84 protein-coding genes, 1 other RNA gene and 2 pseudogenes (1 of these 87 running past the window's edge) are annotated in these 115,343 nt (G+C 45.3%); 51 read left to right on the top strand and 36 right to left on the bottom strand.

Annotation, left to right across the window (positions count from 1 at the left end; translation table 11 throughout):
• Positions 1–723 carry the 3' portion of a DEAD/DEAH box helicase gene (locus L5L98_RS09980; protein WP_263140416.1) on the top strand. Its footprint begins 516 nt before the window's first position, so the window shows 723 of its 1,239 coding nt (coding positions 517–1,239); its start codon lies beyond the left edge, outside the window; its stop codon occupies positions 721–723.
• A gap of 173 nt (positions 724–896) precedes the next feature.
• On the opposite strand, the gene ssrA is transcribed toward L5L98_RS09980, so the two are convergent.
• Positions 897–1,252: a transfer-messenger RNA gene (gene ssrA / locus L5L98_RS09975) on the bottom strand.
• A 71-nt stretch (positions 1,253–1,323) separates the two neighbouring features.
• Entirely contained in the window at positions 1,324–1,815 is a 492-nt protein-coding gene (gene smpB / locus L5L98_RS09970) for an SsrA-binding protein SmpB (RefSeq protein ID WP_006080832.1), read from the bottom strand.
• 278 nt (positions 1,816–2,093) lie between these two features.
• Between smpB and L5L98_RS09965 the strand changes: the two genes are divergently transcribed.
• Together L5L98_RS09965 and L5L98_RS09960 are read left to right on the top strand one after the other, a co-directional pair.
• Positions 2,094–2,531, top strand: coding sequence for a type II toxin-antitoxin system RatA family toxin (locus tag L5L98_RS09965; protein WP_028760728.1), 438 nt, complete (start codon positions 2,094–2,096; stop codon positions 2,529–2,531).
• The gene (locus tag L5L98_RS09960) at positions 2,521–2,853 is read left to right on the top strand and encodes an RnfH family protein (protein ID WP_106651167.1); all 333 of its coding nucleotides are present in this window, start codon (positions 2,521–2,523) and stop codon (positions 2,851–2,853) included. The genes L5L98_RS09965 and L5L98_RS09960 overlap by 11 nt, the downstream gene beginning before the upstream one ends.
• Positions 2,854–2,942: 89 nt before the next feature.
• On the opposite strand, the gene L5L98_RS09955 is transcribed toward L5L98_RS09960, so the two are convergent.
• Positions 2,943–3,434, bottom strand: a complete 492-nt coding sequence (locus L5L98_RS09955) for an outer membrane protein assembly factor BamE (RefSeq protein ID WP_028760727.1) — start codon at positions 3,432–3,434, stop codon at positions 2,943–2,945.
• Between the two features lie 430 nt (positions 3,435–3,864).
• Here L5L98_RS09955 and L5L98_RS09950 point away from each other — a divergent pair, with 430 nt between their 5' ends.
• The 4 genes from L5L98_RS09950 to L5L98_RS09935 all read left to right on the top strand — a co-directional run bounded on the left by L5L98_RS09950 (position 3,865) and on the right by L5L98_RS09935 (position 8,825).
• Positions 3,865–4,656 (top strand): SAM-dependent methyltransferase, encoded by a 792-nt coding sequence (locus L5L98_RS09950; RefSeq protein ID WP_028760726.1) that lies wholly within the window; start codon positions 3,865–3,867, stop codon positions 4,654–4,656.
• Between the two features lie 58 nt (positions 4,657–4,714).
• On the top strand, positions 4,715–4,927 hold the full coding sequence (locus L5L98_RS09945; protein ID WP_219234077.1) for a hypothetical protein: 213 nt from the start codon (positions 4,715–4,717) through the stop codon (positions 4,925–4,927).
• Positions 4,928–4,990: 63 nt separating this feature from the next.
• Positions 4,991–6,724 carry a GGDEF domain-containing protein gene (locus L5L98_RS09940; RefSeq protein ID WP_263140581.1) on the top strand — a complete coding sequence of 578 codons (1,734 nt, stop codon included), beginning with the start codon at positions 4,991–4,993 and terminating at the stop codon, positions 6,722–6,724.
• 331 nt (positions 6,725–7,055) lie between these two features.
• On the top strand, positions 7,056–8,825 hold the full coding sequence (locus L5L98_RS09935; protein ID WP_263140412.1) for a monovalent cation:proton antiporter-2 (CPA2) family protein: 1,770 nt from the start codon (positions 7,056–7,058) through the stop codon (positions 8,823–8,825).
• A 92-nt stretch (positions 8,826–8,917) separates the two neighbouring features.
• Here the strand turns inward: L5L98_RS09935 and L5L98_RS09930 are convergent, their stop codons facing one another.
• The gene (locus L5L98_RS09930; RefSeq protein ID WP_263140410.1) at positions 8,918–11,362 is read right to left on the bottom strand and encodes a TonB-dependent receptor; all 2,445 of its coding nucleotides are present in this window, start codon (positions 11,360–11,362) and stop codon (positions 8,918–8,920) included.
• A gap of 860 nt (positions 11,363–12,222) precedes the next feature.
• Between L5L98_RS09930 and aceB the strand changes: the two genes are divergently transcribed.
• The 3 genes from aceB (at position 12,223) to L5L98_RS09915 (ending at position 16,241) form a co-directional block, all read left to right on the top strand.
• Positions 12,223–13,872: a malate synthase A gene (aceB, locus tag L5L98_RS09925; protein ID WP_263140408.1), complete on the top strand. Its 1,650-nt coding sequence runs from the start codon at positions 12,223–12,225 to the stop codon at positions 13,870–13,872.
• Between the two features lie 140 nt (positions 13,873–14,012).
• Positions 14,013–15,338, top strand: a complete 1,326-nt coding sequence (gene aceA / locus L5L98_RS09920; RefSeq protein ID WP_028760720.1) for an isocitrate lyase — start codon at positions 14,013–14,015, stop codon at positions 15,336–15,338.
• 534 nt (positions 15,339–15,872) lie between these two features.
• Positions 15,873–16,241 (top strand): acyl-CoA thioesterase, encoded by a 369-nt coding sequence (locus L5L98_RS09915; RefSeq protein WP_006080843.1) that lies wholly within the window; start codon positions 15,873–15,875, stop codon positions 16,239–16,241.
• Between the two features lie 80 nt (positions 16,242–16,321).
• Here L5L98_RS09915 and L5L98_RS09910 read toward each other — a convergent pair whose 3' ends face one another.
• The 3 genes from L5L98_RS09910 to yiaY form a co-directional block, all read right to left on the bottom strand.
• The gene (locus L5L98_RS09910) at positions 16,322–16,528 is read right to left on the bottom strand and encodes a hypothetical protein (protein WP_028760719.1); all 207 of its coding nucleotides are present in this window, start codon (positions 16,526–16,528) and stop codon (positions 16,322–16,324) included.
• A 288-nt stretch (positions 16,529–16,816) separates the two neighbouring features.
• A complete protein-coding gene (locus L5L98_RS09905) occupies positions 16,817–17,182 on the bottom strand; it encodes a hypothetical protein (protein ID WP_028760718.1) in 366 nt (121 codons plus the stop codon).
• Between the two features lie 850 nt (positions 17,183–18,032).
• The gene (gene yiaY, locus L5L98_RS09900; RefSeq protein WP_028760717.1) at positions 18,033–19,181 is read right to left on the bottom strand and encodes an L-threonine dehydrogenase; all 1,149 of its coding nucleotides are present in this window, start codon (positions 19,179–19,181) and stop codon (positions 18,033–18,035) included.
• A gap of 599 nt (positions 19,182–19,780) precedes the next feature.
• Between yiaY and betI the strand changes: the two genes are divergently transcribed.
• The 6 genes from betI (at position 19,781) to L5L98_RS09870 (ending at position 26,401) form a co-directional block, all read left to right on the top strand.
• A complete protein-coding gene (gene betI / locus L5L98_RS09895) occupies positions 19,781–20,386 on the top strand; it encodes a transcriptional regulator BetI (RefSeq protein WP_173246034.1) in 606 nt (201 codons plus the stop codon).
• A complete protein-coding gene (gene betB, locus L5L98_RS09890; RefSeq protein WP_173497049.1) occupies positions 20,377–21,840 on the top strand; it encodes a betaine-aldehyde dehydrogenase in 1,464 nt (487 codons plus the stop codon). Before betI ends, betB begins: the two co-directional genes overlap by 10 nt.
• Positions 21,841–21,849: 9 nt before the next feature.
• Positions 21,850–23,535 (top strand): choline dehydrogenase, encoded by a 1,686-nt coding sequence (gene betA, locus L5L98_RS09885; RefSeq protein WP_173497050.1) that lies wholly within the window; start codon positions 21,850–21,852, stop codon positions 23,533–23,535.
• Between the two features lie 350 nt (positions 23,536–23,885).
• Positions 23,886–25,103 carry a BCCT family transporter gene (locus L5L98_RS09880; RefSeq protein ID WP_263140401.1) on the top strand — a complete coding sequence of 406 codons (1,218 nt, stop codon included), beginning with the start codon at positions 23,886–23,888 and terminating at the stop codon, positions 25,101–25,103.
• 14 nt (positions 25,104–25,117) lie between these two features.
• On the top strand, positions 25,118–25,822 hold the full coding sequence (locus tag L5L98_RS09875) for a TorF family putative porin (protein ID WP_219234082.1): 705 nt from the start codon (positions 25,118–25,120) through the stop codon (positions 25,820–25,822).
• Positions 25,823–25,924: 102 nt separating this feature from the next.
• Positions 25,925–26,401, top strand: a complete 477-nt coding sequence (locus L5L98_RS09870; RefSeq protein ID WP_006080852.1) for a MarR family winged helix-turn-helix transcriptional regulator — start codon at positions 25,925–25,927, stop codon at positions 26,399–26,401.
• A gap of 87 nt (positions 26,402–26,488) precedes the next feature.
• On the opposite strand, the gene L5L98_RS09865 is transcribed toward L5L98_RS09870, so the two are convergent.
• On the bottom strand, positions 26,489–27,118 hold the full coding sequence (locus tag L5L98_RS09865; RefSeq protein ID WP_263140398.1) for a peptidylprolyl isomerase: 630 nt from the start codon (positions 27,116–27,118) through the stop codon (positions 26,489–26,491).
• 566 nt (positions 27,119–27,684) lie between these two features.
• Between L5L98_RS09865 and malQ the strand changes: the two genes are divergently transcribed.
• The 9 genes from malQ to L5L98_RS09820 all read left to right on the top strand — a co-directional run bounded on the left by malQ (position 27,685) and on the right by L5L98_RS09820 (position 46,468).
• Positions 27,685–30,111, top strand: a complete 2,427-nt coding sequence (gene malQ / locus L5L98_RS09860; protein WP_028760711.1) for a 4-alpha-glucanotransferase — start codon at positions 27,685–27,687, stop codon at positions 30,109–30,111.
• Between the two features lie 128 nt (positions 30,112–30,239).
• Positions 30,240–32,474 (top strand): 1,4-alpha-glucan branching protein GlgB, encoded by a 2,235-nt coding sequence (glgB, locus tag L5L98_RS09855; protein WP_219253080.1) that lies wholly within the window; start codon positions 30,240–30,242, stop codon positions 32,472–32,474.
• 1 nt (position 32,475) lies between these two features.
• Positions 32,476–34,692: a glycogen debranching protein GlgX gene (gene glgX / locus L5L98_RS09850; RefSeq protein WP_263140394.1), complete on the top strand. Its 2,217-nt coding sequence runs from the start codon at positions 32,476–32,478 to the stop codon at positions 34,690–34,692.
• Complete coding sequence (locus tag L5L98_RS09845; protein WP_263140393.1) at positions 34,685–37,219, top strand: glycogen/starch/alpha-glucan phosphorylase; 2,535 nt, start codon at positions 34,685–34,687, stop codon at positions 37,217–37,219. Before glgX ends, L5L98_RS09845 begins: the two co-directional genes overlap by 8 nt.
• Before the next feature lie 192 nt (positions 37,220–37,411).
• Entirely contained in the window at positions 37,412–38,674 is a 1,263-nt protein-coding gene (gene glgC / locus L5L98_RS09840) for a glucose-1-phosphate adenylyltransferase (protein ID WP_006085131.1), read from the top strand.
• 103 nt (positions 38,675–38,777) lie between these two features.
• Entirely contained in the window at positions 38,778–40,397 is a 1,620-nt protein-coding gene (locus L5L98_RS09835) for a glycogen synthase (RefSeq protein WP_263140390.1), read from the top strand.
• Between the two features lie 128 nt (positions 40,398–40,525).
• Complete coding sequence (locus L5L98_RS09830; protein WP_263140387.1) at positions 40,526–43,573, top strand: EAL domain-containing protein; 3,048 nt, start codon at positions 40,526–40,528, stop codon at positions 43,571–43,573.
• A 129-nt stretch (positions 43,574–43,702) separates the two neighbouring features.
• Entirely contained in the window at positions 43,703–45,121 is a 1,419-nt protein-coding gene (locus L5L98_RS09825; RefSeq protein WP_263140384.1) for a DEAD/DEAH box helicase, read from the top strand.
• 240 nt (positions 45,122–45,361) lie between these two features.
• Positions 45,362–46,468, top strand: coding sequence for a CobW family GTP-binding protein (locus L5L98_RS09820; protein ID WP_263140381.1), 1,107 nt, complete (start codon positions 45,362–45,364; stop codon positions 46,466–46,468).
• A 79-nt stretch (positions 46,469–46,547) separates the two neighbouring features.
• On the opposite strand, the gene L5L98_RS09815 is transcribed toward L5L98_RS09820, so the two are convergent.
• Entirely contained in the window at positions 46,548–47,309 is a 762-nt protein-coding gene (locus tag L5L98_RS09815) for a substrate-binding periplasmic protein (RefSeq protein ID WP_263140379.1), read from the bottom strand.
• Positions 47,310–47,693: 384 nt separating this feature from the next.
• On the opposite strand from L5L98_RS09815, the gene L5L98_RS09810 reads away from it, so the two are divergent.
• On the top strand, positions 47,694–48,218 hold the full coding sequence (locus tag L5L98_RS09810; RefSeq protein ID WP_263140377.1) for a DUF3087 domain-containing protein: 525 nt from the start codon (positions 47,694–47,696) through the stop codon (positions 48,216–48,218).
• Positions 48,219–48,318: 100 nt separating this feature from the next.
• Here the strand turns inward: L5L98_RS09810 and L5L98_RS09805 are convergent, their stop codons facing one another.
• Positions 48,319–49,860 carry an MFS transporter gene (locus tag L5L98_RS09805; RefSeq protein ID WP_219250128.1) on the bottom strand — a complete coding sequence of 514 codons (1,542 nt, stop codon included), beginning with the start codon at positions 49,858–49,860 and terminating at the stop codon, positions 48,319–48,321.
• Positions 49,861–50,261: 401 nt separating this feature from the next.
• On the opposite strand from L5L98_RS09805, the gene L5L98_RS09800 reads away from it, so the two are divergent.
• The 4 genes and pseudogenes from L5L98_RS09800 to L5L98_RS09785 form a co-directional block, all read left to right on the top strand.
• On the top strand, positions 50,262–51,617 hold the full coding sequence (locus L5L98_RS09800) for an MATE family efflux transporter (RefSeq protein ID WP_028760699.1): 1,356 nt from the start codon (positions 50,262–50,264) through the stop codon (positions 51,615–51,617).
• 388 nt (positions 51,618–52,005) lie between these two features.
• Entirely contained in the window at positions 52,006–53,517 is a 1,512-nt protein-coding gene (locus L5L98_RS09795) for a hypothetical protein (protein WP_113941018.1), read from the top strand.
• Positions 53,518–54,296: 779 nt separating this feature from the next.
• Positions 54,297–55,085, top strand: coding sequence for a hypothetical protein (locus tag L5L98_RS09790; RefSeq protein ID WP_263140371.1), 789 nt, complete (start codon positions 54,297–54,299; stop codon positions 55,083–55,085).
• A gap of 193 nt (positions 55,086–55,278) precedes the next feature.
• Positions 55,279–55,404 (top strand): annotated as a pseudogene (locus L5L98_RS09785) (transposase); the annotation flags it as partial.
• A 96-nt stretch (positions 55,405–55,500) separates the two neighbouring features.
• Here the strand turns inward: L5L98_RS09785 and L5L98_RS09780 are convergent.
• The 7 genes from L5L98_RS09780 to nadK form a co-directional block, all read right to left on the bottom strand.
• The gene (locus tag L5L98_RS09780; protein ID WP_263140369.1) at positions 55,501–56,679 is read right to left on the bottom strand and encodes an AAA family ATPase; all 1,179 of its coding nucleotides are present in this window, start codon (positions 56,677–56,679) and stop codon (positions 55,501–55,503) included.
• A 634-nt stretch (positions 56,680–57,313) separates the two neighbouring features.
• Positions 57,314–57,883, bottom strand: coding sequence for a lactate utilization protein C (locus tag L5L98_RS09775; protein WP_028760696.1), 570 nt, complete (start codon positions 57,881–57,883; stop codon positions 57,314–57,316).
• A 1-nt stretch (position 57,884) separates the two neighbouring features.
• Positions 57,885–59,279 carry a lactate utilization protein B gene (locus tag L5L98_RS09770; RefSeq protein ID WP_131522986.1) on the bottom strand — a complete coding sequence of 465 codons (1,395 nt, stop codon included), beginning with the start codon at positions 59,277–59,279 and terminating at the stop codon, positions 57,885–57,887.
• A gap of 10 nt (positions 59,280–59,289) precedes the next feature.
• Positions 59,290–60,033 (bottom strand): (Fe-S)-binding protein, encoded by a 744-nt coding sequence (locus L5L98_RS09765; RefSeq protein ID WP_131522985.1) that lies wholly within the window; start codon positions 60,031–60,033, stop codon positions 59,290–59,292.
• A gap of 310 nt (positions 60,034–60,343) precedes the next feature.
• The gene (locus L5L98_RS09760) at positions 60,344–63,148 is read right to left on the bottom strand and encodes an FAD-binding and (Fe-S)-binding domain-containing protein (protein ID WP_263140364.1); all 2,805 of its coding nucleotides are present in this window, start codon (positions 63,146–63,148) and stop codon (positions 60,344–60,346) included.
• A 77-nt stretch (positions 63,149–63,225) separates the two neighbouring features.
• Positions 63,226–64,869 carry an L-lactate permease gene (locus L5L98_RS09755; RefSeq protein ID WP_049821741.1) on the bottom strand — a complete coding sequence of 548 codons (1,644 nt, stop codon included), beginning with the start codon at positions 64,867–64,869 and terminating at the stop codon, positions 63,226–63,228.
• A 1,016-nt stretch (positions 64,870–65,885) separates the two neighbouring features.
• Complete coding sequence (nadK, locus tag L5L98_RS09750; RefSeq protein ID WP_081729057.1) at positions 65,886–66,764, bottom strand: NAD(+) kinase; 879 nt, start codon at positions 66,762–66,764, stop codon at positions 65,886–65,888.
• A 100-nt stretch (positions 66,765–66,864) separates the two neighbouring features.
• Here nadK and grpE point away from each other — a divergent pair, with 100 nt between their 5' ends.
• Positions 66,865–67,485, top strand: coding sequence for a nucleotide exchange factor GrpE (gene grpE / locus L5L98_RS09745; protein WP_028760692.1), 621 nt, complete (start codon positions 66,865–66,867; stop codon positions 67,483–67,485).
• Positions 67,486–67,612: 127 nt separating this feature from the next.
• On the opposite strand, the gene dxs is transcribed toward grpE, so the two are convergent.
• The 3 genes from dxs to xseB are packed head-to-tail and all read right to left on the bottom strand — an operon-like array spanning position 67,613 to position 70,626.
• Positions 67,613–69,481: a 1-deoxy-D-xylulose-5-phosphate synthase gene (dxs, locus tag L5L98_RS09740; RefSeq protein ID WP_168823303.1), complete on the bottom strand. Its 1,869-nt coding sequence runs from the start codon at positions 69,479–69,481 to the stop codon at positions 67,613–67,615.
• A 21-nt stretch (positions 69,482–69,502) separates the two neighbouring features.
• Positions 69,503–70,384, bottom strand: coding sequence for a (2E,6E)-farnesyl diphosphate synthase (gene ispA, locus L5L98_RS09735; RefSeq protein ID WP_113941026.1), 882 nt, complete (start codon positions 70,382–70,384; stop codon positions 69,503–69,505).
• Between the two features lie 2 nt (positions 70,385–70,386).
• A complete protein-coding gene (gene xseB, locus L5L98_RS09730; protein WP_006080884.1) occupies positions 70,387–70,626 on the bottom strand; it encodes an exodeoxyribonuclease VII small subunit in 240 nt (79 codons plus the stop codon).
• A gap of 314 nt (positions 70,627–70,940) precedes the next feature.
• On the opposite strand from xseB, the gene pomA reads away from it, so the two are divergent.
• The 3 genes from pomA (at position 70,941) to thiI (ending at position 74,561) form a co-directional block, all read left to right on the top strand.
• On the top strand, positions 70,941–71,708 hold the full coding sequence (gene pomA / locus L5L98_RS09725) for a flagellar motor protein PomA (protein WP_263140359.1): 768 nt from the start codon (positions 70,941–70,943) through the stop codon (positions 71,706–71,708).
• Between the two features lie 3 nt (positions 71,709–71,711).
• Positions 71,712–72,644 carry a flagellar motor protein MotB gene (locus L5L98_RS09720; RefSeq protein WP_131522981.1) on the top strand — a complete coding sequence of 311 codons (933 nt, stop codon included), beginning with the start codon at positions 71,712–71,714 and terminating at the stop codon, positions 72,642–72,644.
• A gap of 462 nt (positions 72,645–73,106) precedes the next feature.
• Positions 73,107–74,561 (top strand): tRNA uracil 4-sulfurtransferase ThiI, encoded by a 1,455-nt coding sequence (gene thiI, locus L5L98_RS09715; protein WP_028760687.1) that lies wholly within the window; start codon positions 73,107–73,109, stop codon positions 74,559–74,561.
• Positions 74,562–74,696: 135 nt separating this feature from the next.
• Here the strand turns inward: thiI and L5L98_RS09710 are convergent, their stop codons facing one another.
• Entirely contained in the window at positions 74,697–74,933 is a 237-nt protein-coding gene (locus tag L5L98_RS09710) for a hypothetical protein (protein WP_028760686.1), read from the bottom strand.
• A 227-nt stretch (positions 74,934–75,160) separates the two neighbouring features.
• On the opposite strand from L5L98_RS09710, the gene L5L98_RS09705 reads away from it, so the two are divergent.
• The 4 genes from L5L98_RS09705 (at position 75,161) to rlmM (ending at position 78,411) form a co-directional block, all read left to right on the top strand.
• Positions 75,161–76,072 (top strand): transcriptional regulator GcvA, encoded by a 912-nt coding sequence (locus tag L5L98_RS09705; RefSeq protein ID WP_105249769.1) that lies wholly within the window; start codon positions 75,161–75,163, stop codon positions 76,070–76,072.
• Complete coding sequence (locus tag L5L98_RS09700; protein WP_263140351.1) at positions 76,053–76,727, top strand: alpha/beta family hydrolase; 675 nt, start codon at positions 76,053–76,055, stop codon at positions 76,725–76,727. Before L5L98_RS09705 ends, L5L98_RS09700 begins: the two co-directional genes overlap by 20 nt.
• A 28-nt stretch (positions 76,728–76,755) precedes the next feature.
• A complete protein-coding gene (locus L5L98_RS09695; protein ID WP_011918954.1) occupies positions 76,756–77,148 on the top strand; it encodes a DUF423 domain-containing protein in 393 nt (130 codons plus the stop codon).
• Positions 77,149–77,325: 177 nt separating this feature from the next.
• Positions 77,326–78,411: a 23S rRNA (cytidine(2498)-2'-O)-methyltransferase RlmM gene (gene rlmM, locus L5L98_RS09690; RefSeq protein ID WP_011846285.1), complete on the top strand. Its 1,086-nt coding sequence runs from the start codon at positions 77,326–77,328 to the stop codon at positions 78,409–78,411.
• A gap of 220 nt (positions 78,412–78,631) precedes the next feature.
• Here rlmM and L5L98_RS09685 read toward each other — a convergent pair whose 3' ends face one another.
• Positions 78,632–79,639, bottom strand: a complete 1,008-nt coding sequence (locus L5L98_RS09685) for an isocitrate dehydrogenase (protein WP_113941031.1) — start codon at positions 79,637–79,639, stop codon at positions 78,632–78,634.
• A 254-nt stretch (positions 79,640–79,893) separates the two neighbouring features.
• Between L5L98_RS09685 and L5L98_RS09680 the strand changes: the two genes are divergently transcribed.
• The gene (locus L5L98_RS09680) at positions 79,894–82,719 is read left to right on the top strand and encodes a S9 family peptidase (protein WP_263140344.1); all 2,826 of its coding nucleotides are present in this window, start codon (positions 79,894–79,896) and stop codon (positions 82,717–82,719) included.
• Between the two features lie 99 nt (positions 82,720–82,818).
• Here L5L98_RS09680 and L5L98_RS09675 read toward each other — a convergent pair whose 3' ends face one another.
• The 5 genes from L5L98_RS09675 to L5L98_RS09655 all read right to left on the bottom strand — a co-directional run bounded on the left by L5L98_RS09675 (position 82,819) and on the right by L5L98_RS09655 (position 89,462).
• Positions 82,819–83,241, bottom strand: a complete 423-nt coding sequence (locus L5L98_RS09675) for a DUF3192 domain-containing protein (RefSeq protein WP_028760680.1) — start codon at positions 83,239–83,241, stop codon at positions 82,819–82,821.
• A gap of 110 nt (positions 83,242–83,351) precedes the next feature.
• Entirely contained in the window at positions 83,352–84,158 is an 807-nt protein-coding gene (xni, locus tag L5L98_RS09670) for a flap endonuclease Xni (protein ID WP_263140341.1), read from the bottom strand.
• Positions 84,159–84,179: 21 nt separating this feature from the next.
• Complete coding sequence (gene ppnN / locus L5L98_RS09665) at positions 84,180–85,535, bottom strand: nucleotide 5'-monophosphate nucleosidase PpnN (RefSeq protein WP_028760679.1); 1,356 nt, start codon at positions 85,533–85,535, stop codon at positions 84,180–84,182.
• A gap of 56 nt (positions 85,536–85,591) precedes the next feature.
• Positions 85,592–87,148: a GGDEF domain-containing protein gene (locus L5L98_RS09660; protein WP_105249767.1), complete on the bottom strand. Its 1,557-nt coding sequence runs from the start codon at positions 87,146–87,148 to the stop codon at positions 85,592–85,594.
• A 151-nt stretch (positions 87,149–87,299) separates the two neighbouring features.
• Positions 87,300–89,462 (bottom strand): tetratricopeptide repeat protein, encoded by a 2,163-nt coding sequence (locus L5L98_RS09655; RefSeq protein WP_263140338.1) that lies wholly within the window; start codon positions 89,460–89,462, stop codon positions 87,300–87,302.
• Positions 89,463–89,596: 134 nt separating this feature from the next.
• Between L5L98_RS09655 and L5L98_RS09650 the strand changes: the two genes are divergently transcribed.
• Positions 89,597–91,408 carry a M61 family metallopeptidase gene (locus L5L98_RS09650; RefSeq protein WP_263140336.1) on the top strand — a complete coding sequence of 604 codons (1,812 nt, stop codon included), beginning with the start codon at positions 89,597–89,599 and terminating at the stop codon, positions 91,406–91,408.
• A 171-nt stretch (positions 91,409–91,579) separates the two neighbouring features.
• Here L5L98_RS09650 and rdgC read toward each other — a convergent pair whose 3' ends face one another.
• Complete coding sequence (gene rdgC, locus L5L98_RS09645; RefSeq protein WP_113941038.1) at positions 91,580–92,494, bottom strand: recombination-associated protein RdgC; 915 nt, start codon at positions 92,492–92,494, stop codon at positions 91,580–91,582.
• A gap of 291 nt (positions 92,495–92,785) precedes the next feature.
• On the opposite strand from rdgC, the gene L5L98_RS09640 reads away from it, so the two are divergent.
• The 5 genes from L5L98_RS09640 to L5L98_RS09620 all read left to right on the top strand — a co-directional run bounded on the left by L5L98_RS09640 (position 92,786) and on the right by L5L98_RS09620 (position 99,676).
• Positions 92,786–93,754, top strand: coding sequence for a porin (locus L5L98_RS09640; protein WP_168823290.1), 969 nt, complete (start codon positions 92,786–92,788; stop codon positions 93,752–93,754).
• Between the two features lie 186 nt (positions 93,755–93,940).
• Entirely contained in the window at positions 93,941–94,630 is a 690-nt protein-coding gene (gene phoB / locus L5L98_RS09635) for a phosphate regulon transcriptional regulator PhoB (protein WP_006085167.1), read from the top strand.
• An 80-nt stretch (positions 94,631–94,710) separates the two neighbouring features.
• Complete coding sequence (gene phoR, locus L5L98_RS09630; RefSeq protein ID WP_105249762.1) at positions 94,711–96,009, top strand: phosphate regulon sensor histidine kinase PhoR; 1,299 nt, start codon at positions 94,711–94,713, stop codon at positions 96,007–96,009.
• Positions 96,010–96,237: 228 nt separating this feature from the next.
• Positions 96,238–97,209: a PstS family phosphate ABC transporter substrate-binding protein gene (locus tag L5L98_RS09625; protein ID WP_131522972.1), complete on the top strand. Its 972-nt coding sequence runs from the start codon at positions 96,238–96,240 to the stop codon at positions 97,207–97,209.
• 613 nt (positions 97,210–97,822) lie between these two features.
• Entirely contained in the window at positions 97,823–99,676 is a 1,854-nt protein-coding gene (locus L5L98_RS09620) for a M1 family metallopeptidase (protein ID WP_263140332.1), read from the top strand.
• A gap of 1,020 nt (positions 99,677–100,696) precedes the next feature.
• Here L5L98_RS09620 and L5L98_RS09615 read toward each other — a convergent pair.
• On the bottom strand, positions 100,697–101,182 hold the full coding sequence (locus L5L98_RS09615; protein WP_263140330.1) for a glutathione peroxidase: 486 nt from the start codon (positions 101,180–101,182) through the stop codon (positions 100,697–100,699).
• Positions 101,183–101,333: 151 nt separating this feature from the next.
• Here L5L98_RS09615 and L5L98_RS09610 point away from each other — a divergent pair, with 151 nt between their 5' ends.
• The 3 genes from L5L98_RS09610 to L5L98_RS09600 all read left to right on the top strand — a co-directional run bounded on the left by L5L98_RS09610 (position 101,334) and on the right by L5L98_RS09600 (position 104,020).
• Entirely contained in the window at positions 101,334–102,704 is a 1,371-nt protein-coding gene (locus tag L5L98_RS09610; RefSeq protein ID WP_028760672.1) for a magnesium transporter, read from the top strand.
• Positions 102,705–102,795: 91 nt separating this feature from the next.
• Entirely contained in the window at positions 102,796–103,314 is a 519-nt protein-coding gene (locus tag L5L98_RS09605; protein WP_263140327.1) for a GNAT family N-acetyltransferase, read from the top strand.
• A 166-nt stretch (positions 103,315–103,480) separates the two neighbouring features.
• Positions 103,481–104,020, top strand: a complete 540-nt coding sequence (locus L5L98_RS09600) for a YfaZ family protein (protein WP_263140325.1) — start codon at positions 103,481–103,483, stop codon at positions 104,018–104,020.
• 63 nt (positions 104,021–104,083) lie between these two features.
• Here the strand turns inward: L5L98_RS09600 and L5L98_RS09595 are convergent, their stop codons facing one another.
• A complete protein-coding gene (locus L5L98_RS09595) occupies positions 104,084–104,935 on the bottom strand; it encodes a DMT family transporter (RefSeq protein WP_131525349.1) in 852 nt (283 codons plus the stop codon).
• A 245-nt stretch (positions 104,936–105,180) separates the two neighbouring features.
• Here L5L98_RS09595 and L5L98_RS09590 point away from each other — a divergent pair, with 245 nt between their 5' ends.
• Positions 105,181–106,854 carry a diguanylate cyclase gene (locus L5L98_RS09590; protein WP_263140323.1) on the top strand — a complete coding sequence of 558 codons (1,674 nt, stop codon included), beginning with the start codon at positions 105,181–105,183 and terminating at the stop codon, positions 106,852–106,854.
• A gap of 163 nt (positions 106,855–107,017) precedes the next feature.
• On the opposite strand, the gene L5L98_RS09585 is transcribed toward L5L98_RS09590, so the two are convergent.
• The 5 genes from L5L98_RS09585 to L5L98_RS09565 form a co-directional block, all read right to left on the bottom strand.
• Positions 107,018–110,140 carry an NAD(P)-binding protein gene (locus L5L98_RS09585; RefSeq protein ID WP_263140322.1) on the bottom strand — a complete coding sequence of 1,041 codons (3,123 nt, stop codon included), beginning with the start codon at positions 110,138–110,140 and terminating at the stop codon, positions 107,018–107,020.
• 237 nt (positions 110,141–110,377) lie between these two features.
• On the bottom strand, positions 110,378–110,539 hold the full coding sequence (locus L5L98_RS09580) for a hypothetical protein (RefSeq protein WP_006080915.1): 162 nt from the start codon (positions 110,537–110,539) through the stop codon (positions 110,378–110,380).
• A gap of 288 nt (positions 110,540–110,827) precedes the next feature.
• Positions 110,828–112,219, bottom strand: coding sequence for an RsmB/NOP family class I SAM-dependent RNA methyltransferase (locus tag L5L98_RS09575; protein WP_263140318.1), 1,392 nt, complete (start codon positions 112,217–112,219; stop codon positions 110,828–110,830).
• 235 nt (positions 112,220–112,454) lie between these two features.
• Positions 112,455–113,123: a glutathione S-transferase family protein gene (locus L5L98_RS09570; RefSeq protein ID WP_263140316.1), complete on the bottom strand. Its 669-nt coding sequence runs from the start codon at positions 113,121–113,123 to the stop codon at positions 112,455–112,457.
• Between the two features lie 78 nt (positions 113,124–113,201).
• On the bottom strand, positions 113,202–113,828 hold the full coding sequence (locus L5L98_RS09565) for a glutathione S-transferase (RefSeq protein ID WP_263140314.1): 627 nt from the start codon (positions 113,826–113,828) through the stop codon (positions 113,202–113,204).
• Positions 113,829–114,024: 196 nt separating this feature from the next.
• Here L5L98_RS09565 and L5L98_RS09560 point away from each other — a divergent pair, with 196 nt between their 5' ends.
• The gene (locus L5L98_RS09560) at positions 114,025–114,621 is read left to right on the top strand and encodes a TetR/AcrR family transcriptional regulator (RefSeq protein ID WP_263140312.1); all 597 of its coding nucleotides are present in this window, start codon (positions 114,025–114,027) and stop codon (positions 114,619–114,621) included.
• A gap of 93 nt (positions 114,622–114,714) precedes the next feature.
• Here the strand turns inward: L5L98_RS09560 and L5L98_RS09555 are convergent.
• A pseudogene (locus L5L98_RS09555) lies at positions 114,715–115,095 on the bottom strand (TIGR02453 family protein); the annotation flags it as partial.
• A 65-nt stretch (positions 115,096–115,160) separates the two neighbouring features.
• Here L5L98_RS09555 and L5L98_RS09550 point away from each other — a divergent pair.
• A partial coding sequence (locus L5L98_RS09550) for a transposase domain-containing protein (RefSeq protein ID WP_263140309.1) occupies positions 115,161–115,343 on the top strand: 183 nt, incomplete at its 3' end.

The raw sequence follows: 115,343 nt of genomic DNA, 5'->3' as shown, positions 1-115,343 counted from the left end.
CAAGCCGTGCTCAAGCAAGTACCGAGTGATAGGCAAACCCTGTTATTTTCTGCCACCTTAGATGCCGCTATCTTCAGCTTAAGTAAAACTTTACTGCGCGATCCTAAGTTGATTGAAGTTGCCAAGCGCAATACGACCGCTGCTGAAATTGAACAAGTGGTTTATGCCGTCGACGCCGACCGTAAAACCGAACTCGTCAGCCATCTGGTGCGCAGTAAAAACTGGCATCAAGTGCTGATTTTTAGCCGCACCAAGCAAGGTGTCGATAAACTGGTTCAGCAACTCAATAAAGCCGATATTATCACTCAGGCGTTTCACGGTGACTTGTCCCAAGGCGCGCGCGAGAAAGTTTTGCAGGAATTTAAACAAGGTAAGATCCAAGTGCTAGTGGCAACGGATGTCGCCGCCAGAGGCCTAGATATCGTCGAGCTTAAATATGTGATCAACTTTGAGCTACCCTTTATCGCCGAAGATTATATTCATCGTATTGGTCGCACAGGTCGAGCGGGTAGTGCAGGGCTTGCCATCACCCTCTTTAGTCAAGAGGACGCCCTATTATTGGAAGAAGTTGAAGTTGTGCTCGACAAGCGTCTACCACAACAATGGTTACTTGGCTTTGAACCCGACTTTAATAAGATGGATACCGAACCTAGACGTAACGGCAAAGCGGCGCAAAAACAACGTGCTAAAAAGCGCGCTTTGGGTGGAAAGGGAAAAAGGTAGTTTTTTAGGTGCGGCATCTGAATGGCTGAATCTAATAGAGATTAGATCAAGTGGCGACATGATTCATTTATCGACGCCAGTTCAGTTCCCGCCGCCGCATTTGAATCGATAACATCGCATGAAAGTTCAAACAAAAAGGGCTTAACCTTGCGGTTAAGCCCTTCTGGTAAAATTGGTGGAGGCGGCGGGACTTGAACCCGCGTCCAGAACACCTACATCCAAGGCACTACATGCTTAGTCTCTCTTTTAATTAACCCGAATAAACTCCGAAAGACAGGATTTCATCGGGCGAGTCCGGTACTATTTCGCGGTTCACCCCCGGACGGAGTTCCCTCGCTATCAAATGTAAGATGACCATCTGTATACACCGCCCATTTGAGAGACCTGTGTCAGATGGCTAGCTAGCCTAAGCTGCTAGAGCGTAGTTATCGTCGTTTGCAACTATAACTGTGCGGCTTTTTACGAGGCCAACCGCCCCTCGGCATGCTCCCAGGGTTTCGTGAATCCTGTCGAATCCAGAATCGCCCCCAAGAATTTGATTGTAACCCGTAGCACTATGATCACCTAGCATCATTTGCTTCAAGTTCAATCGTTTGTTCATTATCCGTGCGTTTTTTCTTTTTTCATCACGCGGGCTTTTTCAACTTCCCATTCACGCGCTTTAGTATCTTCGCGCTTATCGTGATCTTTCTTACCTTTACCTAGGCCAATTTCCACTTTTACCCATGCACCTTTACGCCAGTACATTGAGATAGGAATAATAGAGTAGCCTTGGCGCTCAACTAAGCCCGCTAGTTTATCTAGCTCTTTACGGCTGAGTAGCAGTTTTTTCAAACGTAGGGGATCGCAGACAACGTGTGTCGATGCCGTATTCAAGGGAATAATGGTGCAGCCATGCATAAAGGCTTCGCCATTTTTCAGGAATACGTAACAGTCGGACAAGTTGACCTTACCCATACGGATAGATTTCACTTCCCATCCCATGAGGGATAGGCCGGCTTCCATTTTCTCTTCGAAACGGTATTCGAAGGTTGCGCGCTTATTACGTGCGATAGTCGCAGGCGCGGCTTTGCTTGAATTTTTCTTTACCATAGTGGCGCCATTATACGCACGGTGAATCAATTTGGTATTGATATAAGGGTTTATTTAGTTAATTTCAAGCCTCTATCGTGTTGTTGCTGTTTTTTTGAACGTGATTAGGGTGTTGAGTATCAGCTTAAGTGCACAAGGGGTGCGTTTTTTACGTATCGTGATAAAATCCGTGCAAATTTTGATTGCTGGCCTAAGTTGTTTATTGCACGTGCGTTCTTTTCGTGCGTTTGAGTTTGCTTAGGTCGCTGTGAATACGTTAGTGAAGAGTACTAAGTCCTATGCCGCAAATTTCTCGAAGTGTGTTAGTCCGTTTTAGTGCGATGCAAATGTATGACTTAGTGAATGATGTCGAGTCGTATAAGGAGTTTTTACCCGGTTGTGTGGGTGGCAAAGTCTTAGAATTTGATGGCAAGACTATGCTGGCATCTGTTGATGTGAGTAAAGCGGGGATCCGTAAGACATTTACGACTCGCAACCAAGTGGTTCCTGGTAAGAGTATTGATTTAACATTGGAAAATGGGCCCTTTAAGCATTTATTGGGGCAGTGGCGTTTTACTGAGCTGACTGAAGAGGCCTGCAAGGTAGAATTCGAGCTGAGTTTTGAGTTTTCAAGTTCGTTAGCCGATATGGCCTTTGGTAAAGTGTTTAATGATCTTATGGTATCAATGGTGACGGCATTTACGAGTCGCGCTAAGGTGATTTACAGTGACAAATGAGACAGATAAGTTTGTAGTTGATGTGGTTTATGCCTTGCCTACACAGCAAAAAGTGATTTCGGTGAATGTGAATCCCGGCACGTCAGCGATTGAGGTGGTGCGTTTAAGTAACATAGTGAGTTTTTTTCCTGAGATCGATTTAGAGACGGTTAAGCTCGGTGTGTTTAGTAATGTGGTTAAGCATGACCAAGTGATTTTACCGGGGCAAAGGGTTGAGATTTATCGTCCTTTGATTGCTGATCCTAAGGATGTGCGTCGTCGCCGAGCAGATAAAGCTAAAGATGAAGGCCGCGCGAATAAAGTGACGGGCGGACGGGCTTAAATACTGACATCATTGCTCAATAAAAAAGCGCCCTTGGGCGCTTTTTTGTATTTGATTGACTGAGAAGAGCATAAGCAAAGTTTAGGATATTACTTAATTGGTTTTTGAACTTGCGCTTCAGCTTGATTTTCTTTCACTAATGGCTTTTCATCGGCGCGCTGTGCTGGAATTTGTGGCACTAGCTCAGTTTTATTACCTGTTGGCAAGCTGCTTTGTTCTAGCGGCGTACTAAATTCTTTGCTCAGTTCATAATCGCCTTTCACTGAGGTAAGTTTATCGCCCGTAAAGTGCAGTATGAGTTCTTTATGCGTAATGCTGGCATCACGCCCACTCTTGTAGTGATACACATAGTACCAAGTATCGTCGGCAAAACTATCTCGTAATACCGGACGGCCGAGAATGTATTCGGCTTGTTCTTTGGTCATGTCAATGCGCAACTTTTCAACTTGTTGCGGTTCCATGTAGTTGCCCTGTGGAATGTCAGGCTTATAAATCAACCAATCGAACACGCTACAGGCACTGAGCGAAACAGAGAGCGCCACAGCGCCCAGTAGGGTAAGACTTTGCTTTTTATTGATCATTGTATGCGCTACTTCTGAAAATCTGGCGGCCATAATACCCAAGCATTCCCCCTCATGACAAGGGCAATCGGGCTTTGCAACCGTCATAGATCGAATTGTGTGACTTTTCGACCCAGTATGTTGGCTTTAGTTCTCAATCTTTAAGGATATTTATTCGCTAAAGTCATATGGGGCTATGAGTATGATTTTCGGCTTCTAGAGCCGTACAGGTTTACTGTTGGCTGGATTGGGAAAAGAGTAAATGTGAGCGATTTCTTCTTTAAAGCCAAGCAATTAGTTAGTAAGTCGATAGACAGTATGTGTGGCGATAAACATAGTAATCTCATTAAAATCAGATTAAAGTTACCGATATGTTTTTATTGTGTTCTTGTACTGTGGCTTTTTTGCCGTAAGTTTGCAGTGTTCGAAATAAAATAGTGGGATAGATGCATTGGGTTCTTTAGTTTGCGTAGGTACGGGTTTACAACTGGCCGGACAGATCAGTGTGATGAGTCGTAGTTATATTGAGCACGCTGATGTCGTGTTTTCACTCTTGCCCGATGGTTTTTCGCAGCGTTGGATCCAGAACATTAATCCCAATGTCATCAATTTACAGCCGTTTTATGCACAAAATGGTGAAGTTAAAAATCGCCGAGAAACCTACGAACAAATGGTTAATTCTATATTGGAGGCCGTAAGGGCTGGCAAAAAAACCGTTTGTGCACTCTATGGTCATCCTGGAGTCTTTGCCTGTGTTTCCCATATGGCGATTACGCGGGCGAGGGCAGAAGGGTTTTCAGCGAAGATGGAGCCGGGGATTTCGGCCGAGGCGTGTTTATGGGCTGATCTGGGTATTGACCCCGGCAGCTCTGGGCATCAAAGCTTTGAAGCTAGCCAGTTTATGTTTTTTAATCATGTGCCCGATCCGACAACCCATTTATTGTTATGGCAAATTGCGATTGCTGGTGAACATACCTTAACTCAGTTTCATACTACGAGTGACAGGCTGCAGATTTTGGTTGAACAACTGAATCAATGGTATCCGCGAGATCATCAAGTGGTGATCTACGAAGCTGCTAATCTGCCAGTTCAAGCCCCTAGAATTGAGTATTTGCCGTTGAGTAAGCTGCCCGAGGCAAACTTGTCTCCGATCAGTACCTTACTGATCCCACCAGCAAAAAAACTCGAATACAACTATGCTATTTTAACTAAATTAGGCATTAGACCTGAAGATTTAGGCTAATTGTGAGTGCTGTACTTCTGAGCTGAATTCGGGAGTCATCATATAAATAAGGAAAGGTATGTCTGCATTATCCGATTTTTTTACTCAGTTAGGCCAAGATGCACAACTGATGGAAGCGTATCAACAGGACCCGGAGGCCGTAATGCGTGCCCATGGGTTAACTGATGAAGAAATTAGCGCTGTAATGACAGGGGATATGACAAAACTAAAAGTTTTGAGTGGCGACCAAAATTATCAAACATTTATTTTAGTCAATCATGGTAATAATTAACTAATTTTGAAACGGTTACGTTGTGCCCTATTAGCCATCTTCGCCTTGTGTTCGACAGCTTTGATGGCTAACTCTCTCGATTTTGATCAGGCACTCAATGAGCTTGATGTATTACTGCAATCTGATCTTAGTGCTGCGCAGAAAAAACTTGCCGAATATGAGAAAGAATTCAGTCGTTTAACTACAATACAACAAGGACGACTGAGGATAGATAGAGCGATAGGTTATTTTTTCACTGGTGAATACACTAAAGCGTTAGATGATCTACACCAAGCCGAAACCTTAGTGCCAAATACTGATTTATTGGCGTCAGTTTATAGTTACAAAGCCACGGTATATATAGGTCTGCGTGACTATGACAAAGCCTTGGCTGCAGTCGCTCAAGCATTAGCCCTAGTGGTGAATATTGATGATGTCACGATTAAACGGCACTCATATCTAAGAATTGCCAATATTTATTCCGAAATGGACGCTTATAGTGATATGGGCCTTTATGCCTATAAGGTGTTACAACTCGCAAAGGAAACCGATGTCCGCGATATTTGCCATGCCAAATTGCTGCGCGCTATTTATTTACTCGGCGTGAAAAATCCCGATGCCTTCGATGCCTTCGAAGATAGCCGTCAATACTGTGATGCGAAGCAATTCCCCCTTCTGGCGACTATGTCGATAAAAGGCAAAGCTATGGTTTTGCAGGAGCGGGGCGACTTTTTAGGTGCGAGAGCGATTCTACTATTAGCTTTAAAAGGGTATGAAGCTTTTCAATTTCAGTTAGAAATCAGCCATGTGCATGCACTACTTGCCGAGAATTACTTTGCCATGGATGAGCAGGTTCAAGCGAAAAGTCACGCCGTTAAAGTGCTTTCATTCCCCGATGATAATAGCTACATCGAACATAAGCATATTGCATATAAGGTATTTGCCGAACTGATGGCGGCGGATAAACAATTTGAGCAAGCATATGAATACAAAAGAAAAGAACAATATTATAATCAATTGATTTTTGACCAATCTAGAATGAAAACCCTCGCTTATCAGGCGGCTAAGTTTAATGCTGATGAACAGTCGCGTGAAATCAATTTACTCAATAAAGAGCGTGAACTTTACATCGCTCAGCAAATGGTAAAAGAGCGGGAATACACCAATATGCTGATGTTTATCACTATTCTAGTGGGTGGGCTGTTCTTCCTTGGGATTTTGTTAGCCGTAGGTCAGATGCAGAAACGTAAGTTTATGCGTATGGCGAGAATGGATGCCTTAACAGGCATATTGAATCGTGGTGCAGGGCAAGAGTTGGGAGAAAACCTTTTTGTGCAAGCCACGGCTCGTAGCGGGGATTTCTGTGTCATTTTATTCGATTTAGATTTCTTCAAACGTATCAACGATTCTTTTGGTCATGGAACTGGCGATTGGGCGCTTAAAAAGGTGGTTGACTCCCTTAAATCCCATATCCGAAATGGTGATGTTTTTGCTCGTATCGGCGGTGAGGAGTTTGCAATTTTATTACCCTATGCCGATGAAGCGAAAGGCATGGAAGTGGCGGAGCAATGTCGAGCTCGTATCGAGGCCATTGATACCCAACATTCAGGGCATAAGTTCGTCATAACGGCGAGTTTTGGCGTGAGCGGTTTAATGGCTGATGATCTGAGTTTGGATCCATTATTTCACCGAGCCGACATGGCGCTCTATGCCGCTAAGGCCAATGGCCGCAACACCGTAGTACGCTATTCTGACATATTAAAATGTGACAAGCAGGCAACTGATTTACGGCCTCATATCGCATCGCCCTCTGTGTAATGCAAGTCGAGTGAGCATTTAGTCTCATCCAGAGTTGGCAAGCCCTTACTGGTTTTATCCTTCCTTAGTTTATTGCTCGTTTTTTATTTTGCAGCCACTCACTAAAATGCAATAACAGTCTAAGGTGTCTCTAAGCGCTCTTTTACTCTGCTTTGTTGCTCCAGTTGATTTCCCCCACGCTTAAGTGTTTTTCGTATCAAAAATTTCTCATTTTTAATGAATTGCCTTGACCTTGTTAATAAATAAATGGGATATCATAGCTGATAATTGCCTAGCTATTGCTGGGGCCTTACATAGAACAATGCGCATTCCTTTTTCCGTTGGAGCCTTCATGGAACAGTCGAGTTTACTCACGTCGGTGCTGCTATTTTTATTGGCGGCGGTTATTTTTGTTCCCTTGGGTAAACGTTTTGGCGCGGGCCCTATTCTTTCCTATTTGGCCGCAGGGATTATTTTAGGCCCAGGTGGCATGGCGTTGGTTTCTGATCCTGCAGCCGTGTTGCATTTTGCCGAGTTAGGTGTGGTACTTATGCTGTTTGTACTTGGACTCGAATTGAATCCAAGTAAATTATGGGAACTTCGCAGTGCTATCTTTGGTTTAGGCAGTGGTCAGCTGTTGTTGTCATGGGCTGCGATTGGAGGTTTGGCTTGGGGCTTTGGCTTGTCTATTGAGGCGGCTTTAGTGGTTGGCGCCGCGCTATCTTTATCATCGACAGCCTTTGCCGTGCAGTTAATGAGTGAGCATAGACTGCTCACAACCCCACTTGGACGTGATGCTTTTGGGGTATTGTTAATGCAAGACCTTGCGGTTATCCCTATGTTGCTGCTGACTGCATATTTGGCGCCCAATTCTGCTCAGATTGAACATCATGCGGTGCCTTGGTACTGGACGTGTCTTGCGCTCGTTGGTTTTGTGTTAGTGGGGAAATATTTACTGCCTAAATTCCTTAAACTAGTGGCAAGCAGTGGGGTGCGTGAAGTGCTCACCGCTTTTGCATTATTACTGGTCATGGGTAGCGCTGAGTTAATGGAGTGGTTGGGACTTTCCGCGGGTATGGGGGCATTTTTGGCGGGTATTATGCTCGCTAACTCAAGTTATCGGCACCAGCTCGAAACTGACATAGAACCTTTTAAAGGCTTATTGCTTGGGCTGTTTTTCATGGCTGTCGGTATGAGTATGGATTTGAAATTATTGATATCTGATCCGTTACTTATTCTGGGTATTTTAATGGCTATGTTGCTGATTAAAACCTTTGTGCTTATGGTGTTGGGTCGCATTCGGCACCACAAATGGCGGCCTAGTATTGCACTAGGTTTGATCCTTGCTGAAGGCGGTGAATTTGCCTTTGTGCTTTTATCTCAGGCGCAGCTATCTGGTATTGTCGGCGATAAAATTGCGCAAGTCCTTATGCTTGCTATTGGTTTGTCTATGGCAGTAACGCCTCTATTGTTTACTTTGTTCCGAGCAACTAAAGCCAAAGTGGTGGATACTCGTCTGCCAGATACGATTAATGTCACCGAATCTGAAGTGGTGATTGCTGGATTTGGTCGAGTAGGCCAGATCACGGGGCGTATTTTGGCCTCATCAGGTATCCCTTTTGTCGCCTTGGATAAGGATGCGAGTCATGTGGATGTTATTCGTAAATACGGTGGTGAAGTGTATTTTGGTGATGCCAGACGCTTAGACATGTTGATGTCGGCGGGGATTGCTCGGTCTAGATTACTATTGCTTGCCGTGGACAGTGTTGAGGATTCCATTGAAATTGCTCAGCAAGTGAAAACGCATTTTCCCCATATCAACATAGTCGCGCGGGCGAGGGACCGTAACCATGCTTATCGTTTGATGAGCCTTGGGGTGACGGATGTGTTTCGTGAGACCTTTGGTTCGGCGCTATCGGCCAGTGAGAAGATTCTCCAAGGTCTAGGTTTATCGCAGGTACAAGCCAATGAGCGGGTAAAAATCTTTGCTGAGCATGATAAGAAACTGGTGATTGCGAGTGCGGCCCATCAAAATGATTTAGCGACGTTAATCAATCTATCGAATAAGGGTAAGGCAGAGTTGGAATCCCTCATGCGTGGCGATAGGGAGAATGTGAGTTAATGTTGTCGCTCTGATTTGGATATAAAAAAGAGAGCATAAATGCTCTCTTTTTATTGGTTTAGAACATCAAATTTAACGCTGATGTTTAGGTGTTAAAAGCTATAGCTGTATTGCAGTTTGACGTTGCGTTCTTCACCCGGCATACCTCCGAGGAACATGGCTTTACTGTAATAGTCTTTATTGAAAAGGTTATTGATGTTCAGCTGGATTTTCCAAGAATCCGCGTTGTAGCTCACTGCCGAGTCAACGACGGTATAGCTAGGCACGTAACCGTCTGGAATACCAAATGAGCTTGAGTGCGTACTGCGATCATCGACAAATTTTGCACCAAGGCTCAGCTCGATTGGGCTTGATAATCTAAACCAATCCGCGCCATAGGTAATCCAAGCACTGGCAGTGACATAAGGCACACCTTTTTGACGGCTGTCGTAATTTGCGACGTCATTCGGGTTTTGCTTATCCCTTGCATCTTGGTACATGCCATTAAGGTTAACGCGCCATTGATCATTCAGGTGGGCATTGAGATCGAGTTCGACCCCCTGAGTATCTTCGCTGCCATCATAAAAATACACGGGAATATTAGGGGTTAATATGCCATTGGTATAATCAGGGTTGTTATAGGCGACATTAGTACGCGAGCTTTTAAAGAATACCAGTGAGCCAAGCAATTGATCCTCAAATGCTTTAAAGCGCATACCTAGATCATTGCTAATTGATTCTGAATCATCTCGGTCGGTAGCATTATCTTTTACTGCATCAAGTACACTGTAGGCGGTGCGCCCTTTAGAATGGTTGATGAAAAATGATAAATCCTCAATCGGCATGTAGGTTAACCCTAGGTTATAGGTCATACCGTTATCTGTGGTATCGGCTTCTGGTGTCGCTTGGGATTGGCTAGTGCTATAGCGTGGATCAACACCAAAGTGCTCATAGGCTTGTTTAATCTCATTAAAGGCAACACCAATACGCGTGGTAAAGCCGTATGGCAGATAACTGACATGTTGTAAGCCTACGCCCCAAGCGCTGACTTTTTTGTCATAGTTAGCGGTTTTGAGTGGGTCATAGTCCTCGAATTTACCTGTGCCCCAATTAGGATTGCGGATGTCGTATATATAAGGCAGAGATCCTTGGTAAATGATTTTGCCATCTTTGTTTTTAAAGATTTGATCCGCATCGTAGATAGAATATTGCTGGAAACGAATATTACGATCTTCGTAGTTGGCATTGACCAATAATTCATTGTCTATATTGCCAATTTGGAAGTCATAGCGTAGATCGGCAAAGTACTGCCACGAAGTCTCGTCGGCATCCACTTTACGGTATTCCTGACGTCTTGCAGCAAAAGGATAAAGTTCGCCGTTTTCAACTAAAGGCGCGCGGGGATCAGTGTTGATCGGGTTTTTGCCTTGTTTCCAGTAGACGTAGTTATAGGCACCTGTTTGGCGGGCGAAGCCTGAAGTGTAGTCGCGATACTGTAATTGCTGATTAAGAAACAGATTATCGTTGAAGTAAATATTATGGGTTAGTTTAAATCTTAACTCTTCGCCTTCATTGTCCTTCGCCATGGGTGAAATCAGCCCTGCATCACCAAATGAATAGGGCCTTAAGCCGTCAGCGCCCGACAACGAGTCCGCTAGCTGCTGACGCTGTGCATCGGTCAGTTGTAGACCCTTACCAGTTGGATCGTTGATCAAATCCTGCCAAGTGACCTCTCCCGCGCTTTTACCGCCGACTGAATCGGCATTGTAAATTCGAATCGGGTGGCCAATAGAGTCAACGGCAATAGCATCTTTGATGTAAGCACCTGAAAGCATTACATCTTGGCTATCACTTAATACCCATTTCAAGGCGCCATAGATTTCGTCTCTGTCTGTGCCTATATCGCGATAGCCATCACTGCGGCCGGATTTGGCCACTAAACGGTAGGCGACATCATCGCTCAGGCCGCCCGTGCTATCCAGAGCAAGGGAGTAGGTATCCCATTGTCCAACTTCGGCGGTAAATTTGTTTTTTGACTCGAATTGCGGTTTTTTCTCAATTAAATTGATGACGCCGCCAGCACTCCCCATGCCATAGAGTCCAGTCGCTGGGCCTTTTAATACTTCTACGGATTCAACGTTGGTTAAAGAGCGCGTGGGGTTGAAAGTGTTACCAAGGCCAGCACCGCCATACATACCGTCATAGGTGTAATTTGCGCCTAAACCACGGATGACTATGTTGTCACCGATGCCATAGTTATTACCCGCTTGAGTCACACCACTGATGTTACGGATCAAGTCTTGCAGATTATCTGTACCTTGGGTTTCGATCAGTTCTTGGTCAACAATCACTACAGCTGCAGGGGTTTCCATGAGAGACATGTCTGATTTAGTCGCTAGCCCTGAATTTTTCACCACTGAGTTTTGTCTGCCATAAACCGTGATGCGCTCAACGTTGGCTTCAGTATTTGCTGATACCGAGTTAGCTTCGGCGGATGCAGTTTGCGATAAAACGGAAAGGCAGGCGAGTGCAGTTAGTGACAAACGAAATGATTTCATTAATGGTTCCCCCAAATAAATAGGTCGCGAATAGTAATGATTTGCATTTGAGTTGGCAACATATGTTTCAGATGTCGTGGTTGAAATGTGCAGTGCTGCGAATAAGTGTTACGAAAAGGCATGTATTTGAGGAAGTAAGGTATGGGTTCTCGCAGGAGAAAAGCTTCATAAAAAGTCGCGTCTAAGTTCCATCCCGCTGTAATGTCAAATTTGTTTCATTTTTTTTATAAAAAAGTGATTTATTTTTTGAGTTAACCATCACATCCCACCTTGTTGATCGGGAAACGCAACCAGGTACTTAGTTTGAATCGCACACGACACTTATTTCGTTTACGTAAACGTCAAAATAAAACGGTCGTTTTAATTTGTAGCAATAGCAACAGTCTTTATCATTATGATTTATATGGATTTATCTGACTTACCTCTAGGTTAGTTCAAAACATTGAGCATTTTCTACTTAGGTCTAATAGAGTAAAAATGATGTAATAATAAATTTACTCTTAGTTATTTAATTACGTAATTAATTACTTTGCGTATTGATTGGTAAAGTTGTCTGACAAGTTTCATTTAACTGCAATTGTCATATGTGATTAAAATGTTTAAATGCTTATTTATCAGTTATTTGTCGTTAATTTTCTTGCTTGGTCAGACCAATTTTAGCATGGTTTTTACTTAGGTTAATGCATGTTTTTGTCAATCTTGGACTGTTGCAAATACAAACGTTTGTCGGTAAGTTTTAGTTCGAAACAAACATTTGATGGTTTTTTGGTGAGTTTATAAGCAGTGGTGATTGGGGATACTACTGCTTTATATGTCAGCGTTAAGCCTGTGATAGTGGAGCCTCTTGGGAGGGCATCAAGATGACGGAACACACTTTGAGTGAACAGCAATTGAATTCGACACTGGGTAAAGCTACAGCAAACGCCACGCTTAATATTGTGGGTCGTGACATTCCAGGCCAAGAAGTCATTTTTACCGAAGGGGCTGTCGCCTTACTCGAATCCCTTTGTCGTGAATTTGCCGACGAAGTACCCGCCTTACTCGCTAAACGTAAAGATAAGCAAGCGCGTATCGATAAAGGCTCATTACCCGACTTTCTGCCTGAAACCCGCGCTATTCGTGATGGTGCATGGCAAATTCGCGGTATTCCCGATGACTTACTTGACCGCCGCGTAGAAATCACAGGTCCCGTTGAACGTAAAATGGTGATTAACGCACTCAACGCCAATGCCAAAGTGTTTATGGCCGATTTCGAAGATTCTTTAGCACCAAGCTGGGAAAAAGTCGTCGAAGGTCAAATCAATCTACGTGATGCAGTGCGTGGCGATATTGAGTACACAGTACCGGACACGGGTAAGCACTATAAATTAGGGCCAAATCCGGCAGTGCTTATTTGCCGCGTTCGTGGTCTGCACCTTAAAGAAAAACACGTGCAGTTTAATGGCAAAGCGATTCCTGGCTCACTGTTTGATTTCGCACTGTATTTCTACCACAACTATCGCCAACTTTTGGCCAAGGGCAGTGGTCCATATTTTTATATTCCTAAGTTAGAAAGTCATATTGAAGCGCGCTGGTGGGCAAAAGTGTTTGCTTTTGTTGAGGAAAGGTTTTGTCTGCAAGCGGGCACGATTAAATGTACTTGCTTGATTGAGACTTTGCCTGCCGTGTTCGAAATGGACGAAATTCTCTATGAACTACGTTCCAATATCGTCGCACTGAACTGTGGTCGTTGGGATTACATCTTCAGCTATATCAAAACATTAAAACGTCATAGCGACCGAGTCTTACCGGATCGCCAAGCCGTCACTATGGATACGCCTTTCTTAAGCGCTTATTCAAGACTCTTGATTAAGACCTGCCACAAACGCGGTGCCTTAGCGATGGGCGGCATGGCAGCCTTTATTCCTGCTAAAGATCCTGCTCAGAACGAAGCGGTATTGCAGCGAGTTCGTCGAGATAAAGAGCTTGAGGCGCGTAACGGTCACGATGGCACTTGGGTCGCGCACCCTGGCCTTGCCGACACCGCTATGGGGATTTTCAACGAATACATAGGCCAAGATCACTGTAATCAATTACATATTACCCGTGATGTAGACGCGCCAATTCTGGCTAGTGAGTTACTTAAAACCTGCGATGGTGAGCGCACTGAACAAGGGATGCGTCTGAACATTCGTATCGCCCTGCAGTATTTAGAGGCGTGGATCAGTGGCAATGGTTGTGTGCCCATTTACGGCTTAATGGAAGATGCGGCTACGGCTGAGATCTCTAGAGCATCAATTTGGCAATGGATCCAACACGGTAAGTCGCTGTCAAACGGCAAACTCGTGACCAAGCAACTCTTTAAAGACATGTTGGTTGAAGAGCTGTCGAACGTGAAAAAAGAAGTGGGTAGCGACAGATTCACCCATGGCAAATTCACCCAAGCGGCGGTATTGCTCGAAGACATTACCACCTCCGACGAGTTGGTCGATTTCTTAACCTTACCCGGTTACGAAATGCTGACAGCTTAGAATGAACTCATTTGCTTGAACCGTTTTAGGTAAACCAGATTTAGCTGTGGCGGGGCTACCGCCAACCAAACAATTTAGCAGAGTGAAACTGGGGGGCAGTTTCATGATAGCTACAACATCAAAGATAAAGGAGCGACACTATGACTAAGGCAACGACTCAGACTTCACGTCAAGAACAGATTGATGCAATCAAGCGAGATTGGGCTGAAAACCCACGTTGGAAACACGTGCGTCGTCCTTATACCGCAGAAGAAGTGGTTGCGCTTCGCGGTTCAATCGTGCCTGAGAATACTATCGCTAAGCGCGGTGCTGCGAAGTTATGGGAATTGGTTAACGGTGGCGCTAAAAAAGGCTATGTGAATTCACTGGGTGCGTTAACGGGTGGTCAAGCGGTACAACAGGCGAAAGCGGGTATCGAAGCGATTTACCTTTCAGGTTGGCAAGTGGCAGCCGATGCTAACTTAGCCGGCACTATGTACCCAGATCAATCTTTATACCCAGCCAACTCAGTGCCAGCTGTGGTGTCACGCATCAATAACTCATTCCGTCGCGCCGACCAAATTCAGTGGGGCAATGGCGTTAATCCAGAAGATGAAAAATTTGTTGATTACTTTCTGCCAATTATTGCTGACGCAGAAGCGGGCTTTGGCGGCGTATTAAATGCCTTCGAACTGATGAAGTCGATGATCGACGCGGGCGCTGCCGGCGTTCACTTTGAAGATCAGTTAGCTTCAGTGAAGAAATGTGGTCACATGGGCGGCAAAGTATTAGTGCCAACCCAAGAAGCGGTACAAAAGCTGGTTGCTGCACGTTTAGCAGCGGACGTGAGCGGTGTCGATACGCTGGTTATTGCCCGTACCGATGCTAACGCGGCCGATTTGTTAACTTCAGATTGCGACCCATACGATCGTGATTTCGTGACTGGCGAGCGCACCAATGAAGGTTTCTACCGTGTGAAAGCAGGTCTTGACCAAGCGATTTCTCGCGGTCTAGCTTACGCCCCTTATGCGGATTTGATTTGGTGTGAAACCGCTAAACCGGATCTTGAAGAAGCGCGTGTTTTTGCTGAAGCGATTCATGCTCAGTACCCAGATCAACTGCTTGCTTATAACTGTTCGCCTTCGTTCAACTGGAAGAAAAATCTGGACGACGCCACTATCGCGCGCTTCCAACAAGCATTGTCAGACATGGGCTACAAGTACCAGTTCATCACTTTAGCCGGCATCCACAACATGTGGTACAACATGTTCGACCTCGCTTACGACTATGCGCGCGGCGAAGGTATGAAGCATTATGTCGAGAAAGTTCAAGAAGTTGAGTTTGCTGCAGCGAAGAAAGGTTACACCTTTGTGGCGCATCAACAGGAAGTGGGCACAGGTTATTTCGACCAAGTGACTACGGTTATTCAAGGTGGCCATTCTTCAGTGACTGCACTGACTGGGTCTACCGAAGAAGAACAGTTTTAAGCAGTAGAAGCGCTTAGGATGATCCATTGTGATTGTGGATTACTCCTTAGCACGCCTTATGCTGATGTATCTGGTGAGGCGTGGTTAAAAACTCGAAATAGAGGGCAAGAGCGGACTGTGATGAGTTACCGAGCTTGCAGCTTAAATCTCGAGTTGAGTATGAAAGAGTGTTACCCGTAAGCCTGTGTTTAGCTGCTTTGCAGCTGTTGTCCCCGTACAGTTCGCCTACATGTGCTGCGCGGGTTTTTAAGTCAAACCTTGTGACTTAACTTCCTACCCTGTAAGTTTTTGCTTGCCTTAGCTTGGCGACTCTATGAGTCGCTATTTTTTTGCTTATTGGTTCACTATTGCGCTGATTAATATGGTGCAACTCTGATACGACTTGGTGCAATAATCGGATTATTTTACAGCAACTTATTGCTATCTCATTGTTATTTAATAGCTATCAAATGTGGCCTGAATAATGCTCTGAATATTACGGGAAGTTACAGTGCATTAAAGCTGATTATTGGCATTCACATTGAGGTCACCGCCATGAAATATTACAGTCGCCGTTTAGTTAAACCTGAACATTTAAATCCAGCAAATACCCTGTTTGGCGGTCAGTTGCTCAGTTGGATAGATGAGGAGGCCGCTATTTTTGCTGCCTGCCAGATGAAGAGCACCAGTCATGTGACTAAGCTGATTTCTGAAATCAACTTTATGACGCCAGCGCATCAAGGAGATGTGATTGAGTTTGGTCTGGAGCTCGTGAGTCTCGGCCACAGTTCTATTACCGTGAGCTGTCAAGTACGTAATAAGATGACGCAGGCGCCAGTGGTGAGTATAGATAAGATGGTGTTTGTGCATGTGAATGCCCAAGGATTGCCTGTGCCCCATGGTATTCGGGCGAATGCGGCTTAAGGGGCGTGGCGCTTAAAATGCGTGATGCTTAAATGTATAAGATGCTTAAAATGAGCAGTGACGCCTAGGCGTCACTGTCATTAGTCTTTGGTTAAATCTTCTTTTACCGATTTGACCGCATCCCGTGAAGCATGACCTATGGCTTTTGTCGTGTCTCGAGTCGCGTGGCCTATCTCAGTGGTGACTTCTTTAGTCGTTGTGCCGATGGCACGGCCTGCGTCCTTTAAATCCGCACAGGCGGATGTAGCGAGTAATAAAGGAATAATAATGAGCGTCGCTTTATTCATTGTGATGCCAATCCTCAATTTAAGTTCGTAACTCAATTTACTGGGCCTTGCCATTTTTACTGTGCAAAATGACATTCGGGACAATATAACAGATCTTGAGCTGAATCACGCTATGGCGACATTATCTGCTGAGCCGCTGTTGCAATGCTTCTGTTCGAGTATCAACCGAGTGAGTGAAACTAAGAGCATTAAATGACGTCGTGGATTGAGTTATCGAACTCGACAAATAAAAACGCCAGTGGCGTTTTGCGCACTGGCGTCTAAGGTCGCTAAATAATACTGCAAAGATTATTCGAGTTTGGCTAAGCGTTGTTGATAGTCTTCAATCAGGTGCTGCATGATTTCTTCAGGCGCCGCATCGTCACAGCAATCGTCTAAAAAGATTTTAAAGGTGACTAAGGCATGGCCGTCGTTTTTGAGTCTATCACTCTGCATTGAGAAGTAAGCATCTTCATTTTCGGCTTTACGAACCACAAACTTATTCGTTTCGAAGGTTTTTTCCCCAGAAAGCTCGTGCCATTTAGTGATGCGATTTAACGCGATCTCACAGGACTGGTTCATTTCAATATGATTTAACCAAGTAACGGGATGTTCAGGATCTTTGTAATGTGGACATCTAACTGTGTAGTTATATACATGGGTGATTGCAGTCATAGCGTACCTACCTGTTCGAGGATATTGTTGCCATCATAGGCATCGTTTTTGAATTCGGTCAATCATTAATTAAGTCTATATAGCCTTGATGTTTTTTGACGGAGAAGGATAGTTACTGCATGAAAATTAACCATTTACTTAATCTGTCATGTCTCTATTTAGCATGAGTTTTATGCCAATAACTTTGTGCTAGATCTCAGTTTTGGGTGAAGTTTCGCTTTTGCTGAATTACTGATTAATAAAGCAACAACTTGGTCGTCAGTAAGTCTTATTGATAAAAAGAGCGAACAGCGGAGTAAATAGGTTAATTAAACTTTGATGGGAGCTATATGAGTAAGTGGCAGCATAAGTTGTCGCAGAGGAAACGCAGAAGGTAGAATGGACAGAGGCCCATTCGTTAGAACGGGCCTCTCAGCTGGCTTCATCTTTTGCAGGGAAAAAGCGAACTGGGGCCATCTTATCGGATCTGTAACAGTCTGTAACCCACAGAGATCACGTTTTTTATATCATTTTGCTATGAATATTTGAGGTTCAGATCCTTTCTTCTTGAATATGCAGATTTGTGAGTGTTTTGTCAGTGCAAAGGTGCATAGACACTGAGTTTTATGTTGGTTTTTGTTACTCAATTTTTAAGATAGTAACTTACCTCACCATCTTGTTGATACAGGTGTAAAAAAGGCCCCAATAGTGCAGCAATAATCTGTGCACTATTGGAGCCTAAAACGAATTCATTGGAGGATGAAGTCGTGTTTACGCACTAGCAGGACAATAAGTCGTTATCCAGCAAGTTAGCGCACGATTGTTGTGTGCTAACTTGCGATTGGTAAGGTATGGCGATTACAGCGCACAATTACAGCGCATTAGTGAAGATCTGACAGATCTCCGCATGGGTCGCTTGTTTTGGATTGGTGAATCCACAGGCATCTTTTAACGCGTTATCCGCAAGTGTTGGAATATCTTCCGCTTTCACGCCTAACAAGGTCAGGTTTTCTGGGATCTTAACCGCAACAGACAGTTTTTTGATTGCCGCTATCGCCGCACTGGCACCTTGCTCATCTGTCATCGCAGACACATCGACACCCATAGCCTTGGCAATGTCTTTTAAGCGAGCAGGGACGACCTGGGCGTTGTATTCCTGCACATGTGGCAGCAGCAGAGCGTTACACACGCCGTGGGGCAGATCGTAGAAACCGCCTAATTGGTGCGCCATCGCATGCACATAACCTAAGCTGGCATTGTTAAACGCCATACCTGCTAAGAACTGGGCGTAGGCCATTTGTTCACGGGCGTTGATGTCTTGACCGTTTTCAACTGCGTTGACTAAGTTAGCTTGAATCAATTCCATAGCCTTGATCGCACAGGCGTCGGTGATCGGGTTCGCTGCAATAGACACATAGGCTTCAACCGCGTGAGTCAGTGCATCCATACCTGTTGCGGCAGTTAGGCTCGCAGGCTTTTTCAGCATTAACTCAGGGTCGTTGACCGACAGCAAAGGCGTGGTGTGTTTATCGACAATCGCCATTTTAATGTGGCGGGCTTCGTCGGTAATGATACAGAAGCGCGTCATTTCACTGGCAGTACCTGCCGTCGTATTAATGGCCACTAACGGCAACTGTGGTTTCGCGGATTGATCTAACCCTTCATAATCTTTGATGCTGCCACCGTTGGTTGCAACAAGGGCGATACCCTTGGCACAATCATGGGGTGAGCCGCCGCCGAGTGAAATTACAAAGTCACACTTGTTGGCTTTTAACAGGGCTAAACCCGCTTCGACGTTCGTCACGGTTGGGTTAGGTTGTACACCATCATAGATGGTGGAGGTAATACCATTTTGACCGAGTTTTTCGGCCACTTCACCCACTAAGCCAATCTTGACTAAGGGTTTATCTGTCACTATGAGTGCGTGTTTAAAGCCTAAGGTTTTGATGTCACCGATAGCATCATCCACTGCGCCTTGGCCTAATACGTTGACAGAAGGAATAAAAAATTTAGCAGCCATAAAATCCACCTATTTGCTTGTAAAGATTAAGTTGTGTTCTTTTCTGGTGATCAAGCTACCAATTTGGAGGTAGTGAAAGTGTGAGCTTGATCGAGTTCGGCGCTTATCTGAGGGTAATTTCCCACTAAAGTTGGAACTGGGTAACTAAATTTCGGACTTTTATGACGGGTATTAGTGTTGGCGTACGATATGGTTTTTTAGCGTTGTTAGCGCCCCTGGTGATGCATCATTTCTGTGCATTTTTCGTTTACTTTTTATCCCACTTTTTATCCAGCATTTGACGGCTCAATTGTTAAATCTAACAGAGGTTAAACCTCATGAATACTCTCATTTGTAGCATTAACTCCAATTAATTAGTTTGATATCTAATATTGATTTATGCGTACTGCTGTGGTTGTGGTAGGGCCGTAAGTCAAAGGAATCTATAGTTTTATCTTGTTTTTACAGGTTAATTCTTTTTTACATAACTAACTTGTGAGCTTTGTCACTGTGGTATTTTAGGTTGATAGTTACATCACTAATCATTATCATGATTGTTAATTGAACGTTCAATTAACGTCGTTCAGAGTATTGAGAGAGTGGTTATTCCTTGAGTATTTATGCCTAAAGCCGCAATGAAATTGATACGCAGACAGCAGCTTATCGATGCGACATTAGCATCGGTTGCCTTGCATGGATTGCAGCACACGACCATCAACAGCATTAGTCAGTTGGCGGGGATGTCGTCGGGGATTATCAGTCATTATTTCAGTGGTAAGCAGGGCTTGATCCAAGCGACGCTGCGCCACTTGCTCGAGCAGTTAAAGCAAGCGTTGCTCAATCGAATCCAAGGACAAGTGTTGGCGCCAACAGAGCGCTTAATGATGATAGTTGAAGCGAATTTTACCGAGTTACAGCGCTCACGAAATGTCACTCACACTTGGCTGAGTTTTTGGGCACAGGCCGTCCACGATCCCCAGTTAGCCCGTTTGCAGAATATCAATAGTCGCCGCTTATACAGCAACTTACATTTTTCCTTTCGGCACGTGTTGCCCAAAGAGTTTGCCCTGATGGCTGCTAAGCAAACGGCGGCGATGATCGATGGATTTTGGTTACGCAGCGCCTTAAGTGAAACCCCTGAGCAGGATTTTGTTCAGGCCGAAAAATTATGCAAAACCTTTATCCACAATGTGATAAAGCAGCATGGAGTCAATACATGTCAGTAGAAGTACAGTACAACTTTATTGCGGGTCAGTTGCTCGCTAACGACAGCGGCGAAACCTTCGACGTCGTCAATCCTGCCACTGGGCAATTGGCGTACCGAGTGCAAGTGGCCGATGAAAAAATTCAGCAAGCGGCCATCGAAAGCGCCAAAAAAGGCTTTGCTATTTGGTCTGCCATGAGTGCCACTGAACGCAGCCGTATTCTGTTAAACGCGGTCGCATTATTGCGGGCTCGTAATGATGAACTCGCGGCAATCGAAGTGTTCGATACAGGTAAACCTTGGCAAGAAGCCTCAGTGGTTGATGTGGTCACAGGCGCAGATGCTATCGAGTTTTTCGCCCATATTGCCCCTGGGCTTGAAGGCGCGCAGCAGCAAGTCGGTGGGGATTTTTATTACACCCGCCGTGAGCCTTTAGGCATTTGTGCAGGCATTGGCGCGTGGAATTATCCATTGCAAATCGCCTGTTGGAAGGCCGCACCTGCCTTAGCTAGCGGCAATGTGATGATTTTTAAACCTTCGGAAGAAACGCCGCTTGGCGCACTGAAATTGGCGCAACTCTTAAGTGAGGCGGGTTTGCCCGATGGCGTATTTAACGTCGTGATGGGTGACGGCAAGGTTGGCGCTTGGTTAACGGGGCATCCAGATATTGCCAAAGTGTCCTTCACGGGCGAAGTCGGTACCGGTAAAAAAGTCATGGCCGCGGCGGCAAGTTCATTAAAAGACGTCACTATGGAACTCGGTGGTAAATCACCGCTTATCGTATTTGACGATGCCGATATCGATAATGCCGTTTCAGGTGCCATGCTCGGTAACTTCTATACCCAAGGTGAAGTCTGTACTAATGGGACGCGGGTGTTTATCCATGAGTCAGTTTATCCACGCTTTATCGAAAAACTGCTTATGCGTACTCAAACCAATATTGTGGTGGGCGATCCTATGGCGCCAGAGACTAACTTTGGCGCCTTGATCTCCAAAGATCACCAGCAAAAAGTACTCGATTATATTCAGCAAGGTATCGATGACGGCGCAACTCTGCTCACCGGTGGCACAGCATTAACACCTGAAAATGCTCCCAATGGTTACTTTGTTGCCCCGACGATTTTCACCCATTGCACCGACGAGATGCGCATCTGTAAAGAGGAAATCTTTGGCCCTGTGATGTCGGTACTCACCTTTAAAGAGGAAGCCGAAGTGATTGCTCGGGCAAACAATACCGCTATGGGCTTGGCCGCTGGGGTGTTTACCCAAGATATCAGCCGTGCTCATCGGGTCATTCATCAGTTACAGGCGGGTATTTGCTGGATCAATGCTTATGGCGCCTCGCCAGCCGAAATGCCTGTAGGTGGGTATAAGTTGTCGGGTATTGGCCGTGAAAACGGTAGCGAGACACTCAAGCATTACACCCAAATTAAAGCCGTTTATGTGGGTCTGCAGCCCTTAGAAAGCCCATTTTAAGGAGGCATTTTGACTCAGTCATTAGAGCAAAAATATTATAACTACATCATAGTTGGTGCAGGATCAGCGGGTTGTGTGCTCGCCAATCGCTTGTCAAAGGATCCTAAAAACGAAGTGCTGTTATTAGAAACCGGAGGCAGCGATAAGAGCATCTTTATTCAAATGCCGACGGCGTTATCAATTCCGATGAACAGCCCTAAATATGCTTGGCAGTTTGAAACTGAGCCTGAGCCATATTTAGATAATCGCAAGATGCATTGTCCTCGGGGCAAGGTGCTTGGCGGTTCATCGTCGATCAATGGCATGGTATACGTTCGTGGTCATGCTAGGGACTTTGATGAGTGGCAGGCGCAAGGGGCGACCGATTGGGATTATAGCCACTGCTTACCGTACTTTAAGAAGGCGGAAACCTGGGCCTTTGGTGGTGATGAGTATCGCGGTGAGTCTGGGCCGTTAGGCGTGAATAACGGCAATCAAATGCAAAACCCCTTGTACCAAGCCTTTGTGGATGCGGGCATTGCGGCGGGGTATTTATCGACCACCGATTATAATGCGGCGCAGCAAGAAGGTTTTGGCCCTATGCATATGACGGTCAAAAAAGGCGTACGCTGGTCAACCGCCAATGCCTATTTACGCCCAGCGATGGCTAGACGTAACCTCACGGTTGTGACCCACGCTTTAGTGCATAAAGTGTTATTGGAAGGACAAATGGCTGTTGGCGTTCGCATTGAACACAAAGGTAAAGTTGAAGATATTCGTTGTAACAAAGACGTGATTTTAGCTGCTGGCTCAATAGGTTCGCCGCATTTACTGCAATTATCAGGCATTGGCGATCCCCAAGTATTGGCCGATGCAGGGGTCGAGTTACAACATGAGCTGCCCGGTGTTGGTCAGAATTTACAGGATCATTTAGAGTTTTATTTCCAATTCAAATGCCTTAAACCGATTTCACTCAATGGCAAGTTAGATCCTTTCAGCAAGTTCTTAATCGGTGCTCGGTGGGTTTTAGATAGATCCGGTTTAGGGGCTACGAATCACTTCGAGTCCTGTGGTTTTATTCGCTCAAAAGCGGGTCTGGAATGGCCAGATTTACAGTACCACTTTTTACCTGCGGCTATGCGTTACGATGGCAACGAAGCCTTTGCGGGTCATGGGTTTCAGGTACATGTAGGCCATAACAAGCCTAAGAGTCGTGGTGCCGTGACCTTAGTGTCGGCAGATCCTAAAGCACCGCCCAAAATTCAGTTCAATTATTTACAGCATCCCGATGATATTGAAGGCTTTAGGGCCTGCGTGCGTTTGACTCGTGAGATCATCAATCAAACGCCATTCGATGAGTATCGTGGTGAGGAAATTCAACCCGGCACACAAGTGCAAACCGATGCGCAAATCGATGCCTTTGTGCGTCAATCGGTTGAGAGTGCTTATCATCCTTCTTGCTCGTGCAAGATGGGCACGGATGCGATGGCGGTGGTGGATCCCGAAACCCGCGTGCATGGCTTGCAGAATTTACGGGTGGTGGATTCTTCTATTTTCCCGATTATCCCGAACGGCAATTTGAACGCGCCGACCATCATGTTGGCTGAGCGCGCCGCGGATCTGATTTTAGAGGCTGAGATGTTAGCGCCAGCAGACTGTGCCGTTGTGGTTGCCGACGCTTGGCAAACCACACAAAGAAGTACTGCGACAAGTTAAAGCCATAAGTTAACAACACGCCTGCTCAGTCCGTCGAATCGACGGACTGGCGGCTTCAATTTTGAAGTGACTCATTAATTGATGACTCAAAAGGGTCATGATTCATTTTATCTAAAGGGTCGGTCAGCCCGCAGTGAGTGTGCAAATGACCGCTTTCACGACTGATCATCTATCAGGGTTTAACTATCGCGGAGTGTTTTTAAGTAGCGATATTTAAGGCTTGAGGGCAGAACGTTGCCTTTAAAAATGGATCAGTTTTTATTATTAAATAAAAACATGGAGTTACATTTTATGGGTTTATATCCAGATGCCGACTTACACCCAGTATCGACTGGGACTGAGTGCTCATTATGACTTGGTTATTATCCGCAGGGATACTGTTCACTTTTACCGCGATTGCGTTTGTGATTTATCGCTGGGGCAATATTCGCTGTATCGGCGTGACGCCTGTGCGTACTTTTACCTTTATCGCGATTCTGTTTACCTCAGGACTTGATGTCGGCTTGATCATGTTTCCGCTCACCGAGTTTGCGGGTTACGCCAATGTGGCGGCGAGTCCTGAATACGGCTTTAGTAATCCGCTGGCGATTGAGTTTGGCTTCTGGGCCTTTTTGATTTGGAGCTTCTACTTTTTAACCTGTTTTTATTTTTGTGTCATCGAGCCTAGGGTGAGATTCTTCGATATTCCTTGGGTTAAGTTCATCAATAATATCGTAATTATTGGCACCTGCGCCTTTACCGCCTATTTGCTATTGAGTAATTTACCTTGGTATTTACCCGAATTAGGTGATGGCGAAACCATAGTCGGTAGCTTCTATTTAATCGTATTTATGGTGATCGCCGCGGCTGTGTATTCCAGCACTAGCATACGTTATGTGCGTATCTTGAGTCTGGCGAGCACTTGGTTGTTTTTAGGCTTGATTGCCATCATGTGGGCCAGTGCATTTTTATCGGCTGACTCGAGTGTGGGCGAGTTCTTTACGACCTTTGCCATGCTGGGTGACTACTTCGGCAATATTCAATATTTTGTGTTACCCATCAATGACTACCATGAGTTTTATCTGTTCTGGTGGTTTGCATGGAGCATTATGATAGGCCAATTTACCTCGCGCTTTGTTGGCGGGATGAAAACCTATCAAGTGCTGTTGGCCATGATGGTGTTTCCGTCTATCCCCATCGCGATTTGGTTCACTGTACTTTATTACTACAGCGCCAATGGCTTAGATACCTCGGGCTTCTATAATCTGGCGATGGTGATTGTGGGAATTACCTTTGTAATCAATTCACTCGACTCACTGGTGCGCCTCTATACCGATAATCTTAATTTGACCATTGAGCGGTTAGGCAAGCTTAAATATGTCAGCTTTAACTTAGTCTTGCTCTGCAGTCTGACATTACTGTTTCAATTAGACTTTCTTCAAATTCAATGGGTTGGTGCAATCGCACTGGGCCTGATCTTTAGCTGTTTTGGTTACATCATGCTGACGCAATTGCAAACTGTTCGTGCCATTGAGCGCTCGCCAAAAGAGAACAAAATTGACTTTACTAAAATTGAGCTAGCCAACTAATGGAAAAATTAATAATGAAATCAAAATGTTTTTATCTTGTCGCCGGCGGATTGTTATTGATGTCGACTGTGGCGAATGCCGGATTATCGGCCACTGTGACGGCCACTTCGGATTACACCTTTAATGGTGTCAGCCAAACTGACAGCGGCCCAGCACTGCAAGGCAGTCTGGATTACGGTTTTGATTCGGGATGGTATGTGGGTGGGTTTACGTCGAACGTCGACTTTGGGGGGAACGACAGCACTTGGTTGGAACTCGATGCCTATGCGGGTAAGTTTTATCAGCTCAATGAGCAACTGAGTTTTGATGTCGGACTGGCTTATTACACTTACCACGGCGAGTCGTTTTCCGATGAGTACAACTATCCTGAGCTGTATAGCAAGTTAGGATATGATAGTTCACTGGGTCACTCTGAGGCTAAGTTGACCTATACATGGGATTACTTTGGTTTGGGTGGTGAGCATTACACTATGTTGCTTGGCCATACTGTCAGTGTCGCTGAAGGACATGATATTCGCTTTAGTGTCGATCGCTCGACATCACTCGATGAAGATAAATGGTCATGGGATGGTGGCAAATCTTTTAATCATTTCCGTATCGCCTATCTGACCAGCTGGAGTGGCTTTGATTTCAGTCTTGCCGCTGAAGATACTAGCATGAACTTAGATACCAGCGACGAGCGTCTTGTGTTGTCGGTATCGCGTCAATTCATGTTGTAATCTAAGGGACTTTTACCATAAAAGTGCCTCCTCTTGGTGAGTTCAGTCGCGCTTTCTGGTAAGGTGCACTCGTTGCTTAGAATGGGGAGAATGAAAAGAACGATGGAAAAGTACGAACAACTGCTCATTTCGCTGCGCCGAGTGATACGCGCTATCGACATTCATTCTCGCCAGCTGAACAAACACTCAGGTTTAACTGGGCCGCAATTGATGGTGATGCAGAAAATCGCCCAATTGGATGCGCCATTGGCTAAAACCGTGGCGGAAGAAATTACGCTCAGCCCTGCAACTGTGACGACTATTATCGATCGACTCGAGGGACGTGGTTTAGTGATCCGTCTGCGCAGTGAGACTGATAAACGTAAGGTGCATTTATACCTTAGTGATGCGGGCCGAGCGCTGTTACAGGACTCACCTAAACCGCTACAGGATCATTTTATTAAGCGTTATCAGAATCTTGAAGAATGGGAGCAGAGTCAATTGCTCTCAGCCGTTGAGCGTATCGCGACTATGATGGACGCCGATAAAATTGATGCGGCGCCTATGCTCTTGGTGGGGAAGATCCAAGGGGATGAGTAAGTTTCGTTTTTTCAACGACTAAAGTTATAAGATAAAAAAGCACTGAATTCTCAGTGCTTTTTTGCTTTTAGCCGATTAAGCGTTAGATCAGGCAGAAGGGCAGCTTGTTTCTGTTATTGAATTGATGAGGATCTCTTGTACTGGTGTGTCTTGGAAGCCTTCGATATTTTTTGTTGGGACTATGCTGATTTGATCTACCACCTCTATGCCGTCAACCACTTTGCCAAATACTGCATAACCATAACTACTCGCTGACGCGTCTAGATGTGGATTATCTAATACATTGATAAAGAACTGAGAGGCAGCGGTATCAGGTGCATTTGCTCTTGCCATCGCAATAGTGCCACGTTTGTTGCTAATACCGACTGCGGCTTCATTCTTGATTGAGGCACTGGTCGGTTTGCTTTTGAGACCAGTGGTAAAACCGCCGCCTTGGATCATAAAGTTATTGATGGTTCTATGGAATAAGGTGCCGTTATAGAAAGACTTATCAACATACTGCTTAAAGTTTTTACCTGTGATTGGCATGTTAGTTAAGTCAATGGCAAGTGTGATATCGCCTTTCGTCGTTTTCATTAAATAACACACATCCGCAGCTAAGGCTGGCGGCGTGGGATCGGGCGTCGGTGGCGTCGGCGTTAAATCACCATCTGTACTTCCTTCACAACCCGTCAAGGCAATGCAGCCGACAAATAGTAATCCTGATAACTTCTTCATTTCATATCCTTATTCTCAATCATCATTGGGGTGTTTTTGCTTTAGCATTCCATGGGCTTGAGCCACTGGCGTATATGCGAGGGCATATCAGGTTCCATGAATTTAATGTTGTTATTATGTTTCTATGCTGTAGCGAGACGAGATGTTGACAGAGGAGAGATAGGCTGTTCAAGTTATAAAATGCAATTGATACAAAGTGTTGCACTGATATCTGTGGTTAATATGCCACCTGACGTATTTGTTAGTATTAGTCTGAACGCAATGACATAAAAATGACTTACGCTTGTCATGTTATTTCTATCCCTTTGCTCTTCACTTATTGCATGCTTTAGGAGCCATGCTTGCCCTCTTGCTGAACGCATGCCCCAATTTAGTGCATTCCACTCTTTATATCCTGATAGCTACTGAGCGCCAACTTAACTGAGTGCTTCTAGTAAGTTACTGATTTTTTGAAAATGTTTTTTGTTATTTCTCTGAAATATTTATGTCATCTTCTTGTTACTTTTCGTTGGCATGGTTACTGTATATCTAAAGCTATGGATGAGCGGTCGCGGGGGCGACAAAATATGGGGCTGGAAAAGTTGCTGTATTTGCGGGGAGTTGGAGCAGAATTTACTGATTGTTTTGGCCAAAATATCCATATTTCCGAGGTAGACAGGCAAGGTATCTTGACCTGTATGTTACAGGAAAAAAACAGCGTGGCAGGGACTGCCATTGATACTCCTGCTACAGAAGCGTTATCGAGTGATGCTGGGCTGACCTGTGTCGATGCGGTATTGACCGAAGCACTGATCGCGTCGCAAATTGATCTACTGGATGCCCGTCCTTGGACTCAGGTGCTACCTGAATTCCATTGGTGTTTTGTGGATGAACCTTGGATAAGCCTTTGTTTACCGGAAACCTACACCTCAGATCTGAGTGTGGCGATTGAATGTGAACAGGGTGAGTCCATCGTATTCGATGTGCCTTTCTCGGCGCTTAAGTCCATTGGCGATTACCGCATTGAACAAACGCTTTATCTACACTATCGCCTTGATCTTACGCAACTGGGATTCGCACGCCTCGATTTAGCTGAGGCCAAGACCCAAGCTTCCCCTGACAACTTAATGCCCGCCGAGACTGAAGCGGTGAATTTAGCGTCCTATTTCCTGAGCAGCCAAGAGTTCACTAACAACCCTGCATTTACAAAAAACCAAGACTCATTTGCGCATGCAGCCGACAAAAATGCGAGTGATTTATCTATGTTAGGTTTGGGCTTTCATCGCATAGCCTTAAGCTTAAAACATGCCCTATCGACAAGTGCACAAGCGGCAAGCTTGGCGCTAGAGAGCAGTGTGACGGCAGAAGCTGATATCAGCACTTTGTTCTCTGGCACCTTAATGGTGGCGCCGCGGGCCGCCTACCAAGGCGTACTCACGGCTGTCGCCCAAGGTAAACGCCATAAACCTTGGGGGATCAGCGTTCAACTCTACAGTTTGCGCAGTGAGAGCCAATGGGGCATTGGCGACTTTGGTGATTTAGAACAACTGATCGGACTGGTGGCGGCGCAGGGCGCGGATTTTATTCAACTCAATCCCTTGCATGCCCTCGATATCGCGGCGCCAGAGCATCCGAGTCCCTATAGTCCGTGCGATCGCCGCAGACTTAATCCTCTTTATATTCAATTACAAAGCGTTCCTGAATACCAAGCTCTTGCCACTGAATTTTTAAGCGCTACTTGGGTAGAGGCTATCGCCTTACTGAATCGTGATAATTGGCTCGATTATCCAAAAGTCAGTGAGCTGAAATACCGTGCCTTTGAGCAGTTATATCGCGTTTTTTGTGATACGCATCTGGCGAACGACACGCCCAGAGCGCAAAGATTCCATGAGTTTGTACGTGAGCAGGGCAGTGGGCTACAAGAGTTTGCTCAAGCGGAATATTTACGTAGTCCTAAAGCGTTTGTGCAAGAGGAAGGTTTCTATCTTTACCTGCAATTTGTTGCTGAAAAGCAGTTACACCTCTGTCAGCTAAAAGCTAAAGAGGTGGGGATGGGGTTGGGATTGATCCGTGATTTGGCCGTTGGTGCAGCGCTGCACGGCAGTGAAGTGCAGGCCAATGCCGAGCAGTTTTGTTTGAATGCCAGCATAGGTGCACCGCCCGATCCCTTTGCACCCCAAGGACAAAATTGGGGTTTAACGCCACTCGATCCGGTGAAGTTAAAACAACATAATTTCAGCCATTTTATCGCCTTGATCCGAGCCAATATGGAAAGCTGTGGTGCCTTGCGTATCGATCATGTGATGGGCTTACTGCGACTCTGGTGGTGGCCGCTGGATAAGCAACTCGGTCACGGTGCCTATGTGTATTATCCCGTCGAAACCTTGCTTGCCATCGTTTGCCTTGAGAGCCAACGTGCTCGCTGTGTGGTGATTGGCGAAGATTTAGGACTGGTGCCACCTGACATTATTCATCGTCTCTACACTTCTGGCATTTATTCCAACGAGTTGTTCTATTTCTGCAAAGACCATCAAGGCTTTAAATCACCGGATCAATATAAGTCCCAAAGCTTAATGATGCTGGCGAACCACGATGTGCCGACTTTAGTGGCTTGGTGGTGTGGCAGCGATTTACACCTGCGTCGACAGTTATCCCTGTTTGAAACTGACGAGCAGCTAGGCGAGGCGCTCGCGGGGCGTGAACATGAAAAGCAGCAACTCATTTCACTGTTAGTCGCTCAAGGTCTGTTAGCCGATGTGACGATAGCCGAACTCGATATTCAAACCTTACTCACGGCTTGGATGACCTTAGGAGCTCGCGGCAATAGTGCGCTATACAGCGTGCAACTGTGCGATTTATTAGCCGATCGCCATGCGGTGAACATTCCCGGTACTTGGCTCGAATATCCAAATTGGCAGCGTCGCCTGCCGCTGAATTTAACGCAAGTGTCGACTTCGCCAGAGATACTGCAGCGATTACAAAATATCGCTGTGGCGAGACAGCTACCGAGCTAAATCTAGCACCAGCGAAAGGCTGCCTAAGTCGCACCACATTATGCCATCCCTAAAGATGAGATTATTAGGGGGGATGTGGGTAAAGAGTGCCAATTTGCAAGTTTAATTGACTGATAAACGGAAGAAAAATGATGACTCAAGCCAATGCCTATTTCTACGATGGTGCCGACGTCGCCCTACTTAATGGTCAATACACTGATGTTTTTTCGCTCTTGGGTATGCACAGTGACAACGAGGGTAAGGCATTAATTGTTCGTTGTTTTTTACGCAATGCCCTCAGTGTAGATGTGATCAGCATTAAAGATGGCCGCAAAGTAGCGAGTCTGGACAAAGTCAACGAGCAGGGACTGTTCGCCGGCACTCTGGGACGACGCGTCAAGCCGTTTCTCTACTTGCTACGGGTGGAATATCCCCTGTGTCAGTTAGATATAGTCGACCCTTATCAGTTTGATTCCCTGCTCAATAGTGACGATATTTACCTGTTTGGTGAAGGCAGCGCCGAGCGCGCCTATGAATTTTTGGGGGCCAACTGGCGTCAAACCCAAGGCGTCGAAGGTGTGCATTTGTGTGTGTGGGCACCCAATGCTAAGCGGGTTTCAGTGGTGGGAGATTTTAACCATTGGGACGATACTCGCCATGTGATGCGCCAACATATTGCCAATGGTTTATGGGAGCTATTTTTACCCAATGTGGCTGAAGGTGCACACTATAAGTTTGATTTGGTTTATCAAAATGGTGAGCGCCATACTAAATCCGATCCTATGGCAACCCAAATGGAATGCGCGCCCCACAATGCTTCTATCGTGCCCCAAAAAGCTCACCATAGCTGGAATGATACCGCTTGGATGAGTAAGCGAGCGGCGACTGCTTGGCATAAAGCGCCCATGTCGGCCTACGAAGTGCACTTAGGTTCGTGGCGTCGTAAGGGAGAGCAAGGCGAGCAATATCTTGATTATCAAGACTTGATTGAACAGCTTATTCCCTATGTGAAGGAGCAAGGCTTTACCCACATCGAACTGATGCCGATCAGCGAGTTTCCCTTTGATGGTTCGTGGGGATATCAGCCTGTGGGTCTCTATGCGCCGACCCACAGATTTGGCGATGCCAATGGGTTAAAGGCCTTTGTGGATGCCTGCCATCAGGCGGGGCTTGGTATTATCCTCGATTGGGTGTCGGCGCATTTCCCTAAGGATCCCCACGGCTTAGTGCGTTTCGATGGCACTTGTCTGTATGAGCATGAAGATCCTCGCAAGGGTACACATCCCGATTGGGATACCCTAATTTATAACTATGATCGCGGTGAAGTGCGCAGCTTCTTGTTGAGTAATGCTTGTTATTGGCTGCGAGAGTTTCATTTTGATGGCCTGCGTCTCGATGCCGTGTCTTCTATGTTGTATCTCGATTACAGCCGCGAGCCGGGCCAATGGCTGCCTAATGCCTATGGTGGACGGGAGAATCTCGAGGCCATCAGTTTCTTACAAATTTTGAATCAACGCTTGTACCAAGCTTTCCCCGGCATTTGCATGATTGCCGAAGAGTCCACCGCCTTTGCGGGGGTGACTAAGCCGACGGATCAGCAAGGTCTCGGCTTTGGCTTTAAATGGAATATGGGCTGGATGAACGACAGCTTAAGCTACTTAGGCCGTGATCCGCTTTACCGCCAATTCCACCATCATCAATTGACCTTCAGTTTGATGTACGCTTATACCGAGCAATTTATGTTGTCCGTGAGTCACGATGAAGTGGTCCACGGCAAGGGCTCGTTGCTGCATAAAATTCCCGGTGATGATTGGCAGAAATTTGCAACTCTGCGTGCTTATTATGGTTTTATGTGGGGGCATCCAGGTAAGAAATTACTCTTTATGGGCTGCGAGTTTGGTCAGCGAAATGAGTGGAACCATAACCAGAGTTTAGATTGGCACTTATTGGCTTACGAGCCGCACCAAGGCGTCCAGCGTTGGCTTAAAGATCTCAATCACTTATATCAAAAAATGCCAGCCTTATCGGTTCAGGATTACGAGGGCGCAGGATTTAGTTGGCTAGATTGTGAGAATAGCCGCGACAGCATCTTTACCTTTGTGCGTTACGGTTTAGCAGGTGATGCGCCGTTAGTGTTTGTCATCAACATGACGCCTCAATTGCACACTGGGTTCCGTATTGGTTTGCCTTTGGCGGGGGATTACCGCGAATATCTTAATAGCGATAGCCAGATTTATGGTGGCAGTAATCAAGGTAATGCGGGCACTGTGGTTGCTGAGCCGCTGTCGTGGCAAGGAATGGCGCAGAGCGCGCTGATCACTGTGCCACCCTTGGGTTGCCTAGTGATAGGGCCTGCGTTAACCGGATTGGCTGAGGCGAACTAGCATGCAAAAGCCCACGGCTGATGATATTAAGCTCAACCCTGACGCTAAAAAACACCCATTTCAAAGCGAAAAATGGGCATTAGGGGTAGGTGAGCCTTTTCCGCTCGGTGCTAATGTTGAGGGCGATGGCGTCAATTTTGCGTTATTTTCAGCTAACGCCACAGCGGTTGAGTTATGTTTATTTGATGACAATGGCGAGCAAGAAGTCGCGCGTATTGCGTTAACTGAACAAACCCAGCAAATCTGGCATGTGTTTGTGCAAGGGCTTAAGGCGGGGCAACTCTACGGTTATCGCGTTTATGGCTCCTATGAGCCTCAGCTTGGTCACAGATTTAACCCCAATAAATTATTGCTCGACCCCTATGCGCGCCAGCTCGTCGGTGAATATTGCGACCATGAGTCTAACTATGGTTACGAGCTGAACCACATGGATGAAGACTTATCTTTCAGCAAGTTAGATAACGCTGCCTATGTGCCAAAATGCAAGGTCGTGGACATTCGTCCATTAATCGAGATAGCTGCCAAGCAGTCGATTCAGCCCCTTGCGACGAGGTTTCAGCCCAAACCCCTAGAGCGCAGCATCATTTATGAGATGCACGTTAAAGGCTTTACTGCGGCGCATCCTGAGATTGAACCTCATAAACGTGCCACCTTTGCGGGTTTAGCGACTCAGCCGGCTATCGATTATTTGGCCGAACTTGGGGTGACGTGCGTCGAGTTACTTCCTGTACAGGCCTTTTTCACTGAGCCATTTTTGCTCGAGAAAAAGCTTACTAATTATTGGGGTTACAACAGTATTGGCTTTTTTGCCCCCGAGCCGAGTTATCTGTCATCCGACGATATTGGTGAGTTTCGCGCTATGGTGGATGCACTCCACGGTGCGGGTATCGAAGTGATCCTCGATGTGGTCTATAACCACAGCGCCGAGGGCAGTCGACTTGGGCCAACCTTTAGTTTTCGTGGCATAGATAATCTCAGTTATTACCGCCTGCATCCGAACGATAAGCGTTTTTACATTAACGATACGGGTTGCGGAAACACCTTAAATATCAACCATCCACGCATGTTGCAGCTCGTGTTAGATTCGCTGCGTTATTGGGTAGAAATCATGGGCGTTGATGGATTTCGCTTCGACTTAGCGGCCTGTTTAGGTCGCGAGGCCTATGGTTTTGATCCCGGCTCAGGTTTCTTCGATGCGCTGTTGCAAGACCCTGTTTTGTGCCGAGTGAAATTAATTGCTGAGCCTTGGGATATTGGCCCTGGCGGTTATCAATTGGGCAATTTCCCCGTGGCTTTTAGTGAATGGAACGACAGATATAGAGACACTATGCGCCGCTTTTGGCGCGGCGATCACAGCATGTTGCCCGAATTTGCTCGGCGTTTTCACGGCTCGGGGGATTTTTTTGAGCACAGTGGCCGTCCACCTGCGACCAGTCTTAATTTTTTAACCAGTCACGACGGTTTTACCCTTAAAGACTTAGTGAGTTATACCCAGCGCCATAACTTGGCAAATGGGGAGGATAACCGCGATGGTCACCAAGAAAACTTCAGCCATCATTATGGGATTGAAGGGGAAACCGAAGATAGCTCAATTCTAGAACTTCGCAGTCGTCAACAACGTAACTTATTGACTACGCTATTTTTATCTCAAGGTGTGCCTATGTTGTTGAGCGGTGATGAGACAGGCCGCACTCAGCAAGGCAACAATAATGCCTATTGCCAAGACAATGAACTGAACTGGTTTGATTGGTCGGCAAAGGGCATGGACACTGAGCTGTTGGCCTTTACTCAACAGCTTATTGCCCTGCGGAAACGTTTCCCGCTGTTATGTGCTAAGCGCTTCATTCACGAACAGTTATTGGCTGAATCCTTAGCCGATATTGGTACTCGATTAGATTGGTTTAGTCGCCAAGGTGAACAAATGACCAAGAGCTTGTGGACCGAATCTATGTGCCGCAGTTTGTCTGTGGTGCTTTCCGGTGATTTAGAAGATCAAGGCAAGCAGCAAGCTTTGCTGTTGATGGTTAATGCCGACGACAATCCTCTCGCTTTTACCCTGCCGACTTTCGAGCACTTGAGTCCGTGGCAATGCCTTATTCATACCCAAACTGAGCCGCTGGATGTTCAGATCTCTGCGACGCGATACTTACTGCAAGATCGTAGTCTCATGCTTTTTCATGCTGATTTTATAGGAAATGAAGGAATTAACTATGAGTGACAAAAGCGAGCTGAGCCCCAATACCAGCGAAAAACCAGTAACACTAGCTCAGTCAAAAGCAGCGAGCAAGAAGGCGCCCGCTAAGCGTCAGACTAAGTCTAAAGCCGCTGAGCCTTGTGAACCCTGCGATGCTTTGCCCGCTTCCTTTGAGCGCCATTTACGTTATGGACTCAGCCGTGGCGAAGGCGTGAGCTGCGAATTATTTCAAGCGTTAGCTTACAGCGTGAAAGAACAGATGCTAGATAATTGGCGTCAGACTCGAGTGGATGACAGCCATTTTAAGCGCAAGCAAGTGGCGTATTTATCCCTTGAATTTTTGATGGGCCGTGCACTAGGTAATGCACTACTGAGTTTAGATTTGCAACAAGATAGCCGTGATGCCTTGAGCAACTATGCGGTATCGTTAGAAGAGTTAGAAGAGGCCGAACATGATGCCGGTTTAGGCAACGGCGGCCTAGGTCGATTAGCCGCGTGTTTCCTCGATAGCTGCGCCAGCATGGACTTATCAGTGACTGGCTATGGCATACGTTACGAATATGGCATGTTCGCCCAGAAGATAGTCGACGGTTACCAAGTTGAACGCCCTGACCGTTGGTTGCGCGAAGGCAATCCGTGGGAAGTGCGTGTCCCTACCCACAACGTGATTGTGCCTTTTTTTGGCCACACTGAATCCTATGTCGATAAACAAGGCCGTCGGCACATTATTTGGGTTGAAACCCAAGATGTGCTCGCCGTCGCCTATGACATGCCAGTTCCCGGTTATCGCAATGGGCGGGTAAATACCCTGAGATTGTGGAAGGCTGAAGCGACCGATGATTTTGATTTAGCTGAGTTTAACCAAGGCGACTACACGGAAGCCGTGGCCCGTAAAAACTTGGCCGAGCAGATCACTATGGTGCTCTATCCAAATGATGCGAGCGAGAACGGCAAAGAGCTGCGATTACGTCAGCAATACTTTTTATCCTCCGCTAGCTTGCAGGATTTACTCAAACGTTGGGTGAGTCGTCATGGTCATGATTTTACGCAGTTTGCCGCTAAAAATGTCATGCAGTTGAATGACACTCACCCTAGCATTGCCGTGCCTGAGTTGATGCGGTTATTGATCGACGAATACAGTTTGGAATGGGACAGTGCATGGGCTATTACCAGTCAGACCATGGCTTACACTAACCATACCCTGTTGCCTGAAGCACTAGAGCGTTGGCCCGTGCGTATGATGGCGCAAATGTTGCCACGCATCTTAGAAATCATTTATGAAATCAACGCCCGTTACTTAGATATAGTCGCCCACCATTGGCCTGGAAATAGTGAGAAATTGGCGAGTATGTCAATTATTCAAGATGGCCCACATCCCCATGTACGTATGGCGTATTTGGCGATTGTGGCGAGTTTCTCGGTCAACGGTGTCGCGGGTTTACACACGCAATTGCTTAAGTCTGGGTTGTTTAAGGATTTCTATGAGTTGTGGCCGCATAAGTTTAATAACCGCACTAATGGTGTGACGCCAAGGCGTTGGCTTGCCCATTGTAACCCTGCCTTAGCTAAGTTACTGACTGCCCATTTAGGTCAAGAATGGGTGACAGACTTAAGCCAGTTAACGGCGCTCAATGCCCTCACACAGGACAATGCGTTTATCCAAAAATGGCGTGATGTGAAGCAAGCCAACAAGGCTTTGCTGGCTAAGATGATTGTTAAGGAATGTGGGGTTGAGTTCGATCCGGCTATGCTGTTTGACGTGCAAGTGAAGCGTATTCACGAATATAAACGTCAGTTACTCAACATATTGCATGTGATTCATCTCTATCATCAGATCCAGCAAGGCCATACCGAAAACATGGTGCCACGTTGTGTATTGATCGGCGGTAAAGCGGCGCCCGGTTACTTTATGGCTAAGTTGATCATCAAACTCGCCAGCAATGTTGCTCATATGGTCAATTCCGATCCTTTGGTGACACCTTATCTACGTTTTGCTTTCTTACCAAACTACAACGTCAGCGCCATGGAAAAAATCTGTCCGGGGACTGACTTGTCCGAGCAAATTTCAACCGCGGGCAAAGAGGCATCGGGCACGGGCAATATGAAGTTCATGATGAACGGCGCCCTAACCATCGGCACTATGGATGGCGCCAATATTGAGATGTTAGAGGAAGTGGGCTCTGAGAACTTCTTCCTGTTCGGGCTGAATGCGGAGCAGGTCTCGCAGGTACGTAGTCACTATCATCCGCGCAGTATTATTGATGATTCACCGGCGTTATCTGAGGTGATGAAGTTACTCAAAAGTGGTCACTTCAATCTGCTGGAGCCGGGGATTTTCGATCCCATTATTGCCGCCATCGAAAGTAGCGACGATCAATGGATGACGGCCGCCGACTTTGACAGTTACCGAGTCGTGCAAGAAGCCGTGGCGCGGGCCTATAAAGATCCGCAGGTTTGGACGCAGATGAGTATTCGCAATACCGCCGCCAGTGGACGTTTTTCGAGTGATGTGACGATCGCAGGTTATCGCGATGAAATTTGGAAACTGTAAGGGTTGGGCTCTTGGTTATAAGTCTCTTGTTATAGCGGATGAGTATAAGCGTTAAGTGTTTGAAAGGAATGCAGCAATCAATGGAAGGAATGGGGAATGCAAGTGAGAAATACTCAGGGGAGTATGGCAGTGTCTGCCGTATCGATAAGCCATTTATGGGCAATCAGTTTGCCGATTTCGGAGTAAGAGCCTATGTCTAATGTTCGTTATATCAGTAATTTAACTCGTGAAACATATGCGTTGATTTTAGCTGGTGGGCGCGGGTCTCGCTTGCATGAACTCACGGATTGGCGTGCTAAACCTGCACTGTATTTCGGTGGTAAGTTTCGTATTATCGATTTCCCGCTCTCAAATTGTATTAACTCGGGTATTCGTCGTGTCGGGGTTGTGACTCAGTACAAGTCGCATTCTTTGATCCGCCATGTGATGCGCGGTTGGGGCCATTTTAAGAAGGAGCTGGGCGAGTCGGTGGAGATTTTACCCGCTTCACAACGCTATTCGGAAAACTGGTACCAAGGCACGGCCGATGCGGTATTTCAAAATATCGATATCATTCGCCACGAGCTGCCTAAATACGTGATGGTGTTGTCTGGCGATCACGTGTATCGCATGGATTATGCTGGGTTATTAGCCGCGCATGCCGAGTCGGGCGCAGATATGACAGTCTCTTGCCTTGAAGTGCCGATTGCCGAAGCTGCGGGTTCGTTTGGGGTGATGGAAGTCGATGAAGAGATGCGCATTTTAGGCTTTGAAGAAAAGCCGCTGCAACCTAAGCATTCTCCGGGTAATCCTGAAATGTGTTTAGCGTCTATGGGCAACTATGTGTTTAACACAGAGTTTTTGTTTGACCAGCTCAAGAAAGATGCCTTAAATGAAAGCTCAGATCGCGATTTTGGTAAGGATATTATTCCTGCGATCATCGAAAAACATAATGTGTTCGCCTATCCCTTTAAGAGCGCTTTCCCGAACGAGCAAGCCTATTGGCGCGATGTGGGTACGCTAGACTCTTTCTGGCAAGCGAATATGGAACTGTTATCGCCTACGCCAGCACTGAATTTGTACGATGCGAAATGGCCAATTTGGACTTTCCAAGAACAATTACCACCCGCTAAATTTGTGTTTGATGACGATGATAGACGCGGTATGGCGTTGGACTCGATTGTTTCGGGCGGTTGTATTATTTCGGGGGCGACAGTGCGCCGTAGTGTATTGTTTAACGAAGTGCGCGTTTGTTCTTATTCGTTAGTTGAAGATTCAGTAGTGCTACCCGATGTAGTCGTGCTGCGCCATTGCAAAATCAAGAATGCGATACTTGACCGTGGCTGCATTATTCCCGAAGGCATGGTGATAGGTTATAACCATGATCACGACAGAGCTAAAGGCTTTAGGGTGTCCGAAAAAGGCGTGACTTTAGTGACCCGTGACATGCTAGGTTTGCCTGTAGGCTATGAATAGTGCTTTGATCATTAAAGTAAATTGATCATTAAAGTAAAAATGGCTTAGGTATAGGCAGCTTAATAAAAGCTGCACAGTTGAAGTAGCGGGAGTATCCAATTAATTGAAACAACGCATTTTGATGGTCGCGGCTGAAAACGGTGCCCTTGCGGGCGCCAAGGTTGGCGGTATGGCGGATGTCATCCGTGATTTACCTGCCGCTCTGGCAGGTGTTGATTTGTGCGCCGATGTGATCATGCCAAGCTATGGATTTTTAACTGCGGTAGCGAATCACCCCCAAGATCTGGGTGAGTTAACTGTGGCCTTTGGTGGTCGCTTGGAGCGAGTGCATTTGTTTTCCATGCCCCATCCCCATGTGCCAGAGGCGATGATTTATCTGCTCGAACATGCATTATGGCAATCCGTACCTGGGCAGATTTATAGCCAAGGCAGTGCCGAGCGTCCTTTCGCCGACGATGCGACTAAGTTTGCTTTCCTTTGCGCGAGCGTCGCGACAGCATTAGTTACTGGTAGAGTGCCTATGCCGACTGTGCTGCATTTACATGACTGGCATGCGGGCTGCTTAGCCATGTTAAGAGCATTCGTGCCTGAGTTCAGTGTTCTCAAAGAAATTGAGTGTGTGTTCTCTATCCACAATCTTGCACTGCAGGGGATACGTCCCTTAAGCCAAGACTCATCCTCCTTTGCGGCTTGGTTTCCCGAGCTGTTTGCCACTTTGACGCTGGGGCAAAAACAGTTAATTACTGATCCCCGTTATCCCTACTGTGTTAACCCTATGCGCATGGGCATAGTGCTGAGCGACAAAGTGCATTTAGTCTCACCCAGTTATGCCAAGGAAGTGTTGCAGCCCTCCAGACCCGAAGCGGGATTTTTTGGTGGTGAAGGGTTAGAGCAAGACTTACAGGCCAAGGCCAATGACGGCAAAGTGGTGGGGATTTTAAATGGCTGTGTATATTCGTCAGTATCGGATTTACCCGCTAAGCCACCTGCGCGTATTCAAGTACCCGAGTTCAAGCAATTGCTCAGTGCGATTGAAACTGCGTTAGTGCAATGGCAGGGGCATCACACGCAAGTGAGTGGCGTGGACATGATTGCTTTTGCCCGCACCCAAGCCCATTGGCGTCAAGCGATGGCGGAGCAAGTACCGAGTCTGTTATTGACTTCGGTGGGCCGCTTGACCGATCAAAAAGTATTATTGCTGCGCCATCAATTGCCCTCGGGTTTATCTGTGCTTGAAACCTTACTTAAAGCATTGAAGCAGACAAAACCGACGGCGCTGCTGATTTTACTCGGCAGTGGCGATGCATCCATTGCTAAGTCCTTCCAAGTGTTAGGGGCTAAATACGATAACCTATTATTTTTGCAAGGATACAACGAGGCGTTATCCGAAGCGCTGTATCAGTATGGCGATCTATTTTTGATGCCAAGCTCCTTTGAGCCCTGTGGCATCAGTCAAATGTTGGCCATGCGCGCGGGACAGCCATGTTTAGTGCATAGTGTAGGCGGTTTAAAGGATACCGTTGAGGATGGCGTTAATGGTTTTGCTTTTAACGGCAATAGCTTAAATGAGCAAGCCGAAGCGTTTTTGCAAAGGTTGACGCAAGCCATTGCTTGTTTCGAGGGGGAAACATGGTCACAAGTGCGTGGTGCGGCCATGGCACAGCGTTTTGACTGGCATTCTATTGCAGAGCAATATCGTCAACAACTCTATTGCAAAATGTAATGTGGTAAGTCCAAAGTGTGATGCGGCAAAGGGAATTAACGCATGATTTCTAAGTGATTCTGCTACACTTGTGGGGGAATGTTAAAATGGTATCAAGCCCCCTCATTTTTGGAGTCGCTCTCTGAGTTATGGATAAAGGTATTCTCTTTCCGTTAGTACAAAATGCGGCTTTATTGCTGGCGTTGGTCTTTTTGTACGACGTGATTCCTAAAAAACACCAGCGGCAGTATTTTTTACTGTGGCGCATCATTATTGGGATACTCATCGGTGGTATTGGTATCACTATTATGAGTACGCCTTGGGTATATTTGCCTGGCGTTTTCTTTGATACCCGTTCGGTTATTCTCTGTATTTCTGGTCTATTTTTCGGTGGTTTACCGACCTTAGTTGCTGTCGTGATGACGGCGCTGTATCGCATCAGTATCGGTGGCGCTGGTATATGGATTGGCGTCGGCGTGATAGTGTCATCCGGTTTAATCGGGGTGATCTGGCGTCAATATCGTAAGTCTCTGTTAGCCAATATTTCAGGTGGAGAAATTTTTCTCTTTGCCTATACCGTTCATATTGTGATGTTGTTGTGGTTCTTATTTCTACCCGATGGCATAGCAATGCCATTGCTCGCCAAAGTGACCCTCCCTGTATTGACCATTTTCCCGATTGCGACTTGGCTATTGAGCCGCTTGTTATCGCGACGTTTTGAATTAGAGCGTGATGAACAAATTCGTCTGCAGGATGATTTTCTTTTTAGGAGCCAATTCAACGCGGGCAATATTGGTATTGCAATAACGGGGATAGATCAAAAGTGGATAAAGGTGAATCCACGGTTATGTCAAATGCTCAAGTATTCAGAAGCTGAATTGCTACGGATGACGTGGGCACAAATTACTCATCCCGATGATTTAGAAGCGGATGCCCTGAAATTTGAGCTTATGCTGCGGGGGGATATCGATAATTACGAGATGGATAAACGTTTTATCGTTAAAGACGGCAGCGTGGTTTACACCCATATGACAGTCGCCTGTAAGCGCGGTGGTAATAATGCCGTGTTGCTTGTTATTGCTGGATATTTAGATATCACCTCACAGGCCATTGCCGACCAAGAGGTGCTCGCTAGCCGTGAGCAACTCGAACTGGTGTTAAGCAGTAGCGATCTTGGGGTGTGGGATTGGGATATTCGCAATGATCGTATCGAACGTAACGCCCGCTGCGCCGATATTCTAGGCTGCGATGTTGATATGCTCAACGCTAATAGTCGTCAATGGATGGATGCGATAGTCGCCGAAGACAGGCCTAAAGTGCTGCATTCGATTGAGGCCCATATTCGTGGCGAAACGGCGCAACATAAGATGGAGTACCGCTTAAATACCGTAAACCGTAAGGTGCGGTGGATCCTTGATACAGGTAAAGTCGTGAGCAGAGATGCAAACAACAATGCTCTGCGTATGTGTGGAACCTATACCGATATTACCGACGCAAAACTTATCGAAGAATCCTTAAAGTTGTCGGCACTGGTTTACGATAACAGCTCAGAAGCCATGAGTGTCCTCGATGAAAAGGGCGTGATTATTACCGTCAACGCCGCCTTTAGTGTGATGACGGGTTATCGCGAATTTGAAGTGCGGGACCAACATATTCGGCTACTTTATTGTGACCTTAATGGTCGTGATTTTTACAACAAAATGAATAATGATATCCGCGAGAAAGGCCAATGGCAGGGGGAAATGTGGCAGCGGCGCAAAAATGGCGAGGAATATGTTATCTGGTTAACCATTAATACGATTAATGATAAAGAAGGCCATCCCTATCGACGTGTTGCCCTGTTCTCAGACATTACCGATAAGAAGCAAAATGAGCATCTGATTTGGAAACAAGCTAACTACGATACGCTGACGGGGTTGCCTAATCGGCGCATGTTGTTGGAGTATTTAAGCAGTGAAGTGAAAAATGCCGACCGCAATCGCAACCACTTTGCCTTATTGTTCTTGGACTTAGATTTCTTTAAAGAAGTGAATGACACCTTAGGCCATGCCATGGGCGATTTACTGTTGATAGAAACCGCGAGTCGATTGAAATCCTGTGTGCGTGATGCCGACGTCGTGGCGCGTCTTGGCGGCGATGAATTTACTGTGGTGTTAAGTTCGATGGAAGACCATAAGGGGATTGAGCGCGTCGCCGAGAATATTTTGCGACGAATTGCCGAACCCTATGTGTTAGGGGAAGAAACCGCTTATATCAGCGTCAGTATTGGGATTACTTTATATCCCGATGATTCGACCAGTATTGAAGGGCTTCTCAAGCATGCGGATCAGGCTATGTATGCGGCGAAAGATCAAGGGCGTAATCGCTTCAACTATTTCACCCCGTCGATGCAGGAATACGCCAAATACCGCATGCGCTTGATTCAAGACTTACGTCAAGCGGTCGTGAATAAAGAATTTGAACTGCATTATCAGCCGATTGTTGCCTTAGCAACGGGTGAAGTGACCAAGGCTGAAGCCTTGATCCGCTGGCATCATGCGGAGCGTGGTGCTGTGTCGCCTGCTGAGTTTATTCCTGTGGCAGAAGACACCGGCTTGATTGTTGAAATCGGCAATTGGGTGTTCGAGCAAGCCGCTCGCCAGAGTGCGGCGTGGCGTCACGAATTAGGGGTTGAAATCCAAATCAGCGTCAATAAATCCCCAATTCAATTTCGTGATGAAGGCACGCTGCTCAATGATTGGTTGAAGTTATTGCAAGATCTTAATATTACAGGTGCGGGAGTCTGTGTTGAAATTACCGAAGGCCTGTTATTGGATGCCAGTATGGGTGTAACCGAAAAACTACTGGCCTACCGCGATGCGGGTGTGCAAGTGTCGCTGGACGATTTTGGTACTGGCTATTCGTCACTCGCCTATTTGAAAAAGTTTGACATTGATTATCTTAAAATTGATCAATCTTTTACCCGCCATATCGATACCGATTCAAACGATCAAATTCTCTGCGAGGCGATTATCGTGATGGCCCACAAGTTGGGAATGAAGGTGATTGCCGAAGGTGTCGAAACCGATGCGCAGCGGCTAGTCTTGTTGGCTGCAGGCTGTGACTACGGCCAAGGTTACTTGTTCTCAAGACCTGTTCCTGCGGGTGAATTTAGCCAAAAATACTTACAGGATCCGCTTTTAGTCTCCCATGTCTGAGGAGATATTAACTTAGTGGCGATAATTGCCTATAAAAACGCCGCGGATTTTGCTAGACTCCGCGGCCCCGCGTTGGGGCATTGAGTATCACCTCGCATCAAAGTTTTACTACTTAGCTAAAGAGTCCCTATGAAATTTGAAACACTCGGTTTATCTTCTCCTATTTTGAATGCGATAACTGAGTGTGGCTATCAGCAACTCACTCAAGTGCAAGAGAAAGTGATCCCGCTTGCCTTTGAAGGCAAAGACATTATGGCCTGCGCCCAAACGGGTACAGGTAAGACGGCTTCCTTTGCTCTGCCTGTACTTGAAAAGTTGGCGGCTGAGTCTTTAACAAGCGACAGCAATGATAAACCGATTTTACGCGCGTTGGTGATGACGCCAACCCGCGAACTCGCGATCCAAGTCTGCGAAAATATCCAGAAATACAGCCAGTTCCTGCCACTGAAAACCTTAGCGGTTTACGGCGGCGCCAATATGAATCCCCAGCGTAAAGGGGTAGAGCAGGGCGTTGATATTTTGGTGGCAACTCCTGGTCGCTTATTCGACATTATCGGCCAATTCCAGTTAGATTTGTCGAGCGTCACGACCTTAGTGATCGACGAAGCCGACCGTATGTTAGACATGGGTTTTGTGCGCGACATTGAAAAAGTGAAACGCTTAATTGCGCCGCAGCATCAAACCATGTTGTTTTCAGCGACCTATAGCGATGCCGTCAAACAACTCGCCGAGAAAATGCTGAATGAACCTCAGTGGGTGAATGTTGCTGACACGACTACCGCATCCACAGTTGTGCAGGAAGTCTATCGCGTTGATAAACGCCGCAAAGCCGAGCTGTTGTCAGAACTCGTTGGCCGCAACAATTGGCGCCAAGTGCTGGTGTTTGCCAGCACGAAAGAAAGCGCCGAGCATTTATTACAAGAATTAAAGCTGGATGGCATAGCCGCAGGTGTATTCCACGGCGATAAAACACAAGGCGCCCGTAATCGGGTGTTGGAAGAGTTTAAAGCCGGTAAATTGCGGGTGCTGGTGGCGACCGATGTGGCCGCTCGTGGTTTAGACATTCATGCCTTGCCTATGGTGATCAACCTTGAATTACCTTTCCTTGCCGAAGATTATATCCATCGTATTGGTCGTACAGGTCGTGCAGGATTAACGGGTCGCGCGATTTCGTTCGTGTCACCTTCTGACGATGAAATGCTCGCTGAAATTGAAGCCTTGATTGAGCAGAAACTGCCCGTGTCGGTACAACCGGGTTATGAAGAAGGCACGCCTTTGCCTGCCCGTTACCGTGATGCGCCTGCGGCACCGATTAAGCCGATTGGAAAGTGGAGCCATAAGGCGCCGCAGGATCGTACTATTGGTCAGTCTCGTCAGGGTAAGTACGCGAAAGGTAAAGCGCAGGATAGCAAAACCAGTGCCGATAAATCCTCTAGCCGTGCTAAGCCAGCTTCTGGCTTAGGTAAGCCGTTTAATGCGACTAAACCTAAGTCGAATTTGGTGAGCAATAAGTCAGGTTTTGGCTCTCGCACCAATAAGTCAAAATAGGCTAAGTCAAAATAAGCTAAGCCCAACAATCAAGGCTAATAAGTGCAAAGTGCCTATTAGTTTAGCCGTCTAACGGTTGCCTAGTTTGTTGATTTGACTGTTGAATAGTCAGTTGCATATTTTGCTACATAGCCTGTCGCGATTCTAAAAGCGCATCCTCACCGATGCGCTTTTTGTTGAGCTTCAAAGCCAATACTTCTACACTCGAGCGCTAAGCTTTCTATTCGAGCGAGTTTCCTTATGATTATCAAAGCGATTCCCACCAATATCATTACAGGTTTTTTAGGTGTAGGTAAAACCTCTCTGATTAAGCAATTGCTGGCGACTAAACCCGCGGATGAAATTTGGGCAGTGCTGGTCAATGAATTCGGTGAGGTCGGCATTGATGCGGGGTTACTTAATTCCTCCGATAACGGCATACAAATTCGTGAGGTTGCGGGTGGCTGTATGTGCTGCGCCGCGGGCGTACCGACACAAGTGGCCATCAATCAGTTGATTGCGAAAGCGAAACCTGACCGCTTATTGATTGAACCGACTGGGCTTGGGCATCCTAATGAAATCATTAAAGTACTGAGTGCGCCCCATTATCAGAATGTGATTTCACTGCGTAGCACCCTATGTTTGGTGGACGCGCGTAAGATCCACGATCCTCGCTATCGCGAACATGCAAATTTTATTCAACAGTTGCAAGTGGCCGATGTGATCATCGCAACTAAGTCTGACTTGTATGATGCTGAAAATACTAAGTTACTCTATGAATTGCAGACTTATTTAAGCCATATTGAACGTACTGATATTCCTGTAGTGAGCCACTCTAATCAACAGCCTTTACCTAGCGCTTTGCTGGACTATCTTAACCAACTAAGGCGCGTGTCACTCAATATAAATGGGCATGCTAGCGCTGGCCTAAAGCTGGGCAGCCTACCGACGACGGCCCCAAGCTTGTTTCGTGCTGGTGGTTCTCGCTTGAGTGAGTTGAGCCTCTTTGCCGAAGGTGCAATCGAAGCCGCACTTGATTTTGATGATCGCGGTATAGTGCGAAAGCAGAATCAAGGTGAAGGTTGTTTTAGCTGCGGCTGGGTGTTTGAACCGAGTCAAGAATTTGATTTTGATAAATTAATGGATTTTATTCAGCGGCAAGCTCAGTCATCCAACGTTGGGCAAGTGTTGCTTAGATTAAAGGCCGTGATGATCACTACTGATGGAATTGCGGGATTTAACTGGATTGACCATGAGTTTACTGTGGTTGAACTCGATGACACCTTAGATTCCAGACTAGAAATGATTACCATGGACGACGTCAATTGGAACGAGATTGAGCTGCAGTTGATTGCTTGTCTTAGCTAACAGAGTTCCCCATCACTCTTTATTACAGGTGTGAGCATAGGTAAGAGGGGTCAGATTTGGTGGGAATAGTAAGGCCGGCTCAGTAAGGCAAGGTCACGCGGTATTTTTGGCCGAGTGTCGTGAGTGTGCCATTTTGGATCATCTCCTCGAAGAAGCTGTCAAAACGAATTCTTAGCGGATCAAATTTAGCTTGTTTCGGAAAAGCCATAAAGCCGTCTCGCACATCGATTATCGGCATGATTGGCGTAATTGCTTTAGGGATTTTGATTTGGGCGAGCACTGCATTGGTATTGCGACTATTGGTGGCGAGTAAATCTAAATCACCCCGCGAAAGCCGTTCTATGCCACTTTTAATATCGACAAATTCATTGATATTTAATGATTTAGTTTGTTCAGTAAACCGTGTGCCATAACTCCAACCCTGCATTTTTCCAATCCGTTGCGTTTTAATACTGGCATAGTCGCCATTCCACACTATTTCATTGTCTGCCCGAGCATAAAACACCATATCATCGCGGTAAAATGCCTTCGCCGCAAAAACCAAGTTGGCATTACGTTCTGGGGTATCGTAGGGACCAATAAGAATATCCGCTTGGCCACGTTCAACCATAGAGATAGCGCGGCGCCATGGGGTAATTTGATAGTGAATGTTCACACTTTGCTGCTGGGCGAAGCGATTCAAAATATCGACACCTAAGCCGGTATATTCGCCATTGGCTTGTAGTTCAAAAATTTGACTGAAACTCGAACCCACTGCGAGCAGATCTTTGGCCTGTGCAGTCAAGCAAAGGCTGCTGAGCACCAAAAGGACGACTTGTGCAAAGCCTTTGCTGAGTATCATGGCATTCCTTGTGTGGTTTGAATGCGGAAGGTTAGAACACTGTCTCTCGTAAAAGCGGCGATATCGTTATGCAATTCACTAGGGTTAAGGTTAGCAAATTTTACTCAGATTTGATTGCACGTTAACATTTTAATGTTTTGAAATAAATGGAAGATTAATCGTAAGGGCATTAAGCCGTTGATCTTCAATCGATACATCATCCTATCCCTCAGCCTGCTTAGTTACGCCTAAAAGTTTCAATTTGTATCGTTTGTAAGTGAGAATGAGAAATGTATTTTCGTTATGCGTTTAAATCAGTTAAGGCCGAATAAAGGGGATTGCGGTATGCTCTGCCATTGATTGATTTATACGCCAATGCTGGGCGGTTTATTTGAGCGGGATGTTATGAAGCTGCAGGAAATAGATAAAACCTTGTATCGTAAAAATATGAATTTATTCATTGTGATTCTAGTTGTTAGCTTAGTCGTGTTATCACTGATTTTTGGTACTGGACTCATTGCGCTGTTTGGGGCGACGCCTGTGCCAGGTGAGCCAACAGGTAATTTTCACTTGAATCTCTTAGGCGTGATTTTCAGTTTGAGTCTGTGTAGCGCCGTGATTTACAACTTAAAAGACCGACCTTTTTTCAGTGAAATTTATTATGTGTGGCAATTGAAGCAGCTCCATAATCGTATCTATCGCAAGTTGATAAAGATTAAAGCCGCTGCGGCGCAAAATGATGTGAATGCTTTGATTATATTGCTTTTTTATTACACCAGTTTAAGACAAGTGTATGTACTCGATGATAATACGCTGACCTTGCCGGCGCTGACTCAAGATCTCAATCGTTTGAATGCACAAATCGAGAGCTTAGGCCTATTGCTGTCGCCCGAACAATTTACGCCTGAGTTGCTAACAAGATCTTTCTGATACTGACGAGGCAAGATGAGGATCGCTCCTCACCTTGCCATCATCTAGCCCTTATCTTGTCTTTGTCGTCCTTGCCCAGAATGAGGTCAGCGAGTTTCACTTAGGCGGCTTGCTGGGCTCTTTGTAGTGTGAGTAACCACTTACCATAGATGTAAATCCCTACCGCTGAGATAGTCCCTATGGCGGCTATGATGTACCACGCCATGCCAATGTTATGGCTGTGGTACAGCAATTGGGTGAGATCGTGTGCGTTTTCACCTGTGTAACTCACCAAAGTAGTAAAGGCTTCACCTTGGGGAATGGCGCTGATCTCAGTGCTGTTCATGCCGCGCTCTAGCAATAAATCCCGCGAAAACAATTCTTTTGATGCATAAATCTCGTAGAGTTTAGGGCCAAAGTAGCCTTCTAATCCCCAGCCGATCCCTTGGGGCAACATCACAAATCCCAAGTACATGGCTTTTTTGCCTTCGGGAGCAATATTACCCATAAACTCGTTTTTCTTCGGGCTAATCATCATTTCGCCAATGGAGAACATGGCAATCGCGAATACGATAAACCATGCCGCATGGAAAGCACCGATAAACACAAAAGCTAAAATACTCAGCAAACAACCAATAAACATAGCGGTAGTAATACGGTATTTAGCCGTCAGCGCCGCGACGATAAAACAGCAGGTCATAATCAGGCCCGCATTGAGGTTTAACATGCCTTCGGGCATCACCTTAGTGCCTTCGTTATTGAGGCCAAGCCAAAATTGCAGAATACCGTTACTGGTGCCTTCGCTGCCAAAGAGGGTGGTGACGATTACGCTGGTATCGACCCATTCGGAAATATGGATAGGCAGCACATCGAATAAGGCATTGAACAAGAACCAAAATCCTGAAAAAACGAGCATATAGTAGATTACAATCGGCTTTTTCAACTCGCGCCAAGCATCACGCCACAGGGATTCTTGTTCGACTTCACCCGATTTTATTTGCTTATTGCGTTCCAGTCGCTCGGCTTTACCTGGCTCGGTATAGGTGAGTAAGAATAAGAAGTTGAGTGAAATAATCGCGGCGCAGGCGAAAAATACATTGTCCCACGACAATTGGCGCATATGCACAGCAACTAAAGGCCCTAGGAAACCGCCAATGTTTACAACTTGGTAAAAAATGCCCCAAGCCATTGAAGTGTTGTTGCGATTAGTGGACAGCACTAAGGTGCCTTGAATGCCCGGTTTAAATATCCCTGTGCCTATGGCAAGGAGTAATGCACCGACAAGGAAGCCCCAAAAGCTGGGGAAGAATGCCATGACGAGATAGCCAAAGATTTTAATGATGGTGGAGCCGAAGATGGTTTCTTTGTAGCCCACTCGGTCAGACATGCCACCGGTGAACACGGGCACAAAGGTTTGCATGATCGCCCAGAGGGAAATAATAATGCCGTAGTCACTCAGGCTGATCCCAAGGCCGCCCGCAGACTCTGGCGCTTTAGCGTACAGTCCAGCACTGGCTTTAACACCGTAGTAGGCGATACGCTCGACTAACTCCATACCACCAACTAACCAAAACACATAACCTAAGCTAGTAATGGAGGCCCACATGCCGAGCTGTTTGACTTCTCGCAGATCGTTGCCTGCATTTGGACTATTCTGACTCATGTCCTTCCCTTATTATTGTTATTGAATTTATTTCTGTTTAACCCATTAATTATCAAAAGCTTAAATTTATAAAGTTAATGATTTCATCTTGCTTAAATACGTTAATGGGCTTGCTTGAACGGATACTTTACCTAATTCGGCCTTAAACACCAAAAAAGTAGCAGAAAATGATGAATTAACCCACATCTGTTATTGAACTGTACTGAGTTTGTCATTTGGCTGAAATTGGACTGTTTCTTCTTAAGTCATTGTGATGATTAATCTTTATTGTTAATTATTCACAATGAACATGCTTTGAGTTCTCGCTATTTTTAGGTACAATCCATTGTCGCATTTTTGTTCACCCGATCATTTTTCTAGATAGATACGACTCTAGCCCCCCCTTTTTGTGAGAAACGCTAATGACAGCAACAACATCTAATCATGCTCCTGCGGATATGAGCTTGCTCGAGGAGCCGATTGCGAAGCTTTTTTGGCGCTATACCATACCCACCATAGCCTCTATGTTGGTCACGGGCGTATATGTGACAATTGATGGCATCTTTGTTGGCCACTATTTAGGTGAAACAGGGCTGGCGGGGATGATGCTAGCTTACCCTGTAGGCGCGATTTTATACGCTATTGGCGCCATGATAGGTATGGGTAGCGCGGCATTAGTGTCAATCAATCTTGGCCAAGGTAATGTAGTCAAGGCCCGTAAACTACTGGGTAATGCCTTTACGTTATGTTTATTAACGGGATGCTTTTTTGCCCTTGTTGGTGGGATATTCTCGCGAGATATTTTGGTTGCCCTTGGGGCGCAAGGGGAGATGCTCGAAAATGCTAACGAATACTTATTCTGGTATTTTGCACTGTGTCATTTCCCCATAATTTCAATGACCTTCACCACACTGCTGCGTAATGATGGCAGGCCATCCATGGTGACTTGGGTGCTGATTTTGGGTGGTGTATTAAACACTTTCTTAGACTGGCTGTTTATTGTGGTTTTCCCCTTTGGTTTAGCAGGTGCAGCGATTGCGACTATGTTGTCGCAGGCGGTAACGGGGCTTTTGTGTTTACAGCATTTTTTCAGTCCGCGCACTCAGCTTAAAATCACTTTTGAGCAGATGAAGCTCAAGCTCGATAATTGCCTTAATATAGCCCGCGTTGGTTTCCCCAGCTTTTTGATGAATCTGTATTTGTCGATAGTGTTAACCCTGCATAATACGGCTTTTTTGTGGGTTGGCGGTCCATTACATGTGGCCGCCTATGGTGTGGTGAGTTACACAGAAGCATTTTTCTATCTGATTTTTGAGGGCATTGCGCTTGGAACTCAACCCATTTATAGCTTTAACGCAGGAGCAGGGCGCTTTGACAGGGTTAAACAAGCGCGCAATATTGCCTTTGGTATGACGTTACTTACCGCAGCCTTAGGTTTAGCGCTGATTTATTCTCGCCCTGAATGGTTAGTGTATTTGTTTGCCGGTGATAATCCGAATTTAACACCAGTGGCGATTGAAGGTATGCGCTGGTATTTTTGGGGCTTGCCTATGGAAGGCTTAATCTTAGTTGGTGCGAGTTTCTTCCAAGCGATTAACTGTTCGAAACAAGCTTCTATGCTGACGGGCGCTAAGCTTATTCTTATCGCTGCGATCATCTACTGCTTTGCATGGGCGTTCGGCGTGATTGGTGTGTGGGTGTCGCTCGCGACCTGTAGCACTATCTTGACGATATGGATGTTTTACGCCATGAAGCGAGTCGAGGCACGTCTGCATTAATCCTTGCTTTGGGTTGTATTGGTTTCGCCTGATATATTGACAAGACAAGGGGCGAGGCAAGTAACCTGTAGCTGTGGCATAAGTGTTTAGTTTTACGTAAATTTTACAATTGGGGCGATTAATGGCCCCGATTGTAATTGCCTGCATATCTTTCGTCGTTAAACATGACTTAGGGCTAGCGTGGGATGATGGCCTCTGGTACATTTCGCTGGTTTAATCTGCAATCAAAAATGACTTATCCAAGTGTGCTGTTGAGCCGAGGCTATAGCCCTCAATTAACAGACTGAGTTCGCTTAGGCTTTTGGGTCGATTGATTGTTGATATGACTGGGTATTGAGCCGAATGACTCGCTCGTTGATTTTAGTAATTTATGTTTTATGAGGCCCTTATGCGCACCACTGCAGTCATTTCTATGCTGTTGCTTGGCGTGTTAACGACAGTTAATGCCAGTGCCAAAGAGAATGAGTTAGTGTTTGCCAGCGACTTCGAAGGCAATCGTTTATCTCAACCTTGGTCGTGGATCATGGGTTGTCAATTTGAAGGTGCTGAACCTCACACAGGTGAAAGTGCGCTGCTTTGCGTCGAAGGCAATAGCAGTATCGTCAGTAAGTACCCTATTTCTGAAGCGGGTCTATTAGAGTTTTGGGTCAAAACCCAGAATACTCAAACCCAATATCGAATCAATGTATTGACCTCTCCGGTATTAAAGCTCGATGCCCAGTGGCAGCATGTTGCTTTAATCGATATCACCCCTGGGGCTAACGAATATTTAGCACACCGAGTGTCTATTGATGATCCGAGTCGCCAATATATCCGTCTTGATATTGAGGCCATTAATGGCCCTATCAGTTTGGACGATTTGAGCTTAGGCAAAATTCGCCTTGATATGGCCCTGCAAAAAAATGAGCAGAAAATTATCGGCGGGATTTTAGATAAGCTGAAAGCTGATAAGAATTACGAAGTGCAGTCTGAGTCATTTCGTACTTTAGGTAAAAATTATGCCGCCCAGCTCGAGAGCCAAAGACAATACCTCGAGTACTCGAATGCTATTTATTCAAGTATCACCTTTGTGTTGGCGACGTCTGAGCGCAATAAAATGTCTAATCCTATGGGATATAACACTTTTAGGTCGGTTTTAACTGATGCTAAACGTGTGGCATCGCCTCTCCAACAGGCGCGTTTAGGCTCTATGGTTAAACCCTTTGGTGACTTGGCTACTGCCACCTTAAACGTGGTCAGTGCCGGTGCGTATTCCGCCTTTGCCGAACCCTTTAAGTCATTCTTAGCAGCGACTTTTGATCGCTCTAATTATGACAACAGTGACTTAAGCCGTAGTGATAAAAAGTTTGCTGAAGAAAATGGCCTGAAAATTTATCAGCAGGCCGAACGGTTTATGTCTGAAATCGAAAAAGAACTGCAACAAGTCACTGCACTCGACAATGATTTAGTCAGTATGCAGAAGAACTTAGATAATTTCCGTAAGGATCTCGACAAACATCTGCGCAGTTACTTACAGCATGCCAGTATTGCCCGCACACCTGAAAATTACAGCCGAGTAATGAGTAAAGACGAGCAGGCACGCGCGCTGGTGATTGCTGAGGCGAGTGCCAATATCAGTGCTAAAGCTGAGGCGTTATTGGCTTCGAACAGCAATGCAGAGTTAGTGCAGTACATGATTAAAACCACTGAGAAGATTGATGAATTTCAAGAGTTCAAGGAACGTTTTAATCAGATCACTTCGGCCATGCTGACCTTCTACGACAAATTTGAGCGTTCAATTGCCGCCGAGCAAAACCCCTTTACCGATCCTAGCGATCGCGCCGTGTGGGAGCAGCACGCCAAAAGCGCCCGTAACTACATTCGCCAGTCGAAGGAAGCGTTCACTAAAGCCTTTATGTAGCGGATTGTTGTAGAAACACCGACAGAGCTTTTTCACCGATATGGCAGCGCAAGTCTTTTTCGCTGCCATTTTAGCCAGAGCGTGTTGTACGTAAATCCAAAGTCCCCCAAAGCAAGACAGTTGAGTTACGCGCATTACGCATTAATTGTCATTGCTTCCCCAGTGACACGCCGTGAATATGTCCTTATAGGCTCGACGGCGACATCCATGTCGCCAACGGTCACTGGTGCAACAATGCCAATCTTCACGACCCCTCTGGCAGTTCGTTCAGCTAAAAGCTATTGCCCCAAAGTGTGTTTCAAAGTTAAAAATTCAAGTAGGGTGAATAAAGCCGTGGCTATAGAAAAGCTAATGTGATGAGGTTACTTTAAACCTAGAAGTCATGCCCGTCCGATATTTTAAAAGCCAGCCAGTACGCCAGCCAGGATAACCACTCCCTCAAGACGTAGCGTAACCGACAGCGAAAAGCAGCCAGTCTTATGGATTAAGCCGATGAGGGGATAGGGTGTGAGTGTCAGCCTGAATGCGGGGCCCAAATGCTGTCAACCAAGGTCAATAATCAGTCGAAAGTGAGCGTAAAAGAATGAGAAAGCTAAAATGATATCAAGTGATTACCCATCAAACTGTATAAAAAACCGCTACCGCAAAAAAGCAAATTCCTATAGCATCATTTATACCAATTGACATGGATATGGCAGCGGCCATATTTAAGATTGAGTCAACAAGCGATTTATGCCCTGCAAACAGCGCATAAATACTAAGACGTTAGGAGTATAAAAATGTCAGATTCCAATCTGATGCCGGATAAAATTAAAAGTCCCATTCAGCTTATGGCTGCATGGTTTGTTATGCTGGTATCTGTGATTACAGTACTACTAGCGACAGCAGTTAATATCGAAGAACCGAAATGGGCTGCTGGTTACTTAGTTATATCGGCAACAGTTGTAATTGTCATCGTCATTGGATGTGTATTGCTAATGCTAACCAAATACAGACCGCACTTACAGGATGGAAAAGAATACGCTGAATGGATTAAAGAGCAAGGAGTCTATTCAAAAGGCGAAATTTTCCAGATGGAAACAATTCAACCTATTAAAACTAAAGAAATGGCAAGTACTCAGGAGGTTGAAGTTCGTGATATTAATAACATATCAGTTTCAGTTATCGACATCATGGGTTCTACTGAAATTGTTGAGTCCCTTAAGAATAAAGGCTTTAATGCTTACATACATCCTCACAGACATAAAGAATATGATAGGCGTGAGCCATTAAAGTCAATCAAAGGTGAGCATGAGGGAATCTGGATTGGTGCCCGAGTTAAAGCTGATATAGCAATAAGAGCAATAAAGGTTGCATTAAAGGTTTGGCCTGATCTGAAATACATTGTTATACCTTCAGATCACAACAGCCCACCAGATCATGTGAACGACCAAATATTTATAGGTGGCTCCAGCAAAACTCCAATAGAACGAGGAACACGTCCTTGGTCACTTGAAGAATTAAGATCTCTTAAAGAAGATATGAGCATTAATGACTTTCATCGTAAGATTCGTGAGAAATACTCCTAACAAATAAGGATAGGCCGCGCGTAGCCGCGACTCATTCTCAAAAGGCATGGCAAGTGTTGAACAAGCCCGATGCTGGTTGTTGACACTTTATTATGCAAATAGCTGATTGAGAATTTGAAGGTGCTAAGGTCTCTTTTTTGAAAGAGACTTTTGTGCAGATATGACCGCCCTTAGCGAACAATAGGTGGAAGAGGATACTGGGCGAATCATTCGCAATGATAAACGTGGCGCCATCAGTGAAACTAGCACCAAGTTACTGACAAGATTAAATATCCCCCATGAAAACTGGCTCAAGCTCATTACTGAGTTTGGCAAGTTAAAGGGCCTGAGGAAAGTTAACTCAGACCCTAATAAGTACTCGGGATGTAGTGGCCAAATAGAGTTGACCGTTGAATGAGTCTATTTCGGATGAGGGTTACACTGGCTTACAACACACACCATATCTTAAGCTCGCTCTGCGATGGAGTTCATAGACTTCACAACCTAGCAATGGCTCAGTTCTATTAAGAACGGCGCCAAAACGCTCAAAGTAGTCTTCATTCACTTGTTTTGCACTGATAAGTGGTACTTCAATACTGACATCTACACGACCTTTACGTATCAACGCTGGGTCAAGATTATCAGGATGATTTGTGGTCATTATGACAAGGCAGTCATCAAGAGGAATGATTCCGTCTAACGCGTTTAGAACGCCACCTAAAGTGAGTGGTGGGTTATCTGCATTACTTTCAGCAGTACGTGATACCGTAGCCTTTACACAGTCACAGTCCTCTATTAACAACATAGCTCCGGGCGGTACCTTTCTAATAGCCTTATGGATAGTGGCATCATTTACAGTCGATAGATTCAATATGTATAGATCGCGATGATACTCAACAGCTAAGGCTCTCGCTATACCCGTCTTACCAGTACCCGTTTTTCCATGTAACAGTATGGTTAGCTTACTTACAACCGATTTCCCTCTACTTGCGAAGTTATCAACTTCTCCCATCAACTTCTGCTTAAACCCTTCATCTAGCACTAATTCACTAAAACCCGATGATTTCAATGTGCCATAGCGACACCATTCGGTTTCTTCGAAAATATTAACTTTTGGCTCTGTAGAGATGTCTCCACGAGTATCTTCTAAAAAACGATATAGTTTATCTTTTGCCCACCATGGTGCACTTACAGTAATAGTATCGTATGCCATCGTACTATCGACCTTAGAGCGGGTAGCCAACATGAAACAACCAGCGTATTTAAACAGGTGCATACCGTAGCCGATAGACTTAACACTGACTCGCCCGTCGTAACTCACACTATAGTCATAGTACACAGCCTCAGAGATAGAGCGTGAAAAAAACGGAATGGTAGTATTACTGATCAAAAAGGACAGTTTATTGAATACCTCTGTGCGCGCCTGATGGCTATCGTCTATAGTGAGCCGCACAAACAGCAGACTACTGAGCCAACTTAACAGCTTCGCGGGGACATCTTTTAGCATGTAGCCTACGAGTCCAATTAACGTAAATGTTAATACTCCAACAATGACAGCCGTCAACAAAGGATCACCATTGGTGAGCGCCTTTATTTGTAGTAATACCTCGTTCATTTACTCACCTTTACTATAAATGCCTCATGGACATAATCGAGAATACTATCAACCGAGTCGAGGATACTACCAAGGTATCCTCAGTATGTGCGCTATCGCACGTGGTTAAAGCGACTTGATAAAGATCCCCTGCTTATCACTAACGATTGTCTTAGAACGTAGTTATATCACAATGTAAATCAACATCTTAATGTTGGGTTTGTATTTAAGCGTCACTAACGTACGCAGATAAATGTTAGGGACGGCGCCGTTCATCAAAGAGCAGGATGGAGCGGCCCTGCATCCACGGATTGACTTGAACAACATCCGTGTTTAACTGCCAGTTCGCCATCTGATAGGCAGGACGCCTGAATGTCGTGCAATGCAGGGATGCATGAGAACGGCCATGGCTCTCGTTCATAAGCTTAGAGGCCCTGGGTTTCTATTCACCGAGTCGGCGAGTGAATGCCATGGCAAGCCTGTAAACTGCTCGTCAATAAACGTTAATTGGTAAGCTGTGTTAGTGGTTTATCAGCCTACAACTCAAATATCATTCAGCGAAGTCTCAATAAGAAAGCCGCTAATGAAGGCGGCTTTTGTGTTTCGATGATTCCATAACCCTTGAATTTTCTTGGTTACATTAAATCTCGAGGCATTAGAGCAAATACACGTTCAAGCTGCAGGCGCCGTGGGCGCCGACGACGAGGGCTTGTTCGATATCGGCGGTTTTTGATGGACCCGCGATAAACACCCCGAACTCACCTGAGGCTAACGTGATTTCTTTAGCTGCCTGATGTAGGGTCGGCACAATCTTATTCGTTGGCAGGGCTAAGATCAGGTTTTCACAGATAAAAGGTGTCACTCTGTGGCCTAGATTCTTATTGTTAACCCAAATGGCACCGTTTTCGGCAACGCCAATGTCACCTGGGATCACTGCATAATCTATGTTTTTGAGCTCGTGGGCAGTGGGTGGCATTTCACGGTTTGCCGTGACACCCTCTACAAGGGAGATGACCTGTAACCCTTGGGCGATAAGTTCATCGACTTTGGCTTGCAGGGCTTTGATGCCACCTTCTTTATGCAGCGTACCCGCGACAGTATTGAGGTTGGTCTCGAACTGGCCGACGAGATTTTCGACTCTTGGCGTCACATCTATGCTTGGCATAGGATGATTTGTTAAGGCCGACAGTTTGAGCGCATTGAGAATTTCAAGTTTACTAGACATCTTATAGGCTCCTGTGTTTCTTAAACCAAGCTTCGAAGCTGGAGTTCGGGGCAACGGGCAGTTCACGGTATTTACCCCATGCACCGCTAAAGGGTTTTAACAGACTACCCGGTAGAATGCGCAGCGCAGTTCTCGCCACACTCATAGAGCAGTTCAGCATGGTTTCGCTTGCCATAAATTTACCCACTAATGGCATGTAACTGTTTTTGCCATAGGGGAGTTTTCCGGCTTCAGCCTTAAGGCGTCTGTGGTGGAAAATAATCTTATCGAGCGGCACCTTAGTTGGGCAGATATAGGTACAGCTGCCACACAAGGTACAGGCCCAGGCAATCGAGTTAGTGTCATCAATCTTAGCGCCCACTGCGATACCAATTGGGCCAGGGATGGTGTAGTTGTAGCTGTAACCGCCGGAGCGACGATACACAGGACAGGTATTGAGGCAACCACCACAACGAATACACTTCAATGATTCTGCGAGGATTTTATCCTTGAGCATCTCAGTGCGGCCATTGTCGACGATAATAATGTGCATCTCACCTTCGGGCTGTGGGCCACGGTAAAAGGCGCTATAAGTCGTGACAGGTTGGCCTGTGGCGTTGCGTGCCAGTGTGCGCAGTAAAACGGCTGCGCTATCAATATCGGGCACCACTTTGTCGATCCCCATTGAATGCAACTGCAACTTAGGCAGGTTAGCACCCATGTCGGCATTGCCTTCGTTCGTGCAGACCACCACGGCGCCTTTATCGGCAATCGCCATGTTCACGCCTGTCATCGCGGCATCGGCGCTAAGGAACTGTTCACGCAGGTGGGCACGGGCGGCGCGGGTTAAATACAAGGGATCGGCTGCCCCTGCTTTAGTGCCGAGTTTCTCATGGAAGAGTTCGCCGACTTCTTCCTTTTTCATATGGATAGCGGGCACGACTATGTGTGATGGTGGCATTTTGGCGAGCTGAATAATCCGCTCACCTAAGTCGGTATCTATGACCTCAATGTTACGTTGTTCTAAGTACGGATTGAGGTGACATTCCTCGGTCAGCATAGACTTAGACTTCACCAACTTTTTGACTTTATGGCGGGATAAAATGTCATGCACGATACGATTGTGCTCTGCGCCATCTTTCGCCCAATGGACTTGTATGCCGTTGGCGATACAGTTTTGTTCAAAGGTTTCAAGATATTGAGCAAGATGGGTTAGCGTGTGGAGCTTAATTTCTGAGCCAAGCTGGCGCAGTTGTTCCCATTCTGGGATGCTACCCGCGGCGCGGTCGCGTTTTTCTCTGAGCATCCATAGCGCTTTTGAATGCCAGTCGACACGGGTTTCGTCGCGGCAAAAAATATCGGCTTTATGGGCATGGACTTGGGAGCCATTAGCCCCGTGATTATGATTGTAAGCCATGGTGAGTCTCCTAGAGCGCGGCGTTTAGCACTTGCGCTATGTGGCGAATTTCAATCGGCAATTGCTGTCTGCGGATCATGCCATCGAGGTGCAATAGGCATGAGGGATCAAAACCCACCACATACTCAGCACCCGTTGCGGCGTGGGCTTGGGCCTTGTCTTTGCCCATTTTGGCCGACACAGCGCCTTCATCGACGGCGAAGGTGCCACCAAAGCCGCAGCATTCGTCACGGCGGTCTGGATACACTATGTCTATGCCGGCAATATTGGCCAATACAGCTTCGACTTTGTTGAATCTTGGCCCCATTTGCTCACTTGGGGTGGCAAGGTTTAACATGCGAATGCCATGGCAACTCAGTTGCAAGCTTACCTTGTGCGCGAAGGGCTTGGTAAAGGCTGGGATCGGCGCGATATCGTGTAAAAACTCTGTGAGTTCATAGAGTTTGTTGATCACAGCTTGTGCTTCTGGGCTGCTATCAAACTCGTGGAAGTTTTCTTTGGCGGCCACTAAACAAGAGGCGGCAGGGCAAACAATAGCGTCGCATTCCACTCCTTTAAAGGCGTTGAGCAATTTAAGGGTGGTACTGCGTGCTGCATCGAAGCAACCCGAGTTTGTCATCGGCTGGCCACAGCATGTTTGACCCGCGGGTAGAATCACTTGGTGCCCGAGTTTCTCTAATAATTCCAAGGTGGCAATCGCGACCTCTGGCATCATTTGATTGACTAGACACGGGATGAAAAGGGCGATTTTCATTGTGTTTTCTCTTTCTTGTTAGTGAACGACATTGCCTTGCAGTGTGACCCAATATCCACACTAATGCTAAGGTAGTTGATCAAATATAGGCCTATCTTAGCGGAATAAGTAGCCCTAATTTAGTAAATGAGCTTGTAGATTTTTTCAAAAATGAGAATATTTTAACTTGATGATTACATTGATTTTAAAATGTATTTATTCAGGTTTGAAATTCTCAAAAAATACTTAATGACAAATAAATGAGAATAGTTCGCTTATATAAACAAACGGGGCAAAAAATAGCCCCGTTGTTTACTACTGTCATACCAGATTAGCGGCTGCACTCTTCGAGCAGATAAGCTAAGTGGCGGTAGGAAATGCCGCTGTGTTGGGTCAAACCGACTTCGCACATACGGTTGGCGTAATAGCCTTCCTTAATTTCGACAGGAATGAGCTTTTTAATATTACGCAGTGCGCTGGCGTTGATTTCAGGCTTATACAAGCCTTTTTCACCCGCGTAACCGCAGCAGTCAATTCCCGCAGGTTTGAGCACTTGTGCAGAGCAGGCATCGGCGATTGCTTGCATCTTAGGTTCAAGTTTCATCTTGCGTGCGCTACAACCTAAGTGCAGTGCCACATTGACTTTTTTGCTGATGTTGAGCTTAGTCAGTAGCTTGTCGTGCATAAACTCAACTAAGTCGATAATTTGTACTTTTGGATTACCTGACAAAGTGCGGTAGGTGCAAGACAAGGCATCGACGATTACTGGCAGCTTGCCACCATTGGTCATCTTGCTCACTGCATCGATAAGTTCTTGGCGTTTGGCATCGGCGTTTTTAAAGTCGCCCTTAGATTCCCACATCTGGCCGCAACATAAATCGCGGGTTTTTTCTGGCGTGATGACGTTATAGCCAGCACGTTCCAGCAGCGTGACAACCACCTCTGGCAAAGTGCGGTTATCGGGATCTTTTGGCGTCGGACCAAAGGTTCTGCCGCCGCAGGCTGGGAAGTAAACCACTGTTTCTTGGCCAACTTTAGCGGGGGATGGTTTTGGCAATTTGCCGCCTTTCGGGAAATCTGGGTTCCAATAAGGCACTTCTTTTGAAATCAAACGGCCGGTTTTCATTAGGGCACTGGTAATGTTATCGCCAGTGATCTTGTGGATCACGCCAAGCATGTCAAAACCTGAACTGATAACTTGGTTAACTGCGCCAAAGTGTTTGGCTTGGAAATCTAAGACTTTTTGTTCAGTAGTGCTGATGTACGGCGTGCGCAGTTTACGCACCAGTTGGCCCATGCTGTTATCTACTGGGCAAGCAATAGTACAAAGCTGGCAGGCGGCACAGGTATCAACTACATCGTATTTAGCGGCGGCGCGCATTTCTGCTGCGGCGGCTTTATCACCGGATTGTTCTAAACGTTCGATTTCACGCAGAGTCGCAATACGCTGACGAGGTGAAAAGTTGAGTGCTGATGTTGGGCAGGTTTTTTCACAGAAACCACATTCGATACACTTATCAACAAAATCATCGACCACAGGGCAGGGCTTGATGTTTTTAACGTGGACATTGCTATCGTCGTTAAGAATAACGCCTGGGTTTAGAATACCCTGTGGATCAAATACTTGTTTGATGTTCTTCATCAAAGTGTAAGCATCTTGTCCCCATTCTTTTTCGACGAACGGCGCGACAGCACGGCCAGTACCATGCTCGGCTTTCATTGAACCGTCGTACTTGTTAATCACCATGTCGGCAATATCATCCATAAAGGCATGGAAACGATCGATATCGGCTTGAGTCGAGAAGGTGGGGGTAATGATAAAGTGGAAGTTCCCCGCAAGAGCATGGCCATAAATACAGCCTTCAGGGTAACCATGTTTATGGAAAAGCTCAGTGATATCGTGCGCCGCAGCAGCAAGGTGCTCTAGTTCAAAGGCCACGTCTTCGATGATAACTGAGGTTCCCTTTGGACGCTCACCACCTACAATCGGGAACAAGCCTTTGCGCATTGCCCAGTATTTGTCATAAACCGCTGGATTAGTACTAAATTCCATTGGGCGGATAAAGTCAAAGCTGGCGAGTTTCGCGGTGACATCTTGAGTATAATTTTCTAAGGTTTTGTCGTCATCAGCACGGGATTCTATCAGTAGAATAGCGGATAGGGCCGGTAATTCTGATAACCAATCTGGCATGCCAGGCTTGCCCGTTACTGCTTTGATTGATGGCCAATCAAGGAGTTCAGCAGCAGAAACGCTTTCACCGTTTATCAGTGGTATGGCTCGTGCGGCATCTTCCATATTATGGAATACGGCCATAGCTGAGGCTTTAAATTTAGCTTCATTCACTGTGTGATAAGTGACTTCATTAATAAAGGCTAAGGTGCCTTCCATCCCCACCATTAAGTGGTTGATGATGTCAAATGGGTCGGTAAAATCGAGTAACGAATTGATGCCGTAGCCGGTGGTATTTTTAATGGAATACTTTTTACGAATTCTGTCCGCTAACACTGTGTTATGACGAGTCATGTGCGACAGTTCTGTCAGCGCATCCAGTATTTTTCCATGGGATTTAACAAAGGCAGCTTTTGATTTTTCACAGCCTGTATCGAGTTCAGTACCATCTGCAAAAAGAAGTTTCGCGGAAGCGATAGTTTGGTAACTGTTTTGCGCAGTACCACAGCACATTCCCGAAGCATTGTTTGCCACAATACCACCAATTTTGGCGGAGCCTATGGTGGCGGGATCGGGACCAATTTTGCGGTTAAGCGGCGCGAGTACGGCGTTAGCGTCGGAACCAATGACAGCCGCGCCTAAGGTGATCTGTTTGGCATCGCTACTGACTTCAATCTTTCTAAAACCATCATGGCCTAGGATCAACAAAATACCTTCACCGATAGCTTGGCCAGATAAACTGGTTCCAGCGGCCCTAAACGTGACGGGTGCATCATGCTTACGGGCAACGGCTAATGTGAGCTTTACCTGTTCTAGGGTTTCTGCATGGACAACCACTTCTGGGACTATCCTGAAGTAGCTTGCATCGGTGGACCAGGCAAAACGGCGAACGGGATCATCCGTCACGGGATGATCACCTAATTGCGTTCTTAGATCATCGATGACCAGTTTATAGTTAATCGACATAGCATCACTCTCTTTATTAATAGATTAAAGCCGAAGTCACTGGGAGTGACTTCGGGCATTCAATAAAATAAAACGGCTTAGAATCCACCCCACAGGGTAGCTATTGTGCCCGCCAGTAAGGCATAACCAATGGCAACAGGCATTGTTTTACGGATAATTTCTGATTCTCTACCTGCCATACCCACTACCGTTGCAGCGGCAACCACGTTCATTACGCACATCATGTTACCGGCGTTTGCACCGATACCTTGTAGTGCCAATACCAGTGTGTGGTTCATGCCAATATTGTCGGCCACGCTGTATTGAAGGCTGGAGAACATCATGTTTGAGAAGGTGGCTGAACCCGATAAGAAGGCACCAAAAATCCCCACGATAGGCGCCATCCAAGCCCACACTGCGCCCATGGAACCTGCCAACATATCCGCTAAAGCGACAGGCATTGAGGCAAGACCTGCACCATTAGCGCCTGAGTTTAAGAAGATTTTCACCATAGGCACTGATGCGCCTAATGAAATAATGGTTGGCAACATGGACTTACATGAAACACCGACCGTTTGCTGAATCGCAGGGCTTTTCATTTTGAACAGGAAGAAACCTAAAATACACACGGCAACAAAGAAGGCACCTGGTGCATATAAGGTTGCGAAGCTGGCTTTAAGCTCAGTGCCCATTAGGCCTGTCCAGCTGATGTTAAAGCTTGATAACCATGCTTTTAACGGTGCCACTGTACGCGACAGCACCAAAAGCGCAGCCATGATGATGTAAGGTGTCCAAGCGGCAATTTGGGAAAACTTAGCCGTTGTTTCGACTTTTCCGCTTTCTTGACTGTCATTCTCTGCGAAATCATTCCATGGTGTTTTAGGCAGTAAGTAGCCTTTACGCGCAACCGGGATCACTAAGGCCATACCGATCAATGAACCGATAACCGAAGGGAATTCTGGGCCTGCAAGGTAGTTGATGATCCATGCGGGGACGGTAAAGGCAAGACCTGAGAAAATCGCAAATTTCCAAATTGCTAAGCCTTCCTTAAAGGATTTATTGCGACCAAAGAATCCAGTTAGCATGGTCACCATTACGAGAGGAATTAATGAACCTGTGATTAAGTCGATAGTGATCATATGCATGACGATATATCGAGCATAACCAGCATAGTTACCCCCATGGGCAGCAAATTGCTCCGCCGCCATGCTCACGCCACCTTGGATCAGACCCTGTTCCATCCCAAAAAGTACGGGTAGGCCAATTGCACCGAAGGATACACAGGCCGAGTCAGCAATCAAAGCCACGACAGCTGCGGCAACGGGTGGTACACCAAGCAATACCAGTAGTGGTGCGCCAATGGCTGCGGGAGTACCAAAACCAGCACTACCTTCAATAAAGGCACCGAATAACCAACAGATGATGATGACTTGTACACGGGCATCGGCACTGATGTTAGTAAACCCAGCACGGATAGTGTCCATGGCACCTGAGTATTTCAGGGTATTGAGTAGGAATACGGCGCCAAAAATGATGGTTAACGGTGTGATGGCTGAGAGCAGTCCTTCGAGGACCGATGCCGCCAGTAATGTGGTATCCATTTGCCAAATAAACACGGCGGCGAGCGCTGTGATTATCATGGAGATAGGCATAGCCTTAGATGCAGGCATTCTGAGTAACACTAGAAATAGCATTACACTGAGCACTGGCGTCAAGCTAGCGAGGAGTTGAAGTATTGTCATGCTTGCCTCTTCATAAAGTGGTCTGTCTTATTATTGATATTAGGATTTTTCATCTGCCTTCATGTCGACTTCCCAGACCAATAAATCAGCAGTTAATACTGCAAGTACTTACGGTCTCGACATTCTGTGTTGTGTACTAGACGCTATTGTGAGCTTGACTAATATGATCTAGATCATCTTGGCTGTTATATGAAATGCTAATTTACAGTGCTGCGGGGTGCTTCTCTCGGGGGATTTTCTTATATGTGACAATGATCACTTAGACTGTTGGGTGTATATCTACTTTGGTTATATTAAATTAAATTTGTTGTTTTTCTGGTTATTAAAAGTAGAGCTATCACTCATATTCATCGTCATTATTGCAATTAACTGATCCATTTATTTCATTAATAGTCTGTTATTGGTTTTTTCAGTCATTTTTAAGGTGTGATTAAGGTCGCATAGATTGTTGTGGCTAGATTAACTCATTTACTTCTATTTTCATCAAGCTATTGTAATGTTTGCCTAATATGTCCATTTTGGAATGGTTTTTTATAGTGATCTAGAGCACGTTTTAAAATGGTGGGATTTTATTGTGATGGATATCACTTAATGAATTTTACTTTAATATGAAATTTAATAACCATTATTTAATTTAGTTTCAGTTTATTTGAGCGAACAGCCAGCCCAAATATTCAAGTATATTGAGCGAATAACAGAAAAGTTGAAATAAAAAGTGACCGCTTCTAATGGGTTAAGAGGGGAAATTGAGAGAACAGGGTGAAATTGAAGCAGAAATTTTAAGTAACAAAACTAAAAAATACTGTTTGAACTTTTATCAAACTGGTTAGTGTCATTAATGCTTAAACGTCATTAATGTGAATACCAGCCGTTTGTGAGAGGTGCTAAAAAGTTCACCAAAGACTGTGCAGGGGAAAAGATAAGGCTTTAATGGCAACCTTTTAGGTTAAATTTACAAAATAAAAAAGAGACGTGATATGTCTCTTTTATTGAGGATTTAACCAACAGATACAGACTTAAAACAACTTGCTGCCCCAGCCTAATTTGGTCCGCAGTACGTGGAAATAGTTGTGTCCTTTAGGATGAATAAGCCGTAAACGTTCAGAGCTGCGGCGCACTATGATTTCATCGCCGGGTAACACGGCTAAATGCACGTGGCCATCACAGCTGACTTCGAGGTTTTCGCCATTTTCAGGTGATACAACCATTTTTATCGTGCTGCACGCATCGACAACAATCGGGCGGCACGACAAAGTGTGCGGGAACATAGGTACTAAGATTAGGGCCTGTAAATTAGGCGTCAGGATAGCACCGCCAGCGGAGAGGGCGTAGGCCGTTGAACCGGTCGGTGTTGACACTATCATGCCGTCGGCACGTTGGCTGTACATGAACTGATCATCAATATAGACCTCAAACTCAATCATGTGGGCAATTTTACCCGGATGGAGTACGGCTTCGTTGACGGCGGTGTTGCTCGCCTTGAGCATACCGTGGCGATAGACTTCGGCTTCGAGTAAGAATCTATGCTCGGTATCGAACTCTCCATCGAGTACCTTGGCGAGCGCCTCTTCGAAGGCATCGGGCGGCAGATCGGTTAAAAAGCCTAAATTGCCGCGGTTAACCCCAATCACGCCTAAATCGAAGCGGGCTAATACCCTTGCCGCGCCGAGCATGTTACCGTCACCACCGACGACTATGGCTAAGTCGCAACGCGCGCCAATTTCTAGTAAATCGACCGCTATGATATTGGGTCCTAATTCGGTAGCAACACGCTCTTCCACTAAGACTTCAAAGCCCTGCATTGTCAGCCAATAATGCAGACGCTTTAAGGTTTGGTTGGTCCCTTGGTGGTGAGGTTTGCCGATAAGGCCGATAGTATGAAACTTTGTGGTCATATTTATGCTAGATCTGGCCTTAGGCCTTGAAACGTCAAAATTGATCCCCATAATATGCCCAGAGTATTTCAGAAACAAAGCATTTTTAGCTGGAGTGAAAATGAGCAACGAATCGATTAAAGCAGAACAGGATCTGATCCAAGAGGGTGTAGAGTCTGAAGTATCTACCGCAGAAGCAAGTCTGATCGATGAGCTTACCCAGGCCAATTTCCGTATTGAAGAGCTGGAACAGTTACTCGCTGAAGCTTTGGCGAAAGTTGAAGAGCAGAAGGATTCAGTCATCCGCGCCGCAGCCGAGGTCGATAACATTCGTCGTCGTGCCGCAATGGATGTGGAAAAGGCGAACAAGTTTGCCTTGGAAAAGTTCGCCAATGAGCTTTTGCCTGTGCTTGATAACATGGAGCGCGCGCTAATGGGTACAAACCCAGAAGATGAAGCGACGAAAGCGATTTATCAAGGTGTTGAGTTAACTCAAAAAAGCTTACTCACTGCGGTGGCTAAATTTGGTGTTAAGCAAATTGATCCACAAGGTCAGTCATTTAACCCTGACCAACATCAAGCGATTGGCATGCAGCCAAGCGCCGAGTTCCCTGCGAACACTGTGATGTTGGTGATGCAAAAGGGTTATGAGCTGAACAGTCGCTTGCTGCGCCCTGCTATGGTGATGGTGTCACAGGGTGGCCCTAACCAAGAAAGCGCAACGATAGATATCGAAGCTTAAGCTTTATTGGATCAGCCGCTGTTATAAAAGACAGCAACAAAAAAGGACTGCAATTGCAGTCCTTTTTTTATGGGCGGAATTTTTTATTGATAACATTTAGCGTCTTAACGAGATAAGCAAGTTCAGCCTATTGCGCTAGATAAGCATTGATTTGCGCCAGTATGCCTTCGGCATCCAGTTGCAAGTCGTGGATGACTTCCTCTGGCGAGCCATGTTTAATGAACTCGTCTGGCAAACCAATTTGGAGTACGGCTTTAGGCATTTTTAGCTTTTGAAGCTGTTCAAGCACTCCGGCACCCGCACCGCCTATAATGGCATTTTCCTCCACAGTGACTAACACTTCATGGGTTAGTGCCATTTCTTTTATCAGATCAACATCAAGTGGTTTCACAAAGCGCATATCGACAACCGTCGCATCTAAGCTTTCGGCAGCGGTTAATGCTGATGCGAGCAAGGTACCAAAGTTAAGTATGGCAATACGCTTACCGATGCGCTTAATGACACCTTTACCAATTGGCAACGCAGTCATGGACTCGACTTGCATCGCTCCCGTGGCACTACCTCTTGGGTAACGCACCGCACTTGGGCCCGCATCATAGCAATAGCCAGTGTAGAGCATTTGACGACATTCGTTTTCATCGGACGGCGCCATGATCACCATATTAGGGATACAACGCATAAAACTTAAATCGAATGCACCTTGGTGGGTTGGACCATCTGCACCGACGATACCGCCACGGTCAATGGCAAATAACACGGGCAATTGTTGTAGTGCGACATCGTGAATAAGCTGATCATAGGCGCGTTGCAGGAAAGTCGAGTAAATCGCGACGACAGGCTTGAAACCTTCGCAGGCAAAACCCGCCGCTAAGGTGACGGCATGCTGCTCGGCAATCGCTGCATCGAAATATTGTTTCGGGAAGCGCTGGGAAAACTCCACCATGCCAGAACCCTCACGCATCGCAGGAGTAATCGCTAACACTTTCTCATCTTGTTCGGCAATGTCGCACAACCATTTACCGAAGACTTGAGAAAAGGTCGGTAAACCGGGTTTGGTGGCCGGTTTTTTAAATAGCGATGGGTCAAACTTAGGCACAGCATGCCAACCGATAGGATCTTTTTCAGCAGGTTCATAACCACGACCTTTTTTGGTCATGATGTGCAGCACTTGTGGACCTTTCAGATTACGCATATTGCGCATTGTCTCGACCAGAGCGTCTACATCATGGCCATCGATAGGACCTATGTAGTTGAAACCTAACTCTTCAAATAGAGTGCCAGGAACGACCATACCTTTGAGGTGTTCCTCAGTCCGCTTGGCCATTTCTTTGATGACTGGCATACCTTTCAACACTTTTTTGCCGCCTTCGCGCAGTGTGGTGTAGAAACGGCCTGACATCAGTTGTGCTAAATGATTATTGAGGGCGCCGACATTTTCTGAAATCGACATTTCGTTGTCGTTCAGTACCACGAGCATGTCATTGTGCAAGTCGCCCGCGTGGTTCATGGCTTCAAACACCATGCCGCCAGTCATAGCGCCATCGCCGATCACAGCTACAACTTTACGACCTGCTTGTTCTTTTTCTGCAGCTATCGCCATCGCCAGCGCGGCGCTAATCGACGTGCCTGAATGGCCAACGCTGAAAGTGTCGTATTCACTTTCTTCACGCCATGGGAAAGGATGTAAGCCATCTTTTTGCCGAATGGTGTGCATCTTGTCACGTCGACCCGTGAGAATTTTATGGGGGTAGGCTTGATGGCCTACGTCCCAGATCAGTCGATCAAAGGGGGTATTGTAGACATAGTGCAGTGCCACAGTGAGTTCTACTGTGCCGAGCCCAGAGGCAAAATGTCCGCTGGACATGCCAACAGACTTAAGAAGGAACTCGCGCAGTTCATCGGCTACTTGTGGTAAAAGTGCCTGAGGAAGCTGGCGGAGCTCATTGGGGGTGTTGGCCTGCGCCAACACGGGAAACTGAGAAATGTCCAAACTCATAGCGAGATACTTCGACTCTTATTATATTCTTCGCTCAATGATATAGCGGGCGAAGTCTGCAATTAACTGGCTATTGTATGGCAATTTAGCCAGCGCTGATAGTGCCTCTTGGATCAGTTGTTTGGCGGTGTCTTGTGCACCTTGTAGTCCAAGTAGTTGTGGAAACGTACTCTTATTCGATTCAGTATCAGAGCCTTGCGGTTTACCTAGCTCTTCGGTGGTGGCTACGATGTCAAGGATATCGTCTTGTACTTGGAAGGCGAGTCCGACCGCACGAGCAAAATCCATCATAGCAGCATACTGATCTTTTGGCGCGTTTGCGGCGATCAAAGCTAACTCAACGGCGCAGCTGATAAGGGCGCCGGTTTTCATATTATGTAGCTGAGTTAATGCTTTAAGATCAATATGTTTATCGGTCGAGGCTAAGTCTATCGCTTGGCCTCCACACATACCACGATAACCTGAGGCTTTGGCTAATACTCTTACCATAGCAATATGTTGTTCGCTGCTGATCCCTGCTACGGCTTCGGTGACAATTTCAAAGGCTAAGGTTTGCAGAGCATCCCCCGCTAAAATGGCCGTCGCTTCATCAAAGGCAATATGCACAGTCGGCTGGCCACGGCGGAGCTCGTCATCGTCCATGGCGGGTAAATCGTCGTGGATTAATGAATAAGCATGGATACATTCAATGGCTGCGGCGCAAGCATCTAACTTTTCGAGTTCGACCCCAAACATGCGTCCTACACTGTATACGAGGAACGGTCGAATGCGCTTCCCTCCCAATAAGGCACCGTAAGTCATAGCGGCTTTTAATTGGGGAGCGGTATCTTCAAGCGTACTAAAACGCTGTTTTAATTGATCATCAACTCGTTGTTGATATTCTTGAATGGTACTGACTAACACGCTTATTCGCCCTCAACGGCATAGGGGGATAGGGGCGCATTTTCGTCTTGTTTCAGTAAAATGGCCACTTTTTGTTGGGCTTGTTCGAGTTTTGCTTGGCTATTTCGAACGAGATTGATGCCACGTTCAAATTGTTTTAACGCGTCATCGAGGGAGATATCGCCTTGTTCTAGATCGGCAACGATGCGTTCAAGTTCGCCAAGGGATTCTTCAAAACTAAGATTTTCGGGTTTCTTCGCCACGTTCAGGTTTCCTTTGATTTAGCGGACACAAGGTATATCAGGGCGGCGTAAGGGTCAAATTCAGACTAAAGATATTTGCTCAATAGCACGCTTTGTTACTGAAATTTTTCCAGAAAATATAAATTGTCGCTAAACTTGCTTAGTGTGTGTCCGATAACTGACAATAGTATCATCATTTGTATGGTAATTTTTAACTGGATAAACAAGGCTCGTATGTGTGTCGGTGAGATTATCTTATTCGGTAGAATAACTGAGTGTTCTTGCTTACCCAGAGTAAGTATTATGTCGTTTATTACGAAAATTGAGGAGCCGTTGTGGATTTAGCAACAATAATCGGAATTGTGGGAGCCTTTGGTTTTATTCTCGGCGCTATGGTGACCAGTGGCGGCTTGATGATTTTCGTTGATGTGCCCTCGATCCTGATTGTGTTCGGTGGGTCCTTCTTCGTGGTAATGATGAAGTTCACTCTTAAACAGTTTTTTAGTGCCGTTAAAATTGCTTTGAAAGCCTTTGTATTTAAGATTGATAAACCAGAAGATTTGATTGAGCAGTCCGTGACGATGGCGGATGCCGCCCGTAAAGGGGGGTTTTTGGCATTAGAAGAAGCGCAAATTACCAATACTTTTATGCAAAAGGCTGTTGATATGTTGGTCGACGGTCACGATGGTGAAGTGGTGCGTGCAGCCCTAGAGAAGGATATCGCTCTAACGGAAGAACGTCATCGGACGGGGATTGGCATATTTAGAGCCTTTGGCGATGTTGGCCCAGCGATGGGCATGATAGGTACGCTTGTGGGTCTTGTGGCCATGCTATCTAACATGTCAGATCCTAAATCTATTGGTCCCTCGATGGCCGTTGCTTTGTTAACCACATTATACGGCGCTATGGTCGCTAACATGGTTTGCTTGCCTATCGCGGATAAGCTAACAATTAGGATGGGAGAAGAAATGCTTAACCGTAATCTTATTATGGATGCGGTATTGGCGATTCAAGACGGACAAAACCCTAGGGTGATTGAAGGCTTCTTGAAAAATTATCTGGCTGAGAAAAATCGCAAAATAGATACAACGGACGGAGAGTAGCCAATGGCTAAGGCTAAGTGCAACTGTCCACCGCCCGGAGCACCTATGTGGCTTGCAACATTTGCCGACTTGATGTCGCTGTTGATGTGTTTCTTCGTATTGTTATTGTCATTTTCTGAAATGGACGTGATGAAGTTTAAACAGATCGCGGGCTCAATGAAGTATGCCTTTGGTGTGCAAAATAAGGTGGAAGTTAAAGACATCCCGAAAGGGACTTCTGTCATTGCCTTAGAATTTAGACCAGGTCGCCCCGATCCGACTCCGATTGAAATCATTAACCAGCAAACGAATGAAATGACTGAACCTGTATTGGATTTCCAAGCGGGTGAAGACGATAGTGCGGGAGGCGTGCAGCAGCAAAATGGTTCTCAGCGGGGTGGCGAAGCGAGTGCTACGGCGCAAGAAGTGGCCGATGCGGTTAAAGCGGAAGCGGCAGCGGCGCAAGAAAAGATCAATCAGCAAGTGAAGAAGATGGCGCAGGAGCTCAATAAAGAGATCACCGATGGAGCGATTGAAATTGAGTCATTAGGTCAGCAGATTATTATTCGTATACGTGAGAAGGGTTCATTTGCTTCTGGCTCAGGTTTCCTGCAGCCTCGATTTAAACCTGTGGTACGCTCAGTCGGCGAATTGTTAAAAGATGTGCCAGGTGTCATCACAGTGTCAGGTTACACGGATGATATGCAAATAAGCGATGAGCTCTATAGTTCTAATTGGGATTTATCCAGCAAACGTGCCGTGGCAGTGGCCCATGAGTTAGTACAGGTCAGCGGCTTTGATTCTAATCGAATGAAAGTGGTTGGTATGGCGTCTAACAATCCGATTGTGCCTAACGATTCTCCGGAAAATCGTGCCCGTAACCGCAGGGTTGAAATTGCTATTGAGCAAGGTAAAGCTAAGGAGTCTGAAGAAATTCAGATAGGTAATTCGCCTTAAGTGTTTAGATACTCTCCCAATCTAAAGCCGCAATAATCTTGCGGCTTTTTTATTGAGCTAATATGGACTTTTCCCTTTTTAGTTAACGTGTTATGCATCAAATTTCTGTGGTTGATTTAAATCCATTTGGGCTTTACGTTAATCACATTGAGTGTGTAATCCCTAAGTTTCCTTAACTATCCCTCAACGACTTATTGTTAATGATTCATCTCAAATCACTTATTTTAAGCAGGGAAATTCAAACCATTCGAATAGGCTTTAGTGACATTATTTCAGCCTAATTAGCTGCCGTGATTTAGTCATTAATACGCAATGAATACGCAATGAATACGCCATAAATGTGGCCTGTGTAGCTGTTGGCTATGTGCGCTGAAACTCGCCTTTTTAGGTTGCTTGGGTATATAATCCCCCGATTATTCTTTTAACCAATTTTGCTGTTTTAAAATTGCCCGCGGAAATCCCATGAAGTTTATTGTAAAGCTGTATCCAGAAATCATGATGAAGAGCAAGCCTGTACGCATGCGCTTCACCAAAATGCTCGAAACTAACATCCGTAATGTGCTTAAAAAAGTTGACGAAGATGCAAAAGTGCAGCGTCAATGGGACCGCATTATGGTGATGGTACCAAAGGATAAGCCAGAATTGGCCCAAGCTTTCGGTGAGCGTCTGGCGTGTATTCCTGGCATTGCACACGTAGTGCAAGTGGATGAGTACAGCTTTGAATCTGTTGATGATATTTATCAGCAAGTCTTGCCTGTTTACCGTGACCAACTCGCGGGTAAAACCTTCTGCGTGCGAGTAAAGCGTACTGGCGATCATGATTTTAATTCTATTGAAGTTGAGCGTTATGTCGGTGGTGGCTTAAACCAGTTTACTGATGCGCTGGGCGTGCGTTTAAAGAATCCGGACATTACCGTTAATTTAGAGATTGAGCGCGATAACCTTTATATGGTGACTAAGCGTATTGAAGGCCTAGGCGGTTTTCCGATGGCAACACAGGAAGATGTATTGTCCTTGATTTCGGGTGGTTTTGACTCTGGCGTTTCTAGCTATCAATTTATCAAAAAAGGCGCTCGTACCCACTACTGCTTCTTCAATCTGGGCGGCGCACAGCATGAAATTGGTGTTAAACAAGTGGCTTACCATTTGTGGAAAACCTACGGTGAATCCCATAAAGTGAAGTTTATCTCTGTGCCTTTTGAGCCTGTGGTTGCTGAGATTTTAGAGCGTATCGATAACGGTCAAATGGGCGTTGTATTGAAACGCATGATGATGCGTACCGCGGCGCGTATCGCCGAGCGTATGGGCATTCAAGCCTTAGTTACCGGTGAAAGTTTAGGCCAAGTGTCTAGCCAGACCCTGACCAACTTAAACGTCATCGACCGTTGTACTGAGTTATTGATTCTACGTCCCTTAATCGCCATGGATAAGCAAGACATTATCAACGAGAGCCGTAAAATCGGCACCGAAGATTTTGCTAAATCAATGCCTGAATATTGCGGCGTAATTTCGCAAAAGCCAACGGTAAAAGCGGTATTAGCTAAGGTTGAAGCGGAAGAGAAAAAGTTCTCTGAGGATTTGATCGATCAGATCATCGCCCAATCTGTCACTATCGATATCAGGGAGATCGCAGAACAAATGGATACTCGGATTACTGAGACTGAAACGGTTGCCAGTATCGATACCAACCAAGTGGTCATTGATATTCGTGCCCCTGAAGAAGAGGAAAGTAAACCGCTGCAAATTGAAGGTATTGAGATAAAGCGCATCCCATTCTTCAAGTTAGCGACTCAGTTTGCCGATCTCGATAAGCAAAAGACTTATTTGCTTTATTGTGAGCGTGGGGTGATGAGTAAATTGCAGGCATTGTATTTAATCGAGCAAGGCTACACGAACGTGAAAGTGTATCGTCCATAAGTCGGGCGAAAACCTGCCCATTGCCGTATATCGTCAGTGGGATTGATTTGCTATTTAAGTACAAAAAAGCCGCATATTAATGCGGCTTTTTCTTTGCTCTTACTGAGCGCGACCTGAGTTTCAGTGTCGTTTAGGTTATTCGGCTTTAACGACTTGCTGATGAGATGCGACATCGTCTGTGGCAATCAGCAGAGTGGCTTCTTGTAGCACTTCTTGGTGCATTTTATTCATTGCAGCGGTTAAATCTGCAGTGATATTGGCTTGCAAGTCGCTTGTGTCAATGACGATTTCGTCAACGAGTACATTTGCACTGGCATTGAAGCTGAGTGCTGAGACTAATATTAACGCAAACGCCGATTTTAAATTGAACATAGTCGCCTCCGGGCTGACAAATTAACGCTGTCAGACATTCCCATCATCAACTTTGAGATTGTCTAACTTAGGTATTTCATAGCTATGGATGTTTCATCGCTATTGGTGTTTCGTTGATAAGCTGTTTCATTGGCGCAAAATTTAACCAAAAACGCTGGCCTTTACAAACGATTAAATGTAACAATACGGATTAGAAAAACTAATTAAAAAACGAGACTGAGATCACTATGTCGAGACGATTACCACCGCTTAATGCGGTTAAAGCTTTTGAGGCAGCCGCGCGGCATTTGAGCTTTACGCGGGCAGCGGAAGAATTGTTTGTTACACAGGCTGCGGTGAGCCATCAAATAAAGGCATTAGAAGATTTCCTCGGATTAAAATTATTTCGTCGAAAGAACCGTTCTTTGCTATTAACCGAAGAAGGGCAAAGCTATTTTCTCGACATCAAAGATATCTTTATTCAGCTTGCCGATGCCACCGACAGATTACTCGCCCGCAGTGCGATTGGTTCGCTGACGGTCAGTATGTCACCCAGTTTTGCGATTCAATGGCTAGTGCCACGTTTGGCTAAATTCAGTGAGAAAAATCCCGATATCGATGTGCGAATTAAGGCCGTTGATACCGAAGCGAGTTCATTAACCGATGATGTGGATGTGGCTATTTATTATGGCTTAGGTAATTGGCCTGGGCTACGTGCGGATAAGCTCAGAAACGAAGTGCTTATTCCCGTGTGTTCGCCCATGTTGCTCAACGGTCCTAAACCACTCTCAAAACCGAGCGATTTAAAGTATCACACGTTATTACATGATATGAATCGTCACGATTGGCAGGCGTGGTTTAGGCAATGTGGCATTACCGATATTAATGTGAATCAAGGACCTATTTTCAGTCATTCGTCTTTGGTATTGCAGGCGGCGGCCCACGGTCAAGGGGTTGCTCTGGGTTACAGCGTGCTGGCTCGCCCCGATATCAAAGCTGGGCGACTTGTGTGCCCATTCCAAGAAGTCTTGGTCAGTAAAGATGCTTACTACTTAGTTTGCCAGCAAAACCATGCTGAGCTGGGTAAAGTGGTGGCGTTTCGTGAATGGATGTTAGACATGTTTGCCGAGGAGTCTCGCAGTGAGTTGTTGCCCGGATAAGCCGATTTATGTATTAGAAGGGGAGCCTGCGAGTACTTTGATTTTATTGGCCCACGGTGCGGGTGCTAACATGGATTCTGATTTTATGCAGGCCATGTCGGCGGGATTCGTTGCTCAGGGCTTCCGAGTGATGCGCTTTAATTTTCCTTATATGCAGGCGAATGCAGTCGATGGCAAACGGCGTCCACCGGACCGTGCGCCTAAATTGCTTGCGTGTTTTACACATATGCTCGATATCGCCCACTCACAACCACAAGTTGAACGTGTGGTGTTAATGGGGAAATCCATGGGCGGTCGTATGGCGGCCCTATTAGCCTGTGATCCTGCATTAGCGGCGCGCATCGATAGGGTGATTTGTTTAGGTTATCCTTTTGTGCCACTCAAAGGCGGCGAGCCTAGATTGGAACCTTTGAATGAATGCCAAGTCCCAGTATTAGTCGTACAGGGGGAGCGGGATAAGTTTGGTGGCAAAGCGCAGATCCCAAGCTGGCCCTTGAAAGCTGAGATAGGATTGGTTTGGATAACCGACGGCGATCATAGTTTTGTCCCAAGAAAGTCGTCAGGCACCAGTGAAGTCACTAACCTTGCACGTGCTATTGATTTATCAAGTGATTTTATTCGTGAGCTTGATGTTGAGCGAATAAATGTTGAATGAGTTAATCCCATTCCAGCAGGAGCGTTAAATGCGTAAAGGTTTATTGTTACTCGCCGCCGTGAGCGGATTCTTAGCCGTCGCTTTAGGGGCTTTTGGTGCCCATGGTTTAAAAGCGGTCGCGCCACCAAACTTAATTGAAGTCTTTAACTTAGGTGTGCAATATCATTTCTACCATACCTTTGCCCTCATCATGGTTGCCTTCTCGGGCCAATGGTTAACCTCGCGTTTACTGGACTGGTCGGCATATCTCTTTGTCGCAGGCATAGTACTATTTTCGGGCTCACTATATGGACTGGCTTTGTTTGGGACTAAGTGGTTAGGTCCTATTACGCCTATGGGTGGTGGTTGTTTCTTACTCGGTTGGTTATTATTTGCCGCCGCGGTATGGCGTCACAAAGTTATCGACGGCCATGAGTCTTAATCGCAGATGCTTATGTGAGTTAAAAGGCTTAGGGTGCACCTAAGCCTTTTTTATTTCTCTAATCGCAATTCAAGGTTCAGCAGTAGGCAAATAGGGCATTTGTGGATTGAAATTGGTATACTGGCGCCCAAATCGATAGTCAGCCAATGCTTTGGCTTGGATTTCTCAGGGATCCCCATGAAAAACCTATTTTTATTTTGCCGCGCAGGCTTTGAAAAAGAATGCGCTGCAGAAATCCAACAGCGAGCCGGTGAGCTCAATGTGGGTGGCTTTGTTAAGGCCAACAATAACGACGCTTATGTTGTATACCAATGTTTTGAAGACGACGCTGCTGATACGTTAGTCAAACAATTACCTTTAGATTCGCTCATTTTCGCTCGCCAGATGTTTGCTGCTAGCGACTTGTTAGTCGACTTGCCTGAAAATGACAGAATAAGCCCAATCGTTGCGGCGCTCAGTGACGTCAGCAAAGCGGGTGAAGTGCGGGTTGAAACACCTGACACTAACGAAGCGAAAGAGCTCTCGGCTTTTTGCCGTAAGTTCACTGTGCCTTTACGCCAGCATTTGAAAAAATCGGGTAGCTTGCTCGCGCAGGAAAATCCCAAACGTCCGATTATCCACGTGTGTTTTATTGGCCCCGGCCGTGCCTATGTGGGTTATTCCTACAGTAATAACAGTTCGCCACATTTTATGGGCATTCCACGCCTTAAAATGGCGGCGGATGCACCGAGTCGTTCTAGTCTGAAACTCGACGAAGCCTTTGGCCAATTCGTGCCTAAGGAAGAGCAAGAAGAGCGTATTCGCAGTGGCATGAACTCAGTGGATTTGGGCGCTTGCCCTGGTGGCTGGACTTATCAACTGGTGCGTCGCGGCATGTTTGTGTCGGCAGTTGATAATGGCCCTATGGATGAAAAACTGATGGAAACGGGCCAAGTGAAACATTACCGTGAAGACGGTTTCCGTTTCGAACCGCAACGTAAAAATATCTATTGGCTGGTGTGCGACATGGTTGAGAAACCTGCGCGTGTTGCCGAACTGATTGAAGCTTGGGCGATTAACGGTTGGTTTAAGGAAGCGATTTTTAACCTTAAATTACCGATGAAGAGCCGCTATAAAGAAGTGACAGCCATTCTTGAGACCATGCAGACGATTCTTAAAGAGAATGGTGTGACGGATTTTAAAGTGCAGTGTAAGCATCTTTATCACGACCGTGATGAAGTGACAGTGCATTTATGGCTACGTCCTAATACCGCGTGGAATTAATTGCTGCGCTAACCCTGCGGTGATCTTGTTGTCGCTAGAATGGTAATCGTCAGGCGGGTTTAAAGCCACGCAGGTTTAAAAGCTAGATAACAAAAAGCCCCAAAGGAAACTTTGGGGCTTTTTTGTGTTTACTCATTTGAGTTTCAAGCGCTTGCTTCTTTTAAGCTTTTGCTTGAACAAGCGCGTTATAGGCTCGTCTTAAACGCGCTTAGCATTGAGATCACAGACGCTCAAGCACCGCTTGCGTGAAGTCAGTCGTGCCGTGAGTGCCGCCTAAATCGCGAGTCGTACGGTCGCCTTCTTCGATCACTGCAGATACCGCTTTACGGATTTGCTCAGCTTTGTCAGCCATACCTAAGTATTCCAGCATTTGGATAGACGCTAAAATCACTGAGGTTGGGTTTGCGAGGTTTTTGCCTGCGATATCAGGTGCACTACCGTGAACGGCTTCGAAAATTGCAGCATCACGGCCAATGTTTGCGCCAGGTGCCATACCTAAACCACCTACTAAACCGGCACACAGGTCCGATAAAATGTCACCGAACAGGTTGGTCGTCACGATCACATCGAAGTTTTCTGGGTTCATCACTAACTTCATGCACGTTGCATCGACGATCATTTCTTCTGTCTTGATGTCTGGGTAACGTAGGCTCACTTCACGGGCCACTTTCAGGAACAGGCCTGACGTTGACTTCATGATGTTGGCTTTGTGTACAATAGTGACTTTCTTACGGTTTTCTTTACGAGCCAGTTCGTAGGCGAAAGTGGCGATTTGCTCAGCACCTTGGCGAGTGACGATACTGGTTGCTTCTGCCGTTAAGCCATCTTCAGACACTTTTTGACCATGGCCAGAATACATGCCTTCGGTGTTTTCACGTACTGTGATGATATCGATATTTTCGTAACGGGCTTGGGTACCTTTGAAAGACAGTACTGGGCGTACGTTAGCATACAGACCGAATTTCTTACGCAAGGTTACGTTGATAGAAGTAAAGCCTTCACCAACGGGAGTCGTCAGCGGCCCTTTCAGCGTGATACGGTTTTTTTCAATGAGTTCTAAAGTGCGTGCTGGCAGTAACTCGCCTTGCTTTTCAAGTGCAGTCAGGCCGGCATCGGCAAATTCATATTCAAAATCACAGCCCGCTTTATCAAGAATTTTTAAGGCTGAATCAATAATACTTGGGCCAATTCCATCACCTGGAATTACGGTTATCGTTCTTTTTGACATGGAGAAGTCCTTCCACGGTTCGTCGTTACTGCAATTGTCTGCCCCAGTGCTAACTGGATAGCAGGACTATGAATTTGGTATTTTTTCTGCCTATTATTTTAACCATCTTTGGTCAAACTTCACAGGAAATAGTGAGCAATATCACGATTTTTTATGTGGTATAACTTGTAAAAATACTGGGTTCTCACCATGATGGAGAGCCAATGGTTAAAAAAGTCTACTTTAGTCTAACAAATATATAAAAGAGGAAGACATTGAAGTTAATCCCTATCACATCTCTGGTTTTGTTATCCCTTGGAATATTGCCAGCAGTGCAGGCTGAAACCAGCACTAAACCGCTCACCCTAACAGACATTATGCATTTTGAATCCCTTGAAAAGCCGGTTATCTCAGATAAGGGGCAAGTCATCGCGGTCGAGTCTGCGCCCGATCGCGGGGATAGTCACGTCATTGTGAAAAATGTCCTGTCGCAGCAAAGCTATCAAATCGCGGGGGGGTCAGATCCCTTGGTGAACCACGATGGTCGTTATGTAGCTGTGGTGGTTAAACCGAGTTTGCTCACGCGTGATGCCAAGGCGAAGAAAAAACTCAAATCCGACATGGTGTTGCTCGATACTCAAACTGGCACGCAAACTCGCTTCGAGCGTGTGAAGGAATTTGTGTTCAGTGATGACGGTAAGCATCTGGCGATTTGGTTTGAGGCTGATGAAGAGTCCAAAAAAGATGCTGAGCCTAAAACTACCGAAAAACTCGCTGAAGCAGGCACACAAAGCCCTGCGAATATTGATAAGCCAAAGGTCGATAAGTTTGACCAAGGTCGACGTTTTACGTTGCTCAGTTTAGAAGACCAAACAAAGCGAATTGATGTCGAGCAGGTTACTGGCTATGTTTTTGATAAGGCAAGCCGTAGACTCGCGCTGGCAGTGAACGATATCACCAATAAGCAACATCAATTGCAGTTAGTCGATTTAAACACTCACAAAAAAACCGTTGCCTTTGATTCGCCTAGCCAACAGATTGGTGCGTTAGCGCTGGCTAAAAATGGTCGTTGGCTTGCATTTACGCAGGGCAAAGACAGTGAGTTACCTTATGGCCGCAGCTATCAGTTATCGCTGGTCGATTTGCAGTCGGGCAAAATCAGTAAAATCCCTGAGTCACCCGAGTGGAAACTTAATCGCTACACAAGTTTAAGCTTCTCATTGGACAGCGAAAGGTTGTTCTTTGGCCGTGTACCAGAGGTGAGTCAGCAGCTCAGTTTGCAGAAGATCACCGAAGAAAAAGACCTGTTCGATACAAATATTGTCACCGGACAGCGTGGGCTTAAGGTGTGGCATGGGGATGATCCTCGTATTAAGCCTAATGAAATCAAGCAATATGAGAATGAGCAAAAACGCACTTACCTTGCGGTATTGCATTTAGGCTCAAATAACGTGGTGCAGCTTGGCGATAAAACTGTTCCAGATGTGACGATTTCACAACATAAACGTTTTATGTTGGCCAGTTCAGATTTGCCCTATCGCAAGATGGCAACTTGGGCAGGGTTCTACCAAGATTATTATCTGGTCGATATTAATACTGGCAGTAAAGTGCCATTTTTGACACAACAGCCGAGTGATGCCGAGCCTACGCTGTCGGGAAATGGCAAGTATGTGGCTTATTATCAGCAAGGTAATGTGTATCTTTATGATATTGCACAGGACCGTCGCACTAATCTCACAAAATCCCTAAAGGTCAGTTTTGCCGATGAAGACCACGATTATCCATCCAGTGCTCCAGGATATGGTTTTGGTCCTTGGCTTAAAAATGATGCGGGTTTCTTGGTTTACGACAAATACGATGTTTGGCAGTTTAATACCGAATCTAAGGCGGGTTTTGCCTTAACCGCAGGTAAAGGGCGTACCCAGAAAATTCAATATCGCCTTGAGGGCTTAGTCGATAATCCCGATGAGCCGGCAGAGCTTGCCTATAACGCCACTGTGTTACTCCACGGTTATAGTGATAAAACCAAGGCCGATGGTTTTTATCAAGCCACCTTGGGCGAAGCAGGCGTGAAGACGTTGATGCAAGGTGAGTATAAGCTGACAGTATTGGGACGCAGTAAAGACGGCGATACTATCGTGTTTTCTAAGGAACGTTTTGACTTATTCCCTGACTTGTATACGGCTAACTATAGCGCACCGCAAAATGCAGTTAAGCAAACCGATTTAGATAAGCAGCGTCAAGCCTTTAACTGGAGCCAATCCGAGTTAGTTCACTGGACAAATGGCGATGGTAAACCGTTAGATGGCGTGCTGATCAAGCCGACGAATTATCAAGCGGGTAAGCGCTATCCTGTACTGGTTTATTACTATCGCTTTATGACGGATAGACTGCACGCCTTCCCGCAGATGAACATTAACCACAGACCTAACTTTGCTTGGTACATCAATAATGGCTATGCGGTGTTTCTACCGGACATTCGCTTTGAAATCGGTTACCCAGGGGCGAGCTCAGTACAAGCGCTCACGTCTGGCGTGCAAAAGCTGATTGAGATAGGAATTGCTGATCCCGATGCTATTGGTTTGCAAGGTCATTCTTGGAGTGGCTATCAAACGGCGTTTGCCATTACTCAAACTCAGATGTTTAAGGCAGCGGTTGCAGGTGCTCCAGTATCGAATATGACCAGTGCCTATAGCGGTATTCGCCACGGCACGGGCATTGCGCGTCAGTTCCAATATGAAACCGGACAGAGTCGTATTGGCGCAAGTTTGTTTGCCGCGCCGCAAAAGTATATTGAAAACTCGCCAGTATTTTATGCTGACCGTATTCAAACGCCTTTGATGATCATGTTTGGTGATAAGGACGATGCAGTGCCTTGGGAACAAGGTGTTGAAATGTACTTAGCCATGCGCCGTGCGGGTAAAGAGGTGGTGTTCTTGCAATACGAGGATGAGCCGCATCACTTGAAAAAGTACCCGAACAAGCTCGATTACAGCATTCGCATGATGCAATATTTCGACCATTATCTGAAGGGGAAACCCGCGCCAGAATGGCTCAGCAAAGGTGAAGCCTATGTCGAGTATAAGGCCGATGATGAATAGGCAATTGGCTTAGTTGTTTTACAACTGAGTCAATTCGTTGATTATAAAAGTAAAAACACCACCGATTCGGTGGCGTTTTTATTTAACTGTCAGTCGTATTTATTTACTGGTTAATGTCTCTTGGGCAGAGCTGAGGGCTGTGTCAGTATCTGCATCGAGATATTGCTTATAGGTATCTTGGCCCCAAGCAATCAATTGATCATTTTCAAAAATAAGTGGGGTACATTCCTCTTTCGTGGTTACACCGTCTGATTTTTCATGGTGAGTGCGATAAAAGAGCACCTGTAGCTTGGTTTCTTTTACGGCTTTGGCCTCTGAAAAGTCAGCTTTACCTAGTAACTGTTTTACTGAAACGATATTTTGCCCTAGCGCTAACTCGTTCATTTTTTGGCTGTTATAGGATTGTCTGTCCTCCCAACTCATGTCATCTGGCGTAGGTTCATAAACGAGTACCACCACAGCGACAAAGGCGACGTAGGCGGCGAAAATGCTACCGATGATTACCGAAACTTTTGATTTCATTTACAGTTATTCCTTTACCTCATTAAATGAGTCACGTTATTACGTCCATAAAATACGCTTTTGTTGTTCTAAGGTAAATGCGTTAATTGCAACTTTATATTAACAGATGTTTAGGCAGGATTGATTGGGTTTTCAGGCAGGCAGTTATTATCAGGCAAGGAGTTCATCACGCGAAAATTTTTTAAATTAATATTGAGTGGTAGGTCTGTTTGTAACTGCGCGAGCTTATAGCTGAGTCTTGCCATCTCCTTACCTTCGGCAAGTTTTTTGGCTTGTTTAGCGCCTAAGTTAGATAGCGATGAAAACAAGGTTGGTAAGCTTCTAAAGGTTTTCAATAATTCGGCAGCCGACTTAGGGCCTATGCCCGCAATACCAGGAATTTTATTACCGCTATCGCCAGCTAATGCCATCAAGTCGAGAAATTGGCTGCGTTCGACACCGAGTTTTTGTTCCAATGCAGCGATATCTAAGTACTGCTGATTAAAGTGATCCCACTGGCTGATTTGGCGATGATTGAGCTGACTAAAACCTTTATCGGTGGACACAATTATGGCTTCACCCTGCGCTTTGGCGGTTTTTATCGCTAGAGTGGCAATCACATCATCGGCTTCAGCCGCCGCATAAATGGAGCCAATGTTCATCATGGTTAAGTGATCTTGCAGCGCAGCAAGGCCTTTTGCCAGCGGCTCTGGCATAGGTTTACGGCCTTTTTTGTAATCGGGGTAAAGCTGTTTACGCCATGAGATTTCATCACCGTCCCACACGATAGCCACATGGGTAGGGCGATGCACCCGCAGCAGTTTAGTACACGCCAAACTGACGCGCTCTGTGAGGCTTTGCATATCGGATTCATCGGGGATCGCCGCATAGATGCGGCGAACCAAGTTGAGACCATCTATGATTAAAAACTTGTTCATGGGGTGTTGTTGCTTCGCTCTCTATTTCACTATTTGATAGCAAGGAATATAGGCGCTTCCTGGAAGCTTCATTCTTTGTTGTTGTACAAATGCACTCAAGAGTTTATCCATCATATCCATGAGCTTGGGATCGCCTTTTAATTGGAAGGGTCCATCACGCTCTATGTGCTTGATTGTTTCCGACTTGACGTTACCCGCCACTATACCCGAAAACGCTTTACGCAGGTTGGCGGCTAATTCGGCTTTGTTGGTTTGGAAGTGTAGATCTAAGTTTGCCATCACTTCGTGGCTTGGGATAAAAGGTAACTGAAACTCAGACTCTATCTTCAGTGCCCACTGATATTGGTAAGCATCACCTGTTGAGCGGCGATAGGCTTTTACTTGCTCCATTCCTTGCTTCATGATGCGTGCCACTTCAGTGGGATTATCTATGATAATTTGGTACTTTTTCTGAGCTTCTGGTCCTAAGGTTGAGGCAATAAACTCATCAATCTTAATGAAGTAATCTGCGCTCTCCGTTGGGCCTGTGAGTATCAGCGGGAAAGGCGTTTGTTGGTTTTCTTCGTTAAGTAAAATACCCAATATATAGAGCAATTCTTCAGCTGTGCCAGCACCGCCAGGGAAGATAATAATACCATGGCCTAAGCGCACGAAAGCTTCGAGGCGCTTTTCAATATCGGGTAAGATCACCAGTTCATTGACAATTTGATTCGGTGGCTCGGCGGCAATAATACTTGGTTCAGTTAAACCAATATATCGTGCATTTTTAATCCGTTGTTTGGCATGACCTATCGCCGCACCTTTCATCGGACCTTCCATCGCGCCAGGACCACAGCCAGTGCAAATATCTAATTCTCTCAGGCCAAGTTGATAACCTACCTCACGTGTGTACTGGTATTCGATGGCATTAATACTGTGTCCGCCCCAACAGACGACCACATTAGGGTCTTTCATCGGTGCTATCGCCCTCGCATTACGCAGAATATCAAACACCACATTGGTGATATGGTGGGCATTGGTCAGATTAATGTGTTTTAGTGAGTCATATCTATCACTGATATAAAGGATATCGCGTAAGACAGAGAACAGATGTTCCTGAATTCCCGTGATAATTTGACCATCGACAAAGGCTTGTTCGGGGGGATTGATCAGTTCTAATTTTACACCGCGCTCCCGTTGTAGAACGTTGATGTCGAAATCATGGTATTGCTCGAATAGGGCTTTAGAGTTGTCGGTTTTTAAACCCGCGGCAAGCACTGCTAAGGAGCAGTTGCGGTACAGTTGGTATAGGGCACTTTTGGCACTATTTTTGAGTCGATCAACTTCAAGTTGCGAAAGCTGATCCATGCTGCCTTTTGGGCTGACTTTTACTATCATTTACCACTCCTTCGTCATGACAGGAGTGATTAGAGGAGGCGTATAGTGGGGCTTAATTATACGTCAATCACAACCCTGTCTCTGCTTTCGTGTTTCGCTTTGTAGAGTGCTGCATCGGCGCGTTCAAAGGTCTCATGTATGAGTTCACTTCCCATAACTTGCGCAGCCCCTATAGATACTGTAACTGTAATTCTCTGATTTTTAAATTTAAATGGAATATTTTTTACTTTCTCGCGCACTCTGTTTAAAAGTTGAGCGATATCAGCAGGTGCCACATCAGGTAATAGCAGTACAAATTCTTCACCACCATAGCGGGCTACAAATTCTGTATCTCGCAGTGAGTTTTTCAATGCCATTGCTATAACTTGCAAGGTTTTATCACCTGTACTGTGGCCAAAACTGTCGTTGATGGTTTTGAAGTGATCGATATCGGCAACGGCAACCCACAGCGGGGACTTATGCCGTTGATAGTTACGGTATTCTAGCTCCATGCGCTCTTCTAATGCAGCACGGTTAGGCAATTGAGTTAAGCTGTCGAGTAAGTTGAGTTTTTGTTGTTCAAACAAACGCTCTTTGTAGGTGTTAGCCTCACTACTTAACTCATTAAGCTCTTTGCGCATTGTCTCCATCGACTTGCGCAGCAGAGCTTGCTCTCTTTGCTCTAGGGCTTCTTTACGGGCTAATGCCGAGCGGATAGAGTTAAGTTGCTCTGTTAGTTGAGCTTTAAGGTCAACGACGTCTTCCACATCGATAATGATTTCACCTGCATTATCGACGCGGGTGTTAATCTCACGATTCAGCTGGGTTTTTAATTGGAAGCTACGTTGATTGTGATTGTAAGACTCGCTCACCACCTCACGTACCGCGGCTAAGGCATCATTGAGTGCAAACAAAAACTCTTGGGATGCCGATTTCTCGCGGGCGATGTTATCAAGCAATAACGCTAAAATGGTTTGGTAGGCTTCGAGCAAGCTATCAACTTCAATCTCAGAAGAGAGTACTTCTTTGATCACTAATACTTGGTCACGTTGATCTTTACGGAACTCGATTTCCGAAATCATCTGCGCCAGCTCATGGGCTAGTTGCCTGTGTTTTGGTAAGACATCAAGTTTTTCAGATTCACTAAATTGTAGCTGTAATATGGTTTCGTAGAAGCCAATGATTTGCTTAACTTTAGGTATATATTCCCACACGGTATGAAAAGGTTTAGCCAGATCTTGCTTGAAGTAATTGACTTCTTTTTTGAGTTTTTCAGGTGCTGAGTTCACGCGTTGGATCTGACGGATCACCTGTGACAAACCCGTACGACTCTCTTCGAGTTGTACCATCACATGGTGATATTGGCCTTTTAGCAGGCGCTCGACATCAACTAATTCTGGCAATGCCTCATCGACTCGCTCAAACGTATTTAAGTTATGGCGAAGTTTGGCGAGTTTATTATCCAGCTCAAGATTTTGCCCTTTACAGGCGAGGCTTAAGTGACCAATAAATTGGAGTAATGTCTGTAACTTTGCATTTCTATCTTCATTAACTTCATCAAGGGCAAGTTTGGCCGAATGGAGTTTCTGTTGCAGCAAGGCAAGTTGTGAAACTGTAGCGCTTGAATCCTTCATCCTGAGTATTGTCCTAACTCTGCAAGGCTAAAAAACATGACAATCCTATGTCCAGATTAGCTGTTAACTCATATGATACTAATGTTATAACACTGGGCGTAGAGTGCAAATGCGATTTACCAGTGACTCTGTGATTAATTACCGATATTGATCAAATATTTTCCAGTAATTGCCTATCTTGGTTATTTTCCCAGCAAGGCCAGCGAATATCCTCTTTATTGCCGTTGGTCTCTAATCTGATTAATCCACGCTCAATGCCTTTTTCAAGGTGCAAAAATAACGGGTTTGCAAATAAGCTCAAAGGAACAAAGTCGAGGGCTCTGAGAGCGACATAATAGTCGTTATTACCACCTAAACTACGGGCACAGGCAAGCGCCATCTGCACTGTTTCAAATTTTAATTTTGCGGCCATTTTAATTTCTGATTTCGCTAAAAGTGGCAAATGCGCAAAGCCAAGACGGAAATGATGTGTGATTTGCTGTTGATCGAGTTTCAGGCGTACTTGGCTGAGTATTTGTGTCGGCTCAATAGGTTGCGTGAACCGAACCGCAAATACCCCTTGGCGTACCACATAAACAGATGCCGTGAGTGCATCCGTTAGATGATTGGCAATTTGCGCTGTTACTGCATCACTAAAATATTGGCCATAGTCCAGATCCGCCGTAAGTTGGGTGGGGAAGGCGATAATCGCGAGTGCCGTTGTGGATTCCTGACTTTGATTATGGCTTAAGTGCGCTAATAATGCTGCATACCCTAAATTGTGAGTGAAGGGTTCCTGTAGCGTTAATTGAGTTAATGCCGCGTTTTTAGCTGTTATTTTGCGGCGATTTTGTAGCATGAAAATAATCACGAGCAGCAAGAATCCGGCAATAAGGCTACAAATGAGCAGTAGCGTGTGAGTGTTGTTGCTTTCTTTCACTGTCTCAACGAGTTTTCCCTGTAGCATGTTGAGCTCAAGTTTAAGCTGTTGCTCTGCAAGGGCAGAGGCCGACACAGGGGAGTCTTTATCTGTCTCCGCTGGCTTTTTACCTAGCTCAATGATACGGGCTTGGGCATCGATGGTTTTTGATAATTCACCTAATTTTTGCGCCGCCGAGGCGATAAGGGTGAGTGCGGATTTTTGTTCATCGACCAGTTTTAAATCGACCGCGAGTGCTAATGCGATATCGGCATGGGCCATCATCAGCGGCCAATCTTGGTTGGTTTGGGCGATTTCACCAATTAAGAGTTCGTTATAAACTTGATAGTGATGGCTTTGTTTTTCTTTGAATATTTGATTGGCCATCAGTAAATATTTTAGGGCGTTAACATTGTCTTTAATATTTGAGTAGGCTTGTCCTAAATTATGGAAATTAAGCCCCTGTGCGATGTAGTTACCGCGTTTTGCATCTAATTGCTGGGCATTTAGGTAGTAATCAATCGCTTTATGCCAATCCCCTTGTTCGCCATAGACCATAGCGATCACTGTCATACAACTTGAAAGATAAGTGTCATTGCCCATTTTTTTAAATCCAGCCGCGGCTTCATGAGCGTTTTTAAGCGCTTCATCCCACTGCTTTAAGTCACGGTATACCTTAGAAAGTTGCAATTGCAGATTGGTTTTCATTGAAGGGTAATTAGAACGATTGGAGATCCGAATCGCTTCACTATAATGCTGTAGTGATTTTGTAAGCTGCTGATTAAAATTGTAATAAAAGCCAAGCCTCGCTTCAGCCGCCGCGATTAAGTAATCGTTTCTGAGTTTATAGGCAATGTCGCGGTATGTGTGGAAGTGCATCAGTGCAGGCACTTCTTGGCGGATCAATAAATGTAAGCCACCTAGATGTTCATGAATATTGTGTTTAAGAATCAATGCTTCGATGTCATAGCTGTCGTTGATGCGGGTGAGCGCTTCGTTATAAAGACCAATCGCTTCTTGATATTTCTGTTCCGTACGGCCAAGGTAACGGCCATTTAACATGGCGACCATGGCAAGTTCATAGGGCGATTGCGCCGCAGTCGATAGGAGTTCAATCAAGCTTTTTGCGTTTTGAAAATCGACCTTGGTTTTAACGTTTGGCTCCATATTGAGGCGGGCCAGTAAATACAAAATCTGTTCAAATTCGAGTGGATTGTAGCCTTGCTCTTGGGCTGCGCGCTCAAATTGGTCACGGTTTTGAAATGCGAGGGGAAAGGAAATCGTTTTGTTGAGCGCATCATACATTTGCTGCGGTGATTCTCTTAACTCAACCTCATCCGCTTCGAGATCTCGGCTTTGGACTGTAAAAGGCAGTGACAGCAACAGAGTAAATAAAATAACCGTGAGTTTTTGCATTTGAACTGTGATTCCTCATTCCTTTAGTCAAGGAACTTATTTTGTTAGCTTTTGTTAGCGCCTAATGAGGATGCTACATCGACTTGTTATACTTGGAAAAATCATAAGAAGCATAATAACAGAAGGAAGCAAGAGTGAAACCCAACAGACTATCAATCTTGATATTGAGCGCATTATTTTCGGGTCAAGTATTGGCCGATGTGAAATACCAAATCGACCTTATTAAACCCGAACACCATATTGCCCAAGTGAGTGTCACTTTTCCTGAAGTGAAGACGAACGATTTTACGGTGAATCTCCCTGTGTGGCGGACGGGCAAATATCAAGTATTGCCTTTGGCCGATGGTGTGCGCTTATTTAATGCTAAAGATAGTCAAGGTCATGAACTGCAATGGAAACGCACCGCGAGCGGTGAATGGCAAGTGGCGCTCACGCAGCCAACCCGTGTTACCGTCAGTTATCAATTGTATGCTAATGAATTAGGCCAAAGGGTGCGCCATATTGACGCGAGCCATGCCTATTTAGATGCTAGCGGTGTGTTCATGTACAGTCCGCAATTTCGCTCTGAACCAATATCCGTAGAATTAAAAGTGCCTAAAAATTGGCAAAGTTACTCTGGGATGTCATCGGGTAAGGCCGCTCATTCCTTTATTGCCCCTAATTATGATGTGTTGATCGACTCTCCGATTGAAACTGGTGTGAGTACTCATAAACAATTTAGTGCTAATGGCAAAAACTATGAATTAGTGTTCTGGGGGGAAGGTAATTATGACACGGATAAAATAGTAAAAGATCTTAAAGCCTTAAGCGGTCAAGCTAAGGTGATTTGGGATGATTATCCTTTTGATCGTTACGTGTATATGGTGCATGCAACGAGTGGTGCCAGTGGCGCGACAGAACATTTAAACTCTACTGTCATTCAGCTGCCGCGCTTTAGTTTCCGTGAACGCAAGGACTACCTGCGCTTTATTAGCACGGCATCCCATGAGTTTATCCATACCTGGAACGTGAAGGCTTATCGCCCCGAGGGATTAGTTCCCTACGATTATCAACATGAAAACATGACGGAATTACTGTGGATGGCTGAAGGTTCTACCAGTTATTTTCAAGATCAGTTGCTGTTGCGGGCTGGAGTGATAACAGTTAAAGAGTTCCTCGAAGATTTAGCCAAGCGCGTCGAGAAAAACCAACTCAATCCGGGTCGTGAAACTCAATCTGTGGCAGAGGCGAGTGCAGGGGAGTGGAGCAGTATCGGTGGCGATTATGCCATTAACCACAGTGTAAATATTTACTCAGAGGGCTACTTAACCTCTTTAGCCTTAGATTTTTCATTGCTGCAAGACTCCGAGCTTAAGTATTCATATCGCGATGTGCACCGTCGTTTATATCAAGATCATCGCGCACCAAAAGGCTATGGTGTTAGTGATGTTCAGTACATTCTTAAAGACTTATCCGGCAAAGATTATGCGTCTTGGTGGCAAGCCAATGTGAATAGTCCCATGAGTTTAGATTTCCCAGAATTATTATCACAGGCAGGGTTAAATCTGTCCTATGGTAAAGATTCAAAAGCTGAGGCATTTGCGGGAATGACCTTGAGCAGTACCCATGGCTCTTTAGTGTTAGACCAAGTGTTGCGTAATGGTCCTGCTTGGCAAGCGGGCATAGTTGCGGGGGATGAAGTATTAGCGATTAATGGTCTCAAGGTGACTGCTGCGGGTTTCTATAAGCGCATCAAAGACTTTAAGGTTGGCGATAGTGTAGAGGTGATATTATTTAGCAACGATAAAATCAAGCAAGTACAGCTCATCCTTGGCGAGCAGCAAAGCGGTAAGCTAGTGCTCAAGGGGGATGCAAAAGCGACTAAACAGCAAAAAGCTTTCTTCAAGACTTGGTTAGGCATTGATTGGCCGTTTGACAATAAAGGCGAGTTAGCAACTAAAGCTTAATGTGGTTAGGGCTTCATCTTTAGCATCTAAATGCCTTTGTCTTAAAACCACCTTAAGTAAAATCATCATAAAAAAGGCGCAACCATTATTTTGATGGGGGCGCCTTTTCTTATCTTGTACGGCTCAGTCTAACAAGCGAGTTGCAGATCTCGTCTGCTTAACGAGTTTTGCTTAAACTTGTGCGTCTTCGAGTCCACCAAGGGCGGCCACGAGTGCATGCATCAAGGCGACTAACTCGCTGCCCATTAGGGCAAAGTCTGCATCTAAACGAGCCATAGGATCGTCAGTGCCGACTTCATCGTTCCCAGCTCTAAATTCTTCAGAGAATTTAAGGCGCTTCACGCTAGCATCTGATTGCAATAATAGTGCAATCGATTGGCCGAAATGCAGCGCTAACTTGTGTACTTGCTTACCTGTAGCTAAGTGAGCTAACACTTCGTCTTCTTTCAAATCCTGCTGCTTAAAGCGCACAATTCCGCCTTCATCAGCTTCAGATTTTAGCTCGGCTTCGTCTTGCATTTCAAAGGGTAATGGTGCGCTGCCAAGTTTTAACCATTCAGTTAAATTGGATTCGACTGGCGCTTTAAAGCTCAGTGGGATCACAGGTAAACTGCCGAGAGCTTTACGTAATAACGCTAATAATTCTTCGGCCTTAGTGGCACTTGAACTATCAACGAGGATCATTTCTAGCTCAGGCAAAATCAAGGCGTGGGTTTGGCTTCGACGCGAAAAAGCGCGTGGCAGTAGGCTAGTGATGATTTCATCTTTTAGCGCATCTTTTTCTTTTTTCGCCAGTTTACGATTTTCTTCATCTTCAATGAGAGCCACTTTTTCTTCTAAGGCTTCTTTGATGACTTGGCCTGGCAGAATTTTCTCTTCTTTAGTCACGCAGATCAGATGACGATTGTCAGCGCTATGGACCAAAGAACTGCCTTTTTTGCCTAACGCATTTGAGAAACCAAATTTACTGACATCTTGGCTTGAGCAGGGGGAGAAAGTGAAATCGGCCAACGCAGTTTCTAGCGCTTCGGTTTCGACGGCAAAAGGTTTATTGAAACGATAAAGAGTAAGATTTTTAAACCACATAAGAGGCGCCCATTGAAAATTAAAGTGGCAGTTTACGGCATAGTTTGGGCGGGGTAAACCTGTGTTCAATAGCTGATTTTTAACGGAGGATCAGAATTCATTAAACTGTAACATAATAATTAGCTTAGCTGCAGCCCGCATTTTTACTGGGTTTTATGCCTGGCTTCGCGTCAGCTTTTTTGCACGCCAACGTTAATGGTCACAATTGAAATAAAATTGAAACACATTCATTGCAAACTTTCGGTCGTTCCAAACCAATAACCAAGACGAACATAACGTCGAAAGGATTAAATGATGAACGTTTTTTGTAAAACTCTACTTGCTTCTGCGCTAGCTTCTGCAACTCTGGCTTCAGCTAATGCCGCTGAGCCACTGACTGTTTATGGTAAGTTGAATGTCACTGCTCAATCAAATGATGAGAAAGGTGATGCTACAACAACTATTCAAAGTAATGCTTCTCGTTTTGGTGTGAAGGGTGATTTTGCGCTGTCTAGCTCGCTGGAAGCTTTCTACACAGTGGAATATCAAGTTGATACAGGTGCAGCATCAAGCGATAACTTTACTGCACGTAACCAATTTGTTGGTTTGAAAGGCGCATTTGGTTCGTTCTCTGTGGGTCGTAATGATACCTTGTTGAAAATTTCTCAAGGTGATGTTGATCAGTTTAACGACCTTTCAGGTGACTTAGGTAAGCTGTTCAAGGGTGAAGTTCGCGCTGCTCAAACGGCGACTTACCTTACGCCTTCCTTTGGTGATTTTGTATTTGGTGTTACCTATGTTGCCGAAGGAAATGATGTAAAAGGTCAATTTGCTCAAGATGGTTTTAGCTTAGCGGCCATGTATGGTGATGCGAAACTGAAGAAAACACCCGTTTATGCATCTCTTGCCTATGACTCAGATGTGTCTGGATATGAGATTGTTCGTGCCAGCTTACAAGCTAAGTTAGCCGGTATTAAACTGGGTGGTATGTACCAGCAACAAGAGCAAACCTATAAATTTGATTCTGCAACGTCGATGCCAGTTGAAGTCACTGCAGAAAGTGCTAACGGCTATCTATTAAGCGCTGCCTATGATATCGATGCTGTTACTTTAAAAGCTCAGTTCCAAGATATGGAAGAACTTGGTGATTCATGGTCGGTAGGTGCAGACTACAGCTTAGGTAAGCCAACTAAACTATTCGCTTTCTACACGAACCGTTCGTTAGAAGCGTCTACAGATGATGACAAATACATTGGTGTTGGCTTAGAACACAAATTCTAAATCCAGCATTAAAACTCAATTAAGGAGGCATATAGCCTCCTTTTTTATTGCTATAAACAAACAGTTATATAAACTTATTATGACAAATATTACTACTATATGGCTCAAGCGGCGTGCTTATTCATAAATCTGTAATAAAAATGACTAATAATAGCCGTGTTGACATTCACTGACAGAAAATCACTTATGACTGCAAGGATATTGATAGTAGAAGACGAGTTGGCCATCCGCGAGATGCTGACTTTTGTAATGGAACAGCATGGGTTTACCACCTCTGCGGCGGAAGATTTTGATTCGGCCATTGCGCTGCTAAAGGAGCCTTACCCCGATCTGATTTTATTGGATTGGATGTTTCCTGGCGGAAGTGGTATTCAATTGGCTAAACGCTTAAAGCAAGATGAGTTTACGCGCCAAATTCCGATCATTATGTTAACCGCCCGCGGTGAAGAGGAAGATAAAGTCAAAGGCCTCGAAGTTGGCGCCGATGATTACATCACTAAACCTTTTTCCCCTAAAGAGCTGGTCGCACGTATTAAAGCCGTATTGCGTCGTAGTGCACCGACTCGTTTAGAAGAAACCATTGATGTACAGGGCTTAATGCTCGATCCTGTGAGTCACAGGGTGAGTGTGGGTGAAACTGTATTAGATATGGGCCCAACCGAATTTCGTTTATTACACTTTTTCATGACCCATCCTGAGCGTGTTTACAGCCGTGAACAGCTGCTCGATAATGTGTGGGGCACCAATGTGTATGTTGAAGACAGAACCGTTGACGTGCATATCAGACGCCTTCGTAAAGCCGTTGAAGAGTCTGGTCATGATCGCTTGATCCAAACGGTTCGTGGCGCTGGTTATCGTTTCTCTACACGCATTTAGTGCTGAATAACTGTTAGGCACAAGTTAGCTTTTACGCTATCTTGTGCTCCTCTTATTTAGCCTGATGTTTGGGTTTATTTATGTCTGACTCTTATTCAGGGTATCGGTTGTTTACGCGCTTAGGTTTATATCTACTGCTTTGCGCGCTAATAGGTTTATTGGTAGGGAAACTTCTCTGGATACTCTTTATCGGCACGCTAGGGTTAGTTTGCTGGCATTACCGACAATTATCACGGCTTAACTTTTGGTTATGGCGGGATAGGAAACTCACGCCGCCGCAGGGCAGTGGGAGCTGGGAAGGTGTATTTAACGGTATTTATCGCCTTCAAGGGAAGAATCGTCGACGTGTCGGTCAACTGGCCGCACTGCTGGCACGATTTCGTCAAGGTGCTGAGGCGTTACCCGATGCCGCTGTCGTGCTTGATTCAGAGCATAATATTTTATGGTGCAACAAGTTAGCGCAACTCATTCTCGGTTTTGTGTGGCCACAGGATAATGGTCAACGAATCGATAATTTAATCCGTCATCCTGATTTTTCTGCTTACATTAAATCCGCACAATACAAAGAGCCGCTGGAGTTACCTTCGCCGGTATCGGATAGGCGTTTGCTTGAAATCCGTATCATGGCTTACGGTGACAGGCAGTTACTGTTAATTGCGCGGGATATCACTCGTATACGTCAGCTTGAGGGAATGCGAAAAGAGTTTGTCGCCAATGTGTCGCATGAATTAAAAACGCCGCTCACTGTGCTACAGGGTTACCTCGAAATGATGCAAAGCATGGCTGAGCCTGATTCGATGAACGTCAAGCCGTTAGCATTGATGCAGCAGCAGACACGACGAATGCAATCTATGGTCGAACAGCTATTGATGTTATCGCGAATTGAAGATGCGGCGGATATTAACCTCGAAAACACTGTGAATATGACGCAGTTGATGGAGGTGCTCAAGGAGGAAGCTAAGGCGCTGGCACAAGATAAGTATGAATTGAGTTTCTATTGTGAGCCTGGACTTGATTCTCACGGCAATGAATTGCAGCTGAGAAGTGCCTGTTCTAACTTGATTTCTAATGCGATTCGTTACACAGAACCTGGCGGGAAAATTACAGTGCAGTGGTGCAGTGTGGCTACGGGTGCCATCTTTAGCGTAACGGATACGGGTGAAGGTATTGCGGCTCAGCATATTGGTCGATTAACGGAACGCTTTTATCGGGTAGACAGTGCGCGCTCAAGGCAAACCGGTGGTAGTGGTTTAGGTTTAGCGATAGTAAAACATGCGCTTAACCACCATCACAGTAAGCTTAAAATCAGCAGTGAAGTCGGTAAAGGCAGTACTTTTAGCTTTATTATCCCTTTGCATCTTATCGAACGTAAGAAATAGTATGTGTGAGTGAAATATTTACAATAAATAATAAAAACAGGCCATTAGGGCCTGTTTTTATTTCTAGATTTATTGAGTCTTTAATAAATGACAGAAAAAAGCGATAAATAGTGCATTGTCATTTAAGTGTCATATCACGGACATAGAATTGTCATTGTAGCGATTGATACTGGCTGCGTCTGAAGAAACTTAAGTTACAAATTAGTTAGCTTACTACTGGAGCACATAATGAAACTGAAAAAGCTTGTCGGCGCGATTACTCTAACAGCCGCTGGTGTATTCTCTGCCACTGCGATGGCATCGATTGATCCATCTCTGCCTACTTATGAAAAAGCGAGCGGTGTATCTGGCAACTTATCATCTGTAGGGTCAGATACCTTAGCCAACATGATGACACTTTGGGCAGAAGAATTTAAACAAATGTACCCTAACGTCAACATTCAGATCCAAGCGGCGGGTTCTTCTACTGCGCCACCAGCGTTGACTGAAGGCACTTCACAGTTCGGTCCTATGAGCCGTAAGATGAAGCCTAATGAAGTTGAAGCGTTCGAAAAGCATTTTGGTTATAAGCCAACTGCGATTCGTGTAGCTATCGATGCTTTAGCCGTATTCGTACACAAAGATAACCCAATCAAAGGCTTAAACGTTGAGCAAGTTGATGGTATTTTTTCTTCTACTCACAAATGCGGTAGCAGTGACATCCAACGTTGGGGCGATTTAGGCTTAGACGGTAACTGGTCTGCCAAAGACGTTCAACTTTACGGTCGTAACTCAGTATCGGGCACTTACGGTTACTTTAAAGAGCACGCGCTTTGTAAAGGTGACTTTAAAGCTAACGTAAACGAGCAACCTGGTTCAGCTTCTGTTGTGCAATCTGTTTCTCAATCTCTGAATGCGATTGGCTACTCAGGTATCGGTTACAAAACTGCAGGTGTTAAAGCTGTTGCCATCGCTAAGAAAGGTAATGAGTTTATCGAAGCTACAGCTGAAAACGCTGCTAATGGTACTTACCCACTATCACGTTACTTATACGTTTACGTGAACAAGCAACCAAACAAAGACTTAGCACCAATGGAAAAAGAATTCCTGCGTTATGTGTTGTCTAAGCAAGGTCAGCAAGTGGTAGAAAAAGACGGTTATGTACCTGTGCCTAATAGCGTAGTTGCTAAAGATTTAGAGCAAGTAGGTATTCGCTTGTAAGCCAAACGGCTTGTTAATCAAGGACCTCTCAGGAGGTCCTTTTTGTTTTTGTGGTTTTAAATGTGTGATGATGTCGAATTTAGAACAAATTAAAGACATAAAAAAAGCAACCTAAGTAGGTTGCTGTAAATTCCAATTCGGAATCTTGGGACGGTCGCGCTAGAAACCATCTAAAGGAGAATGATGATGAACGAAGAAACTCATTACAAAGATTCGGTTCATAATATCTGACTCAGCATCATCAAATTAGTTCAGGGAAAGTGCGAAATATTTTAAATAATTTTGTATTTTGTTTTTATAAAAAGAGGCTGACTCGATTTTTGCCAAGTTTGCACGTCTCAATTTTAGCTGCTTCTACTGTGACTACCGATAAATCCAGCAAGCTAGAGATAGCTTATTGCAAACTCGGTACCTACACCCAAAGATGAACTGTTACAAAAAACTTGTTCCTAAGGAGCTCTAGAGCTCAGTTACGATTTGCCTCTGAGTAAATTTGCAGTCGATAATACCTCCCAATGATTAGTGATAAGTTATCAAGCCCGTTATCACAGCAAGGTAACTCATAACTCACTATTTAGAACATACCGCTCAAAACTTGAATATCGAGGCGACAGTGTTGCAACCAACTAAGAGTATGTTAGCTGATGTAGCCCCTTGGGATTTAACCCGAGATTACCATTCTTTTGCGAATACCGAACAAGTGCAAGTGACCCATGTCTCTTTGGATGTCATGGTGGATTTTGACGCGCAGCGTCTTTTCGCTAAAGCGACGCTGTCCTTGGATTTTCTTGAGTGTGATGTAACAGAGCTTTGGCTTGATAGTCGAGATCTAACCATACTCGCTGTGACTTGTTTTAATGCTACAGAGGGGGTGAGTGCATTAACAGAAATGGATGAAGAACCGCTCGACTTTGTGCTTAATGAAGCTGACCCCATACTCGGGCAAAAATTGTGTATCACTTTACCTGCATTTCTTTGCAAGCAGGTTTGTATTCACTATCAAACCTCTCCGTCCGCCCAAGGATTACAGTGGCTAGCGCCTGAGCAAACCGCGGGTAAACAGTTACCTTACCTCTTTAGTCAATCGCAACCGATCAATGCCCGTAGTTGGATCCCATTACAAGATACGCCTAAGGCGCGGATAACTTTTGATGCTAAGGTGCAAGTGCCCAAAGGCATGCGCGCCGTTATGAGCGCGATGAATCATCCCGATACGCCACTTAATGGTGTGTTTCACTTTGAGATGGAACAGCCTATTCCGACCCATTTAATGGCCTTGGCTGTGGGTGATATTGCCTTTCAAGCTATAGGTCCAAGATGCGGCGTGTATACCGAGCCGAGCACGTTAGTGGCCGCCGCAAAAGAGTTTGAAGATACTGAACACATGCTCGACGTTGCCGAGTCATTGTTAGGTCCTTACGTATGGGGCCGCTATGACATGATTATCTTGCCGCCGAGTTTCCCATTCGGTGGAATGGAAAATCCGCGTTTAGCCTTTTTAACGCCCACACTCATTGCTGGTGATAAAAGCTTAGTGTCAACCGTTGCCCATGAGTTAGCGCATTCTTGGACGGGCAATTTGGTCAGTAATGCGACTTGGCGTGATCTCTGGTTAAACGAAGGTTTCACGACTTATTTTACTAACCGTATTGTCGAGGCTGTCTACGGCAAAGAACAGGCAGAATTAGAATGGGTAATAGAGTTTGGTCGCTTAAAAGAAGAAATAGCGTCTTTGCCTAAGGATAAGCAAACTTTACCCGCTAATGTGCAGCATGACGATCCTAATCTTGCTTTTAATCGTTTTACTTATGATAAGGCTTCGATGTTTGTCCATGATTTAGAGCGCAGGCTAGGGCGAGTAGAATTTGATAAATTTTTACTCACTTATGTGAATCATTTTGCGTTTAAAGCCATTACCACCGAAGTGTTTGTCGAGTACGCAAAACAAACTTTACTGCAATTACACGCAGATAAAATCACTGAAGCTGAACTATTAACGTGGATTTATGGTGAAGGCTTACCTGAGGGCTATTGCGGACCAACATCCATGAGTTTAGATAAAGTCGATGATGCGCTGGCGTGTTTTTTACAGGGAACAGCAGCGGGCCGATTAAGCGTTAAAGATTGGCGAGTGCACCATTGGCAATATTTTCTGACCCAATTACCTGAAGTCGTTAGTCAAGTTCAATTGATGGATCTGGATGAAACCTTCCAATTAACCCAATCGACTAATGCAGAAATTGCCTGTGATTGGTTTCGAGTCGCGATTCGTAATCATTATGATCCTGTGTTGCCGGCATTAAGTGCCTATTTAGTGCGTATTGGACGCGGTAAATTTGTGCGGCCACTCTATGCTGAGTTACAAATTGCGGGATATCACTCTGAATTAAAAGACATCTATACAAAGGCTCGTGCAGGCTATCATCCTTCGATTCAAGTTCAATTGGACAAATCACTCAGCTTATAGAAATTTAGGTAAAAAAAATGGCAACCTATGGGTTGCCACAAAGAAATCAGTGTGAGATACAAATAGAATTCAATGCGCTAGCGTGTTTTCTATTGTGTCCCAAAAGGGAGATGATGATGATGAACGACCAACCAATTCGACTCAATGCGATAAAACAGAAACTGTGTCATTTGAGGGTATGAAACTGCGACTTCACATATTTCATTCTCAAGGTGCATTTAATCTTATCTGTTAATCCTTACCTATACTCAGAGTCGCCATTTTTAATTAAGTTCACTGATATCAGAAAAAAATCCCAAAAAGTTTAAAAAAGATTTTATGGGACATTTTTCTGGGGAATACTGAGTACTCACACTTAAGTGTTACATTTTTTCTACATTAAAATCATGGGGGATAAAAAATTAAACGCGTGTCAGTTTATTAATCTATAAGCTAGCGTTAGCGCTTGTTGAAATTTGAGTAAAAAAAATGGCAACCTAAGGTTGCCACAAGGAAATCAGTGCGGGATACAAATAGAATTCAGTGCGCTAGCGTGTTTTCTATTGTGTCCCAAAAGGGAGATGATGATGAACGACCAACCAATTCGACTCAATGCGATAAAACAGAAACTGTGTCATTTGAGTGCATGAAACTGCGACTTCACATATTTCATTCTCAAGGTGCATTTAATCTTATCCGTTAATCCTTACCTATACTCAGAGTCGCCATTTTTAATTAAGTTCACCGATATCAGAAAAAAGACAAAAAAAGTTTTTGAGAGATATTGAGTGCCCACACTTAGTTGTTACATTTATCTTACATATAAAATAAAGGGATAAAAAAAGGCAACCTAATGGTTGCCTAATGACCTATTCCTAGGTCAAGGGGACTGCGCTAGAAGCCCCAGGGAGATGATGAACATGAAAAAGACATTCACTGTTCAATACATTTGAGGGGCCTTGTACGGTTAAAGTTCCATAAAAAATTAAAATAAATCTAAATTTTTATAAATTGCAAGATTTCAAATAGATAGTGATTAAATTATTTTAGCAAAGCAGCAATTTTACTTTCTAATGCTTCGGGTTTGGTCGTTGATGCAAATCTTTCGATTGCTTCGCCTTGGCGATTAACTAAAAATTTAGTGAAATTCCATTTAATACCTTTAGTGCCTAATACGCCGGGAGCGGCTTTCTTAAGGTATTGATAAAGTGGATGCGTATGTTCGCCATTCACTTCTATTTTAGAAAATAGCGGAAACGTCACGCCAAAATTCAATTCACAAAAGGCTTGAATGCCTTGTTCATCGGCTTTTTCTTGGGCGCCAAATTGATTGCAAGGAAAGCCCAAAATCACTAATCCTTTATCTTTGTATTCTTGATATAGCGTTTCTAATCCTTTGTATTGCGGTGTAAATCCACATTCACTGGCGGTGTTGACGATTAAGAGTACTTTGCCTCGATACTGCTCTAAACTTACCGCGTTGCCTTGAATGTCTGTTGCTGATTGGCTGTATATATTCGTAGTCATGTTCACCTCCGTAGGATCTTAGCCAAACAGCATAAACCTTAAAATAATTTTCAGCAATATAATTGTGCGCAATTTATTTTGTGGGTTTGCTAATTTACTTAATTATCAATATAGTTACAGCAATTTTGTGGCTAAAGAAAAGGGCATCTGTGTGATAGAAAATGACGCAGAATACGAAACAAACATGCAAGCTGATGTGGGGCAAGTAGTTCAACAACTCACTGAAGTTGAAGGCGAAGAACAGGCTGAAGTGTTTAGTGAAATTCTGAATGACTCAGAACCTGGAACCATAGCCTTAGCGCTTGAGTCCTTGCCCTTGGATGAGCGTTATGAGCGTTGGCAGCAAGTTGAATTTGCTGACAGAGTGACTGTGCTGAGCCTAATGCGTGCCGATCCACGTATGGGGATCCTGAAGCGGATGCCTGACAATGAAGTGGATCTGTTATTTGCGCAATTAAGCCCAGAAGATTTAATTGAGTGGAGTGATTATCTTCCTGAAAGTTTTACCGATCGTGCCTTGGCTCAGATGGGAGAGCGTCAGCGACAACGATTCGAACTTTATGATCAATACTCTGAGAATGAAATCGGCCGTTATACCGATCATCAAATGTTGGTGCTCAGTGATAAGGCGACAGTTGCTCAAGCGCAGCGCTTCTTTCGCCGTATAGAGCTCGATTGTAACGACAATTTGTTTATCGTTGATGATCTGGATAAGTATCAAGGTACTGTTCGTCGTTATGATATTTTTAAACATAATCCCGATGAGTTATTGATTTCACTTTTGTCTGAGGACTGCCGTGCGTTATCCGCCGATACGAGTCTTTTGGAAGCGGCCGAAGCGATAGAGCACAGCCGCGAAATTGAATTGCCTGTGATTGATGAGTCCGGAGAGTTAATCGGCCGCGTGACGCTACGAACCGCAACGGCATTAGTGCGTGAGCATTATGAGGCGCAGTTGATGGCAACAGCGGGTATGGATGAATCCGACGACTTGTTCGCCCCGATTATGAAAGGTGCTCAGCGCCGTGCTGTATGGCTTGGGATCAATTTACTGACGGCTTTCCTTGCCTCAGCGACCATTGGTTTATTTGAAAATGTCCTATCGCAAGTGGTTGCATTAGCTGTGTTGATGCCGATTGTTGCTTCTATGGGCGGCATCGCGGGGAGCCAATCTCTAACGCTAATGATCCGCGGCATGGCCATGGGACAGATTTCGGCGGGTAACTTGTTTTCGCTAATGAAAAACGAACTCGGCATTGGCATAGTTAACGGATTTTTGTGGGCGATAGTGATAGGTTTAGTCTCTGGCTGGTGGTTCGGTGAAGCGACGATAGGTATAGTGATTGGCTGTGCGATATTGATTAATATGGCCGTTGCCGCTATTGCTGGGGTGATAGTGCCTATGGTGTTGCAGAAGTTTAATCAAGATGCGGCGTTATCGGGTTCAGTGATCTTAACGACTGTGACCGATGTGGTGGGGTTCTTTACTTTCTTAGGTATGGCGACGTTGTTATATCTGTAGCGTGGGCTCTTGGGTGAGTTTGGAAGATGAATGCACGGCAATTTGGTGTGCATTCAGCGTATGTTGGGAACATTAACGGTTTAATCTGGATATGAATAACATTCAGTTTGTTATAGGTGAAAAGCCGGAAGAATTAGCGCTGGCGGCACAATTAATTGATGGGCGTGATGATAATGCTCATCCGTTGGATCATCAGGTCTTTTTCCATTCCCGTGCGGTGATCTTAGCGAAAACTATCGAGGGTGAGATAGTGGGTTGTGCTGCGATAAAAGCTGGTAAAGGCACTGTTGATAAAGGCACTGTCGGTGAATTGGGTTATCTGGTGGTATCGCCCCATTATCGACGTCAAGGCATAGCACAAGGGTTAACTCATAAACGGATTGAGGTGGCAAAGGCCCTAGGAATGTCGATTTTATACGCCACTATTCGCGCCGAGAATACGTCGAGTCAAGCTAATTTATTGAAGGCAGGTTTTCAGTTTTGGCGTAATTATTTGAGTATCCGTGGCACAGGAAATACTGTGGGTTGGTATTACTTAGCTTTAAGCGTTAATGTCGATGTTGAAGCGATAATGCAGTCTTTAGTTGGCGATCGTACCCCTGTGGTCTAATTGTGTTGTAAGTGAAAGGACTTAGATCTTAATGTGTTTTTATCTTGTTTTACATTTGTATATTCCTCGCAAATAATCCCTCTTTATACGCAAATAGGCTGATTTTCTTTATTTATTCGGTATGATCCGCGGCTATTACCCACAGTCATTATTGAGGTGTTTTTTTATGGCTAAGTTCAGAGTAGCAAGTGTCTTATTATTGAGTGCAGCAGCGCTGCAAGTGAATGCGTCAGAATTTAATCTTGGGTTGAACAACGATGTGGTTTCAACTGAGTTAGAACTGCAATTGAACAGAGATACTAACGCGGTTTTGGGTTATATCTATGCGGATGAAGGCGGCCATATCGCTCAAGGTGCAATGCACATGACCCATGATGCGGGTGTGCATCACTTTGAGGTCGGTGCTCAGTTAAGCCAGCTTTGGTCTGACTATTCACCCAATGGCAGTGCTGTTTCTGTTGGTGGTCGTTATGCACTATCAATGGGACCCAATATTTCACTGCACGCTGCGGCTTATTATGCACCGTCTGTATTGTCATTTGGCAATGTTGATGGTCATTATGAATTAGACTCAAAAGTGCAATACCGTATAACGCCAAACATGGCACTTTATGTTGGTTACCGCAAGATTGCCTTCGAATACGATGATGCCCGCAATTTTACTTTCGAAGATGGTGTGTATATTGGCGGTAAATTCCGTTTCTAAGCACAAGGCATATTGATTTAGCTGTATTGCGATCGAGATGTCGAATTAAAGAGCCGGCCGAGGTTAACTTCGCCGGCTTTTCCATTTCGCCTTTAGCTCACTGTAGCTTGGCAATATGGATGAGAAAATGACTAATCCAATACCGATTAAAATCACTAGGCTGAGTTCTTCATCGAGTATCCACCAGCCTAACAAGGCTGCAAAAATCAATCCTGTATATTCTACTGGTGCCATTTGGCTCGCATCGGCACGTCGATAGGCATGGATGATGAGATAGGTCATGGCAATATAAAATAGTCCCAAAGTCAGCCCCACTTGCGCCACTGGTAAACTAAATTCGGCGCCTTCGTATAAGGTCGCAGGTATCAGAAATATCATCGCAAAGGCATTAGACCAAAAGAGCATGGAAAAAGGATGTTCATGGGTCGAATAGGCCTTTAAAATCAAACTATTCAATGCTGATGTTATGGCACCGAAAAAGGCTAAACCTATATACAGGTTAAATTCTGTTGGTTGGCTGATAAGCAAAATGCCGCTAAAGCCGATAAGACCTGCGACCATGCGTCGATAACCAATACGTTCATTTAAAAAAATGGCCGATAGTACTAGCAGTAACAAGGGTGAGGTATAAATCACGGCTGTTACTGTCGCGAGCGGAAGATGCAGAATAGCAAGCATAAAAATGGCGTTGCCCAGTCCAATCAATAGTGCGCGGGCGAGATGCACTTTGTAAAAAGGACTCAGTTTAAGATTACCCTGTAAGTGCCACACAAAAGGCAGTACAAGCAGAGTGGCAAATAATTGCCTGTAGAGCACCAGTTGAAAAACAGGCACATTGGTTTCAAGCAACTTAACCAATAGGTTACCGCTGGCAATCAGTAGTTGTGCGGCTAAAATCATCAATAGAGGCTGCATAGGATCCCAGCAAAAATAAGTCAGTATTGAGGTGTATCTTGAATTTCATGCCGCAGTTTGGACTTTGAGACTAAAATAGCATCATAAGGCATGGTATATCCGACTAATTTAGCCTAACTGATTGTAAAAAACTAAATGTAGCCATAAAGTTAACCTACAAATCCAACTATCGACTAAGATTGACAGCATTAGCATTTTCTTCATAGCTGTAAAAATGATCTATGGCCCTTTAACTAAATAAGCCGATGAACAAACTTAAACAAACTCTATTTGGGTGTTTTTTACTTTTCTTGTGGACATTAAGTCCCTCTGTATTAAGCGCTGAAATTGCGTTGGACTCCCCGTATTTGTTCCATGCTAAAGCGGATCAACAGCCTCCTGATCGGTTTGAAACCGTGCCCCATTGGATGGGACAACTCGACGAAGCTAGTTCGGTCAGCTTAACCGGTGGCGATTATTGGATGATTACACCTGTGATGGTCAATCAACGTCAATCAAACTGGGTAGTGGATGCAAGTAATTCGATTATTGAATCCGTAGATTATTGGATACTCGGCAGTGACGGCAGCGTACAACATGCCCACAGTGGCTACAGTGCTCCATACCAGTTTTTATTCGATTATGGCCGTAAGGTCACCTTGAATATGGGCACGGATTATTGGCTGGTGGTGAAGCTGAGTAGCCGTTATTACTCCTCTCCCCCTGAGATAGCATTGCAAAGTGTGGCGGATCATCAGTTGATGTCTGACCGTCTCGCAATGGCAGTGCTGCTGTGTTTAGGCGGATTATTGTTTATCGCCTTATATAATATTTTGATTTATATCTCTATTCTTGATAAAGCCTTTCTCTACTATGGCCTTTACGTATTTGCTTATTTTGGTGGCTGGGCACTGACTTTCCATTTGCCAGCACACTTATTTAATTTTCATTACCTTGAGTTGCATCATCTGTTTTTCATCAGTTTACCCATTTTTAATATCATGTTTTACAAGCACTTCCTGCAGTTGCCTAGTTACTCACCACGGCTGTGGCGTCTTAGTCAGTATTTAATGTTTGCCTGTATTGTGGCTCTGCCGACCAGTATTTGGTTGTTGTCCTATACGGCAATTATTGCCTCTGTACTGATCATGCTATGGATTGCTTTAGCGATTACCTGCGGTAATGTGTGTTTGATGAAAGGCTTTGCTCCTGCACGTTATTTTATTCTTGCCTTTACCTGCTTGCTGTTGCCTGCGGTGATTATTTTACCCGGAAATATGGGGCTCACTCCTGATTTCATTGAACATGCAGAGCTTGCGACTCTGATGGGCGGTACGGCTGATGCGTTATTACTGTCCTTAGCGTTAGCGAATAAGCTGAAATTACTTGCTGAGGAACGTAAGGCGCATATTGAAGAGTTAGCGATTGCATGGGAAAAGGCACGTTTAGATGGATTAACGCGAGTCGGTAATCGTTATGCTTTTGACGAATATATGAACTCACAATTAGGATTTGCCGATAAAGTCGTGCAACCAATGGCGTTAGCACTATTGAATATCGATAGTCTGAAAAGTGTCAATGAAACACTCGGCCATCAAGAAGGCGATAGATTATTGCTGTTGATAGTGCAGTTATTGCAAGCAACAGACTTAGCGCACATGAAGGTTTATCGTATTAGTGGTGACGAGTTTGTGATTGTGACGCCTTCTGCTGGTATCCAGTTATTACAGAGTGCTTTGAGTGGCTTAGGTGAAGAATTAGCAAGCCATGGTTTTAAAGATTGCCAGTGTAGCTTTGGGATGTCGTTAAACACTGAGGTCGCAGATCCCCATGAGTGGTTGCGTTCTGCTGACACTCACTTATATCAATCGCGTATGGATAAGCGTCGTCAAGAGTATGCAGATACTCGCGGTGTCGATGTGAGGCTACATTTAAGCTAGTTATTGAAAAACTTAAAGTAATGGTTTAAGTAGAGCATTAGAAAACATAAATGGCGCAGAATTTATCTGCGCCGTTTATGTTTTTATCTTAGATTTATTAGCTTCATCTTGCTTGGATTGAGCAGTGTCCAAGTTTGCGACTTAGCTAGATTTAAGGACGAGCTTAGAAGTCTTTTTCGCCCTTAATCACTGCAGGATTACCCGATATCGCTTTTGAAGTGTGCATTCCCGCCATCGTCGCCGCTTCGACGCAGCCCGCATTAAGGCCTGTCTTTATCCAATCGCCCGTCATATACAGGTTATCTATCCCTGTGCCGTCTGTCGTGATGCGATACTGCGAGCTGTCTTTAACCGATAAGACATAACGCTCGGATGGGTCTACATTTGCGCGCCAATATTGGCTATCGAAGCGGGCAACACCTTGGCGGTCTTGTTCATCGTGTAACCATTCCCAAGGGAAGCTATCACCGACATTTTGCCAAAGTTTATGGATTTCGGTATTGAGTTGATGGATAGCACCCGCTTTTGCTTCTAAGGTTTTCCGTTGTTGGAAATCTACATCCGAGCTTGGTGGATAGGCCTCGACAGGCAATGCCGAGCAAAAGTAACTGGCATTTTTAGGTTCTAAGCCGCGCCAATCTTCTTTGTCTAGTAGTTGGTTCATCGATGCCCAAGTATCGAAGGGTTCGGTGAAGCCCGATAATACGGGCTCCTCTCCATCTTCAGAGTAATTAGGCCAGCCTATTCCATTCAGATCTTGGTTCATCCACAGTTGATAGGCTTGAGTGGCGACAGTTTGCACCTTATCAACGCAAAGCTTGAGGGCTGGGCTTTGTGCCATAACTTCACTCGCCACGTGGGGCACAGAACCTATGGATAGACCGAAGATCACTTTGTCGAAATCTACGCCTTTGACTAAACGCTTTTTCGGCAGGGCTTTGCCAAAGTGAGTTTCATACACGCTGTCCCAATCGCTCCAGAAGTGTTCAAGATTGATATTATGGGCTTTAAGCAGTGCCGATTGCTCAGGCTCAAGCTGCTCATAATTGGGCGTACTCGGCCAGCAAGCGAGACCTTTCACATCGACTAAAGGATCGTATTTTGTGACAGTCGGCGCTAGAGCTACTTGCTCAGTGATCTCAATCGCTTGAATACTTTGATTGTGACATTCGAGATTATCAACTCGATTGAAGTAGTGGAAATTGACTCCGCGGCGTTTGAGCACTTCGTAAAAAGGTGTAAACACAACATCACCCATACCCGCCTGCATTTTCCACATTACGCCACCTTGATAGCACAGGGCAATACGCAGCATAGCGCGGATAATTGTGCCCGCTTCGACATTAGGTTTGTCGAAGTTCCCTTTCTCATAGGCAAACACTAAGTCGTAAAAACCGCGCACTGGCGCACTGTCGACTGTGTACTTAAGGCTGGCACCGTGTTTGGTTAACCATTCGCGATAATCATAGCCATTGATGGCATCAAAGCCTTTTTCAAATACATCGTCGGCAAACATGCCCTTGAGGATCGTGAGCCCCAGATCGGCGGCTATATATAAGTGGCGCAGTTCGTCATTATTATCTAAATGTCCGCTAAAACGTTTCACGAGTCTTTGATGCAGGGCATCGACAGCTGATTCTACAAAACCATCGTCACTTTCACTGTGTACATGCTCATCGCACTCGCGGCCAATCATTTGATTAAAATGGCATTCAAGCTTATCACCGAGTGCGTCGAGTGATTCTTTGGCATCTTCGACTGAATCCTCTAACTTATCTTTTAAACGTTCAAACCAGCTGCTATCGAGCCAGTTTTTAGGTGTTCCCATGGCTTTTTCATCTGCATCGAGCAGGTCATCCATGTCTTTGATCCATTCCTTTATCCACGCAAAGGCGACTTTAACGACTTTCCAGAAGGTGAGGGTTTCGGTGCCATCACCTGGGATGCCTGGTAGCATTGGGAAAGTGATTGGCCAACTCACAGAACGGCCATCAACTTCTTCCTGTAAGACGATGAAGTTATGGGGTTTAAAGGCATCAAAAAAAGTCGCAAGCGGCGCGTTTGCTGGCCTATCCAATTCCTCATACGCTTTACGCATTAGGGCAAACGCGTTTTGATAGAAACCAAACCAGATGTGTAAACCATGTTCTTCGATGCGTTGTCCCATAGCGGCATTGCGGCCACTAGCCCCTTTACCACCGATACGCCAGCCGAGTTGATAGACATCAATCTCATATTGATTCTGCCAGCCGGGTTTATCGGTTAGATAACAGGCTGCTGTCATTGCCGCGACACCGCCACCGAGAATGGCTATTTTCTGTTTTTTGATTTCGGAGTTATCGACTAATACCTCGCCGGGCGGCACTTCAAAATCGAAGTTCACATGGTAAGGGAGTAAAACGTGTTGCTCACCAATCTCGACCCCGAGCGTATCTTTTAACGGGAAGCTGGCATTATCAAAAATGGTCGCGACAAAATCATTTTTTAGCAGGGCAACACTGTGCACTTTATTCACTTGGGCTGGCGCGGCAACGATGGCTTGATAAATGGCTTTTTGCCCTGACGAGTCGGGGAACTGTTTTAGAAATACTTGATCGATAGCGGGTTTAAATAACAGATGAAATAGCTGCTCTTCGCCAAGCTGGTCAAGTTCTGGAATAAAATCGGTTTGTTCTTTAAAGAGTTGCCAAGTTTGAGCTATCGCTTCAAGGGTTGAAAGCTGTGCCTCGGGTTTGGCATCGCAATTCACTTCAATTAATGGATGCAGGGCAAGTTCGGTTTCGGGTGAGAAATGTAAAAAACTTTTGGTCTCAAGGGATAATCGCGTCAGAGGTTCGCCAACCGCTGGCATAGTGTATTCACATAAATACTTAGGATAACCAAAGAGTTCTCTGCCATTAATTAAGGCCATGGCATCGTTCACCCAAATGTGTAGTGGCTGAAAATACACTTGGCTGATTTGTTTACTGTCGCTGCTATCTTGGCGCCCGACCATGACCCAAGTGATGATGTCCGTTTCTTGGATCCAGCCCTTAGCTCTGTCCTCTGGATAAGCGGAATACGCTTTTTCAATTTGAGTGAAGGTTGTCAGTACGTAGGGAGACAGCACCTTAAAATACATTGCGCTGCCGGCAACTTGATTCAAGGTTTTATCGATAGAGCGTTGCTGGTTTTCCTGTTTCCCCTTAAGAAAAAAACCGTACATATCGGCTTTATTTAGCACTAAGGGCGAGTGCATCAACATACTGCCTTGGGGATAAATAAAGTCGGGGCGCTGTTTTTCCATGGCGTTCATCCTTAAATTTCAGTGTAAGTCCAATGATTTGGGAGTTATAGCCCAAAAAGCATAGGGCAAATAAGCAATTAAGCCCATTGATTTTACACTGGAATGATTAAGTATTTGAGAGGGGATAAGGGGGTTGAGTAGCAAGTTGGATATTATCCAACTTGCTCAGATTTGGCAGGTTTAGCACAGAACGAATTTGTAAAACAAACCCGTGAGAGCAAGGGTACTTAGATTTAGTTACTTCGATTTATTTTGGTAGAAATCCACCTCTGTATTATCGTCCGAGTAACGTCGCTTAGTATCTCTGCGGCGCTGTTTCACGCGTTTATTCTTTTGCTTACCTTTGACGTTATCGCCCCATGGCGCATCATCGTCGTCAAATTCATAGGAGTGTGACATGGTCAAAATTCCAAAAATACCTGTGCCATTCGCAGCACCCGATCTTTTTACCCAAAGGTGAGATGAAGCTAAAGCGAAATATTTCATCACTGATGGTGAAAAGTTTTGTCCAAAGGCTATATCTTGCCACTGAAATGGCCGTATCTGAGATTTCAATGGGGAATATGTGGATTATCATTATGATAATTAAAGGATAAGTGTAATTATCGTCGGAAATTATATTATATGATTGAAACTGGCGCCCAGAATGAAAGGCGCCAAGTTTTGATACAAAATAATGAGTTAGTGTTACTTGCTGCGCAGCATACGCGCGACAAACATACCATCACTATTCGCTTCAAAGGGCCAAACGGTCAACATTTCTGTTTGTTCACCCGTAAAAGGATGGCGTATCGGCGTGAGCGTGAACTCTGGATGTTGCTGTAAAAATGCTGTCACCACATCTTGGTTCTCGAGCGGCGACAAGGAACACGTGGCGTAAACGAGTACGCCGCCCGCTTTAACTGCGCGGCTACTACGGCTTAAAATATCGAGCTGTAACGCGGCTTTATCGGACACGGCTTCAACACCATCCAACCAACGCATATCAGGATTACGTCGCCAAGTGCCAGTACAACTGCACGGGACATCGACTAACACACCGTCGAAATGATCCGCTGGCACGGGGAGGGCATCGCTCTTCCAACGGGCAACGCTAATACCGTTAAAGTGAGCTCTTTGGGCGCGTTTAGTGAGTTCTTCTAGGGCATTGGAGCGAATATCTGACGATATAATGCTGCCCGTAGAGGGTGTTTGAGTATCAGCAGCCTTGGTCAGCATCAAAGACCGCAGTTGCAGGGTTTTACCGCCGGCACCACTGCAGGCATCCCACCAATGGGCATCGGGTTCTGGCGCGCAAATTTGCCCTATGACCTGTGAAGCCAAATCTTGGATCTCGATGTTACCGTCTATATACAGGGCGATTTCATTAAGATTCATACTCTTATTGCCAAGGTTAATCGCATCGTTAAAGTAATGACCATAACTAGCATCGATACCTATCGCTTGCAGCTGCGCCGCCGCATCTTGGCTAGTGATCCCTTGCGCGCGTCCCCAAATCGGTGGGCGACTAGACATAGCATTAATTAATTGCGTTTGCTGCGCTGTATCAACAGGACACACTTGCCAGAACCAGTCGGGTAATAAATCCTGTGCCTTAAACTCTGTCGCGGGAAATAAATGCTGCATTAGCGTGAGTTTGTCGTCGAGACTGTCAACGGCAAGTGCTTGAGCTTGTTGATAATCGATAGGCGACTGCGATAACTCATGCCAAGCAGTGGCGATATCTTGCCATGCATGGGCTTCCAATAACGCACTGGCACTTAGGCTGGCAAAATAAGTCGCTGATTCTTGTTGATCACCTATTCGCTGAAACCAACCCCACCAGCGAAATAGACTAAACAAAGATTCACGGATGACTTTACGATCCTTCGAGCCGTGTTTTTTATGTTCTCTAAAGTAGTTGGCCAGAATACGGTCGGCGGGCATTTTACTGCTTTGAATTTCATCGAATAATTGCTTAATTGTACTGGCGTAACTGAGTGCACGTTTTTGCGCTGGAGTGCTCGCCTCTGCATCTAACGCTGACGATGTGTTTGAGTTGGATGCTTTACCGGAAGAGAAGCTGCTTGGATTACCCATAAATTTAGCCTAGATCATGCTTCTGTGACTGCGCCTTATGTAAGAGGTGTAGCGAACAGAGGGGAAAAATAAGTGGCGCAGAGTGTAGCAGTTTTGCCCGATAACAGGCAGAAAAAAAGCCCCAAAGTAGTATCAACTTGCAGGGCTTTTTGTGGTTGGGTCACTGAGACTCATAGTGCATTCAGTACCAAAGGGTTATTTGCAGGCTATCGCTCAATTACCGCTTGGAAGGTGATTATTTCGTCACCATCTTTTGGATTTGCTTAGCCCGTTCTTCATCGCTCATTTCCACCGGTGGCGGTGTGATTATGCCTTTTTGGCACGCAGGTCTGAGCGCTAACTCATCTAACCAACGTTGCAAATGTGTCAGACCTTCCATATTGATGCCGCTCCACTCGTGGATGCGTACCCAAGGCCAAGTTGCAATGTCGGCAATCGTGTATTCGTCACCAGCAAGATATTGATTTGTAGCTAGTTGAGTATTCATCACCTCGAATAAACGTCGACCTTCTTTTTGATAACGGTCAATGGCTGCGGGGATTTTTTCAGGGAAGTACCTAAAGAATACGTTGGCTTGTCCCATCATGGGGCCGACGCCGCTCATTTGGAACATTAACCACTGGATCACCTGTGAGCGCTTTTTCGGATCGGCTGGCAGGAATTTACTTGTTTTTTCGGCGAGATACAGTAGAATCGCACCCGATTCGAATACCACAAAATCCTCGTTATCGCGGTCGATAATGGCGGGAATGCGACCATTGGGATTGATGGCGATAAACTCGGGCTGTTTTTGCTCACTGGTGCTGAAATCTAATTTATGGACGCGATATTCAAGTCCCATTTCTTCCAGTGCAATGGAAATTTTAAAACCGTTAGGGGTCGCGGCTGTGTATAAATCTATCATGATGATTCCTTTAGGTTATAACGCTTATAGCTACTCACTTTAGTGCCCATGAATATTCATCATCAGGCATTAGCGCCGCTATTTTTTAGGGGTTAACGATACTATGGCAGGACGCTGCGCCATAGTGATGAACCAAGCCTTAAGGTGCGGCAAGTTATCAGTCACTTCGATGTCTAAATTTTTAATAAAACTGATAAAAACGTAAGCCGAAATATCGGCAATACTGAATGCATCGCCTGCCACAAAGGCTGACGTGTTCAATTGTTGGTCTAAGCTTGGTAGGAAGTCAATGACCCTTTGACGTGATTCTACGCCCCAAGACTCGACACAATTTTCCCTGTCTTTATAGACGCCGCTTAAATTACGAAAGGCTTGAAACCCGACCATTAATCCTTGTAACTCTATGATGCGTTGCCACATTTCTACTTTGGCGCGCTCAAGTGGTGTATTACCAAACAGTGAACGCTCACTCGGGTGAATTTCGTCTAAATAGCGGCAAATGGCAACAGATTCACACAGGTAGCTGCCATCATCGAGTTCGAGCAGTGGAATGCGGCCATTTGCACTTTTGGCTTTAAACTCAGCGCTTAAATTTTCTCCTCCGCGGATATCGACGTTCACTCTTGGCACTTCTATGCCTTTTTCCGCAAGAAAAATACTGACCCGGCGTGCGCTGGGAGTCGGAGCTAATTCGTAGAGTTTCATCTAAAGTCCTGTAGTTTTTATCAGTGCTTTATGCTCGATTCGGGCATATAAGGCTTTTTCTGAACGTTCGGTTAGGTTAGAATTTACGCCATATCTAAACGAACAGTCAAGAATGATTTACCCCTCAACTTTCTGTAGTAAAGAGGAATGGTGAAGCTGATCATGAACGCGTATTCAAGAGATTAGGTCGCAGGCTATGGCACGGAGTTGTAATTTTGATCGGCAAGAAAAACTCATATTGGCGATGGAGCTTTTTTGGCAAAAGGGCTTTGCCGAAACCTCGATTTCCGATCTCGTCGGCCATTTAGGCATTAATCGATTTAGTCTCTATAACAGTTTCGGCGACAAGCAGAATCTTTATCGCGAGAGCCTCAGTTTCTACCTCGATAACTACTCCTTTGGCGCTTCAGATACTTTGCTGCATGAAAAAGCGGGCTTAGCTGAAATAGCAGCTTATTTAGCGCGCTTTGTTGCTTTGCAGCGGGAGCAAAAGTATGGCTGTTTTATGCAAAATGCTGTGCTCGAAAAGAGCCTCGACGATGAGAGTGTGCTGCAGGAATGTCAGCGATTATTTTGCCGATTACAGACCTCATTCACCCAAGTGTTACAAATTTGCCAAGCGCGTGGAGAGCTATTAGCCCATGTGCAACCACATCAAGTTGCTGCTTTTTTAGTGCTGCAATTACAAGGGATTAGAGTGTTAGGCAAGGCGGGCGAATATGAGTTGTTAGACAATGCGTTTGTTGTATTGCAAGACTATTTACGTAGTTTGAGTGCTAATCAGACGGCATAACTGCAAATGACATAGTTTGATTGGCCTAGGTTTTTGCCTAGGCCATGTTTTTTAGAAATCTATTTTTAAAAGTTTATTTCTAAAAGCCTATTTCTAAAAGTCCAAGTCCAGCGCAAAACACAGATAGGCCATCAGTTGAGTACAGTGTGCAAATTGCTCGGCACAAAAACTGGCTGCATCTGGGCGGCAGAGTTCCTCAAAGGCGATATTTTTAACTGCGATAAAATCTTTTCGTTTTAGCTCTATCAGCATAGGGTGGTTTTTATCAAATCCCTTTGGTGGTCGAGTTAAGCTATCGCCATCCATATTAAATCCATGACTTTGTAAGGTTTGTAGCGCCTTTTTATAGCCGTTGGGATTCTCATCGATACAAGTGCGAATGGCATTTAAGGCTTTCGATTCTGGGTGCCAAATCCCTGCGGCAATAAAACAGCCATCTTCGGCAATGTGTAAATATAGTCCCGGCGCATGCATAATGCCGATCAGTTAAGACAGATCGCTTGACGATCTCGCTGAAAAGATCAAAATCCGATGACCTCATGTCATCGGATTTTTTTATGCAACTCTCAGAAGCACTCGCCCGTACTCATATTACCCGCCTAACCGAATTCACCTGCTTAGCAGATGTGTTAGAACCTGAGTTAATTCAATCTTGCCTAGACTCTCAGGGCGTTGCGACGTTAAGACGGCGTAAATTGCCGATGGACGCGATGATTTGGGCC

This window comes from Shewanella sp. SM23 (assembly GCF_025654295.1).
In the GTDB taxonomy this organism is placed as follows: domain Bacteria; phylum Pseudomonadota; class Gammaproteobacteria; order Enterobacterales; family Shewanellaceae; genus Shewanella; species Shewanella oncorhynchi.
This window is presented reverse-complemented; position numbering and strand designations above follow the sequence as displayed.

Bases quoted from the DNA above. Each gene is read 5' to 3' on its own strand.
- smpB (WP_006080832.1), bottom strand. From the start codon at position 1,815: ATGGTAAAGAAAAATTCAAGCAAAGCCGCGCCTGCGACTATCGCACGT.
- L5L98_RS09965 (WP_028760728.1), top strand. From the start codon at position 2,094: ATGCCGCAAATTTCTCGAAGTGTGTTAGTCCGTTTTAGTGCGATGCAA.
- L5L98_RS09955 (WP_028760727.1), bottom strand. From the start codon at position 3,434: ATGATCAATAAAAAGCAAAGTCTTACCCTACTGGGCGCTGTGGCGCTC.
- L5L98_RS09945 (WP_219234077.1), top strand. From the start codon at position 4,715: ATGTCTGCATTATCCGATTTTTTTACTCAGTTAGGCCAAGATGCACAA.
- L5L98_RS09940 (WP_263140581.1), top strand. From the start codon at position 4,991: ATGGCTAACTCTCTCGATTTTGATCAGGCACTCAATGAGCTTGATGTA.
- L5L98_RS09935 (WP_263140412.1), top strand. From the start codon at position 7,056: ATGGAACAGTCGAGTTTACTCACGTCGGTGCTGCTATTTTTATTGGCG.
- L5L98_RS09930 (WP_263140410.1), bottom strand. From the start codon at position 11,362: ATGAAATCATTTCGTTTGTCACTAACTGCACTCGCCTGCCTTTCCGTT.
- aceB (WP_263140408.1), top strand. From the start codon at position 12,223: ATGACGGAACACACTTTGAGTGAACAGCAATTGAATTCGACACTGGGT.
- aceA (WP_028760720.1), top strand. From the start codon at position 14,013: ATGACTAAGGCAACGACTCAGACTTCACGTCAAGAACAGATTGATGCA.
- L5L98_RS09915 (WP_006080843.1), top strand. From the start codon at position 15,873: ATGAAATATTACAGTCGCCGTTTAGTTAAACCTGAACATTTAAATCCA.
- L5L98_RS09910 (WP_028760719.1), bottom strand. From the start codon at position 16,528: ATGAATAAAGCGACGCTCATTATTATTCCTTTATTACTCGCTACATCC.
- L5L98_RS09905 (WP_028760718.1), bottom strand. From the start codon at position 17,182: ATGACTGCAATCACCCATGTATATAACTACACAGTTAGATGTCCACAT.
- yiaY (WP_028760717.1), bottom strand. From the start codon at position 19,181: ATGGCTGCTAAATTTTTTATTCCTTCTGTCAACGTATTAGGCCAAGGC.
- betI (WP_173246034.1), top strand. From the start codon at position 19,781: ATGCCTAAAGCCGCAATGAAATTGATACGCAGACAGCAGCTTATCGAT.
- betB (WP_173497049.1), top strand. From the start codon at position 20,377: ATGTCAGTAGAAGTACAGTACAACTTTATTGCGGGTCAGTTGCTCGCT.
- L5L98_RS09880 (WP_263140401.1), top strand. From the start codon at position 23,886: ATGACTTGGTTATTATCCGCAGGGATACTGTTCACTTTTACCGCGATT.
- L5L98_RS09875 (WP_219234082.1), top strand. From the start codon at position 25,118: ATGAAATCAAAATGTTTTTATCTTGTCGCCGGCGGATTGTTATTGATG.
- L5L98_RS09870 (WP_006080852.1), top strand. From the start codon at position 25,925: ATGGAAAAGTACGAACAACTGCTCATTTCGCTGCGCCGAGTGATACGC.
- L5L98_RS09865 (WP_263140398.1), bottom strand. From the start codon at position 27,118: ATGAAGAAGTTATCAGGATTACTATTTGTCGGCTGCATTGCCTTGACG.
- malQ (WP_028760711.1), top strand. From the start codon at position 27,685: ATGGGGCTGGAAAAGTTGCTGTATTTGCGGGGAGTTGGAGCAGAATTT.
- glgB (WP_219253080.1), top strand. From the start codon at position 30,240: ATGATGACTCAAGCCAATGCCTATTTCTACGATGGTGCCGACGTCGCC.
- glgX (WP_263140394.1), top strand. From the start codon at position 32,476: ATGCAAAAGCCCACGGCTGATGATATTAAGCTCAACCCTGACGCTAAA.
- L5L98_RS09845 (WP_263140393.1), top strand. From the start codon at position 34,685: ATGAGTGACAAAAGCGAGCTGAGCCCCAATACCAGCGAAAAACCAGTA.
- glgC (WP_006085131.1), top strand. From the start codon at position 37,412: ATGTCTAATGTTCGTTATATCAGTAATTTAACTCGTGAAACATATGCG.
- L5L98_RS09830 (WP_263140387.1), top strand. From the start codon at position 40,526: ATGGATAAAGGTATTCTCTTTCCGTTAGTACAAAATGCGGCTTTATTG.
- L5L98_RS09825 (WP_263140384.1), top strand. From the start codon at position 43,703: ATGAAATTTGAAACACTCGGTTTATCTTCTCCTATTTTGAATGCGATA.
- L5L98_RS09820 (WP_263140381.1), top strand. From the start codon at position 45,362: ATGATTATCAAAGCGATTCCCACCAATATCATTACAGGTTTTTTAGGT.
- L5L98_RS09815 (WP_263140379.1), bottom strand. From the start codon at position 47,309: ATGATACTCAGCAAAGGCTTTGCACAAGTCGTCCTTTTGGTGCTCAGC.
- L5L98_RS09810 (WP_263140377.1), top strand. From the start codon at position 47,694: ATGAAGCTGCAGGAAATAGATAAAACCTTGTATCGTAAAAATATGAAT.
- L5L98_RS09805 (WP_219250128.1), bottom strand. From the start codon at position 49,860: ATGAGTCAGAATAGTCCAAATGCAGGCAACGATCTGCGAGAAGTCAAA.
- L5L98_RS09800 (WP_028760699.1), top strand. From the start codon at position 50,262: ATGACAGCAACAACATCTAATCATGCTCCTGCGGATATGAGCTTGCTC.
- L5L98_RS09795 (WP_113941018.1), top strand. From the start codon at position 52,006: ATGCGCACCACTGCAGTCATTTCTATGCTGTTGCTTGGCGTGTTAACG.
- L5L98_RS09790 (WP_263140371.1), top strand. From the start codon at position 54,297: ATGTCAGATTCCAATCTGATGCCGGATAAAATTAAAAGTCCCATTCAG.
- L5L98_RS09780 (WP_263140369.1), bottom strand. From the start codon at position 56,679: ATGAACGAGGTATTACTACAAATAAAGGCGCTCACCAATGGTGATCCT.
- L5L98_RS09775 (WP_028760696.1), bottom strand. From the start codon at position 57,883: ATGTCTAGTAAACTTGAAATTCTCAATGCGCTCAAACTGTCGGCCTTA.
- L5L98_RS09770 (WP_131522986.1), bottom strand. From the start codon at position 59,279: ATGGCTTACAATCATAATCACGGGGCTAATGGCTCCCAAGTCCATGCC.
- L5L98_RS09765 (WP_131522985.1), bottom strand. From the start codon at position 60,033: ATGAAAATCGCCCTTTTCATCCCGTGTCTAGTCAATCAAATGATGCCA.
- L5L98_RS09760 (WP_263140364.1), bottom strand. From the start codon at position 63,148: ATGTCGATTAACTATAAACTGGTCATCGATGATCTAAGAACGCAATTA.
- L5L98_RS09755 (WP_049821741.1), bottom strand. From the start codon at position 64,869: ATGACAATACTTCAACTCCTCGCTAGCTTGACGCCAGTGCTCAGTGTA.
- nadK (WP_081729057.1), bottom strand. From the start codon at position 66,764: ATGACCACAAAGTTTCATACTATCGGCCTTATCGGCAAACCTCACCAC.
- grpE (WP_028760692.1), top strand. From the start codon at position 66,865: ATGAGCAACGAATCGATTAAAGCAGAACAGGATCTGATCCAAGAGGGT.
- dxs (WP_168823303.1), bottom strand. From the start codon at position 69,481: ATGAGTTTGGACATTTCTCAGTTTCCCGTGTTGGCGCAGGCCAACACC.
- L5L98_RS09720 (WP_131522981.1), top strand. From the start codon at position 71,712: ATGGCTAAGGCTAAGTGCAACTGTCCACCGCCCGGAGCACCTATGTGG.
- thiI (WP_028760687.1), top strand. From the start codon at position 73,107: ATGAAGTTTATTGTAAAGCTGTATCCAGAAATCATGATGAAGAGCAAG.
- L5L98_RS09710 (WP_028760686.1), bottom strand. From the start codon at position 74,933: ATGTTCAATTTAAAATCGGCGTTTGCGTTAATATTAGTCTCAGCACTC.
- L5L98_RS09705 (WP_105249769.1), top strand. From the start codon at position 75,161: ATGTCGAGACGATTACCACCGCTTAATGCGGTTAAAGCTTTTGAGGCA.
- L5L98_RS09695 (WP_011918954.1), top strand. From the start codon at position 76,756: ATGCGTAAAGGTTTATTGTTACTCGCCGCCGTGAGCGGATTCTTAGCC.
- rlmM (WP_011846285.1), top strand. From the start codon at position 77,326: ATGAAAAACCTATTTTTATTTTGCCGCGCAGGCTTTGAAAAAGAATGC.
- L5L98_RS09685 (WP_113941031.1), bottom strand. From the start codon at position 79,639: ATGTCAAAAAGAACGATAACCGTAATTCCAGGTGATGGAATTGGCCCA.
- L5L98_RS09675 (WP_028760680.1), bottom strand. From the start codon at position 83,241: ATGAAATCAAAAGTTTCGGTAATCATCGGTAGCATTTTCGCCGCCTAC.
- xni (WP_263140341.1), bottom strand. From the start codon at position 84,158: ATGAACAAGTTTTTAATCATAGATGGTCTCAACTTGGTTCGCCGCATC.
- ppnN (WP_028760679.1), bottom strand. From the start codon at position 85,535: ATGATAGTAAAAGTCAGCCCAAAAGGCAGCATGGATCAGCTTTCGCAA.
- L5L98_RS09660 (WP_105249767.1), bottom strand. From the start codon at position 87,148: ATGAAGGATTCAAGCGCTACAGTTTCACAACTTGCCTTGCTGCAACAG.
- L5L98_RS09655 (WP_263140338.1), bottom strand. From the start codon at position 89,462: ATGCAAAAACTCACGGTTATTTTATTTACTCTGTTGCTGTCACTGCCT.
- rdgC (WP_113941038.1), bottom strand. From the start codon at position 92,494: ATGTGGTTTAAAAATCTTACTCTTTATCGTTTCAATAAACCTTTTGCC.
- L5L98_RS09640 (WP_168823290.1), top strand. From the start codon at position 92,786: ATGATGAACGTTTTTTGTAAAACTCTACTTGCTTCTGCGCTAGCTTCT.
- phoB (WP_006085167.1), top strand. From the start codon at position 93,941: ATGACTGCAAGGATATTGATAGTAGAAGACGAGTTGGCCATCCGCGAG.
- phoR (WP_105249762.1), top strand. From the start codon at position 94,711: ATGTCTGACTCTTATTCAGGGTATCGGTTGTTTACGCGCTTAGGTTTA.
- L5L98_RS09625 (WP_131522972.1), top strand. From the start codon at position 96,238: ATGAAACTGAAAAAGCTTGTCGGCGCGATTACTCTAACAGCCGCTGGT.
- L5L98_RS09615 (WP_263140330.1), bottom strand. From the start codon at position 101,182: ATGACTACGAATATATACAGCCAATCAGCAACAGACATTCAAGGCAAC.
- L5L98_RS09605 (WP_263140327.1), top strand. From the start codon at position 102,796: ATGAATAACATTCAGTTTGTTATAGGTGAAAAGCCGGAAGAATTAGCG.
- L5L98_RS09600 (WP_263140325.1), top strand. From the start codon at position 103,481: ATGGCTAAGTTCAGAGTAGCAAGTGTCTTATTATTGAGTGCAGCAGCG.
- L5L98_RS09595 (WP_131525349.1), bottom strand. From the start codon at position 104,935: ATGCAGCCTCTATTGATGATTTTAGCCGCACAACTACTGATTGCCAGC.
- L5L98_RS09590 (WP_263140323.1), top strand. From the start codon at position 105,181: ATGAACAAACTTAAACAAACTCTATTTGGGTGTTTTTTACTTTTCTTG.
- L5L98_RS09585 (WP_263140322.1), bottom strand. From the start codon at position 110,140: ATGGAAAAACAGCGCCCCGACTTTATTTATCCCCAAGGCAGTATGTTG.
- L5L98_RS09580 (WP_006080915.1), bottom strand. From the start codon at position 110,539: ATGTCACACTCCTATGAATTTGACGACGATGATGCGCCATGGGGCGAT.
- L5L98_RS09575 (WP_263140318.1), bottom strand. From the start codon at position 112,219: ATGGGTAATCCAAGCAGCTTCTCTTCCGGTAAAGCATCCAACTCAAAC.
- L5L98_RS09570 (WP_263140316.1), bottom strand. From the start codon at position 113,123: ATGATAGATTTATACACAGCCGCGACCCCTAACGGTTTTAAAATTTCC.
- L5L98_RS09565 (WP_263140314.1), bottom strand. From the start codon at position 113,828: ATGAAACTCTACGAATTAGCTCCGACTCCCAGCGCACGCCGGGTCAGT.
- L5L98_RS09560 (WP_263140312.1), top strand. From the start codon at position 114,025: ATGGCACGGAGTTGTAATTTTGATCGGCAAGAAAAACTCATATTGGCG.